This is a genomic window from Lysobacter luteus, assembly GCF_907164845.1.
GTDB classification, from domain to species: Bacteria; Pseudomonadota; Gammaproteobacteria; order Xanthomonadales; family Xanthomonadaceae; genus Novilysobacter; species Novilysobacter luteus.
Genome location: NZ_OU015430.1, coordinates 2,028,097 through 2,139,785, shown reverse-complemented (window position 1 = coordinate 2,139,785; position 111,689 = coordinate 2,028,097). Strand labels below are relative to the sequence as shown.

Annotated in this window: 111 protein-coding genes and 2 riboswitches (1 of these 113 running past the window's edge); of the genes, 69 read left to right on the top strand and 42 right to left on the bottom strand. The window is 69.2% G+C overall.

Translation table 11 applies throughout. The annotated features are described in order from the left end of the window. On the top strand, positions 1–333 hold the 3' end of the coding sequence (locus tag KOD61_RS10065; protein WP_215218554.1) for a ferritin-like domain-containing protein. The gene continues 486 nt to the left of window position 1, outside the view; the window shows 333 of its 819 coding nt (coding positions 487–819); its start codon lies beyond the left edge, outside the window; it ends in the stop codon at positions 331–333. Positions 334–378: 45 nt separating this feature from the next. Beyond that, entirely contained in the window at positions 379–879 is a 501-nt protein-coding gene (locus tag KOD61_RS10060) for a COG3650 family protein (RefSeq protein ID WP_215218553.1), read from the top strand. Here the strand turns inward: KOD61_RS10060 and lpxH are convergent. Next, positions 876–1,610 (bottom strand): UDP-2,3-diacylglucosamine diphosphatase, encoded by a 735-nt coding sequence (lpxH, locus tag KOD61_RS10055; protein WP_215218552.1) that lies wholly within the window; start codon positions 1,608–1,610, stop codon positions 876–878. The genes KOD61_RS10060 and lpxH overlap by 4 nt on opposite strands. 81 nt (positions 1,611–1,691) lie before the next feature. Here lpxH and gltX point away from each other — a divergent pair, with 81 nt between their 5' ends. Then, the gene (gene gltX, locus KOD61_RS10050; protein WP_215218551.1) at positions 1,692–3,098 is read left to right on the top strand and encodes a glutamate--tRNA ligase; all 1,407 of its coding nucleotides are present in this window, start codon (positions 1,692–1,694) and stop codon (positions 3,096–3,098) included. Between the two features lie 9 nt (positions 3,099–3,107). Beyond that, positions 3,108–3,602: a transcriptional repressor gene (locus tag KOD61_RS10045; protein ID WP_215218550.1), complete on the top strand. Its 495-nt coding sequence runs from the start codon at positions 3,108–3,110 to the stop codon at positions 3,600–3,602. On the opposite strand, the gene KOD61_RS10040 is transcribed toward KOD61_RS10045, so the two are convergent. Next, positions 3,599–5,800 carry a TonB-dependent receptor gene (locus KOD61_RS10040; protein ID WP_215218549.1) on the bottom strand — a complete coding sequence of 734 codons (2,202 nt, stop codon included), beginning with the start codon at positions 5,798–5,800 and terminating at the stop codon, positions 3,599–3,601. The two genes, KOD61_RS10045 and KOD61_RS10040, sit on opposite strands and share 4 nt — an antisense overlap. A gap of 77 nt (positions 5,801–5,877) precedes the next feature. Here KOD61_RS10040 and KOD61_RS10035 point away from each other — a divergent pair, with 77 nt between their 5' ends. Together KOD61_RS10035 and KOD61_RS10030 are read left to right on the top strand one after the other, a co-directional pair. Beyond that, positions 5,878–6,288: a MerC domain-containing protein gene (locus KOD61_RS10035; protein WP_215218548.1), complete on the top strand. Its 411-nt coding sequence runs from the start codon at positions 5,878–5,880 to the stop codon at positions 6,286–6,288. A 137-nt stretch (positions 6,289–6,425) separates the two neighbouring features. After that, positions 6,426–6,611 (top strand): 30S ribosomal protein THX, encoded by a 186-nt coding sequence (locus KOD61_RS10030; RefSeq protein ID WP_215218547.1) that lies wholly within the window; start codon positions 6,426–6,428, stop codon positions 6,609–6,611. A gap of 77 nt (positions 6,612–6,688) precedes the next feature. Here KOD61_RS10030 and hutI read toward each other — a convergent pair whose 3' ends face one another. Beyond that, positions 6,689–7,924, bottom strand: a complete 1,236-nt coding sequence (gene hutI, locus KOD61_RS10025) for an imidazolonepropionase (protein WP_215218546.1) — start codon at positions 7,922–7,924, stop codon at positions 6,689–6,691. An 80-nt stretch (positions 7,925–8,004) separates the two neighbouring features. On the opposite strand from hutI, the gene KOD61_RS10020 reads away from it, so the two are divergent. After that, on the top strand, positions 8,005–9,321 hold the full coding sequence (locus KOD61_RS10020; RefSeq protein WP_215218545.1) for a formimidoylglutamate deiminase: 1,317 nt from the start codon (positions 8,005–8,007) through the stop codon (positions 9,319–9,321). Positions 9,322–9,361: 40 nt separating this feature from the next. Here KOD61_RS10020 and KOD61_RS10015 read toward each other — a convergent pair whose 3' ends face one another. From KOD61_RS10015 to KOD61_RS10005, 3 genes are all read right to left on the bottom strand, one after another. Next, positions 9,362–9,868, bottom strand: coding sequence for a methylated-DNA--[protein]-cysteine S-methyltransferase (locus tag KOD61_RS10015; RefSeq protein ID WP_215218544.1), 507 nt, complete (start codon positions 9,866–9,868; stop codon positions 9,362–9,364). After that, positions 9,865–11,478 carry an AlkA N-terminal domain-containing protein gene (locus KOD61_RS10010; protein ID WP_215218543.1) on the bottom strand — a complete coding sequence of 538 codons (1,614 nt, stop codon included), beginning with the start codon at positions 11,476–11,478 and terminating at the stop codon, positions 9,865–9,867. The genes KOD61_RS10015 and KOD61_RS10010 overlap by 4 nt, the downstream gene beginning before the upstream one ends. A 64-nt stretch (positions 11,479–11,542) precedes the next feature. Continuing rightward, positions 11,543–12,811: an alkaline phosphatase family protein gene (locus KOD61_RS10005; protein ID WP_215218542.1), complete on the bottom strand. Its 1,269-nt coding sequence runs from the start codon at positions 12,809–12,811 to the stop codon at positions 11,543–11,545. Positions 12,812–12,980: 169 nt separating this feature from the next. Here KOD61_RS10005 and KOD61_RS10000 point away from each other — a divergent pair, with 169 nt between their 5' ends. From KOD61_RS10000 to KOD61_RS09985, 4 genes are all read left to right on the top strand, one after another. Continuing rightward, positions 12,981–13,373: a hypothetical protein gene (locus KOD61_RS10000; protein WP_215218541.1), complete on the top strand. Its 393-nt coding sequence runs from the start codon at positions 12,981–12,983 to the stop codon at positions 13,371–13,373. A gap of 121 nt (positions 13,374–13,494) precedes the next feature. Beyond that, the gene (gene hutU, locus KOD61_RS09995; protein ID WP_215218540.1) at positions 13,495–15,162 is read left to right on the top strand and encodes a urocanate hydratase; all 1,668 of its coding nucleotides are present in this window, start codon (positions 13,495–13,497) and stop codon (positions 15,160–15,162) included. Positions 15,163–15,244: 82 nt separating this feature from the next. After that, positions 15,245–15,823 (top strand): hypothetical protein, encoded by a 579-nt coding sequence (locus KOD61_RS09990; protein ID WP_215218539.1) that lies wholly within the window; start codon positions 15,245–15,247, stop codon positions 15,821–15,823. 179 nt (positions 15,824–16,002) lie between these two features. Next, the gene (locus KOD61_RS09985) at positions 16,003–16,383 is read left to right on the top strand and encodes a hypothetical protein (protein WP_215218538.1); all 381 of its coding nucleotides are present in this window, start codon (positions 16,003–16,005) and stop codon (positions 16,381–16,383) included. Positions 16,384–16,438: 55 nt separating this feature from the next. Here the strand turns inward: KOD61_RS09985 and KOD61_RS09980 are convergent, their stop codons facing one another. Continuing rightward, positions 16,439–16,873: a VOC family protein gene (locus KOD61_RS09980; protein ID WP_215218537.1), complete on the bottom strand. Its 435-nt coding sequence runs from the start codon at positions 16,871–16,873 to the stop codon at positions 16,439–16,441. A 182-nt stretch (positions 16,874–17,055) separates the two neighbouring features. Between KOD61_RS09980 and KOD61_RS09975 the strand changes: the two genes are divergently transcribed. Continuing rightward, positions 17,056–18,513 carry an MATE family efflux transporter gene (locus KOD61_RS09975; RefSeq protein ID WP_215218536.1) on the top strand — a complete coding sequence of 486 codons (1,458 nt, stop codon included), beginning with the start codon at positions 17,056–17,058 and terminating at the stop codon, positions 18,511–18,513. A 113-nt stretch (positions 18,514–18,626) separates the two neighbouring features. Here the strand turns inward: KOD61_RS09975 and KOD61_RS09970 are convergent, their stop codons facing one another. After that, positions 18,627–18,998, bottom strand: coding sequence for a DUF1428 domain-containing protein (locus KOD61_RS09970; protein ID WP_215218535.1), 372 nt, complete (start codon positions 18,996–18,998; stop codon positions 18,627–18,629). A 71-nt stretch (positions 18,999–19,069) separates the two neighbouring features. Then, positions 19,070–19,684 (bottom strand): flavodoxin family protein, encoded by a 615-nt coding sequence (locus KOD61_RS09965; RefSeq protein ID WP_215218534.1) that lies wholly within the window; start codon positions 19,682–19,684, stop codon positions 19,070–19,072. Positions 19,685–19,981: 297 nt separating this feature from the next. Between KOD61_RS09965 and KOD61_RS09960 the strand changes: the two genes are divergently transcribed. The 3 genes from KOD61_RS09960 to KOD61_RS09950 are packed head-to-tail and all read left to right on the top strand — an operon-like array spanning position 19,982 to position 21,740. Then, positions 19,982–20,638, top strand: coding sequence for a PAAR domain-containing protein (locus tag KOD61_RS09960; RefSeq protein WP_251370570.1), 657 nt, complete (start codon positions 19,982–19,984; stop codon positions 20,636–20,638). 17 nt (positions 20,639–20,655) lie between these two features. Further along, positions 20,656–21,153, top strand: a complete 498-nt coding sequence (locus tag KOD61_RS09955; RefSeq protein ID WP_215218533.1) for a hypothetical protein — start codon at positions 20,656–20,658, stop codon at positions 21,151–21,153. Beyond that, the gene (locus KOD61_RS09950) at positions 21,150–21,740 is read left to right on the top strand and encodes a hypothetical protein (protein ID WP_215218532.1); all 591 of its coding nucleotides are present in this window, start codon (positions 21,150–21,152) and stop codon (positions 21,738–21,740) included. The genes KOD61_RS09955 and KOD61_RS09950 overlap by 4 nt, the downstream gene beginning before the upstream one ends. Before the next feature lie 107 nt (positions 21,741–21,847). Here the strand turns inward: KOD61_RS09950 and htpG are convergent, their stop codons facing one another. After that, positions 21,848–23,770 carry a molecular chaperone HtpG gene (gene htpG / locus KOD61_RS09945; RefSeq protein WP_215218531.1) on the bottom strand — a complete coding sequence of 641 codons (1,923 nt, stop codon included), beginning with the start codon at positions 23,768–23,770 and terminating at the stop codon, positions 21,848–21,850. A 91-nt stretch (positions 23,771–23,861) separates the two neighbouring features. On the opposite strand from htpG, the gene KOD61_RS09940 reads away from it, so the two are divergent. Then, on the top strand, positions 23,862–25,073 hold the full coding sequence (locus KOD61_RS09940; RefSeq protein WP_215218530.1) for an MFS transporter: 1,212 nt from the start codon (positions 23,862–23,864) through the stop codon (positions 25,071–25,073). Positions 25,074–25,075: 2 nt separating this feature from the next. Here KOD61_RS09940 and KOD61_RS09935 read toward each other — a convergent pair whose 3' ends face one another. Further along, the gene (locus tag KOD61_RS09935; protein WP_215218529.1) at positions 25,076–25,405 is read right to left on the bottom strand and encodes a DUF6122 family protein; all 330 of its coding nucleotides are present in this window, start codon (positions 25,403–25,405) and stop codon (positions 25,076–25,078) included. A 148-nt stretch (positions 25,406–25,553) separates the two neighbouring features. On the opposite strand from KOD61_RS09935, the gene KOD61_RS09930 reads away from it, so the two are divergent. Both KOD61_RS09930 and KOD61_RS09925 read left to right on the top strand, forming a co-directional pair. After that, a complete protein-coding gene (locus KOD61_RS09930) occupies positions 25,554–26,501 on the top strand; it encodes a PLP-dependent cysteine synthase family protein (protein ID WP_215218528.1) in 948 nt (315 codons plus the stop codon). A 91-nt stretch (positions 26,502–26,592) separates the two neighbouring features. Further along, positions 26,593–27,285 (top strand): GNAT family N-acetyltransferase, encoded by a 693-nt coding sequence (locus KOD61_RS09925; protein ID WP_215218527.1) that lies wholly within the window; start codon positions 26,593–26,595, stop codon positions 27,283–27,285. 21 nt (positions 27,286–27,306) lie between these two features. Here the strand turns inward: KOD61_RS09925 and KOD61_RS09920 are convergent, their stop codons facing one another. The 3 genes from KOD61_RS09920 to KOD61_RS09905 form a co-directional block, all read right to left on the bottom strand. Beyond that, complete coding sequence (locus KOD61_RS09920) at positions 27,307–29,298, bottom strand: protein-L-isoaspartate(D-aspartate) O-methyltransferase (RefSeq protein ID WP_251370569.1); 1,992 nt, start codon at positions 29,296–29,298, stop codon at positions 27,307–27,309. An 86-nt stretch (positions 29,299–29,384) separates the two neighbouring features. Next, entirely contained in the window at positions 29,385–29,654 is a 270-nt protein-coding gene (locus KOD61_RS09910) for a GIY-YIG nuclease family protein (protein ID WP_215218526.1), read from the bottom strand. A gap of 77 nt (positions 29,655–29,731) precedes the next feature. Next, the gene (locus KOD61_RS09905; protein ID WP_215218525.1) at positions 29,732–32,287 is read right to left on the bottom strand and encodes a membrane-bound PQQ-dependent dehydrogenase, glucose/quinate/shikimate family; all 2,556 of its coding nucleotides are present in this window, start codon (positions 32,285–32,287) and stop codon (positions 29,732–29,734) included. Between the two features lie 140 nt (positions 32,288–32,427). On the opposite strand from KOD61_RS09905, the gene KOD61_RS09900 reads away from it, so the two are divergent. Continuing rightward, on the top strand, positions 32,428–32,646 hold the full coding sequence (locus tag KOD61_RS09900; RefSeq protein ID WP_215218524.1) for a hypothetical protein: 219 nt from the start codon (positions 32,428–32,430) through the stop codon (positions 32,644–32,646). A gap of 52 nt (positions 32,647–32,698) precedes the next feature. Here the strand turns inward: KOD61_RS09900 and KOD61_RS09895 are convergent, their stop codons facing one another. Continuing rightward, a complete protein-coding gene (locus KOD61_RS09895; protein ID WP_215218523.1) occupies positions 32,699–32,968 on the bottom strand; it encodes a hypothetical protein in 270 nt (89 codons plus the stop codon). A 242-nt stretch (positions 32,969–33,210) separates the two neighbouring features. Between KOD61_RS09895 and KOD61_RS09890 the strand changes: the two genes are divergently transcribed. After that, positions 33,211–34,440, top strand: a complete 1,230-nt coding sequence (locus tag KOD61_RS09890; RefSeq protein ID WP_215218522.1) for a BON domain-containing protein — start codon at positions 33,211–33,213, stop codon at positions 34,438–34,440. Between the two features lie 72 nt (positions 34,441–34,512). On the opposite strand, the gene KOD61_RS09885 is transcribed toward KOD61_RS09890, so the two are convergent. Next, positions 34,513–35,580, bottom strand: coding sequence for a sigma-54 interaction domain-containing protein (locus KOD61_RS09885; protein ID WP_215218521.1), 1,068 nt, complete (start codon positions 35,578–35,580; stop codon positions 34,513–34,515). 86 nt (positions 35,581–35,666) lie between these two features. Then, entirely contained in the window at positions 35,667–35,888 is a 222-nt protein-coding gene (locus KOD61_RS09880) for an RNA-binding S4 domain-containing protein (protein ID WP_215220369.1), read from the bottom strand. 105 nt (positions 35,889–35,993) lie between these two features. On the opposite strand from KOD61_RS09880, the gene dbpA reads away from it, so the two are divergent. Beyond that, positions 35,994–37,385, top strand: a complete 1,392-nt coding sequence (dbpA, locus tag KOD61_RS09875) for an ATP-dependent RNA helicase DbpA (RefSeq protein ID WP_215218520.1) — start codon at positions 35,994–35,996, stop codon at positions 37,383–37,385. 27 nt (positions 37,386–37,412) lie between these two features. On the opposite strand, the gene KOD61_RS09870 is transcribed toward dbpA, so the two are convergent. After that, on the bottom strand, positions 37,413–37,808 hold the full coding sequence (locus tag KOD61_RS09870) for a DoxX family protein (RefSeq protein ID WP_215218519.1): 396 nt from the start codon (positions 37,806–37,808) through the stop codon (positions 37,413–37,415). A 76-nt stretch (positions 37,809–37,884) separates the two neighbouring features. Further along, positions 37,885–38,847 (bottom strand): DMT family transporter, encoded by a 963-nt coding sequence (locus KOD61_RS09865; RefSeq protein ID WP_215218518.1) that lies wholly within the window; start codon positions 38,845–38,847, stop codon positions 37,885–37,887. Between the two features lie 140 nt (positions 38,848–38,987). Here KOD61_RS09865 and KOD61_RS09860 point away from each other — a divergent pair, with 140 nt between their 5' ends. Then, on the top strand, positions 38,988–39,902 hold the full coding sequence (locus tag KOD61_RS09860; RefSeq protein WP_215218517.1) for a DMT family transporter: 915 nt from the start codon (positions 38,988–38,990) through the stop codon (positions 39,900–39,902). Positions 39,903–39,908: 6 nt separating this feature from the next. Here KOD61_RS09860 and KOD61_RS09855 read toward each other — a convergent pair whose 3' ends face one another. Both KOD61_RS09855 and KOD61_RS09850 read right to left on the bottom strand, forming a co-directional pair. Further along, entirely contained in the window at positions 39,909–40,730 is an 822-nt protein-coding gene (locus KOD61_RS09855; RefSeq protein ID WP_215218516.1) for a DUF72 domain-containing protein, read from the bottom strand. Further along, entirely contained in the window at positions 40,727–41,023 is a 297-nt protein-coding gene (locus KOD61_RS09850) for a hypothetical protein (protein WP_215218515.1), read from the bottom strand. Before KOD61_RS09850 ends, KOD61_RS09855 begins: the two co-directional genes overlap by 4 nt. A gap of 123 nt (positions 41,024–41,146) precedes the next feature. Between KOD61_RS09850 and speG the strand changes: the two genes are divergently transcribed. Next, entirely contained in the window at positions 41,147–41,722 is a 576-nt protein-coding gene (gene speG / locus KOD61_RS09845) for a spermidine N1-acetyltransferase (protein WP_215218514.1), read from the top strand. 23 nt (positions 41,723–41,745) lie between these two features. Here speG and KOD61_RS09840 read toward each other — a convergent pair whose 3' ends face one another. From KOD61_RS09840 to KOD61_RS09830, 3 genes are all read right to left on the bottom strand, one after another. Next, positions 41,746–42,672, bottom strand: coding sequence for a peptidylprolyl isomerase (locus KOD61_RS09840; RefSeq protein WP_407074539.1), 927 nt, complete (start codon positions 42,670–42,672; stop codon positions 41,746–41,748). Positions 42,673–42,753: 81 nt separating this feature from the next. Further along, entirely contained in the window at positions 42,754–44,016 is a 1,263-nt protein-coding gene (locus KOD61_RS09835) for a polyhydroxyalkanoate depolymerase (protein WP_215220367.1), read from the bottom strand. 95 nt (positions 44,017–44,111) lie between these two features. Beyond that, positions 44,112–44,720 (bottom strand): class I SAM-dependent DNA methyltransferase, encoded by a 609-nt coding sequence (locus KOD61_RS09830; RefSeq protein WP_215218513.1) that lies wholly within the window; start codon positions 44,718–44,720, stop codon positions 44,112–44,114. A gap of 109 nt (positions 44,721–44,829) precedes the next feature. Here KOD61_RS09830 and KOD61_RS09825 point away from each other — a divergent pair, with 109 nt between their 5' ends. Then, the gene (locus tag KOD61_RS09825; RefSeq protein ID WP_251370712.1) at positions 44,830–45,198 is read left to right on the top strand and encodes a CopD family protein; all 369 of its coding nucleotides are present in this window, start codon (positions 44,830–44,832) and stop codon (positions 45,196–45,198) included. 17 nt (positions 45,199–45,215) lie between these two features. Here the strand turns inward: KOD61_RS09825 and KOD61_RS09820 are convergent, their stop codons facing one another. From KOD61_RS09820 to bla, 3 genes are read right to left on the bottom strand one after another with little or no spacing between them, the layout of a single operon-like run. Beyond that, positions 45,216–46,925 carry an alkaline phosphatase gene (locus KOD61_RS09820; RefSeq protein ID WP_215218511.1) on the bottom strand — a complete coding sequence of 570 codons (1,710 nt, stop codon included), beginning with the start codon at positions 46,923–46,925 and terminating at the stop codon, positions 45,216–45,218. 58 nt (positions 46,926–46,983) lie between these two features. Next, on the bottom strand, positions 46,984–47,472 hold the full coding sequence (locus tag KOD61_RS09815) for an NUDIX hydrolase (RefSeq protein ID WP_215218510.1): 489 nt from the start codon (positions 47,470–47,472) through the stop codon (positions 46,984–46,986). Further along, positions 47,472–48,353, bottom strand: coding sequence for a subclass B3 metallo-beta-lactamase (gene bla / locus KOD61_RS09810; RefSeq protein WP_215218509.1), 882 nt, complete (start codon positions 48,351–48,353; stop codon positions 47,472–47,474). Before bla ends, KOD61_RS09815 begins: the two co-directional genes overlap by 1 nt. 192 nt (positions 48,354–48,545) lie before the next feature. Here bla and KOD61_RS09805 point away from each other — a divergent pair, with 192 nt between their 5' ends. Next, positions 48,546–49,037, top strand: coding sequence for an acyl-CoA thioesterase (locus tag KOD61_RS09805; RefSeq protein ID WP_215218508.1), 492 nt, complete (start codon positions 48,546–48,548; stop codon positions 49,035–49,037). Positions 49,038–49,094: 57 nt separating this feature from the next. Here the strand turns inward: KOD61_RS09805 and KOD61_RS09800 are convergent, their stop codons facing one another. After that, on the bottom strand, positions 49,095–49,754 hold the full coding sequence (locus KOD61_RS09800; RefSeq protein ID WP_215218507.1) for a C40 family peptidase: 660 nt from the start codon (positions 49,752–49,754) through the stop codon (positions 49,095–49,097). Between the two features lie 118 nt (positions 49,755–49,872). Beyond that, positions 49,873–50,469 carry a C40 family peptidase gene (locus KOD61_RS13015; protein ID WP_251370568.1) on the bottom strand — a complete coding sequence of 199 codons (597 nt, stop codon included), beginning with the start codon at positions 50,467–50,469 and terminating at the stop codon, positions 49,873–49,875. Between the two features lie 113 nt (positions 50,470–50,582). On the opposite strand from KOD61_RS13015, the gene KOD61_RS09790 reads away from it, so the two are divergent. The 5 genes from KOD61_RS09790 (at position 50,583) to hutG (ending at position 56,035) form a co-directional block, all read left to right on the top strand. Then, positions 50,583–51,062 carry an FKBP-type peptidyl-prolyl cis-trans isomerase gene (locus KOD61_RS09790; RefSeq protein WP_215218506.1) on the top strand — a complete coding sequence of 160 codons (480 nt, stop codon included), beginning with the start codon at positions 50,583–50,585 and terminating at the stop codon, positions 51,060–51,062. A gap of 138 nt (positions 51,063–51,200) precedes the next feature. Next, a complete protein-coding gene (locus KOD61_RS09785) occupies positions 51,201–52,457 on the top strand; it encodes a DUF418 domain-containing protein (protein ID WP_215218505.1) in 1,257 nt (418 codons plus the stop codon). Positions 52,458–52,527: 70 nt separating this feature from the next. Continuing rightward, positions 52,528–53,799, top strand: a complete 1,272-nt coding sequence (locus tag KOD61_RS09780) for an NAD(P)/FAD-dependent oxidoreductase (RefSeq protein WP_215218504.1) — start codon at positions 52,528–52,530, stop codon at positions 53,797–53,799. A gap of 53 nt (positions 53,800–53,852) precedes the next feature. Further along, positions 53,853–55,196, top strand: a complete 1,344-nt coding sequence (gene gorA / locus KOD61_RS09775) for a glutathione-disulfide reductase (RefSeq protein ID WP_215218503.1) — start codon at positions 53,853–53,855, stop codon at positions 55,194–55,196. A gap of 44 nt (positions 55,197–55,240) precedes the next feature. Beyond that, on the top strand, positions 55,241–56,035 hold the full coding sequence (gene hutG / locus KOD61_RS09770) for an N-formylglutamate deformylase (RefSeq protein WP_215218502.1): 795 nt from the start codon (positions 55,241–55,243) through the stop codon (positions 56,033–56,035). Positions 56,036–56,090: 55 nt separating this feature from the next. Here hutG and KOD61_RS09765 read toward each other — a convergent pair whose 3' ends face one another. Then, the gene (locus KOD61_RS09765; protein WP_215218501.1) at positions 56,091–58,061 is read right to left on the bottom strand and encodes an alpha/beta hydrolase family protein; all 1,971 of its coding nucleotides are present in this window, start codon (positions 58,059–58,061) and stop codon (positions 56,091–56,093) included. Positions 58,062–58,117: 56 nt separating this feature from the next. Further along, positions 58,118–60,025, bottom strand: coding sequence for a DNA topoisomerase IV subunit B (parE, locus tag KOD61_RS09760; protein WP_215218500.1), 1,908 nt, complete (start codon positions 60,023–60,025; stop codon positions 58,118–58,120). A 305-nt stretch (positions 60,026–60,330) separates the two neighbouring features. Here parE and KOD61_RS09755 point away from each other — a divergent pair, with 305 nt between their 5' ends. The 9 genes from KOD61_RS09755 to KOD61_RS09715 all read left to right on the top strand — a co-directional run bounded on the left by KOD61_RS09755 (position 60,331) and on the right by KOD61_RS09715 (position 67,593). Next, complete coding sequence (locus KOD61_RS09755; RefSeq protein ID WP_215218499.1) at positions 60,331–60,627, top strand: hypothetical protein; 297 nt, start codon at positions 60,331–60,333, stop codon at positions 60,625–60,627. A 172-nt stretch (positions 60,628–60,799) separates the two neighbouring features. Beyond that, on the top strand, positions 60,800–62,467 hold the full coding sequence (locus tag KOD61_RS09750) for a CTP synthase (RefSeq protein WP_215218498.1): 1,668 nt from the start codon (positions 60,800–60,802) through the stop codon (positions 62,465–62,467). Then, complete coding sequence (kdsA, locus tag KOD61_RS09745) at positions 62,464–63,297, top strand: 3-deoxy-8-phosphooctulonate synthase (RefSeq protein WP_215218497.1); 834 nt, start codon at positions 62,464–62,466, stop codon at positions 63,295–63,297. The genes KOD61_RS09750 and kdsA overlap by 4 nt, the downstream gene beginning before the upstream one ends. 19 nt (positions 63,298–63,316) lie before the next feature. After that, the gene (eno, locus tag KOD61_RS09740) at positions 63,317–64,603 is read left to right on the top strand and encodes a phosphopyruvate hydratase (RefSeq protein ID WP_215218496.1); all 1,287 of its coding nucleotides are present in this window, start codon (positions 63,317–63,319) and stop codon (positions 64,601–64,603) included. Positions 64,604–64,655: 52 nt separating this feature from the next. Next, on the top strand, positions 64,656–64,940 hold the full coding sequence (gene ftsB / locus KOD61_RS09735) for a cell division protein FtsB (protein ID WP_215220365.1): 285 nt from the start codon (positions 64,656–64,658) through the stop codon (positions 64,938–64,940). A 5-nt stretch (positions 64,941–64,945) separates the two neighbouring features. Beyond that, positions 64,946–65,653 (top strand): 2-C-methyl-D-erythritol 4-phosphate cytidylyltransferase, encoded by a 708-nt coding sequence (gene ispD, locus KOD61_RS09730; protein ID WP_215220364.1) that lies wholly within the window; start codon positions 64,946–64,948, stop codon positions 65,651–65,653. Beyond that, a complete protein-coding gene (gene ispF, locus KOD61_RS09725) occupies positions 65,650–66,132 on the top strand; it encodes a 2-C-methyl-D-erythritol 2,4-cyclodiphosphate synthase (protein WP_215218495.1) in 483 nt (160 codons plus the stop codon). Before ispD ends, ispF begins: the two co-directional genes overlap by 4 nt. Further along, complete coding sequence (gene truD, locus KOD61_RS09720) at positions 66,125–67,210, top strand: tRNA pseudouridine(13) synthase TruD (RefSeq protein ID WP_215218494.1); 1,086 nt, start codon at positions 66,125–66,127, stop codon at positions 67,208–67,210. The genes ispF and truD overlap by 8 nt, the downstream gene beginning before the upstream one ends. A 155-nt stretch (positions 67,211–67,365) precedes the next feature. Then, the gene (locus tag KOD61_RS09715; protein ID WP_215218493.1) at positions 67,366–67,593 is read left to right on the top strand and encodes a hypothetical protein; all 228 of its coding nucleotides are present in this window, start codon (positions 67,366–67,368) and stop codon (positions 67,591–67,593) included. Between the two features lie 6 nt (positions 67,594–67,599). Here the strand turns inward: KOD61_RS09715 and KOD61_RS09710 are convergent, their stop codons facing one another. Beyond that, positions 67,600–68,157: a Smr/MutS family protein gene (locus tag KOD61_RS09710; RefSeq protein WP_215218492.1), complete on the bottom strand. Its 558-nt coding sequence runs from the start codon at positions 68,155–68,157 to the stop codon at positions 67,600–67,602. A 149-nt stretch (positions 68,158–68,306) separates the two neighbouring features. Between KOD61_RS09710 and surE the strand changes: the two genes are divergently transcribed. The 4 genes from surE to KOD61_RS09690 all read left to right on the top strand — a co-directional run bounded on the left by surE (position 68,307) and on the right by KOD61_RS09690 (position 71,337). Continuing rightward, positions 68,307–69,116, top strand: a complete 810-nt coding sequence (gene surE / locus KOD61_RS09705; RefSeq protein ID WP_215218491.1) for a 5'/3'-nucleotidase SurE — start codon at positions 68,307–68,309, stop codon at positions 69,114–69,116. After that, positions 69,113–69,805, top strand: coding sequence for a protein-L-isoaspartate(D-aspartate) O-methyltransferase (locus KOD61_RS09700; RefSeq protein ID WP_215218490.1), 693 nt, complete (start codon positions 69,113–69,115; stop codon positions 69,803–69,805). The genes surE and KOD61_RS09700 overlap by 4 nt, the downstream gene beginning before the upstream one ends. 1 nt (position 69,806) lies before the next feature. After that, the gene (locus KOD61_RS09695) at positions 69,807–70,469 is read left to right on the top strand and encodes an exopolysaccharide biosynthesis protein (protein ID WP_215218489.1); all 663 of its coding nucleotides are present in this window, start codon (positions 69,807–69,809) and stop codon (positions 70,467–70,469) included. 82 nt (positions 70,470–70,551) lie between these two features. Then, a complete protein-coding gene (locus KOD61_RS09690; RefSeq protein ID WP_215218488.1) occupies positions 70,552–71,337 on the top strand; it encodes a peptidoglycan DD-metalloendopeptidase family protein in 786 nt (261 codons plus the stop codon). Between the two features lie 5 nt (positions 71,338–71,342). Here the strand turns inward: KOD61_RS09690 and KOD61_RS09685 are convergent, their stop codons facing one another. Continuing rightward, positions 71,343–71,717, bottom strand: coding sequence for an Mth938-like domain-containing protein (locus KOD61_RS09685; protein WP_215218487.1), 375 nt, complete (start codon positions 71,715–71,717; stop codon positions 71,343–71,345). A gap of 51 nt (positions 71,718–71,768) precedes the next feature. Next, positions 71,769–72,074, bottom strand: coding sequence for a ribosome assembly RNA-binding protein YhbY (yhbY, locus tag KOD61_RS09680; RefSeq protein WP_215218486.1), 306 nt, complete (start codon positions 72,072–72,074; stop codon positions 71,769–71,771). 70 nt (positions 72,075–72,144) lie between these two features. On the opposite strand from yhbY, the gene rlmE reads away from it, so the two are divergent. The 16 genes from rlmE to hsdR all read left to right on the top strand — a co-directional run bounded on the left by rlmE (position 72,145) and on the right by hsdR (position 93,663). Beyond that, on the top strand, positions 72,145–72,777 hold the full coding sequence (gene rlmE / locus KOD61_RS09675) for a 23S rRNA (uridine(2552)-2'-O)-methyltransferase RlmE (protein ID WP_215218485.1): 633 nt from the start codon (positions 72,145–72,147) through the stop codon (positions 72,775–72,777). 41 nt (positions 72,778–72,818) lie between these two features. Next, on the top strand, positions 72,819–74,723 hold the full coding sequence (gene ftsH, locus KOD61_RS09670) for an ATP-dependent zinc metalloprotease FtsH (protein ID WP_215218484.1): 1,905 nt from the start codon (positions 72,819–72,821) through the stop codon (positions 74,721–74,723). A gap of 66 nt (positions 74,724–74,789) precedes the next feature. Then, on the top strand, positions 74,790–75,689 hold the full coding sequence (gene folP / locus KOD61_RS09665) for a dihydropteroate synthase (protein WP_215218483.1): 900 nt from the start codon (positions 74,790–74,792) through the stop codon (positions 75,687–75,689). A gap of 285 nt (positions 75,690–75,974) precedes the next feature. Then, a complete protein-coding gene (gene putP, locus KOD61_RS09660) occupies positions 75,975–77,483 on the top strand; it encodes a sodium/proline symporter PutP (RefSeq protein ID WP_215218482.1) in 1,509 nt (502 codons plus the stop codon). A 39-nt stretch (positions 77,484–77,522) separates the two neighbouring features. Then, positions 77,523–78,497 (top strand): tRNA (adenosine(37)-N6)-dimethylallyltransferase MiaA, encoded by a 975-nt coding sequence (gene miaA / locus KOD61_RS09655; RefSeq protein WP_215218481.1) that lies wholly within the window; start codon positions 77,523–77,525, stop codon positions 78,495–78,497. A gap of 162 nt (positions 78,498–78,659) precedes the next feature. Next, positions 78,660–78,956: an RNA chaperone Hfq gene (gene hfq / locus KOD61_RS09650; RefSeq protein WP_215218480.1), complete on the top strand. Its 297-nt coding sequence runs from the start codon at positions 78,660–78,662 to the stop codon at positions 78,954–78,956. Between the two features lie 96 nt (positions 78,957–79,052). Then, positions 79,053–80,414, top strand: coding sequence for a ribosome rescue GTPase HflX (gene hflX, locus KOD61_RS09645; protein WP_215218479.1), 1,362 nt, complete (start codon positions 79,053–79,055; stop codon positions 80,412–80,414). 131 nt (positions 80,415–80,545) lie between these two features. Continuing rightward, complete coding sequence (gene hflK / locus KOD61_RS09640) at positions 80,546–81,661, top strand: FtsH protease activity modulator HflK (protein ID WP_215218478.1); 1,116 nt, start codon at positions 80,546–80,548, stop codon at positions 81,659–81,661. After that, positions 81,658–82,521, top strand: a complete 864-nt coding sequence (gene hflC / locus KOD61_RS09635; RefSeq protein ID WP_215218477.1) for a protease modulator HflC — start codon at positions 81,658–81,660, stop codon at positions 82,519–82,521. Before hflK ends, hflC begins: the two co-directional genes overlap by 4 nt. Further along, on the top strand, positions 82,518–82,709 hold the full coding sequence (locus KOD61_RS09630) for a DUF2065 domain-containing protein (RefSeq protein WP_215218476.1): 192 nt from the start codon (positions 82,518–82,520) through the stop codon (positions 82,707–82,709). Before hflC ends, KOD61_RS09630 begins: the two co-directional genes overlap by 4 nt. 152 nt (positions 82,710–82,861) lie before the next feature. Continuing rightward, positions 82,862–84,154, top strand: a complete 1,293-nt coding sequence (locus tag KOD61_RS09625; protein ID WP_215218475.1) for an adenylosuccinate synthase — start codon at positions 82,862–82,864, stop codon at positions 84,152–84,154. A gap of 195 nt (positions 84,155–84,349) precedes the next feature. Beyond that, a complete protein-coding gene (locus KOD61_RS09620; RefSeq protein WP_456307131.1) occupies positions 84,350–85,870 on the top strand; it encodes a PAS domain-containing sensor histidine kinase in 1,521 nt (506 codons plus the stop codon). Positions 85,871–85,925: 55 nt separating this feature from the next. Next, a complete protein-coding gene (locus KOD61_RS09615) occupies positions 85,926–87,152 on the top strand; it encodes a M50 family metallopeptidase (RefSeq protein ID WP_215218473.1) in 1,227 nt (408 codons plus the stop codon). 1,427 nt (positions 87,153–88,579) lie between these two features. Next, a complete protein-coding gene (locus KOD61_RS09610) occupies positions 88,580–90,034 on the top strand; it encodes a class I SAM-dependent DNA methyltransferase (RefSeq protein ID WP_215218472.1) in 1,455 nt (484 codons plus the stop codon). After that, a complete protein-coding gene (locus tag KOD61_RS09605; RefSeq protein ID WP_215218471.1) occupies positions 90,031–91,239 on the top strand; it encodes a restriction endonuclease subunit S in 1,209 nt (402 codons plus the stop codon). The genes KOD61_RS09610 and KOD61_RS09605 overlap by 4 nt, the downstream gene beginning before the upstream one ends. A gap of 96 nt (positions 91,240–91,335) precedes the next feature. Continuing rightward, positions 91,336–93,663, top strand: coding sequence for an EcoAI/FtnUII family type I restriction enzme subunit R (gene hsdR, locus KOD61_RS09600; protein WP_215218470.1), 2,328 nt, complete (start codon positions 91,336–91,338; stop codon positions 93,661–93,663). A 62-nt stretch (positions 93,664–93,725) separates the two neighbouring features. On the opposite strand, the gene KOD61_RS09595 is transcribed toward hsdR, so the two are convergent. The 3 genes from KOD61_RS09595 to xth form a co-directional block, all read right to left on the bottom strand. After that, complete coding sequence (locus KOD61_RS09595; RefSeq protein WP_215218469.1) at positions 93,726–94,028, bottom strand: hypothetical protein; 303 nt, start codon at positions 94,026–94,028, stop codon at positions 93,726–93,728. A 109-nt stretch (positions 94,029–94,137) separates the two neighbouring features. Continuing rightward, positions 94,138–95,832 carry a tetratricopeptide repeat protein gene (locus tag KOD61_RS09590; protein ID WP_215218468.1) on the bottom strand — a complete coding sequence of 565 codons (1,695 nt, stop codon included), beginning with the start codon at positions 95,830–95,832 and terminating at the stop codon, positions 94,138–94,140. A gap of 120 nt (positions 95,833–95,952) precedes the next feature. Next, positions 95,953–96,744 (bottom strand): exodeoxyribonuclease III, encoded by a 792-nt coding sequence (gene xth / locus KOD61_RS09585; protein ID WP_215218467.1) that lies wholly within the window; start codon positions 96,742–96,744, stop codon positions 95,953–95,955. A gap of 124 nt (positions 96,745–96,868) precedes the next feature. Here xth and KOD61_RS09580 point away from each other — a divergent pair, with 124 nt between their 5' ends. From KOD61_RS09580 to KOD61_RS09565, 4 genes are all read left to right on the top strand, one after another. Continuing rightward, positions 96,869–97,141: a hypothetical protein gene (locus KOD61_RS09580; protein ID WP_215218466.1), complete on the top strand. Its 273-nt coding sequence runs from the start codon at positions 96,869–96,871 to the stop codon at positions 97,139–97,141. 139 nt (positions 97,142–97,280) lie between these two features. Continuing rightward, positions 97,281–97,751 carry a PAAR domain-containing protein gene (locus KOD61_RS09575; RefSeq protein ID WP_251370567.1) on the top strand — a complete coding sequence of 157 codons (471 nt, stop codon included), beginning with the start codon at positions 97,281–97,283 and terminating at the stop codon, positions 97,749–97,751. Continuing rightward, positions 97,748–98,458, top strand: a complete 711-nt coding sequence (locus tag KOD61_RS09570; RefSeq protein ID WP_215218465.1) for a peptidoglycan recognition protein family protein — start codon at positions 97,748–97,750, stop codon at positions 98,456–98,458. The genes KOD61_RS09575 and KOD61_RS09570 overlap by 4 nt, the downstream gene beginning before the upstream one ends. 16 nt (positions 98,459–98,474) lie before the next feature. Next, positions 98,475–98,795 (top strand): hypothetical protein, encoded by a 321-nt coding sequence (locus KOD61_RS09565; protein WP_215218464.1) that lies wholly within the window; start codon positions 98,475–98,477, stop codon positions 98,793–98,795. Between the two features lie 58 nt (positions 98,796–98,853). Here KOD61_RS09565 and gcvP read toward each other — a convergent pair whose 3' ends face one another. Next, on the bottom strand, positions 98,854–101,760 hold the full coding sequence (gene gcvP / locus KOD61_RS09560) for an aminomethyl-transferring glycine dehydrogenase (protein ID WP_215218463.1): 2,907 nt from the start codon (positions 101,758–101,760) through the stop codon (positions 98,854–98,856). Between the two features lie 63 nt (positions 101,761–101,823). Further along, positions 101,824–101,933, bottom strand: a riboswitch (glycine riboswitch). Continuing rightward, positions 101,934–102,029: riboswitch (glycine riboswitch) on the bottom strand. Between the two features lie 231 nt (positions 102,030–102,260). Between gcvP and KOD61_RS09555 the strand changes: the two genes are divergently transcribed. Further along, positions 102,261–102,680 carry a VOC family protein gene (locus tag KOD61_RS09555; RefSeq protein ID WP_215218462.1) on the top strand — a complete coding sequence of 140 codons (420 nt, stop codon included), beginning with the start codon at positions 102,261–102,263 and terminating at the stop codon, positions 102,678–102,680. Positions 102,681–102,787: 107 nt separating this feature from the next. On the opposite strand, the gene KOD61_RS09550 is transcribed toward KOD61_RS09555, so the two are convergent. Next, the gene (locus tag KOD61_RS09550) at positions 102,788–103,684 is read right to left on the bottom strand and encodes a pirin family protein (protein WP_215218461.1); all 897 of its coding nucleotides are present in this window, start codon (positions 103,682–103,684) and stop codon (positions 102,788–102,790) included. Positions 103,685–103,887: 203 nt separating this feature from the next. On the opposite strand from KOD61_RS09550, the gene KOD61_RS09545 reads away from it, so the two are divergent. Further along, complete coding sequence (locus KOD61_RS09545; RefSeq protein WP_215218460.1) at positions 103,888–104,661, top strand: FHA domain-containing protein; 774 nt, start codon at positions 103,888–103,890, stop codon at positions 104,659–104,661. Here KOD61_RS09545 and KOD61_RS09540 read toward each other — a convergent pair. The 3 genes from KOD61_RS09540 to KOD61_RS09530 are packed head-to-tail and all read right to left on the bottom strand — an operon-like array spanning position 104,658 to position 107,816. Then, positions 104,658–105,401 carry an ABC transporter ATP-binding protein gene (locus KOD61_RS09540; RefSeq protein ID WP_215218459.1) on the bottom strand — a complete coding sequence of 248 codons (744 nt, stop codon included), beginning with the start codon at positions 105,399–105,401 and terminating at the stop codon, positions 104,658–104,660. The genes KOD61_RS09545 and KOD61_RS09540 overlap by 4 nt on opposite strands. Beyond that, entirely contained in the window at positions 105,394–106,602 is a 1,209-nt protein-coding gene (locus KOD61_RS09535; RefSeq protein WP_251370566.1) for an ABC transporter permease, read from the bottom strand. The genes KOD61_RS09540 and KOD61_RS09535 overlap by 8 nt, the downstream gene beginning before the upstream one ends. After that, positions 106,602–107,816 carry an efflux RND transporter periplasmic adaptor subunit gene (locus KOD61_RS09530; protein ID WP_215218458.1) on the bottom strand — a complete coding sequence of 405 codons (1,215 nt, stop codon included), beginning with the start codon at positions 107,814–107,816 and terminating at the stop codon, positions 106,602–106,604. Before KOD61_RS09530 ends, KOD61_RS09535 begins: the two co-directional genes overlap by 1 nt. Before the next feature lie 100 nt (positions 107,817–107,916). Here KOD61_RS09530 and ygiD point away from each other — a divergent pair, with 100 nt between their 5' ends. The 4 genes from ygiD (at position 107,917) to KOD61_RS09510 (ending at position 111,563) form a co-directional block, all read left to right on the top strand. Continuing rightward, on the top strand, positions 107,917–108,780 hold the full coding sequence (gene ygiD / locus KOD61_RS09525; protein WP_215218457.1) for a 4,5-DOPA-extradiol-dioxygenase: 864 nt from the start codon (positions 107,917–107,919) through the stop codon (positions 108,778–108,780). A gap of 132 nt (positions 108,781–108,912) precedes the next feature. Next, positions 108,913–109,734 (top strand): alpha/beta fold hydrolase, encoded by an 822-nt coding sequence (locus KOD61_RS09520; protein ID WP_215218456.1) that lies wholly within the window; start codon positions 108,913–108,915, stop codon positions 109,732–109,734. Beyond that, entirely contained in the window at positions 109,721–111,265 is a 1,545-nt protein-coding gene (locus tag KOD61_RS09515) for a sensor histidine kinase (protein WP_215218455.1), read from the top strand. Before KOD61_RS09520 ends, KOD61_RS09515 begins: the two co-directional genes overlap by 14 nt. A gap of 109 nt (positions 111,266–111,374) precedes the next feature. Beyond that, positions 111,375–111,563 (top strand): hypothetical protein, encoded by a 189-nt coding sequence (locus KOD61_RS09510; protein ID WP_215218454.1) that lies wholly within the window; start codon positions 111,375–111,377, stop codon positions 111,561–111,563. Positions 111,564–111,689: the final 126 nt, after the last annotated feature.

Here is a 111,689-nt window from a genome sequence, read left to right as displayed (position 1 = left end):
GCGCTGGTGCCGCGCGTGCTCGAGGCCCGCGGGCTCGACGTGACCCCAGGCATGATCGATCGCCTGCGCGGGCTGGGCGATGCGGAAACGGTGCGGATCCTGGAAACGATCCTGCGCGAGGAGGTGGCACACGTCGCTGCCGGGTCGCGCTGGTTCCGCTGGTACTGCGAGCGGGAAGGCAAGGCGCCGGGGCCGACGTTCCGTGCATTGCTGGCCGACTACGCCCGCGCCGTGCTGCATGGCCCTTTCAACTTCGATGCCCGCGCGGCCGCCGGGTTCGACGAGGACGAGCTGGCGATGCTGCGCGAGGCCGCCGCACTCACGGGGCGCTGACCGCCCGCGCGTCACGCTCGCGCCGTCGCCCACCGGGATGCCGCCATGACCGCTCCACGACTGTTTGCTGCGCTGGCCCTGGTCGGCCTGCTTGCCGCCTGTACTGCCGAGGAGACGGCCGACCCGCAGGACGGCGCCACCGCGCCAGACACCACGGCGAGTCCCGCCCCGGTGGATGCGTCGGCGCCGCCGGCCACGACCGCCAACTCCCCGATGGTCGACGTCACTGCGTTCATCGCCGGTGGCAACGAGCCGTTCTGGTCGGTCGAGGTCGACGGCGATGCGCTGATCTACAGCACGCCGGAGCAGATGCCCGGCCTGGTACTGCAGGCCACGCGTGAGGCGCGCGACGGCAATGTCGTCTACCGCGGCGAGCACGACGGCCGGGAGTTCGAGCTCGAGCTGCGCGACCAGCCCTGCCAGGACTCGATGTCGGGCTGGCGGCACGACTTCACCGCCCGGTTCGACTGGGGCGCCACCACCATGACCGGCTGCGCGCGCCGCACCGGTGACCCGGTCGGCGAAGCACCCGATGCGGCAGGCTAGGCCAGCGCTTCGAGGCGTTCGCCAGCCGCGTCCACCCGCAACACCGAACCCTGCTCGTACCAGTCGCCGAGCACGATGCGGCGGCGCGCGCGCCCGGTGACATCCACCTGGTGCATGGCGGGACGGTGGGTGTGGCCGTGGATCATCGTGTCGACCCCGAACCGCGCGAACACGCCCGCGACCTCGTCGGGTGCGACGTCGGTGATGGTCTCCATCGTTCCCTGCGACGACAGCCCCGACTGGTGCGCCTTGCTGGCCGCGCGGGCCTGCTGCGCGAACGCGAGCCTTGCCGCGAGCGGCTGCGCCAGGAACTGCCGCTGCCAGGTCGGGTTGCGGGTCTGCGCACGGAACTGCTGGTAGGCGACATCGCCGGTACACAGGGTGTCGCCGTGCAGGAGCAGGGTGGGGCGGCCGTACAGGCACACCACCGACGGATCGGTCAGGATCGCCATGCCGGCGCGTCGCGCAAAGTCATGCCCGAGCAGGAAATCGCGGTTGCCGTGCATGAACGACACCGGCGTGCCGGCAGCCGACACCGCGCGCAGCGCCTCGGCGACCAACGTGCCGGTGTCGGAGGGATCATCGTCGCCGACCCAGGCCTCGAACAGATCACCGAGGATGTACAGCGCATCCGCACCCCGGGCCTCGTCTCGCAGGAAGCGACCGAACAGCTCGGTGATTTCCGGCCGCTCGGCGTCGAGGTGGAGGTCGGAGATGAAAAGCGTGGTCATCGCGGCATTGTAAGGGTGCCGCGCGCGGGCCCCGGGGCGACCGGCTAAAATCGGCGGCTCGCCTGTCCCGAGCACGATCGCATGACCTGCCGCACCCGCTTCGCCCCCAGCCCCACCGGTTACCTGCACATCGGCGGCGCGCGCACCGCGCTGTACTGCTGGCTGGAGGCGCGTCGCCGCGGCGGCCAGTTCATCCTGCGCATCGAGGACACCGACCGCGAGCGCAGCACCCAGGCCGCGATCGACGCGATCCTGCAGGCGATGGAGTGGCTCGGGCTCGACTACGACGAAGGCCCGGTCTACCAGACCCATCGCCTGGACCGCTACCGCGAGGTCGCCGAGCAACTTGTTGCGTCCGGCCATGCGTACTACGCGTACGAGACCAAGGACGAGCTGGAGGCGATGCGCGAAGCCGCGATGGCCGCCGGTGACAAGCCGCGCTACAGCGGTGCCGCGCGCGACGCCGCACTGCCGTACCGCGACGATCCGAACCGGGTCATCCGCTTCCGCAACCCGCTCGACGGCGTGGTCGCGTGGGACGACAAGGTCAAGGGCCGCATCGAGATCGCCAACAGCGAGCTGGACGACCTGGTGATCTTCCGCTCCGACGGCTACGCGACCTACAACTTCGCGGTGGTGGTCGACGACATCGACATGGGCATCACCGACGTCGTCCGTGGCGACGACCATGTCAACAACACGCCGCGCCAGATCAACATCTACCAGGCGCTCGGCGCCGCGGTCCCGCATTTCGCGCACCTGCCGATGATCCTCGATCCCGACGGTGCGAAATTGTCCAAGCGCACCGGGGCGGCCGACGTCATGCAGTACCGCGACGCCGGTTACCTGCCGCACGCGCTGCTGAACTACCTGGTCCGGCTGGGCTGGTCGCACGGCGACCAGGAGATCTTCTCGATCGACGAGATGAAATCGCTGTTCGATCTGAAGGACGTCAACGCCAAGGCCTCGCGGCTGGACCCGGCCAAGCTCGGCTGGCTCAACCAGCAGTACCTCAAGGCCGACGAGCCGGCCGCCGTGGCCGCACACCTGGAATGGCACCTGCGCGACGCCGGCTACGACCTCGCCAACGGCCCGGCCGCTGCCGACATCGTGCTGGCCCTGCGCGACCGCGTGCAGACGCTGAAGGAAATGGCCGAGCGCGCCGCCGTGTGGTTCGGCCCGCTCACGCAGTACGACGAGGCGGCGGTGGCGAAGCACCTCAAGCCCGCCGCCCGTGCGCCGCTGGCCGATGCGCGCGAGCGCCTGGCCGCGTTGCCACAATGGACCACCGACGCGATCAACGCCGCGCTGCACGAGACCGCCGCCGCGTTGGAACTGGGCATGGGCAAGGTCGCCCAGCCGATGCGGGTGGCGATCACCGGCACGCAAGTGAGCCCGGACATCTCGCACACGGTCTACCTCGCCGGTCGCGACGAAGCGCTGCGCCGGATCGATGCCGCCCTTGCAAAAGTGCCGGCGGGCGACTAGATCGGGGACATGGGCCACCACCACGCCTGCACCGACCCCCAGCACCACGTCGACGACGCCGAAGGTTTCGTCAGCGAGGTGGAGCGGGTGTGCGAGGCGCGCGGGCTGCGGCTGACCCCGATCCGCGCGCACGCGTTGCGCCTGATCGCCGCCGCCGACCGCCCGGTGAAGGCCTACGAGTTGCTCGACCTGATGAAGGAGACCCACGGTGCCGCGGCGCCGCCGACGGTCTACCGCGCGCTCGAGTTCCTGCTCGAGCACGGCTTCATCCACAAGCTCTCGTCCATCAACGCCTTCGTCGGTTGCCACCACCCGGGCGGCGAACAGCACGCGGTGCCGTTCCTCATCTGCGACCGCTGCAACCTGGCCACCGAGCTGGAGGATGAGCAGATCGTGGATGCGCTCGACCGCCGCGCCCGCGCGCTGGGCTTCCTGCCGCAGGCGCAGACGCTGGAGGTGCACGGCTTGTGCGCCGACTGCGCCAAGGCGCAGGCCAGCCGCTAGAAGAACGCGCGCACGCCGAATTCGATGCCGCGCCCCGGCAGCGGCGCGAGTTCCTTCAGGAACGACGTGTGCGGCCGCGCTTCCTCGTCGAGCAGGTTGCTCCCGTCCACGAAGACTTCCCACGCGTTGCCGCCGCGGGTGTCGGCATGCCACGCCAGGTGTGCGTCGACCAGCGTATAGCCCGGCGTGGCGGCCTCGTGTTCGGCCACGTCGTCCTGCTCCATGTAGCGCACCGCGCCCAGCGATGCGCGCCAGGACCCGGTCTCCCAGCGCAGTTCGGCACCGGCGCGGGCCGGGGCGATGCGGGGCAGGTCGCCGTCGTTGGCCAGGCTCGCGGTGTGGTGGTGGGCATGGTCGCCGTGCGGCACCGCCAGCGCGACCTCGCGGCGCCCGCGACCGTCAAGTTCGGCCCGCACGACGTCGCCGAACACGCGCATCGCCCATGCGCCGCTGGCATTGTCGACGAAGGTCCAGTCCAGTTCCGCCTCGGCGCCGTTGAAGCGGGCGTCGTGCTGGGTCCACGCGCGTACCGGCAACCCGTCCTCCACGATGCCGGTATCGGCGAGATAGACGAAATCGTCGAACCGCACCTGGAACACCGACGCGCCGATGCGGAACGGCCCGTTGTGCCAGTGGACGCCGACCTCGGCGCGGTTGGCGGTCTCCACGTCCATGTCGGGATCGCCCAGCTCGATGCTGCCGGTGGCCACATGGATGCCGCTGGAATACAGCTCCTCGGCGGTCGGCGCGCGCTGCGCGCGGTCCAGGCCGAACGACAGGTGGACGTCCTCGCCGATGTCCCAGCGCAGCGCGGCCGACAGGCTGGTGGTGTCGAAGTCGCGGTCGGGACCGATCGCGCGGGACTCTTCGATATCGACGCGGTTGCGGTCGTGGCGGGCGCCGAACTCGAGCCGGGTGGGGCCGAATGCACGCTCGCCGATCCAGAAGAGACCGGCGTCGCGCGAATCCGAGCCCGGGACGAAGGCCTCGTCGCCGACCGCGAGGAACTCGCGCTGCGACCATTGCGCGCCCAGCGCGCCGGTCCATCCGGCGATGGGCTGGTGGACCAGTTCCACCCGGGCCTCGGTGGCGGTGTTGTCGAACACCGTACCGACGGCCCCGCCCTCGAATTCGGTGTGGGTGTACTCGGTGCGAGCGAGCTTGACCCGCAGCGACTGGAACGCGCCGAGGTCGTCCAGTCCGCCGCGCAACTCGCTGCGACGCTGGTCCATCACGATGCGGACGCCGCCTTCGGCGTGTTCCCCGTCGGCATCTTCGTCCTCATGCCCGTGCTCGTCGCCGTGGGCTTCACCAGCACCGTGCGCGTGGCCGGGAACGCCGTAGCGGCTGTTGAACAGGCTGTAGGCGCCACCAATGAATCCACGGTCGCCCACCCATGACAGGCCGAGCGCGGCCGAATCGGTGCGGATGGCGCTCCCGGGCAGCCGGCCGACGACTACCTCCTCGTGCCCGTCCTCTTCCTCGTGCCCGGCGTGGGTCGCCGCACTCTCCGCCGAACCGGGGATGTCGTAGTCGCCGGTTTCCCGATGCAGTGCGTCGAAGTGGAAGACCACGTTGCCCGAGGCCGACGTGCCGTCCAGCCGCACTATGCCGGTACGCTCGTCGTTAACCGTGCCGCCGCGCAGTTCGGCGCGGCCTTCCAGCGGTTCCACCGTCGCCGCCTCGGGGATGCGCCCGTCGATCACGTTGACCGCGCCGCCGATCGCGCCGCTGCCGTAGAGCAGGGTTGCCGGGCCCTTGAGCACTTCGATCTGGTCGGCCAGGAACGGCTCGATGCTTACCGCGTGGTCGGCGCTGACGGTCGAGACGTCGCCCGACCCCAATCCATCGCTCAACACCTGCACGCGCGCGCCGTCGAAACCCCGGATGATCGGCCGGCCCACGCCGGGGCCGAAATACGACGACTGCACGCCCGGCAACTTGTTGACCGTCTCGCCCAGCGAACTGGCCTTCGCCGCGTCCAGCGCCTCGCCCGCGAGCACCTCGACCGGGCGCACCAGGTTGTCGGCGGTACCGGCCAGCGGCGTGGCCCGGACTTCAACGCGGGCCAGGTCGGTCGGTTCATGGTCGTGGCCGGTGCCGGTCGGGTCCTGCGCCTCGTGGGCCTGGGCGGCCAGCGGCATCGACAGGGCGATTGCGAGTGAGAGGGGCAGGTGGCGCAGACGGGACGCGGACATGTCGTTGGCAGTTGCGGTGGTGTCGAAATGTTATATTATTCCACCAACTTCGACACCCCTCCCGGAAGTCACGGTTCATGTCTCCCCGCCAACGCCATCGCCTGCTGGACCGCCTCGGGGCCTACGGCTCGATTGCCTGCGCAATCCACTGTGCGTTGCTGCCGGTGCTGATCGCGCTGCTGCCCTCGCTCGGGGTGGCGCTGTTTGCCGGCGACGCGCTGGAGCAGGCCTTCGTGGTGTTCGCCAGCCTGCTTGGGCTGGGCAGCCTGTCGTGGAGCTACCGCCGTCACCGTGCCGTGCGGGCGCTCGGGCTGCTGGTCCCCGGCCTGCTGGTGCTCTGGGTCGGGGTCCTGTATCCGCCGCTCCACCATTCGGTGGTGCCGCACGCGGTGGCGATGACGCTTGGCGGCACCCTGGTCGGGCTGGGGCACCTGGCCAACCTGCGGCTCAACCACGGCCACGTGCACGACGCCGGTTGCGCCCATTGAGGCGACGGCCCGGTCGGGGCCTGTGATAGGCTAGGCAGCTTCCCGCGCCACGACCGCGGCTCCGATGCGACACCACGGGCCCGCGCTTCGACGTGCGGGTTTTTCAACTGTTCAAGTACCGATCCGGGAGCAAGACCATGGGCAAAGGCGACCGCAAGACCGCCAAGGGCAAGCGCTACAACTCCAGCTACGGCAACGCCCGCAAGGCCGTGACCAAGGCCGCCGGCACCGCTGCCGCGCCGGTTGCGAAGAAGACCGCCACCACCAAGACCGTCAGCAAGGCGCCGGCAAAGAAGGTCGCCAAGAAGGTGGTCAAGGAGTAAGACGCCGGATCGCCGGTGTCGACGAGGAGCCCCGCCAGTGCGGGGCTTTTTCGTATGTGGCCGGTGCGACCGGCGGCTCAGCGGACCTGCCGGCCGTCGACGTGGACAGAGGCGGCCAGTTCACCTCCGAGCCAGTAGCCCAGTTCGGCCGGGTGGGCCACGTCCCAGCGGACAAAGTCCGCCCGCAGGCCGGCCCGCAGCCGGCCGCGGTCGTCCAGGCCGAGCGCACGTGCGGCATTCACCGTGGCCCCGCGCAGGGCCTCCTCGGGTGTCAGGCGGAAGTGGGTGCAGGCCAGCTGCATGGCCTGGCGCATCGACAACAACGGCGACGTGCCCGGGTTGCAGTCGGTGGCGACGGCCATCGGCACGCCGTGCTCGCGGAACCCCTCCAGCGGCGGGAGCCGCGTTTCGCGCAGCACGTGGAACGCGCCGGGCAGCAGTACCGCCACCGCGCCGGACGCCGCCATCGCGCGCACGCTGTCGATGCTGGTGTGCTCGACATGGTCGGCCGACAGCCCGCCGAACGCGGCCACCAGCCCGCCCCCGCCCAGGTCGCTGAGTTGGTCGGCGTGCAGCTTGACCGGCAACCCGAGCGCCCGTGCGGCCTCGAACACCCGCCGTGTCTGCGCCGCACTGAAACCGATGCCTTCGCAGAACGCATCGACCGCGTCGACCAGCCCATCGGCGTGCAGGCGCGGCAGCCACTCGATCACCGCGTCGATGTACGCATCGGGCCGATCGGCGAAGTCCGGCGGCAGGGCGTGCGCGGCCAGGTAGGTCGTGCGGACGGTGATGCCGAGCTCCTCGCCGACCCGGCGCGCGACCTGCAGCATCTTGCGTTCGTTGTCGTAGTCCAGGCCGTAGCCGGACTTGATCTCCAGCGTGGTGGCGCCATCGCGTAGCAGCGCCCGGGCCCGTGGCAGCGACTGGCGCAGCAGTTCGTCGGCATCCGCCTCGCGTACCGCGCGCACGGTGGAAACGATGCCGCCGCCCGCCCGTGCAATGTCCTCGTAGCTGGCGCCCTCCAGGCGCATCTCGAACTCGCGCGCGCGGTCGCCGGCGAACACCAGGTGGGTGTGGCAATCGACCAGCCCGGGCGTGATCCAGCCGCTGGCCTCGACCACTGTGGGAGCGAGTACGTCCGGCTCGCCCGGCAGGCCGTCGCGCGGGCCGGCGTAGGTAATGACGCCGTCGCGCCAGCCCAGCGCGCCGTCGGTGACGGCGCCGTAGCCCTCGCCGTCCAGGGTCGCCAGCGAGGCGCCGAGGATCAGGCCGTCCCAGGGACGGGCGTCGGATGCTTCATGCGTGTTCATGGCGGCATTGTAGGCGGCGGGTCGACGCCGGCCGGCGCACCGGGGTCGCGGCGCAGCCGCGGCCACGCGACAATCGCCGGATGGATACCCACGACAACATCCGCACCTGGCGGCCCGACGGCTGGCGCGCTGGTAACGACGCGAGCGGGGAGGGCGCGCGGTCGCGTCGACTGCCGGGCATCGCCAACCTCCACTCGCACGCGTTCCAGCGGGCGATGGCGGGCATGGCCGAGTGCCAGTCCGCGCCCGGACCCGGCGCGCGCGCGGGGCACGATTCGTTCTGGACCTGGCGCGAGACGATGTACCGGTTCGCGGGCCGCTTCACGCCCGACACGCTGCACGCGGTCGCCGCCCAGCTCTACGCGGAAATGCTGGAGGCCGGCTACACAACCGTCTGCGAATTCCACTACCTGCACCACGCGCCCGACGGCCGTCGCTACGACGACCCCGCGGCGATGTCGCGCGCGTTGCTGCAGGCCGCGCGCGACACCGGCATCCGCATCACGCTGTTGCCGGTGCTGTACATGACCGGCGGTTTCGACGGCCGTCCGCTTGGGGACCGGCAGCGGCGCTTCGGTCACGACGTGGAAAGCTACCTGCAACTCCTCGACAACCTGCGCGGCGAGCAGGACGACACCACCCGGATCGGCTGCGCCCTGCACAGCCTGCGTGCGGTGCCACCGGATGCGATGCGCACGGTGCTGGCGGGATTGCCGCGCGACTGCCGCGTGCACGTCCACGTCGCCGAGCAGGTGGCCGAGGTCGACGAGTGCATCGCCGTGCGCGGCGCCCGTCCCGTCCAGTGGCTGCTCGAAAACGCCGACGTCGATGCGCGCTGGACCCTGGTCCACGCAACCCACCTGGTCGGTTCGGAAATCCTCGGCATCGCCGCGTCCGGCGCCACCGTGGCGATCTGCCCCACCACCGAGGCCAATCTCGGCGACGGCCTGTTCCCGCTCCGCGACTTCCTGGACGCGGGCGGCCGCTGGGGCATCGGCTCGGATTCGCACATCTCGGTGTCGCCGGTGGAAGAGCTGCGCTGGCTCGAGTACGGCCAGCGCCTGGTGACCGGCCGTCGCAACATTGCCGCCAGCGCACGGAGCCCAAGCGTGGGGGAAACCCTGCTGCACGACGTGGTCGCCAGCGCCGCCGATTCCACCGGCCAGGCCAGTGGCATCGACAGTGGCGACGTCCTGCTGCTGGATGGTGATGCCGCGCTGATGGCGGGGGCCAGTGACGCGGACGCCGTCGACCGCTGGATCTTCGCCGGCAACCGCAACCTGGTGCGCGAGACAACCGTCGCGGGCCGTCGGTTGGTGGCCGACGGACGGCACGTCGCGGCGGAATCGATCGCTGCGCGCTACCGGTCCGCGATCGGCGAATTGCTGAGGGACTGAAGGGCTTCGTTGCGCGTCGCCACGTGCCTCCTGCGGCGTGTCAGGCGACCGCGAACAGGTCCGCGCGGGGGAGGGCGCCTTCCAGCTCCAGCAGGAACTGCTTCGTGGGCAGTCCGCCGCCGAAACCGGTCAGACTGCCGTCCGCGCCGATCACCCGGTGGCAGGGCAGCACGATCGGCAGCGGGTTGCGGCCGTTGGCGGCACCCACTGCACGGGTTGCGGTCGGCCGGCCCACGCGCGCGGCCAGTTGCGCGTAGCTGACGGTCTGGCCGTAGGGAATCGAGGCCAGTGCATGCCACACCGCGCGCTGGAACTCGGTGCCGCGCGGTGCCAGCGGCAGGTCGAAACCGTGGCGCTCGCCGGCGAAGTACGCGGCGAGCTGCTCGCGCGCACGGTCGAGCAGCGGGTGGTGGCCCTGCTGCCAGTCGGCACCACGCCGCACCGGGTGGCGCGAGGCGTGGAACTCGATCGCGTGCAGGCCGTCGTCGCCGGCGGCCAGCAGCAGCGGGCCGACAGGGCTTTCGATGGTGGTGTAGGTGGTACTCATGCGTGTCCTCCGCGGGGATGCGCGACGCGTGTGCCCCGCGCGGTGCGTGATCGGGATGCGGGCGTGCCGGGCGGGCGCTCCCGCCTCGCTGCCGGGGCGGTATGGCTGGCCGCCGCGACGGCCTCTTCGGAAGCATGGCGCCACATGTGGATCACGGCGTAGGCCCGCCACGGCCGCCAGGCTTCGGCGCGGCCCGAGAGCGCCCGGGTGGTCAACGCGGCGTCGCCGTCGGCAGCCACCCGTCGCAGCACCAGGTCTTCGGCCGGGAAGGCGTCGGGGTGGCCCAGCGCGCGCATAGCGATGTATTGGGCCGTCCACGGTCCGATGCCGGGGAGTGCGACCCAGCGCGCGGTGAAATCCTCCAGCGTGCGTTCGGCGTTGAAATCAACCCGTCCGTCCAACAGTGCCCGCGCGATGCCACGCAGGGTGTCGGCGCGGGCACGGGTGACACCGATCGACGAAAGGTCGGCATCGGCCAACGCCGCCGGCGCCGGGAACAACCGTTCCAGTCCGGGCGCCAGCGGGGTGTCCAACGGGCGGCCGAACGTGTGCGCCAGCCGCGTGGCAAGTGTTCGCGCGGCGACCACGCTCACCTGCTGGCCCAGCACCGCGCGCACGGCAATCTCGAACCCGTCCCAACCGCTCGGCAGGCGCAGCCCCGGGTGGCGTTGCAGCATCGGTTGCAGCGAGGGATCCGATGACAGGGCGGCGCTGATCACCCGTGGGTCGGCATCCAGGTCGAACATCCGGCGCAGGCGGGCGACGATCGGCAACAACCGTGCCGGGGCCACACCATGCACCTGCAAAAGCAATGCGTGCCCGTCGCCACCGGCTTCCGATACCCGCAACCACCCCGGGGCCGCATCCGGCGCGTCTTCGGGCGGTGCTATCACACGGGCGTAGGCGTCCTCGCCGACCACTTCGACCGCGGGCAGTGCGCGGTGGCGCAGGAACGCGAGCATCGCCGGGAAGTCATAGGGCGGGCGGTATCCCAGCCGCAGGGTCAACGTCTCGTCGGATGCGGCACGCGGCCGACGGCGCAAGTCGCGCGGTGCCATCCGGTAGGCCTCGCGGAAACTCGTGTTGAACCGCCGCAGGCTGCCGAACCCCGCCGCCAGCGCGACTTCGGTGATGGGCAGCGCGGTCTCCGTCAGTAGTTGCTTGGCGAACAGCAGTCGCCGGGTGCCGTGCACGCCAAGCGGCGCCGCGCCCAGCCGGTCGACGAACAGCCGGCGCAGCTGGCGTTCGCCCAGGCCGACGCGGCGGGCGAGGTCGGCCAGTGGCGCGTCGGCCAACGCACCCTGGTCGATCAGCTTCAGGGCGCGCGCCACCGTCGCATCGCCGCGGCGCCAGCTGTCGTCGCCGGGTGCCAGTTCGGGGCGGCAGCGCAGGCATGGTCGGTACCCCGCCGCCTCGGCCGCGGCCGCGTTGGCGTAGTAGCTGACGTTCTCCCGCTTCGGCGGCGGCGCCGGGCACACCGGCCGGCAGTAGATCCCGGTGCTGGCGACCGCGGTGAAGAAGAGTCCGTCGAACCGCGCGTCGCGGCTCAGCCGGGCCTGCTCGCAGACCTGCGGGTCGGGCGTGGCGGTGCGGGCGGCGATCGACGGCATGGGTGCAGGCTAGCACCGGCGATCCGGTGGAACTCGCCGGATTCGGACACCAATGCCGGACGGTTCAGGGGTGCCCGTCCAGCCCCGGTTCGAGCACGACCAGCGCATCGCCGTCACCGTCGTTCGACGCCGCCGGCAGCCCGACCAGGCGCATGAGCAGCGGGTACACATCGACGTTGTCGAACGCCGGCACCACCACGCCGTCGCGGATCGACGGGCCGCGCGCGATGAAGATCGCCCGCATCGACGGCAGTGCGGGGTCGAACCCGTGCGCGCCGCGGACACCGCTGCGCGGCCAGCGCGCAATACGCTCGCGCGACGCGGTGCTCCAGCCTTCGTCCATCTGGCAGATGATCGCGGGCACGCGTGGATGCTTGCCGTAATGCCACTGCGGCGGCAGATCATGCTTGCGCCAGCACGCGTAGTGCGGATGCGTCCCGAGCAGTTTCGCCTCCGCTTGCGCCACCTGCCCGGGCAACGGCTCGAAACCGACCGCGGGCCCGCCGGACACGGCCCGGGCGACGGCCGGGTCGACCATGTCCTCGCTGGCAATGACCTGTGTGGCCGGCACCTCCGCCATGCCGTGGTCGGACACCAGCACGATATCCACCCGATCTTGCAGGCCGCGCACTTCCAGGCCGTCCAGCAGGCGTCCTATTGCCGCGTCCATGGCGACGATGGCCGACGTCGCTTCGGGTGAGTCGGGACCGGCGTCGTGGCCGGCGTGGTCGAGTGCGTCGAAGTAAAGCGTCGCGAACCGCGGCCGGGTCGTATCGGGCTCGGACAGCCACCCCAGCACGGTGTCCACGCGGGACGCGTCGGGCAGGTCGCCGTCGTAGGGCAGCCAGCGGGTGGGTCTCACGCCGCCGATGGCCGCTTCGCTGCCCGGCCAGAACAGCGTCGCCGTCGGCAGTCCCGCATTCTCCGCAGTCACCCACACCGGCTCGCCGCCCCACCAGCGCCCGTCGCCAACGGCTTCGCGGCGGCCCAGGCTGAACGCGCCCAACGCGGGGTCCTCCATCGTGTTGTTGACGATGCCGTGGCGGTCGGGCCGCAGCCCGGTCACGATGCTGTAGTGGTTGGGAAAGGTCAGGCTCGGGTACGACGGTTCCAGCCACCGTGCGCGTGCACCGTCGGCCGCGAGCCGGTCGATGTTCGGGGTGATGCCGCGCCCCAGGTAGTCCGCGCGGAAGCCGTCGATCGAGACCAGCAGGACGGACGGGCGCGTTGCGGCAGGCGCGTCGACGACGGCGGTCGAGGTGGGCGAGGACTGGCAGCCGATCGCCACCAGCGCAATGAAGGCGGCAGCGGCCGCGACGCGGATACGGTGCATCCATCGATGATAGCCAGCGCGGGTTGCGAAACGTCGGGCGCGGCTTTGCATTGTCTGGCCATCCTGTCAGGGCGCTGAATCCCACCCCTCGCCGGCGCCCGGGGCACCGGGATGGCAGGCGTATCCTCGGACCACACGGCCCATCGTCCCCATCCGAGAGGTGATTGCCATGAAGCGCCTGATGCTCGCCTGCCTGCTTGCCCTACTCGCGTTCGCCGCGGCGGCGCAGGTCGATACCCCCAAGACCCCTTCCCCCGCTGTCACCGGGGCGGCCCAGGGTGAGACCCCGGTCGAACCCCGTACATCCGACGACCGCCGTGCCGGCACCGAGACCGCTGTCGAACGAGATGCCCGCCGCGACTGCATGCGTTACACCGGCAGTCGCGTCGTCGCGACCCGCAACCGCGGCGCCGGAAAAGCGAAGGCTGAAGCCGTCGACGAACTGGACCGCGACGACTGCGTGGCTGCCAATGGCCGCGTGTACAGCCGCGAGGACCTGGACCGCACCGGCGCCACCGACATCGCCGACGCGCTGCGCCGGCTGGATCCGTCGATCCGCTGACCGCTTCGCGGTCCTGCCTGCCCCACGCAACGCCCGGCCCGCCCGGGCGTTGTCGTGTCCGGGGGTTGGTTTTCCGCCTCTGCGATAATCGGCGCCTCGCTCCGACCAAGGACCCGCGTCGATGTCCAGCCGCCATGACCCCTCCCGCACCATCCGCGCGCCGCGCGGCACCGAGCTCAACTGCCGGTCCTGGCTGACCGAGGCGCCGTACCGGATGCTGCAGAACAACCTGGACGCCGAGGTCGCCGAGCGCCCGGAAGACCTGGTCGTGTACGGCGGCATCGGCCGTGCCGCCCGCGACTGGGAGAGCTACGACGCGATCCTGGCGTCGCTGCGCACGCTCGGCGACGACGAGACCCTGCTGGTGCAGTCGGGCAAGCCGGTCGGCATCTTCCCAACCCACGCCGACGCGCCGCGCGTTTTGATCGCCAATTCCAACCTCGTGCCGGCGTGGGCGACGTGGGAGCACTTCCACGAGCTCGACCGCAAGGGCTTGATGATGTACGGCCAGATGACGGCCGGTTCGTGGATCTACATCGGCAGCCAGGGCATCGTCCAGGGCACCTACGAGACCTTCGTCGAGATGGGACGCCAGCACTACGGCGGCGACCTCACCGGCAAGTGGATCCTGACCGCCGGCCTGGGCGGCATGGGTGGCGCCCAGCCGCTGGCCGCGTCGCTCGCCGGCGCGTGCAGCCTCAACATCGAATGCCAGCAGAGCCGCATCGATTTCCGCCTCAAGACCCGCTACGTGGACGAGCAGGCCAACGATCTCAACGACGCGCTGGCGCGCATCGAGCGATACACCAAGGCCGGCCAGGCCAAGTCGATCGCGCTGCTGGGCAATGCCGCCGAGGTGCTGCCCGAGCTGGTGCGCCGCGGCGTGCGGCCCGATGCGGTCACCGACCAGACCAGCGCGCACGACCCGGTGCACGGCTACCTGCCGATCGACTGGACCGTCGAGCAGTGGCTCGGCGCACAGCAGGCCGACCCGGACACCGTGCGCGACGAAGCCAAGAAGTCGATGCGCGTGCATGTCGAGGCGATGCTCGCGTTCCATGCGCAGGGCGTGCCGACCTTCGACTACGGCAACAACATCCGCCAGATGGCCAAGGATGAAGGCTGCGACAACGCATTCGATTTCCCCGGCTTCGTGCCGGCCTACGTGCGCCCGCTGTTCTGCCGCGGCATCGGTCCGTTCCGCTGGGTCGCGCTGTCGGGCGACCCGGAAGACATCTACCGGACCGACGCGAAGGTCAAGGAGCTGATCCCGGACGACCCGCAGTTGCACAACTGGCTCGACATGGCGCGCGAGCGCATCGCCTTCCAGGGCCTGCCGGCACGCATCTGCTGGGTCGGCCTGGGCCAGCGCCACAAGCTCGGCTTGGCGTTCAACGAGATGGTCCGCAACGGCGAATTGAAAGCGCCGGTCGTGATCGGGCGCGACCACCTCGACAGCGGCTCGGTCGCCTCGCCCAACCGCGAGACCGAAGCGATGAAGGACGGCAGCGACGCGGTCAGCGACTGGCCGCTGCTCAACGCGATGCTCAACGTCGCCGGCGGCGCCACCTGGGTGAGCCTCCACCATGGCGGCGGCGTCGGCATGGGTTACAGCCAGCACTCCGGCGTGGTCATCGTCTGCGACGGCAGCGTCGAGGCCGACCGCCGCATCGAGCGCGTGCTGTGGAACGACCCCGGCACCGGCGTGATGCGCCACGCCGATGCCGGCTACGAAATCGCCAGGCAGTGCGCGAAGGAGCAGGGGCTCAAGCTGCCGATGGTCGATTGAACGAACGGAACTCAGCACGTGGTAACCGACTGGTCGTCCGGGCAGTCGGAACAAGGATGAAAGACCCGTTCAAGGAGGAACGATGGATACGAGAAGTGGTGATCACTGGGTGGCGTGGGCGAACGTCCATGCCCGCAACAGTAACCGGATCGAAGCCCTGGAAGGTTCGTTCCGACGCAACGTTGAAACATTCGTCGCCGTGCTGGAGAGCGCGGGAGCACGAGTCGACGTGTCTGCGACGCGGCGGAGCCCGAAACGGGCATACCTGTTCCATTGGTCCTGGAAGATCGCGAATGGCAAGTGCAAGCCCGCCGACGCCGATGCCGCGCCGATGGCGGGTGTCGGGATCCGCTGGGATCACGGAAATGACCTGCAGAGCAGGTCGGGCGCGCTCGAGATGACCCGCGGATTCGGGCTGGCCATGCCGCCGCGCAGCATCTATCCGCCAGCCCTGACGAGCAACCACATCGCCGGCCGCGCCATTGACATGGACATCCGCTGGAAAGGGACCCTGCGGCTGCCCCGCAGCGACGGGGGGATGGTTTCCGTTGCATGGACACCGGCCGTCAACGCCAATCTGCCGCTGCACGGGGTGGGCGCATCCTATGGCGTGCGGAAGCTGCGCTCCGATGCACCGCACTGGTCGTTCAACGGGAGGTAGTGATGTCGAGTCTTTCCATATGGACCGCTTCGCTCGCGCTTTCATGCGCGTGTGTGTCCGCATGTGTGCCCGCCGTCATCTCCTCCCGGGCTGAGCCAACCTCGCTGCCGACAATGGGGTGGTTGCATGGTCCATGCATCGCTCTCACAGACGCCGGCGTGGCGTCTGGCACATCCGTCATGATCGTGACACTGGGCGATCCGCAGCAACTGGCGGCCGCACGGATAAAGCGTCGAGCAGCCCCCGGGGACCACTGCCCCGCGTTGAACGAGGACCGGCGCTCGACGAACCTGGCGAGCGGATTGGCGTTCTACCTTGTCGAACCCGCCGATGCGGTTGCGCTGGCGATCGGTATGGTGGGGCCGCCGTCCGCGGGGGTGCCGGGATCCGAACTGGACATTGACGGCGACGGGTTTCGCGACACCTTCGATCACTGCGCAACTGCCGAGGGAGTCCGCTTTTTTGTTCTAGGCAACCCTGCTGGGGCGACAAGTGAACTCTGGAGCGGGTACTACTATCTGGGTTACGACGTCCAGGCCGACTGCCCCGACGGAGATTGACGGTCAACAACAGGGGTGCCTGCAGATGCAGGCAACCCGGTTGTAGGCCTCCCGGTCAGGGTTGCCCGAACGTGACCGCGCCGGTGTAGCTGACCATCCACTGCACGCCGTAGCGGTCGTGGCAGATGCCGAACTGCTCGGCCCACTCGACCTTCTGCAACGGCATCTCGGTGCTGCCGCCGTCGGACAGCCGGGTGAACACGCGCTCGGCTTCTTCGCCGGTGTCGGCCTCCAGCGCGATGTAGTGGTTGGTGCCGACCTTGAAGTCCTGCGGCCGGGTGACGTCCGAGCCCATCAGCAGGGAGGTGCCGAGCGGCAGCGCGATGTGGGCGAGGCGGTCGAGCATGGCGCCGTCGATGCCCATCTGTTCGCCGCCGAATTCGCGGAACGTCATGGCGGTAACGAAGTCGCTCCCGAACACGTCGCGGTAGTGTTCGAACGCCTCGCGCGCGTTGCCGTCGAAGTTGAGGTAGGGATTGGCGTGCTTCATGCGTGGTCTCCTGTCGGTGATAGGGGCGAAATGTGTCCCGGTCCCATGGCGACGGTCGGCGATGCCGGAAATCGACAGCTGTCGATTCCGGGATGCACCGTTCGTCGAAAGCTGGACACGGGCGGCGGGATCACGCTCTACCATCCCGGTTCCGGAGCGGAGCGCCTCGAGCGGAGTACTGGATGAACACCGATTCCCGATCCCCCGGCGACGACGTGGACGGTGTTGCCGCCGCGCTCCCCGAGCACGTCCCCACCGGCCCTCTGTGGGCCGAGCTGCGCGACGCGATTCGCGGCACCGGTGCCGACTACACGAAGATCCCGCTGCGTCGAGCGGTGTTCCTGCTCGCGGTGCCGATGGTGCTGGAGCTGGTGCTGGAATCGACCTTCGCCGTGGTCGACATCTTCTTCGTCGCCAAGCTCGGTGCGTCGGCGGTGGCCACGGTCGGGCTGACCGAGAGCTACCTGTTCCTGCTGTACGCGATCGCGATGGGCCTGGCGATGGCCGTCACCGCCGTTGTCGCGCGTCGCATCGGCGAGCACCGTCGGGAGGCCGCGGCGGTCAGCGCAGTGCAGGCGATCTGGATCGCGGCGCTGGCATCGCTCCCGTTTGCGGTTGCGGGCATCGTCTGGGCACGCGAGTTGCTGCAGCTGATGGGCGCCGACGCGTGGACACTGGAGCACGGCTACCGCTACATGCAGTGGGCGCTCGGCAGCAATGCGGTGATCATGCTGCTGTTCGTGATCAACGCGGTGTTCCGCGGCGCCGGCGACGCCTCCAGCGCGATGCGGGTTCTGTGGGTCGCCAACGGGCTCAACATCGTCCTCGACCCGCTCCTGATCTTCGGCTTCGGGCCGGTGCCGGCGATGGGCATCGAGGGCGCGGCGATCGCGACCACCATCGGCCGCGGCCTCGGCGTGATGATGCAGCTGTGGATCCTGTTCCGCGGCGGCCAGCACATCCGCGTCGCCGCCTCGCAGCTGGGCTGGGACCGCGCGACCGCGCTCAACATCGTGCGCACCTCGCTGGGCGGCATCGGCCAGATGATCGTGGCGATGACTTCGTGGATCTTCCTGATGCGCATCCTCGCCAGCATCGGCAGCGAGGCGGTCGCCGGCGCCACGATCGCGATCCGCATCATGATGTTCACCACGATGCCGGCGTGGGGGATGTCGAACGCCGCGGCGACGCTGGTTGGACAGAACCTCGGCGCCGGCGAGCCGGGCCGCGCCGAGGCCTCGGTGTGGCGAATCGGCTGGTACAACATGGCCTACCTGGTCGCGGTATCGGCGCTGTTCTTCGCGTTCCCGCGCGAGCTGGTGGCGCTGTTCACCGCCGATGCCATGGTGATCGACATTGGCGGGGAATGGTTGCGGATCCTGTCGTATTCGTTCTTCGTGTACGGCTGGTGGATGGTCGCGGTGCAGGCGTTCAACGGCGCCGGCGACACGGTCACGCCGACCAAGATCAACCTGGTGTTCTTCTGGCTGATCCAGATCCCGTTGTGCTGGTACCTCGCGCTGCAACTGGACTGGCAGCAGACCGGGGTGTTCTGGGGCGTGTTCGTGTCCGAGACCGCGGTCGGGCTGTTCACCCTGTGGCTGTTCACCCGCGGGAGATGGAAGAGCGCGCAGGTCTGACGCCGGACCTGTTGCCGGCGGCCCGTAGGAGCGGCTTCAGCCGCGATAGCGCAATCGATCGCCGGTGTGACTCGACGATCGCGGCTTAGGCCGCTCCTGCTGGGGCATGCGGCCTACAAAGTCTTCCCGAGGTCCACCACCGGCTGGAACCCACCGTAGATCATCCGCGCGCCGTCGAAGGGCATCGGATTGATCTTCGGGTCCATCCGCGGGTCACTACCGTCCATCATCTTCTTCATGCCGGCGTCGCGGGTCGCCTTGTCGGGCCACTCGATCCACGAGAACACGATCGTCTCGTCCTCCTTGCCCTGCACGGCGCGGCGGAAGTCGGTCTGCTTGCCGTCGGGCACGTCGTCGCCCCAGCACTCGACCACGCGGGTGGCGCCGTACTCGATGAACACCGAGTCGCCGGTGTTGGCGTGTTCGATGAACTTCTGCTTGTTGGCGGTGGGTACGGCGATGACGAATCCATCGATGTAGGACATGGCGGTTCTCCGGTTCGGTGGGTGCCGGGTTACGACGGCCGGAGGCGGGCGGAATCGACAGCCTGCTGGCGCTACTGCGGCGTCGGGGGCGGGTACGGGTGCTGCTGCAGCAGCCGGGCGAGGTGGACGGCGTTGCTGGCCAGGGTCCTGGTGGTCGACGCGGTCTTCTCCGGTGTCTCTTCCAGGTCCTTGTAGTCGGTCTTGTGCATCGCTTCGCCGACCCAGTAGGTCGCGCCGGCCGCGGGGATCGTGAAGCCGAGGTCGGCCAGACCCTGGTAGAGCTCGGCGGTGACGTGATGGGCGCCGTCCTCGTTGCCGACCACCGCCACCGTCGCCACGCGGCCGAAGGTGGGGTAGCAGCCGCTGTCGTCGATCTCGCCTAGGAACGCGTTCAGCCGTTCCAGTACGCGCTTGGCCACGCTGCTGGGCTGGCCCATCCAGATCGGCGTGGCGACCACCAGAATGCCGGCGTCGAGCACGCGTTGCCGGATACCGGGCCACTCGTCGCCGTCGCCCTCGTCGGCGCGTACGCCAGGCTTGATGTCGTGGTCGACCACGCGGGTGCTATCCGTCGACACGCCGTGTTCACTCAGCGCGGCGAGCACCTGATCGAGCAATAGCTGGGTGGAGGACGCGGCAGGCGAGGCGGTCAGTGTGCAGTTGAGGCCGAAGGCGGACATCGGCATGGGCAGGCTCCTGAACGGGAGGATGGCCAGCGTTGCACGCGGCGGGTTAAGCGGGTGGGCACGTGTACGAGAGGGCCCGACAACGCTGAGTGGTGGTCCATTCGCGAACGACCAGCAGCTTTGCGTGGGATCGTGAGGATTCGCCTGTGTCGGATCTTGGATCGCGGCCTACGCCGCTCCTACAAAGGAGGTGTGACTGCAGTTGCGGCAGACTGGCCGTTGAATCGACGCGTGGCCGTGGGGGACACTAGGCCGACAACGCTCCCAGGAAGGGAAACCATGACAAGGATGTGGGCCGTGGCGGGCGACGCCACCAGCAGCGGCGGGCAGGTGATCACCGGCTCGCCTTTCACCGATATCGACGGCAAGCCCGTCGCGCGGGTCAACGACAAGGCCACCTGCCCGACGCACAAGGGCACGTTCCCGATCGTCGACGGCGACCCGACCACGATCATCGACGGCGAGGCGGTCGCCCTCCACGGCAGCTCGCTGTCCTGCGGCTGCAAGGTGATTGCGGCGCAGCAGGTGCGGTTGTTTGTGGATCCCGCCACGGGACGCGATAGCGGGATGTCCGACGCAGCAGCTGGCCTGGGCGCTGTCGCTGCCATTAGTGCCATCGCCGAGACATCCGAGGCCCTGGCGTTCGACGAGCAGATCCGCTTCGTCGGACCGACCGGTGTGCCGTTAGCGAACGTCGGCTATCGCCTGCACCTGGCTGATGGCACCACCACCGCCGGTGTAACCGACGCGGATGGGAGAACGGAACGCGTGGTCACCGCACACCCCGTGGCAATCGACTCCGCCGAGCTTCTGCCGCCCGCTGGTGCGCAGGGGTGTTGCGCGGGCCCCCACCTGCCGTCGCAGCGCGTCCCGGTGGCGTTGAATGGTGCGGCCACCAACCCATCGTCCGTCGGCAATTCCACCCACCGACGAAAGCAGAGGATCGCGGCCTGACTGCCGGCGAGGTCGCAATGCTGCGGCAAGTGTTCGGCTCGTCGATCGATTACGGCGCGGTGAATCTGCACAACCACGGCTACTGGATGCTGTTCGGCTTCCAGCCGGATGACACGGCGACCGCGCCCAATGGTGAGATCTACTTGCCGGCGGACCTGTTCAAGGCAGATTTCTCGCTTGAGATGGACGTCCACAAGCGCCTGCTGGTCCACGAGATGACGCACGTCTGGCAGTACCAGTTGGGCTATCCGGTCAAGCGGGTGCGTACACCGCGACCCAGAATGTCCTACGCGTACACACTGACCGCTGGGCGGCACCTTTGCGACTACAACATGGAGGCGCAAGGGAACATCCTGGCGGACTATTTCCTAGTGAAGTTCCGCAACGCCCAGAGCGAAGTCTATGAGGCACGCTACGCCCGGTTTCCGAACGCACTTCCCCTTTACGAGAATGCCCTCGGTCCGTTCATAGCCGATCCCAAAGACGCCTCCAACCTGCCAAAGGTGACCGAATGAGAATCGGCTTGCTCGTTGTCGGCCTCGCCATCTTGCCGGCCACCGGTGGGTGCACCCAGCCTGCCGGCATGTACCAGACGGCGCAGGTACGCCTTGTCGACTCCCGCCCTTGTTTTGCGGTGGCCGACAACGATGAGCCCCGCCGTACACCCCCAGTGTTAACCGCTATCTCGGTCGACCGCTTCACTGGCGCGGACTGGACGAACGTGTGGCGCTGGATCACGCCGGTGGAGCCGTCGGTGACGCTGGTCCCGGATCAGTGCATCCCATTCGGCAGCGCCTTGGTTGCTGGCGGATCGAGCAATGTGGTCGCAACTTTGCAGCCCGGAGAGCGCTATGGCGTCTCGATCAATTCGCAGATCGTGAATCCTGAATCCGACGGAGACCCCACGGTTGGGCGCATCTACAGCCAATACTTTTGCCTGCAGTCATCCTCGAACGGTGGCTTGACCGTGATCGAGGTGCCACGGGTTCGAGGGGAGCTCAAGTGGGAGGTGTGTGGACCGCCTGCTGCGGGTGAGTCCGATGCTGGCGAGCGCGTGCTACGGGAACAGGATCGGCTCCTGCCAACCATGGTGAGCGACTGACGCGAAGACTTGGCAGGGCTGGGTCGCGGCGTTGAGCGATCCGACCCGTCCACGAAAAAGCCCGCCATCCGGCGGGCTTTTTCGTTTACACGGGTTTGCGGTAGGCCTCAGCCCAGCAGCAGCCGGTTCATCCGCTGCACGAAGGCGGACGGGTCGGGCAGGGTGGCCCCGGCGGCGATCTCGGCCTGCTCCAGCAGCAGGGTCGCGATGTCGCGCGCGGTGGCTTCGTCCGACTCGGTCTGCACGCGCTGAACCAGCGGGTGCTGCGGGTTGACCTCCAGCGTGGGCTTGCTGTCGGGGAGATCCTGGCCGGCCTCGCGCAGCAACCGGGCGAAGTGCGGGGCCATGTCGTAATCGGACAGCGCCAGGCACGACGGCGAGTCGGTCAGGCGCGCCGACACGCGTACCTCGCCGACGCGGTCGCCGAGCAGCTCCTTGAGTCTGGCGACCAGCGGTTCGGCGGCCTTCGCGGCCTCCTCGTGCTTCTGCTTCGCGGCGTCGTCGAGCGGCAGTTCGCCCTTGGCGACGCTCTGCAGCTTCTTGCCCTCGTACTCATGCAGGTAACCCAGCATCCACTCGTCGATGCGGTCCGACATCAGCAGCACTTCGGTGTCGCGCGCCTTGAACGCTTCCAGCTGGGGACTGCCGGCCGCCGCGGCGTGGGTCTCGCCGGTGACGTACCAGATGGTGTCCTGCCCTTCCGGCATGCGGGCGATGTAATCGTCCAGCGAGACCGACCTGCTGGCGTCGTCGCCCTTGGTGGACGCGAAGCGCAGGAGCTTGGCGATACGCTCGCGGTTGGCGGTGTCTTCGCCGATGCCTTCCTTGAGGGTATTGCCGAAGGCCTTGATGAAGGTGGCGAACTTCTCCGGCTCGTTCCTGGCCAGGCCTTCGATCAGGTCGAGCACGCGCTTGGTGCAGCTGGCCTTGATCCGCTCCAGCTGGCGGTTCTGCTGCAGCAGCTCGCGGCTGACGTTGAGCGGGAGGTCGTCGGCGTCCACCACGCCCCGCACGAAGCGCAGGTAGTTGGGCAGCAGCTCTTCGGCGGCGTCCATCACGAACACGCGCTTGATGTAGAGCTTCAGTCCCTTGCGCTCATCGCGCCCGCCCATCATCAGGTCGAACGGCGGATGCGCCGGCAGGTACAGCAGGGTGGTGAAGCTCTGGTTGCCTTCGACCCGGTTGTGGCTCCACGCCAGCGGGTCGGCGAAGTCGTGGCCGAGCGACTTGTAGAAGCCCTGGTAGTCCTCGTCGGAGATCTCCGACTTGGGCTGGGTCCACAGCGCCGAGGCGGCATTGATGGTGTCCCATTCGGCCTTGTCGGCGGACTGGCTGCCATCTTCCGCAGCCTCGTCGCTGCCATCGTGCGCGTCGGAGTCCTTCGGCATCCGGATGGGGAAGGCAACGTGCTCGGAGTAGCGGTGGATCAGCGAGCGCAACTTCCAGCCCGACAGGAACTCGTCCTCGTCGGCCTTCAGGTGCAGCACGATGGTGGTGCCGCGCGACGGCACCTCGACCTGCTCCAGGGTGTATTCGCCCTTGCCGTCGCTCTCCCACCTGACGCCTTCAACGGCCGACGCGTCGGCGCGACGGGTCAGCACGGTGACGCGGTCGGCGACCACGAAGGCCGAATAGAAGCCGACGCCGAACTGGCCGATCAGGCGCGCGTCGGCCTTCTTCTCCTGCGCCATCGCCTCCAGGTAGCGACGGGTGCCGGAGCTGGCGATGGTGCCGATGTTGGCGACCACCTCGTGGCGGTTCATGCCGATGCCGTTGTCGGCAATGGTGATCGTGCGGGCCTTCTCGTCCCAGCTCACGTCGATGTGCAGTTCGCCATCGCCGGACATCAGCTCGGGGTTGGCCAGCGACTCGAAGCGCAGCTTGTCGCAGGCGTCGGACGCGTTGGAGATCAGCTCGCGCAGGAAGATCTCCTTGTGCGAGTAGAGCGAGTGCGTCACCAGGTGCAGGACCTGGGCCACTTCGGCTTCGAACGGGCGGGTTTCGGTCTGGGGTGCGGTTTGGGTAGCCATCTGCGTTTTCCGTGACACGTGGAGCGGACTGGAGTCCCCGAGATCGGGGTCGACCGGCCGGAAAACAACGCCCCCGGGTAGCATTGCGCGCATGGCATCCCCCCATCCCTGGCGCGGCCGGCTGCTGGTGCTGGCCGGCATCGCGCTGGCCGCCTTCAACCTGCGCACCGCGATCACCTCGCTTACCCCGTTGCTGGAGACCGTCGGCGCATCGCTGGCGTTCGGGTCCACCGCGGCGGGCGTGCTCGGCATGCTGCCGACCCTGGCCTTCGCCGTATTCGGTGTGGCGACCCCGCCGATCGCCCATCGGCTGGGGCTGGAGCGCACCGTCCTGCTGGCGATGGCGCTGGCCGCGGCCGGCATGCTGGCGCGCGGCTTCGTGGACGGCACCGGCGGGCTGATGGCCAGTTCGCTGCTGGCGCTGGCCGGGATGGGCATGGGCAACGTGGTGCTGCCGCCGCTGGTCAAGCGCTACTTCTTCGACCGGGTCGGCGTGGTCAGCTCGGTGTACATCACCTCGATGCAGCTGGGCACCATGGCGCCGGCGTTCGTCGCGGTGCCGCTGGCGATGTCGATGGGCTGGCGGGTCTCGCTGGCGGCTTGGGTGGTGCCCGCGGTGCTGGCCTTGCTGCCGTGGGCCTGGGTGCTTCAGGGGGGTCGCAGGCGGATCGCCGCCGCGTCGGTCGCGGAGGGCGTGCTGCCGCGGGCCACCCTGCCGCCGGGGGCGCACGTGTGGCGCTCGCCGCTGGCCTGGGCGATGGCGGCATTGCTGGGCATGACCTCGCTGGTGACCTACGCGATGTTCACCTGGATCCCGCGCTGGATGACCGATGCCGGCCTGGAGCCGGCCGCGGCGGGCGCGATGCTCGGCGTGTACACCGCCACCGGGCTGGCGACCTCACTGGCGGTGCCGGTGCTGGCCTCGCGGGCGCGGTCGCCGTTCCTGCTGGTGCTGCCGATGCTGGCCCTCTACGCCGTCGGCTATGCCGGCATGCTACTGGCACCCGCTTCCTGGCCGGCGCTCTGGACCGGGCTGTTGGGCTTGGCGGGCGGCACGTTCCCATTGGCGCTGACGCTGATCAACCTGCGCACGCGCACGCCGGCCGGGTCCGCCGCCCTGTCGGGCTTCATGCACTGGGTCGGTTACGGGGTGGCCTGTGCCGGTCCGCTGGTGGTCGGGCAACTGCGGGACGTCACCGGGGGCTGGCACTGGCCGGTCGCGTTCCTCGCGCTGTGCATCGCCGTGCTGGCGTGGGGCGCGTGGGCGTCGTCCAGGCCGCGGGTGCTCGAGGACAGCTGGTAGCGTCAATCCGCGTGCTGCATCCATGCACAGTCCAGCCCGTCCAGGCCGATGTGGACCAGCAGGCCGATCGCGAGCAACCGCGTCCGGCGTGGCAGCAGCAACAAGGCGTAAACCGCGATCGCCGGCGCCCGGTGCAGCGGGTGGAAGCCGATGCTGCAGCGGTCCGGCACGTAGATCGGGTCGGCCCACAGGTGGTCGATGTCGATCAGCCAGCCGGCCAGCATCCACAGCCACGCTTGGCGCCACCGTGGACGGAAGAACACCAGCGCGATCGCCAGCGGTACCAGCGCGTGCAGCACGAGGTGGGAGGCGGCGCGGAAATCGAGTTCCATGGCGGGCTTGAAAGGGCGTTGGGGGGGGAGTCTACGGTGGGCCGGCGAACGGCCGAGCACGGGACCGGCCGCCGCTTGACGTGGATCAGCCATCGTTGACGCCCGCGGGGGTATCACTGTGGGCCTCGCCGCACTGCAGGACTCCCGGATGGCCACCCGCTTCAACTCCGTATCGGCGTCGATCCTCAACGCGATCGGCGACACCCCGCTGATCGAGGTCGACGGCGTCTTCGCCAAGTGCGAGTTCATGAACCCGTCCGGCTCGATCAAGGCGCGCATCGCGCTGTACATGGTCGAGAAGGCCGAGGCCGCCGGGCTGCTCAAGCCCGGCGACACCCTCGTCGAGGCGACCAGCGGCAACACCGGCAACGCGCTGTCGATGGTGGCCGCGGTCAAGGGTTACCGGATGCGGGTGGTGATGCCCGAGGGGTTATCCAACGAGCGCGTGGCGATCTCGCGCGCGTACGGGGCTGAAGTGGAGTTCTGCGGCAACTTCCACGTCAATTCGGCCCTGGAGCGGGCGCGCGAGCTCGGCCGGCAGGACGGGTTCTTCTGCCCCGGTCAGTTCGATTCGGAATGGAACGTGGAGGAGAACCGCGAGATCCTCGGACCGGAAATCCTCGCGCAGCTGCCCGCGGGCCGGGTGCCGGACGCGCTGGTGATGGGCGTGGGCACCGGCGGCACGCTGATCGGCGTCGGTCAGGCGTTCCGGGCGGTCAATCCCGCGGTGCGGCTGTTCGCGATGGAGCCGTCGGAGTCGCGCACGATCCTGTGCGGGGAGGTCGACACCCACGCGATCGAAGGTATTTCCGATGGCTTCGTGCCCGGCATCTTCGCCCGGCACGGCGCGCTGGTGAACGAGCTGCTGTCGGTCACCGACGAGGAGGCGATCGCCGCCATGCGTGGGCTGGCGCAGGGGCACGGGCTGCTGTGCGGCCCGAGTTCCGGCGCCCACCTGGTCGCCGCCCGGCGCGTGCGCGAACAGCACCCGGAGCTGCGGACGGTGGTGACCCTGTTCTGCGACGAGGGCGAGAAGTACCTGCAGGACCACTTCAGCGCACCGGCACCAGGGCTGGTCGACACCGCGTTCGGCTGACCGCCGGGTAGGCGGGTGCACCGTGCGCACGGTGCCATCACCGGGCGTACATTGGCGTCACCAAATCCATTCGAACTGGCGGCCCCGCGGCATGCGCGCATCGGAACTCGACAATCCGTTCTGGGTCTCGCTGGATACCTGCCATCGCGACCTGGCGTTGCGCCACGGCGACGTGGCCCGGTTCCCGCCCGCTTATGCGCCGTTCCTCGGGGTACCGGGCGAGGAGGGCGCCGACGCGGCTGACATCGCCGTGGCCCTGCAGGCGCTGGTCGAACCGGGTGAGACCGTCTACCTGCTGGGCGTCGGGCCGCCGCCCCTGGATGCGGGCTGGGACCTCACCGCCCACCTCCCCCTTTCGCAGATGGTCTGCACGCGGCCGGTGCCCGGGATCGAGGGGCCCGCGATCATCGAACTCGGCCCGACCCACCGGGCCGACGTCCTCGCGTTGACCGCGCTGGTCTATCCGCACTACTTCCGCGCCCGCACGATGGAGCTGGGGCGCTACTTCGGCATCTACCAGGACGGCAGGCTGGCGGCGATGATCGGGGAGCGGCTCGGCACCGACACCGCGCGGGAGATCAGCGCGGTATGCACCCATCCCGATTTCGGGGGGCGCGGGTACGCGCGGCGGCTGCTGGCGATGCTGGTCAACGACAACCTCGCGCGCGGGCGGACGCCGTTCCTGCACGTCAGCCAGGAGAACGCGCGCGCCGGTCGGCTGTACGAGCACGTCGGCTACCGCGTGCGGCGGCGGTTACCATTCTGGTCGCTGCGTCGGGTCTAGCGCTGCCGCTTTTCCCCGCCGCTACAGCCCGGTCGGCCAGGTGACCGGTATGCCCGGGCCGGGGTGGGTGGGGCCGATCGGGGTCACGGCCCGGGTCTCGTCGAACCACACCCAGGCATCGAACTGCCGGGGCAGGGTGACCTCGGCGTAGTGGCTCTGCAGTTCGGTGTCGGGACGGTAGATCACCCCGATGAACCGCTCCAGCCGCGGTTCCAGCAGCCGGCGGTCGAGGGCTCCGTCGCGGCCCTCGCCCAGGTCGAGCAGGAACCGGCGGACGCCGCTGTCGTGGCATAGCCGCTCGACGGTGTCGGCGCGCGAAGGCCGCACCTTCATGACCTGCATGTCGTCGTCCCAGTCGTGCGCGGCGGCCACGGTGCCTGCATGGGTACCCAGGCCGACCAGCGCCACGCCCTCGCCGAAATGCTCGCGGCACAGCTGGCCGATATTGAGCTCGTCGCGCGCGCGGCCCATTTCGGTGTGGCGCGCATCGCCGATGTGCGAGTTGTGCGCCCAGACCACCGCCTTCGCCTCCGGGCCGCGGGCGTCGAGCAGATGCTGCAGCGTCTCGAACATGTGGGTGTCACGCAGGTTCCAGCTCTGCGCCCCGCCGTAGTACATGACCCGGTAGTAGCGTTCGGCGGCAGCCACCAGCCGCGCGTTCTGGGCCGCGTCCAGGAACTCGTCGCCGTCGCGGGCGGCGTACTCCAGCCGCCGCTGCAACAGTTCATGCAATTGCCGGGTCACCTCCGCCTCGCACTTGGCGTAGCCGCGGGTGAGCACCGCGCGGCCGTAGGTGCCTGGTTCCTTCTGCCACGGCGTCAGGCAGCCGTAGCGTTCGCGTGCGACAGCGGCGGCCTCGGGATCGACCTTGTCGAGGTACTCCAGCACCGCGGCGATCGAACCACCCAGGTTGTACATGTCCAGCCCGTGCATGCCGACCTGCTGCTCGCGGGGGCGGCCGTGGTTGCGTGCGCGCAGCCACACCACCAGTTCGGCGAACTCGGCGTTGCGCCACATCCAGGTGGGGAAGCGCTGGAACACCGGTTCGGCGTCGGCGCGCGGCGGGCGGTGGCGGACGTGCCGGTCGAGTGCGGCGGCGTCGGGCCAGTCGGCTTCCAGGGCGACGATCGTGAATCCATGGCGCTCGACCAGCCGGCGGGTGATCTCCGTGCGTGCGCGGTAGAACTCGGCGGTGCCGTGGCTGGCTTCCCCCAGCATCACCACGCGGCAATGGGCAAACCGCTCGAACGGGTCTGCAAAGTCGTCGTCATCGAGGTCGGGCAGCGGCAGGGCGGCCTCGGCGATCATTTCCGGCACGCTGCGCTCGCGCGCCGGGACGGGGTTGCCCGCCGCGCGACGGCCGTCCTCGGCCCAGCCCTGTTCGCCGATCAGCGGCACGAACATCACCCCACCCAGGTCGTCCTGCTCATAGGTTTCGGGGCCGGTACGGGTGATCCGGCGCAGGCGCTGGTGCTGTCCGTCCTCGCCGACCGGGATCACCAGCCGGCCGCCGATCGCGAGTTGCTCGCGCAGCGCCGGCGGCGTGTCCGGCGCACCGGCGGCGACCAGGATCGCGTCGAACGGTGCGGCCTCGGGCCAGCCGCGGCTGCCGTCGCCGACGCGCAGCTCGATGTTGTCGTAACGCAGCGCCTCGAATCGCTCCCGCGCCTGCGCGGCCAAGGGCGCGTGACGCTCGATGGTGTGCACGCGGCCCGCGATGCGGCTCATCACCGCGGCGGCGTACCCCGAGCCGGAACCGACCTCGAGCACGCGCTCGCCGGCGGCGATCCCGGCCGCGTGGATCATCAGGGCGACAATGTAGGGCTGCGAGATCGTCTGGCCTTCGCCGATCGGCAGCGGCGAATCCTCGTAGGCGAACTCGCGCATGCCCGCATCGACGAACACCTCGCGCGGCACCTCGCGCATCGCGTCGAGGACGTTACGGTCGCGGATGTCGCGCCCGGCGAGGTGGACGTCGACCATGCGGTCGCGCGCGCGGGACAGGTCGGCCATGGGACAGCTCTGGTTCCTGCGATGCCGTCACGGTGGCCGCGTCGACCTTGCGTGCGCGTGAAACCGGCGCGCCGTAGAACTGGCCGCTACAGCGACGCGGAACCCGCGGATTGCGCGTCGGCGCAGAGTGCGCGCTTGCGCGCCGACGTCAGTTGCTTGATCGCGTACTCGGCCCGCAGTGCGCTGCCGCGGTCAGGATGTTCGAAGCGGGCCAGCAACCGCACCGGCGGCCGGGCGCGCGTGTAGCGTGCGCCCTTGCCGGCGGCGTGCTCGGCATAGCGGCGCGCCACGTCGGTGGCAACGCCGGTGTAGATGCTGCCGTCGCGGCATTCGATCAGGTACACGAACCAAGTCATCGCGGCAGTGTACGGCGGCGGTCTGGATGGTCCGTCGCCGGTCGCCGGTCGCCGGTCGCCGCTTCCGGCTGCCGCTGTCATCCGGCATCCGGATCTCCGTGCAATGCGTAGGCGATCACATAGTCGCCGACCGGCGTTTCCATGAAATGGTGGCCGCCGGCCATGATGATCAGGTACTGCCTGCCGCCGGCCTCGTAGACCATCGGCGTGGCCTGCGCACCGGCCGGCAGCGCGTCGCTCCAGACGGTCTCGCCGGTCTCGATGTCGATCGCGCGGATCAGGTCGTCGGTGGCGGCGGCGATGAACACCAGCCCGCCGGCGGTGACCGCGGGGCCGCCGTTGTTGGGCGTGCCGATCACGATCGGCAGGTACGACGGGATGCCGAACGGACCGTTCTTGCGGGCGGTGCCGAAGGGCCGGTCCCAGAGTGTCTCGCCGGTCGCCAGGTCAATCGCGCGGATGCCGCCGTAGGGCGGCTCCTTGCACAGCAACCCCGTGAAGGGCAGGCGCCAGCCGGCGTTGACGTCGATCGCGTACGGCGTGCCCGCTTGCGGGTCGCCGGCACCCTCGGCACCGCCCATGTCGCCGCGGGCCTCGTCGCGCGGCGCCCAGCCACGCCGGTCGGCCTCCTCGCGCGGGACCAGGATGTTGTAGTTGGGCATGTCGTTGTAGTTGGCAATGATCACCGCGCGCTGCGGGTCGATCGCGATGCCGCCCCAGTCCGAGCCGCCGTTGTAGCCGGGGTACTCGACCCAGTGGCGGTCGGTGGTCGGCGGCGTGTACATCCCCTCGTAGCTCGCGCCGGCGAACTGGATCCGGCAGATCATCTGGTCGATCGGGGTCAGGCCCCACATGTCGCGCTCGGTGAGTTCGCGCTTGGCCAGCGTGTGGTACTGCGAGTACGGCTGGGTGGGCGAACGCAGGCCTTCCTCGGTCGGCACGCCGCCTGTGGGGACCGGCCGCTCCTCGACGCCGTGCAGCGGCTGGCCGGTGCGGCGGTCCAGCACGTACATGTCGCCCTGCTTGGTCGGCAACACCAGCGCCGGCACGGTGCCGGCTGCGGTGGACACGTCGACCAGCGTCGCCTGAGAGCCGAGGTCGTAGTCCCACACGTCGTTGTGCACGGTCTGGAAATGCCACGCGGGCCGGCCGGTGGTGACGTCCAGCGCGACCAGCGAGGTGGAGTACTCCATTTCCGGTGGGCGCCGCGATGCGCTGACGTAGTCGGCAGCCGCGTTGCCCATCGGCAGGTAGACCAGTCCCAGCTCTTCGTCGGCGCTGGCCGTCGTCCACATGTTGGGCGTGCCGCGGGTATAGGTCTCGCCGGGGGCGAGGGCGGTGCGGTCGGGTCGCATCATGTCCCACGCCCAGCGCTGCTGCCCGGTGACCGCGTCGAAGCCTTGGATCACGCCCGATGGCGCCATCCGCCGCTGGCCGTCGAGCACCTGGTGGCCGGTCACGATGACGCCCTGGACGATGGTCGGCGCGGAGGTGATCGACACCATCCCGGGCGAGACCTCGCCCATGCCACGGGTGATGTCGACCTGGCCGTTGTCGCCGAAATCGGTGCACGGGCGGCCGGTCCGTGCGTCGACGGCGATCAGCCGCCCGTCCAGGGTGCCTTCGATGATGCGGGTGGCGCAGTCGCGGCGGACGCCGTCCAGGGTCGCGACGGCGGTGTCGCGTGCCGCGGAGGTGTCGGCGGTTGAGGATTCACCGACGCCGGATGTTGCGGACGCCTCTGGCACTTCGCCCGCATCGTCCGCGGGCGCGGTGCTGCCGCTCGCGGGCACCTGGTAGTAGGCAACGCCCCGGCACGCGGCGGTGTAGGGAATGTTTTCCTCGGCGACGCGTGGGTCGTAGCGCCACCGCTCGTCGCCGGTGCGCGCATCCAGTGCGATCAGGATGTTCCGTGCCGAACACAGGTACAGGGTGTCGCCGACCTTGAGCGGCGTGGTCTCCGCGCCCCAGCGCTTTTCGGGCAGGTCGCCGGTGCGGTAGGTCCAGACCCGCTCGAGCCGGTCGACATTGTCGGCGGTGATCTGGTCGAGCGGGCTGAAGCGCGTGGCGGCATGGCTGCGGCCGTAGGCGCCCCAGTCACCCGGCGCCGGCGCGACGCCCGGCTGGGTGGCGGCATCGTCCGATGTCGTGCGCTGTGACACCGTCGAGGGCTGCGGGAACGGGGTCGCCGAACGGGTCACGCCGTGCGGTACGAAGGCGAGCGCGAATACGCCGGCGAACACCAGCGCCAGCACCGCCGCCATGCCCCAGCCTGTCTTGCGGGAGGGGCCACCGCGCAGGCGCGGCGCGAGCAGTGCTACCGGGATAGCAAGTACCACCAACAGGCCCAGGCGCGGTATCCAGCGCCAATAGTCCAGCCCTGACTCCCATGCCGCCCACCCGATGGTGGCCAGCAGGACGACCGCGTAGAGCCATGCGCCGCCGATGCGGCCGAGCATCAGCAGTCCACCGGCGACAAGCAGCGCGATACCGGCAGGCAGGTAGTACCAGGAGCCGCCCAGCGTGAGCAGCCAGCCGCCGCCTATGGCAAGGGTGAGCCCGAGCAGGGCGATGACGCCGCCAAGCAACCATCGCGGCCAGTGGGATCCGGGGTGCGCGCGTTCACGGAACATCGCGGTCCTCCGATGTGGTTGGGGTCGGCGTTCATCCTAGGCACGGCTCTGGACCCGTCGGGTGAAGATAGCGCGACCGCACGACGGTGGCTTCATCGACCAGCGCGCAGGCTGGGGATCCTTTCCGACCGGAGTGCGCGATGAACCCGACCGACCACCCCGAAGACGCCAACGACGCAACCCCGTCTGCCGAGCACCTGGAGGAGGGACGCAAGCGCCGCGAGTACGGCCACAGTTCGGGAGACCGCAACACCCGGACCCGCGAAGGCGAGTGGCACGAGTTCAGCGGCGGTGAGCAGCGCGAGGCCGGTCCGGACGACGACGTCGCGCCGCCTCACGGTCAGCGCAAAGCGCCATAGACCCGCAATTGAGACGAGCCGCTCGGCATAGCGCCGGGCGGTCACTTCGTCGTCAGTCGCCGACGGGCGCAGGGTTGTCCCGAGCGTCCTCTTCGACCGCAGGATCGTGGCTGGCGCGGCAATCGGTTTCGGCCTGGCCGGTCAAACCGAAACAGGGGTCCTGGGTGGTGTCGACATCGCCGCCCGGCGCTACGGCGGGGTTGTCGACGATGGTGGTCGATGCCGAGTCCGCCGGTTCGACGGGTTCGAGTTCGCGGCGGTCGCAGGCACTCAGTGCGAGGGCGAGCACGGCGCTGCAGGCAATGGCAAGGCGGATGTTCATGGCGCTTCTCCGGAACTGTCGGGGTGGATCCAAATCTCCCACGACGGCACGCGCGAACGGTTGACGGGGCCGTCACGGAAAAACCTGCGCAGCCGTGCAAACACGTCACGGTGCCAGGGCTGTGGAACGGCTGTTTGACGCATCCGGCGGTTGGCACGCGTCTTGCGCCTCTCTCCATCGGGTCCACCGGGATGGCGGGCCGCGACCCCCGTCGCGGTCGGGTCCCTGACGGAGGTAACTCGATGCGTAACGACAACAAGATGGGCGAAGACCTCAAGGCCGTCGCCGAAGACGTGATGCAACTGGGTGCGCGATGCGTGCAGGCGGGTCGTGCATGGCTCAATGACAGGAGAAACGAGATGACCGATCGCAACGACGAAAATCGCTACGGGAACAACCGCAGCACTTACCAGTCGCAGGGCGCCGGCCAGTCGCGGGCGCAGGGCAGTCCGCGCGGCCGGCAGCAGTACCAGGGCGCCCAGGCCAGCCACCAGCAGGGCGGCTACCAGCAGCAGGTTTACCAGCAGCCGGGCTACCAGCAGGGCGAGTACCAGCGGCCGCAGGGCCAGGGTGGATACCAGTCGAGCGGCCATCAGCAGTACGGCCGGACGCAGGGCAGCCAGCAGTACGGCGCCGATGACTATGCATCGCAGGATTACGGTCGCGCGCAGGCCTGGGGCCAGGGCGGCATGGAGCGCGAGTACGGGCAGTCGTTCGAGCAGGGCCTGGGCGAGACCTCGCTGGGCCAGGGACCGTACGACCGCGAAGCCGGCGGGTACGGCGCGCGTGCCCAGTCGGACTGGCAACGCGGTTCGCAGTACCAGTACGGCTCGCCGCGCCAGGACACGCAGCAGGGACGCCAGCAGCAGTACCAGGGCAACCGCGGCGCGTACGCCCAGCAGGGCTATTCCAGCTATCAGAACCGGCAGCAGGGCGAGGGCTACGGGACAAGCTCGGGCTATGGCAACCCGGACCAGTACCGCTACGGCAGCCAGGGTTACAGCGGCGAATCCTTCGTGTCGCCCGGCGACACCCAGCAGAGCCACGCTGGCATGGGGCGCCAGAGCTACAGCCGCTCCGAGTTCGGCGGCAGCACCTACGGCGGTGGTTACGGTGGCGTCGGGCCGCGCAACTACACCCGCTCGGACGAGCGCATCACCGAAGACCTGTGCGAGCGCCTGACCCGCGACCACGACGTGGACGCCAGCGGCATCGAGGTCAAGGTCGCCAACGGCACCGCGACCCTTGAAGGCACCGTGTCGCAGCGCTGGATGAAGCACCGCGCCGAGGACCTGGCCGACAGCTGCAGTGGCGTTCGCAACGTCGAAAACCGGCTGAAGGTGCGTTCTGCGTCGGAGGGCATGCAGTCCTCCGGGACGTCACAGGAGAGCGGCGCCAACCGCGCCAGCGGGGGCAGCCAGACCGGCTCGCCGACCACGCCGACGAGCGGTTCGACCGGAACCGCGCATTAGCAAAGGCGCCGCGACGTAGCAGAAGGCCCGCCTCACCGGCGGGCCTTTTCTTTGCCCGTTTTGCGGGGGTCGCTAGGCCGTGAGTGCGCGCAGGTCGTCGTCGTTGCGCCGACGGTGCGCGGTGGTGCCGCTGTCGCCGGTCTCCGGCGCCGCGCGTCGTGCCCCGCGCTGCTCGCGCGCAAGCTGGTTGTGGATCGTCCGCACACTCACGCCGAGCGTGCGCGCGGTGCGGGTCTTGTCGTTGTCGAAATACGCCAGCGTCTTGCGCAGCATTTCCTGCTGCACTTCGGCGTAGGTCATGCCGACGTTGAACACCACGGTGCTGGCGTCCTCGTCGGCGGCACGCCGGCGCAGCGCGTGGCGGCCGGCATCGCGGATCGACACCACGTCCCCGTCGCTGAGGATGAAGGCTCGTTGCACCACGCTGCGCAGCTCGCGGATGTTGCCCGGCCAGTCGTAACGCAGGATTTCGGCCGTTGCGTCCGGATCCAGCCGCTTGCGGCTCCCGTACTCCTCATTGAGCGCATCCAGGAAGTGCTGCGCCAGCAATACGGCGTCATCGCCGCGCCCGCGGAGCGGCGGCAGTTCGACGATGAATTCCGCCAACCGGTAGAACAGGTCCTCGCGCAGCAGGCCGTCATCGATCGCCTCGGCGGGGTCCCGGTTGGTTGCGGCCACGATGCGGGTGTCCAGCGCGACGGATCCCGTGCCACCGACGCGGGTGATCGTGCCGGTCTCCAGTGCGCGCAACAGGTATACCTGCAGTGCGGCCGGCATCTCGGTGATCTCGTCGAGGAACAGCGTGCCGCGATGGGCCTGTTCGAAGAAACCGGCATGCCGCGCCGCCGCGCCTGTGAAGCTGCCACGCTCGTGGCCGAACAGGTGACTGGCCAGCAGGTCTGGCGCGATCGCGCCGCAATTGACCGCGACGAACTCCCCTTGGCGCCCGCTCAGCACGTGCACTGCATGGGCGACCAGCTCCTTGCCGGTACCGCTCTCGCCGGCCACGAGCACCGAGGCGGGGGTGGTGGCGACGCGGGCCAGGTCTTCCTGCAATCCGCGGATGGCGGCGCAACGCCCGACCATGCCGGTCGGGCCGCAACTTCCGGCGAGCGGGTGCGGAGAAGTGTCGTTGTCCATGCCATGCACCGTAGCCGCGGCGCGGTTAACGAGCTGTCACCGGGATGTTCTCCGGGTGCGTCCGGAGCCAGCCGACCCTGGGCCGTTCAGGCAGCCGCGATGACGCGGACGATGCAGTCGCCCAGCTGCACGCGCTGGCCCGCGTGGATCTTGCACGTCTTGCGCAGCTCCACCGCGCCGTCGACCCGCACGTGGCCGCTGGCGACCAGGGCCTTGCCGGCGCCACCGCTGTCGCACAGGCCGACCAGCTTGAGCAGCTGGTTCAGCTCCACGTGGTCGCGGTCGAGTTCGAAGTCGATGGTCTGCATGGTCGTGGCGTCGGCGGGGGCGGGCAGGTTGGCAGGCGACGCGCGACGGTGCAACGCGTCGCCGGCGTGGCACTGCGTCACGCCCGAAGCTGCGATCATGCGCGCATGAACGATGCCGCCTCCGATCTCTCCTTCACCTCGCTGTCGCTGCCGGCAGCCCTGCTGCCAGGTGTCGACGCGCTCGGCTACACCCGGATGACGCCGGTCCAGGCGCAGGCGCTGCCACCGATCCTGCAGGGTCGCGATGTCATCGCGCAGGCGCCGACGGGCAGCGGCAAGACCGCGGCGTTCGGCCTGGGCCTGTTGCGCGACATCGACCTGGGCAAGGTGCAAACCCAGGCGCTGGTGTTGTGCCCGACCCGGGAGCTGGCCGACCAGGTCGGCCGTCAGATCCGCAAGCTGGCACTGGGGCTGCCGAACCTGAAGGTGTCGGTGCTGTGCGGCGGCATGGCGCTCGGTCCGCAGTTGGCATCGCTGGAGCACGACCCGCACGTGGTGGTCGGCACGCCGGGCCGGATCCAGGAGCTGCTGCGCAAGAAGGCGCTGCACCTGCGCGGCGTTCGCACGCTGGTGCTCGACGAGGCCGACCGGATGCTGGACATGGGCTTCGAGGAAGCCATCCGCGAGATCGTCGGCAAGACGCCGAAGGAGCGCCAGGGCCTGCTGTTCTCGGCGACGTTCCCCGAGTCGATCCGCACGTTGGCCACGGCGATGCTGCGCGACCCGGTCGAGGTCACCATCGAGGGCGACGGCCAGCACGCGGCGATCGACCAGCGGTTCTACCAGGTCGAACCGGCGCAGCGCACCGCGTTGCTGGCCGCCCTGCTGCTGGAATTCCAGCCGCCGTCGTGCGTGGTGTTCTGCAACATGCGGCGCGACGCCGATGAGGTCGCCGGGTCTCTGCAACACCACGGCTTCGATGCGCTGGCACTGCACGGCGACATGGAGCAGCGCGACCGCGACGAGGTGCTGGTGCGGTTCGCCAACCGCAGCTGCAGCGTGCTGGTGGCCAGCGACGTGGCGGCGCGCGGACTGGACGTCGAGGACCTGGCGGCCGTGGTGAACTACGAACTGCCGACCGACCCGGACGTCTACGTGCACCGCATCGGGCGCACCGGCCGCGCCGGCCGCGACGGGCTCGCGCTGAGCCTGTGCACGCCGCGCGAGGAGGCCCGCGCGCAGGCGAGTGCCGAGCGCACCGGGGTGGCGATCCGTTGGCAGCGGGCCACGCCGCTGGCCGGCAAGGCACGCAACGTCCCACCCGCGCCGATGGCGACGCTGCGCATCGACGGCGGCAAGACCGACAAGCTGCGCCCCGGCGACATCGTCGGCGCGCTGACCGGCGAGGCCGGCCTGCCGGTGGCGGCGGTCGGCAAGATCGACGTGTTCGCGACCCGCAGCTACGTGGCCATCGCCCGCGACCGTGCCGCGGCTGCATTGGCGCGGTTGCGGGAAGGCCGCATCAAGGGGCGCCGGTTCCGCATCAACCGCCTCTGACCACCGCGCCTGCGCGGCGCTTGGGCCTTACCGCTGGTTGACGCTGAAACGCCCCGGGCCGACGAGCGCGATCACGATGGCCGAGACCAGGAACATGCCCTGCAGCTCCAGTGCCCAGCCGCCCTGGCGGTTGAAGCCGGCCAGCTCGCCGGCATGCACCAGCACGATCGCCACCAGCATGTTGATCGCGACCAGCAGGCCGCCGATGCGCGCGTGGAAGCCGGCGATCAGCATGAGCGGCGCGACCACCTCGCCGATAATCACCGCATAGCCGAGCACGCCCGGCAGGCCCTGTGCCTCCACCATCCCGACGATGCCCGACAGGCCGCCGTTGAGCTTGGCGATGCCGTGCAGCAGCACCAGCACGCCGAGGGTCACGCGCAACAGCAGCCTGCCGAGGTCGTTCTGGGTGTTTGGATTCATCGGTATCCCCTGTCTGGTTGAAGGCGGTGATGCGGCATGCCGCTGGCGGTCGATCGTACTCCGCGACAGGTCGCCGCTACTCGCCAAGCTGTTTTGATTCGGCCGTGGCCAGCACCTCGGCATGGTCCATCCGGCGCGGGCGCGCCAGCAGCGGGTGGACCAGTACCGCGGCGAGGATCACCACCACGCCGAGGTAGAACGGCGGCTCGAGCTCACGCTGCTCGCCCAGTAGCAGGATCGCCAGGATGATCGCGTAGACCGGCTCCAGGTTGACCGCCAGTTGCGCGGCGAACGCGCTCATGTGGCGCAGCGCCATCAGCGACAGGGCGAACGGCAACAGCGTGCACACCAGCGACAGCACCAGCAGCAGTGCGATGTCGCGTCCGCCGGGCATCACCAGCAGGTCGCCGGCAAAGGCCTCTGCGATCGCATCGACCGGGAAGTACGGCATCAGCGGCGCCAGCAGGGTCAGCGCGACGGTGCCTGCACCCAGCTCGATGGCGGTGACGGTGAGCGGTTCCCCGTGATCGACCAGGCGCTTGTTGAGCGAACCGAACAGCGCGACCAGCAGCGCCGACAGGGCGCCCACCGCGATGCCGATGCGCATCTCGTCCGGCACGCCGCCCACCACCAGCGCCACCCCGGGCAGCACCGCGATGCCGAGCGCGAGGTCGCGCTTGCTGAACCGCGTGCGCGCCAGCCACGGCTCCACGATCGCGGTGAACGCGGTCGCCAGCGCGATGCAGGTCGCGGCGACCGAGGCGTTGGCGAGCTTGATCGCGCCGTAGAAGGTCAGCCAGTGCAGGGCCACCAGCACGCCCACCCCGGCGTAGGCCCAGAACAGCCGCGGCGGCATCGCCCGCAGCCCACGCCAGACCTTCGGCAGCAGCGCCAACGCCACCACCACCAGCAGCATGCGGGCCCACACCAGCGGCAGCGCCGGCAGGGTGATCAGCTTGCCCAGGATGGCGGTGAAGCCCCAGAGCACCACGCAGAAGTGGATCTGCAGGAAGGCCTTGCTGGTCGGAGACATGGGCATCGCGGCAGTGTGCCCAAACGGGGGTGGTGGAAACGAGTGCCGGATCGGGCGGTTCACCCCGGTTCCGGCCGAAGACACTTTGTCCATGCGGCTTCCGGAGCCGACAATGGCGGCTTCCCCTCACACCCCCCCCCACGCCCATGTCGACCCCTGCCGGCGGGACGCCTGCCGCGTCCGTTCCCGATGTTCCCGCAACGCCGCTGCGCGAGTGGCTGACGCCGCTGGAACTGGTCGTGCTGGCCGCGATCTGGGGCGTGTCCTTCATGTTCCAGCGGGTTGCCGCGCCCGAGTTCGGCACCGCGGTGCTGTCGGAGCTGCGGCTGGCGTTTGGCGCGCTGGTGCTGATGCCGTTCCTGTGGGCGCGTCGGTCGGCCTTCCCGGCCCGGGTCTGGCCGAAGGTGGTGGCGGTCGGGGCGATCAACTCGGCCGTGCCGTTCGCGCTTTTCGCCTGGGCGGCCCAGCACGCGCCGGCGGGCATCAGCGCGATCACCAATGCGATGGCGGTGCTGTTCACGGCACTGGTCGGGTTCCTGCTCTTCGGCGAGAAGATCGGCCTGCGCCGCGCAGTGGCCCTGCTGGTGGGGTTTGCCGGCGTCGTGGTGCTGGCCAGCGGCAAGACCGCCGGCCCCAGCCTGGGCCTGGCGGTGGTGGCCGGCTGCGGGGCGGCGTTCATGTACGGCATCGGCGTGCACCTGCTGCGTCGTTACTTCACCGGCATGCCGCAGGCGGCGCTGGCCGCGGCGACGCTGGGCACCTCCGCGCTGCTGACCTTGCCGTTCGCCGTAGCGGAGTGGCCCGAGGCACCGGTATCGGCGCAGGCCTGGTGGTCGGCCGCGCTGCTGGGCGTGCTCTGCACCGGTCTGGCGTACGCGGTGTATTACCGGTTGGTGCAGCGCATCGGCGCCAGCCGGGCGGTCACCGTGACCTACCTGGTGCCGCTGTTCGCGGTCGGCTGGGCGTGGTGGCTGCTGGACGAGCCGTTGACGGTATCGATGGGCATCGCCGGGCTGCTGATCCTGGGCAGCGTCGCGATCACCCAGAAAACGAAGGCCTGAACCGGATCAGCGCTGCAGGCGGTCGATCAGCGCCATCGCGGCGGCCGGGTTGCGTTCCTTGGCGGCGCCGATGAACACGATGAAAACTTCGCGCCTGCCCTTGCCCGGCGCGACAGGGCCGATCCGCGGCAGGTCGCCGGGCTCGCCACCGGCGGCCCATTCGCGCGCGCGTTCGGCCCAGCGGTCCAGCGCCGCCGGCGCGTAGCCGGTGGCCAGCTCGGCGCGCGAGCGCATGAGCCGCGCGTAGACGAAGTCGCCGGTGATGTCGGCGAAGGAGGGATGTTCGTCGGAATCGGCGAACACGGTCGCAATGCCGTGGCGGCGCGCCAGCGCGAGGTGGTCGGCGTCGAAGAAACCGGGGTCGCGCACGTCCAGCACATGGCGCATCGCGTGGCCGTCGACGCGGTCGGGCAGCAACTGCAGGAATGCCTCGACATCGTCGCGATCGAGTCGCTTGTTGCTGTCGAATTGCCAGACGACCGGGCCGAGCCGGTCGCCGAGTGCGGTGATGCCGCCGAGGAAGTCCCCGACCTGGCCGGCGGTGCCGGCCAGCACTTTCGACTGCGTGATCCGGCGCGGTGCCTTGACCGGGAACACGAAGCCATCGGGTGTTTCGGCGGCCCAGCGCGCGTAGGTCTCGGGCTTCTGGGCGCGGTAATAGGTGCCGTTGATCTCGATCGCGCTCAACCGCCGGCTGGCGTACTCGAGCTCCCGCCGCTGCACCAGGCCATCGGGGTAGAAGGTGTCGCGCCACGGCTCGAACGTCCAGCCGCCCACGCCGACGCGGATCCCGTCGATCGCCGGTACGCCGGCGTCGGGTTCGCTCATTCGTATTCGTCGCTCTCGAACTCGACCATCACGTCGAGGTTGGCGGCCAGCGTCCGTACCGCGTCGCGCACCTTGGCGTGGGTGGACGGGTTGGGCGTCTCGATCTCCAGCAACTGCATGCCCGGACCCTGGTCGTCGGGCAGCCCGGCGGAGCTCGAGTCGGGGTCGTCCATGTGCGGCATGAGGTCCGAGATCTCCTCGACGTGCTCGATCCCGTCGATGCTGGTCAGGAGGTTGGAAATTGCACGGGCGTCGTCGTCGCTGCCGGTGATCCTGATGCGTAGCTGGGCCATGTGGGTGGTCTCGCTGGGGGGTGGAACGAGGCTAGGCAGCGCACGGGAAACGGGACGTGACGGCGGCGGCGCTGGCGGCCGTCTTCACCGTGGCCCGGCTACGCTGCGGCGATGGACCCGACGATGCCGCCACCGCCACCGCCCACGCCCACCCCGTACGTGACCCTGCGCCCGCTCGAACGCAGCGACCTGCATTTCGTCCACGTGCTCAACAACAATCGCAGCGTGATGGGCTACTGGTTCGAAGAGCCGTACGAATCGTTCGTCGAGCTGGAGGAGCTGTACCGCAAGCACATCCACGACCAGTCCGAGCGGCGCTTCATCGTCGAGCACGAACAGGCCGACACCCAGGCGCACGAGCGGGTCGGGCTGGTGGAGCTCGTCGAGATCGACCACCTGCACCGGCGTGCGGAGTTCCTGATCATGATCTCGCCCGAGCACCAGGGGCGGGGCTTCGCCAAGGCCGCGACCCGCCGCGCGATCAACTATGCGTTCCGGGTGCTCAACCTCTACAAGCTGTACCTGCTGGTCGATGTCGACAACGCGTCGGCGATCCGGGTCTACGAGGGTGCCGGCTTCCAGCGCGAGGGCGTGCTGGTCGACGAGTTCTTCAGCGACGGGCGCTACCGCAGTGTCATCCGGATGTGCATCTTCCAGCACGAGGCGCTGGGCCGCGAGGACGAGCGGCGCGACGCCTGAGGCGGACGCCGGGGGCGTGCCGGTCAGTCGTCGGCCTCGCGCACCGGCAACGGCACGTTGCACAGGTCGATGTGGCCGGCCGGGACCTTGTACCAGTCGTCGCGGCGGTTGCGGCGCGCCTCGGTGGCGGCGGCGAACGTCGGGCTGTCGGTGCGCAGTACCTCGAGCTGGCTGCGTTCGGACGGCGGTACTTCGCTGGCCAGGCGGATCGCCTTGATCGGCGTGCGCTTGGCCGGGTCCTCGTAGAAGCCCATCGGGTCCGGGCCGCGCGGGATCACCGACAGCAACTCGATGCCGTCCACGACCCGGCCCACCACCGTGATGTTGCGGTCCAGCTGCCGCGGCGACTGTCCGGTTACCACGTACAGCTCGGCACCGGTGCTGGAATCGGCCGCCATGTCGCGCCCGGCGCCGAGCGTGCCGTAGCAGTGCGCCATCCACGCGGTGCCGGTGTCGGGGTCCCGACCGGCCGGGAATCCGTCGACGAAACCGACCTGCGGCGCCCAGCCGTCGGCGTCGGGCAGCGCGGTGAACCCCAGGCCGGCGGCCGGCCGCTCGAACTCGGCCGGCAGGTGCGCCTCGGCGCTGCCCAAGGGCTTGCGGTCGGCTTCCTCCTCGGTCGGGTCGCCGAACTGGACCACGAAGTTGTCCTGCGAGCGGTAGATGCTCAGCCCATCCCAAAAACTTTCGCGGGCCAGCGTGCGGATGTTGCCCACGTGGCGCGGGGCGAACTGGGGAGCGAGTTCGATCACCACCCGGCCGGCGTCGAGCTCCATGTAGAGCGTGTTGGCCGGGTCCAGCGCGCGCCAGTGCGCGTCGGGCGAGGCGTCGAGGATCTCCTGCGCCGACTTTGGTTTGGCCGCCTCGTCCGAGTCGGGCGCCTGCGCGGCGGCACCGGTGGCGAACAGGGCAAGCAGCAACGCGGTCGACAGCAGGCGCGGGTTCGGCACGGTGTGGCTCCAGGACGGGGACCGGCCGATTGTGGCCGATGCCGTCGCCGCCGGCCAACCGGACGATCCTGGCGGCGCGGATCAGGCCGTAATGCTGTCGCGGGCCGCCTGCCGGGCGATGAAGTCGCGGACCTGCGGGTACACCTGCCGGCGCCAGCGCCGACCGCTGAAGATGCCGTAGTGGCCGGCACCCTCGACGGTGATGTGCTCGCGGTGCTCGTCGTCGACGCCGCTGCACAGCGCATGCGCGGCGCGCGTCTGGCCCTGGCCGGAGATGTCGTCCAGCTCACCCTCGATGGTGAGCAGCGCGGTACCGGTGATCGCCGCTGGATCCACCCGCTCGCCGCCCACCTCCCACAGCCCGCGCGGCAGCAGGTGCTCCTTGAACACGATGCGCACGGTGTCCAGGTAGTACTCGGCCGGCATGTCGAGCACGGCGTTGTACTCGTCATAGAAGCGACGGTGCGAGGCGGCGTCCTCCAAGTCGCCTTCGACCAGGTGCTGGTAGAAGTCCCAGTGCGACTGCGCGTGGCGTTCCGGGTTCATAGCGACGAAGCCGCCGTGCTGCAGGAAGCCCGGGTAGACACGGCGGCCGTGGCCGGGGTAGTTGGCCGGCACCGGGTGGACCAGGTTGGCCTCGAACCACCACAGCGGGCGGTCGACGGCCAGGTCGTTGACCTGCGTCGGGCTCTCGCGGGTGTCGATCGGGCCGCCCATCATCACCAGCGAGCGCGGGGTCGCCTCGCCACGCGCGGCCATCAGCGACACCGCCGCCAGCACCGGGACGGTCGGCTGGCAGACGCTGATCACGTGCAGGTCGTCGGCACCGATGGTCCGGATGAACTCCTCGATGTAGCGCACGTAGTCATCGAGGTGGAACGGCCCCTCGCTGGCGGGGATCATGCGCGCGTCGACCCAGTCGGTGACATACACCTTGTGGTCGCGCAGCAGCGTGCGAACCGTGTCGCGCAGCAGGGTGGCGTGGTGGCCGGACAGCGGCGCGACCACGAGCACCGGCGGCTGGCCCTTCATCTCGGTGATGTTGCCGGCGTCGTCGGCATAGCGCTTGAAACGCAGCAGCCGGCAGAACGGTTTGCGCAGCACCTCCCGCTCGATCACCGGGTGCTGGCGGCCGTCAACCTCGATGCGGTGGATGCCGAACTCGGGCTTCTCGTAGTCCTTGCCGATCCGGTACAGCAGCTCGTAGCCGGCCGCCAAGCGGTTGGCACCGGGGATGGTGGACGGCCAGCCGCCGTTGGCGCCGAACATCTTGGCGCCGGCCTCGGCCCAATAGGTCACCGGCGCCATCCAGGCGCGGCCGAACTCGTGCATCTGGTAAAGCAGCATGCGTTCCGATTCCCCGGTACGGATATGTTGCGCTGCAGCGTAGCCGATCGGGATGGCGCGCACGTGAACCGGCGCGCAGGTACCGGTGGAGGCTATTCAGGCACTTCCAACGCGGCGGCCCCGGTCCTGAGCGCGGGCGACAGCCACAGGTGCGAGCCGAGCGGCGCCAGGCCGGCGCCTGCGAACCGCTCGCGGTAGAACTTCGCCGGCCGCGCGTGGAAGCCTTCGACGTCGCCATCGATGCCGTCGGCACGGGTGAACGTTTCCAGGAAGGCCACGCCGCCGCAGAGCTCGGCCAGTGCGGGCAGGCCGCGGTCCAGCTCGCGCGTGGGCAGGTAATGCAGGACGTCGCTGCAGACCAGCAGATCGACCGGCGGGCAGGGACGCAGGTGCTCGAAATCGCCGAAGCGGGCGAAATGCAGGTTGCGCCGTGCCCCGAAACGCTCCACCGCGTAGTGGCTGCTGTCGAAGCCCAGGTACTGGAGTCTCGGCCGCAGTTTAAGTAGGGGTGCGCGCCAGGCGCCTTCGCCGGCTCCGATATCGAGCACGGTCCGGATTGGCCGCTCCAGGTGGTATTCGGCGCTGGCGACGGCGAGCGCTACCTTCCGGGCAAGTCGCGCGCCGCCGCCGATCGCGGTGTCGCGCAGGGCCGGGTCGCGGTACCAGCGGTCGAAGTAGGCCTGGTCGTACTGTTTGGTCATGGTGGTGGGGAGTGGCGCGGGGCATGCGATCCTATCGCGCCCGACTGCCGGATCCGCCGTGGCCTACCTCTGGACCAAGACCTTCCACCTCGTGTTCGTGATCGCCTGGATGGCGGCGGTGTTCTACCTGCCGCGGATCCTGGTCAACATCGCCGAGGCGGGTGAGGCGCCTGCGGTGCGCGAGCGGCTCGTGCTCATGGGGCGTCGGCTGTACCGTTTCGGGCACGTGATGTTCGCGCTGGCGGTGGTGCTGGGCCTGGTGCTGTGGCTGCACTTCGACATCGCCGGCGGCTGGCTCCACGCCAAGCTGCTGCTGGTGGCGGTGGTGCTGGCGTACTTCATCGCCAGCGGGCGCTGGCTGAAGGGCGTCGACGCGGGCCGGCCGTTGCCGTCGGCCCGGTCGATGCGCTGGTTCAACGAATTGCCGGTGCTGGTGCTGGTGGCGATCGTCTGGCTGGTGCTGGCCAAGCCGTTCTGATCGCCGCCTGATGGCCGTCAGTGCCCGTGGAGGGCGCTGGCGTCCGGCAGTTCCACCGGCACGCCATCGGAGTTGCAGCGACCGGCCGCGCACATCGCCTCGCGCAGCCGTGGCGTCGCCTGCAGCATGAAGTGGAAGATGGTGTTCTGCTCGACGCTGCCGCGTACCGCCGCGCTGCCCGGCCCCCGTGCCCAGATGCCGACGTCGTCGCCGCCATGCGACTCGCTGCCGCCCGGCACGGTGGCCTCCTGCAGGTAATCGGGGCCACCGGTGTCGACCAAGCTCAGGTCCGGGCGGCCGGTTGCGGCGAGGTACTCGCCCGGCCGGTGCGGGAACGACTTCGGCCCGGCCGGCTGGCTGCCGCTGGCACCGGTGTAGCCGGGGCCGTTGGCGTAGCCAAGCGTGGTGAACGGCAGGCCCAGCGCGTCGGTGGACGTTTCGACGCTGCCGTCGGCGTTGGTCTCGCGGACCTTGCCCAGGATCGGGTTGCCACGTGTCGGGTAGCCGGCGAACGTCAGCGTGTGCGCATGGTCGGCGGTGACCAGTACCAGGGTGTCGTCGGCCGAGGTCATCCGGCGCGCGACGTCGACCGCCTCGCTCAGCGCGATCGTGTCGCCCAGTGCGCGGAAAGCGTTGCCGTCGTGGTGGGCGTGGTCGATCCGGCCGGCCTCGACCAGCAGCACGTACCCGTCCGCGTCGGTCGCCAGGCGGGTGATCGCCGCGCGGGTCATCTCGGCCAGGCTAGGTTCGCCGGCTGGGTCGTTGGGGCGGTCGTGCTCGTACTGCATGTGGCTGGGTTCGAACAGACCCAGCAGCGGCCCGTCGGCCGGCGCGGCGGCCAGCTGCCCGGCATTCCACGCATAGGTGCCGCCGGGGTGGCGACGCTTCCATTCGGCGATCAGGTCGCGCCCGTCGGCGCGGCGGCCGCGGGCGTCGGGGTATTCCGGGTCGGCTTGGTCGGACGGGAAGAAATTGGTGCGGCCGCCGCCCATCAGCACGTCGGGGCCGTTGCCGTACGGCGACTCGATCATCTGCCGGGCGATGTCGACGCAGCCCGCCGCTTTGGCCGCCGCCGGCATCGCGCTGTCGCTCTCCCAGTTGCGGTTGGGCGCATGGCTGAACGTCGCTGCGGGGGTGGCGTGGGTGGCGCGCGCGGTGGTTACCACGCCCGTCGCCATGCCGCTGGCGGCCGCCAGCTCCCATAACGTCACCAGCGGGGCTTCCAGCGACGCCGCGCAGTCGCCGAACGGCGCCGACTGGCCGATGCTGATGACGCCTGCACGGGTCTTGGCGCCGGTGGCCATGGCGCTCATGGTGCCGGCCGAGTCGGGGGTCTGCTGGTCGGTGTTGTAGGTCTTGCTCAGCGCGGTGGCCGGGAAGTCCTCCCAGCCCAGGCGGTTCTCCTCGCCCGGCTGGCCCTTGCGCTGGCCGTCGAGGATGCGTGCGGCGGCGACCGTGGTCAGGCTCATGCCGTCGCCGACGAACAGGATCACGTTGCGCGCCCGGCCTGCCATCGCGCCGCGGCTGGCGGCCTGGGCGGCGCCGTCGCGGAACCACCAGGCGGCGGTTTCACCGGCAGGGCGCTCGATGGCGGGGACCTCGACCTGCAGGCTTGCAGTTGCCCCCGGGGCGCTGTCCCGCGGCTGCGGCGTGCTGACGCAGGCGGTCAGCAGGGCGGAGGACAACGCGGAGGCGAGCAGCAGGGGAAGGCGGACGCGTGCGGGCATGGAAACAACCTGGGACCGTGGAACGGACGATTATGCCGCGCCGTTGTTGCATCCGGCCTCAGGCGCGCGAATGGCTCCACGAGACCATCCGCCCCTCGCGGTACGGCATGACCCCGTGGAACTGCCGCTCGTCGTCGTCGAACACCAGCGGCAGGAAGTTACGGTCGCCCTCCCACATCGGCAGTTCGTGCAGACGGTCCAGCGGCACCCATTCCAGCGTGCCTTCCGGGTTGTGGGTGAAGGGCGTGCCGGCGAAACGCGTCACCAGGAACACGAAGCCCAGCCAGTCCTCGCCCCGCTTGCCGAACCCCGGCCAGCTGACGGTGCCGCGCAGGCGCAGCTGCTCGCAGGTGATGCCGGCCTCCTCGAGGATCTCCCGGCGCATGCCGGCCACCACGTCCTCGTCGGGCTCGATTTTGCCGCCGAGGCCGTTGTACTTGCCCAGGTGCTGGTCGTCGGGACGGGCATTGCGGTGGACCAGCAGCACCTCGCGGCCGTCGGGCGACAGCACGTAGCCAAGGGTTGCGACGATCGGGGTGTAGGGCATCAGTTGCCTGCCTCCCGGCGCTGCGTGGCCAGCTGTTCGTCCAGCCGGCGCTCGGCGTTGTCGGCGTAGGCCTGGCAGCCGACCGGTGCCGGATGGCGATCTGCGGCGGCGCCCGGCGCCCAGCCGACGCTGTCGGGGTGCGGGGCGATCAGCAGATCGCAGGGCAGTGCGCGGATGGCGGCAAATCCGGCGCGGTAGTCCTCCACGATGCGCGGGTAGCGCGGGTTGTCGAGCAACCGGTAATCGGGCGCGCTGACGCTGTCGGCGTATGCGATGCGCACCGGCTGTCCGTCACGGGTGTCGGTCCAGCTCCAGCTCATCGACCCGGGGGTGTGGGCGGGCGTGAAATGGACGGTGAAAGCCATGCCGCCCAGTGTGATGGTCTCCCCGTCCTGCAGTAGGCGGTCGGCCTGCACCGGGGGGAACAGGATGGCGTCGGCGTAATGGATGTCGTCGCTGCCACCGCGCGCCAGCAGCACGGCCGATTCTGCGTTGCTGGCAAGCATGGCACCGGTGGCGCGCTTGACCGCCGCGAGCGGGCCGGCGTGGTCGCCGTGCGCGTGGCTGTGGAGGATGTAGGTCAGGTCGCGGGGTTCGACGCCCACCGACGCCATGTGCTCCAGCAGCATGTCCGCGGCCGATGCCACGCCGCCGTCGAGCAGGACCGCGCCCTCGTCGGTCTTCACCAGCAGCGCGGTCAGCCCGCGCGTGCCGATGTACCAGGTGTTGTCGGCGATCCGGAACGGTGCCACCGGCTCGCGCCAGGCCTCGCGGGTCTGGTAGCCGTGCGCCACCGGCAACACCGCCTCGGCGGCGATGGTGGTGGAGGAGGCGGCCCACAGCAACGCGCAGGCGAGGGTCGGCAGGCGGGAGGAAACCATCGGGGCACCCTGGCGTGGATCGGGCGCGCAAGTGTGGGTGATCGCCGCGGGCGTCGCCACCGGCGAACCGTCAACCCGCCTGCACCGGATGCTGCGCATAATCGGCCGTCCCTCGCAGGAGTCGCCGATGAGCCGTTGCACCGCCGCCGCCCCCAGCCCGCCTGTCTGGCGCATCGCGCCGGAGGCCCGCACGTGAGCGGCAGCCAGCGCGAACTGACCATGCGCTTCCTGGCCGAGCCCACCGACGTCAACTACGGCGGCAAGGTGCACGGCGGGGTGGTGATGAAGTGGATCGACCAGGCCGGCTACGCCGCCGCGGTCGGCTGGAGCGGTACCTACAGCGTTACCGTCGCGGTCGGCGGCATCCGCTTCGTGTCGCCGATACGCATCAGCGACCTGGTCACGGTGCGGACCAAGCTGGTCCACACCGGCACCAGCAGCATGCACTTCGCGGTCGAGGTCAGCGCCCGCGATCCGATGGGGGGCGAGCCGCGGCTGTGCACCCACTGCGTAATCGTGTTCGTCGCCCTCGACGGGGTCGAAGGCAAGCCCACTCCGGTCCCGGCGTGGACACCGGTCAGCGACGACGACCGCCACCTCGCCGACTACGCACTGCAGGTGATGGAGCTGAGCAAGGGCATCGAGCAGACCGTCGAACGCTACCGCCTGGCCGGCGAGCTGTAGCCGGAAACGACGAAGCCGCCCGGAGGCGGCTTCGGCAGGACCACGGGAAGGCTTGCGTCAGATCCCGGCCACGCGCCGGGCCTGCATGTACTTGCCGCTCCAGTAACCGGTCTCCAGGCTGGACACCATCACGTCTTTGCCGGTACTGGGTGCGTGCACGAAGCGGCCTTCGCCGACGTAGATGCCGACGTGGTCGACGCGGCCACGCTTGCCGAAGAACACCAGATCGCCCTCGGCCAGCTCGGACTTGTCGGCGATCAGCTCACCGGTCCGGGCCTGGTCGCGCGACACGCGCGGGAGCTCGACGCCCAGGGCGTTGCGAAACACGTAGCTGACCAGCCCGCTGCAATCGAACCCCTTGTCCGGCGAGGTCCCGCCCCAGCGGTAGGGCGTGCCGAGCAGGGCGAGTGCCCGCTGCAGGACGTTCTTCACCTTGCCGTCGGTGGGCTGGTAGTCGGCCGCCACGGCGGCGGTCTTGCCCGACACCAGCAGTGTGTTGATGTCGCTGGCGAGCATGAGCGCGCGGTCGGGCAGGGTCATCGCGTCGGGCATCAGCGCCGGGGCGTTGGCCGCCGTCGCCGGAGTGGCCTGTTGCGCGAAGGCCGGCAGCGCCGGGGCGGCGGCCAGCAGGATCGAAAGAAGGAGGCGGGTTGCGGCACGCGGGGTGCGGGCGGCGGAGGTATTCGGGCGGCCTTGGCCTGGGGTCTTGGTCGTCACTTGGGGATCACGAAGTCATCACGCGGGCATCATGCCCGCGGAATCCGGCCAAGAGGTTCAAATAGAGTTAATTTTCCGTTAGGAGTATGCGGCGTTCATTCCACTTCGGCAGGTGCGTTCAGAGGACGCGCTTCGCACCGCTGTAGTGGTCCCGCCAGTAATGCCCGTTCAGGTGGTCGAGCCGGACCGTCCCGCCACTGCTGGGGGCATGCACGAAACGGCCGTCGCCGACATAGATGCCGACGTGGGTGACCCGGCCGCCGCTGCCGAAGAACACGAGGTCGGCCGGGGACAGCTGGTCCGGGGCGATCCGCGGCCCTTGGTAGCCCGCCAGGGCGCCCGAGCTGCGCGGCAGGCGCAGGTCGAGCATGTCGCTGTAGACATAGTTGACCAGCCCGCTGCAGTCGAACCCGGACTGCGGGGTGTTGCCGCCATAGAGATAGGGCGTGCCGACCAGGCTGATCGCCCGCATCAGCACCGCATTGGCGGCGGCGGGATCACTCGGCGCCCGCGTGGCCCAGTCGCGACCGGGCGGCGGAGGCTGCGAGCGCGCCACTTCGCTTCCGCTTCCGCTTCCGCAGCCGGCCAGACCTGCGCACAACAGCAGGCTGCAGCACAGCGCGGCCAAGGGTCGGAGGGTCGGGGACGCGGCGGCCTGCACCGGGCGTGCTGGCGCGTGGGCGTTGATGCCGGGATAATGCGCGGCCTTCGTCACGCCGACAGCTTGGCTGTCCCGGGGCGCGACGGCAACCCCCTTCGCCGCCACCGACCGGTGGTGCTGCCCGCGCCACGCGACGGTCCTCCGTCCGGCCTCCACCGAGTAACCGCATGAAAATCGAGAAAGACCGCGTCGTCCTCTTCCACTATTCCGTCGCCGAGCAGGGTGGCGAGTCGCTCGAATCCTCCGAGGGCCGCGGCCCGCTGGCGATCCTGGTCGGCCACGGCAACATCATCCCGGGGCTGGAGAAGGCGATGGACGGCCGCGAGGCCGGCGACAAGTTCACCGCCGAGGTGAAGGCAGCCGAGGCCTACGGCGAGATCCAGCCCAACCTGACCCAGCGCGTCCCGAAGAAGTACTTCAAGGACGTCAAGTTGGTCCCCGGCATGCAGGCCGTGCTGCCGACCAACTTCGGCCCGCGCGCGGTGACCGTCCAGAAGGTCGGCATGAGCGTGGTCGACGTCGACCTCAACCACCCGATGGCCGGCAAGGACCTGAGCTTCGAGATCGAGATCGTAGAGGTGCGCGAGGCAAGCGAGGAAGAGATCCAGCACGGCCACGTGCACGGCGAGGGCGGTCACCAGCACTGACCGCAGCGGTCGTCATCGCAGACCCCGTCGGCCCGCCTTTGCGGGCCGACTTCGTTCTGGGGCCGGCATGACGTGTGGCGGTTGCCGACGCCTGCGCGGCTGGCATGATCGGCGCTTCAATGCCTGGGGAGGCTGCGCATGACCACCACGACCCTGACGCCGGTATCGGCATCGGAGCGGATCGACAACCTCGACGTGCTGCGCGGCCTGGCGCTGCTGGGCATCGCCCTGATGAACGTCGAGTACTTCACTGCGCCGCTGGCCGACATGGCCTCTGGCATCGCGCCGGACGCGCGTGGACTGGACTGGCTGGCCGACGCGTTCGTCTACGTGTTCGTGCGCGGCAAGTTCTGGACGCTGTTCTCGCTGCTGTTCGGCATGGGGTTCGCGGTGATGCTCGGCCGTGCCGCGGCGGCCGGCCGCGGGTTCGTGCCGATGTACCTGCGGCGCACGTTCGGGCTGCTGCTGATCGGCCTGGTCCACGCGTTGCTGGTCTGGTCGGGCGACATCCTGGTGTCCTACGCGGTGACCGCGCTGCTGCTCATGGCGCTGTTCCGCAATACGGCGACGACACAGCTGTGGAAGTGGGGCGCATGGATCTGGGGCGTGCTGCTGGCCCTGATGCTGCTCGGTTCGGCCGCGATGATGGCGATGGGCGATGCCGCCTCCGACCCGGACGCCGCGGCGATGGCCGAGACCATGGCCTCGCTGCGGGACGCCGAGATCGCCGCCTATTCTTCGGGCAGCTACGCCGAGGCGAACGCGGTAAGGCTTCAGTGGTTCATGGAGTCGCTGGGCGACAACTTCTTCCTCGTGCCGCTGGTGCTGGGGATGTTCCTGATAGGCGCGTGGCTGGTCCGCAGCGGGGCCATGTCGGAGCCGGCGGCCCATCGGCGCATGTTCGTCCGGCTCGCATGGCTTGGCGGGCTGGCTGGCCTTGCGCTGACGCTGGCGAGCGTGGCCATTAACCCGAACCCCAACATGGTCGCCGGCGCCGATCCCGACGCCATGATGGCGATGACGTTGCACATGGCCGGGTCCCCGCTGATGGCCTTGGCCTTCGTCGGCATCGTGGTGCTGGCCCTGCAGCGCGGCGCTGCCTGGCTGCGGGCGGTCGCACCGGCCGGACGCATGGCGCTGACCAATTACCTCGCGCAGTCGGTGATCGGCACGCTGCTGTTCTACGGCTACGGGCTGGGCCTGTGGGGCGGGGTGTCGCGCGCCTGGCAGGTGCTGGGCGTGGTGGTGGTGTTCGCGCTGCAGGTGGCGCTCAGCCGCTGGTGGCTGTCGCGGTTCCGCTACGGTCCGATGGAGTGGCTGTGGCGCGCCTTCACCTACCTCCAGTGGCCGCCGATGCGGCGCGCGTCGGGCCCGGTGCCGCCCGTGGCTGCCTGAGTCCCTGGGTCGGTCGGGCGGGGATCGCCTGCCTGACACCGGCTGCTCGCCGCCGCTTAAACTCGCCGCCATGGATCGACGCGAAGACGTGGTGGTGGTGGGGGCCGGTGTGGTCGGGCTCGCCTCGGCGCTGGCCCTGATCGAGGCCGGCCGGCGGGTCACGGTGATCGACGCAGGCCGGGTCGGCGGCGGCAGTTCACATGGCAACTGCGGCACCATCACGCCCAGCCACGCACCGCCGCTGGCAGCGCCGGGCATGGTCGCCACCGCGCTGCGGATGATGCTGACGCCCGACGCTCCGCTGTACGTCCGGCCGCGGCTCGACCCGGTGCTGTGGCGCTGGATGTGGCGTTTTGCCGGTCGTTGCAACCTGCGCGACTGGGAAAGCAGCGCGCGTGCCAAGTCACAACTGCTCAACGATTCGCGGCTGCGGCTGCAGGACTGGATCGCGCGCTACGGGCTGGACTGCGGCTTCAGCGAGTCGGGCGAGGACTACGTGTTCCGCAGTGACCGCAAGTTCGAGGAAGACCAGCGCGAGATCCCGCTGCTGCGCGAACTGGGCATCGCGGTCGAGGTGATCGACGGTGCCCGTTTCGAGGCGATGGAACCGGCGGTCAAGCCCGGTGTCGCCGGCGCGATCCGGTTCTCCGGGGATGCCGTGTTGCGTCCCGACCGCTACGTCACCGAGCTGGCCCGGACCGTGCGCGAGCGCGGCGGGGTGGTGGTCGAGCATGCCGCCTTGGACTCGCTGGCGAGTAACCGCGATGGGGTGACACTGCGGGTAGCCGGCGAGGTGGTGCAGGCCGACCAGGTGGTGCTGGCGCTGGGCGCGTGGTCGCCCCGGCTGGCGGGCGCGGTCGGGCTGCCATGGCTGCGTTCGGTGATGCAGCCGGGCAAGGGCTACTCGGTCACCTATTCACTGCCGTCGCTGGTACCGCGTCGCCCGCTGATCCTGCGCGAGCGCTCGGTCTGCGTCACCACCTGGGACGACAGCCGGGGTTACGGCGGGTTCCGGCTCGGCAGCACGATGGAGTTCTCCGGCTTCGACGTCAGCCTCAACGAGCGCCGGCTCGGTGCGCTCGAGCGCGGCGCGGCCGAGTACCTGCACCAACCGGTCGGCCCCGAGGTCCGGGAGCGCTGGTACGGCTGGCGGCCGATGAGTTGCGACGACATCCCGATCATCGGCCGTGCCCCCGGCCACGATCGCCTTTGGCTGGCGACCGGCCACGGGATGATGGGCGTGGGGATGAGCACCGGCACCGGCCAGCTGGTCGCGGACCTGATGACCGGGCATGCGCCGGCCGTCGACCCCGCGCCGTACCGTCCCGACCGCTTCGCCTGAGGCCGCCTACACGCCGCTTCGGGCACGATGGGCCATCACCAGCGGAGCGAGCGATGCACAACGACTTCGACCTGATCGTGGTGGGTGGCGGATCCGGCGGGCTGGCCGGCGCCTTCCGCGCGGCCGAGCACGGTGCCCGGGTGGCACTGCTGGAACCCGAAGCGCTGGGCGGTACCTGCGTCAACGCCGGCTGCGTGCCCAAGAAGGCGATGTGGCTGGCGGCCGAGGTGGCCGGCAAGCTGGGGTTCGCCGGGCGGCTCGGGTTTCCCGCCCAGGACTGCGCGCTGGACTGGCCGACCTTCATCGCCCACCGCCAGCGCTACATCACCAACATCCACGCCAGCTACCAGCAGCGGCTCGACAAGGCCGGCGTGGCCCTGCTGCCGGTGCGCGGCCGGCTCGCGGGTGCAGGCACGGTCGAATGCAGCAACGGCGTCCGCCTGCGCGCGCCACGGATACTGATTGCCACCGGCGGCCACCCTGTGCGGCCGGACATGCCGGGCGCGGAGCTGGCCGGTACGTCGGACGATTTCTTCGGCTGGACCGCAGCGCCGGCCCGGGTCGCGCTGGTCGGTGGCGGCTACATCGCGGTCGAACTGGCTGGCGTGCTGCAGGCGCTGGGCAGCGCGGTCAGTGTCTTCGTGCGCGGGCAGCGGCTGGTCGACAGTTTCGATGCGCAACTCACCGCACAGCTGGCCGAGGACTACCGCCAGGCCGGCATCCACATCCATTTCAGCTGCAGCGTCGAAGGCGTCGAAAAGACCGGCGACGGATTCCAGGTCATCGCCCCCGGTGCATCTGAATTGGTGTTCGACCAAGTGCTGCTCGCCACCGGCCGGCGCCCCAACACCGACGCAATCGGCCTTGACACGGCCGGAGTCGAGACCGACCGCCGCGGCCACATCGTGGTGGACGAGCGGCACGCCACCAACGTGGACGGCATCTTCGCGGTGGGCGACGTCAGCACCGACCTGCCGCTGACGCCGGTCGCCATCGCCGCCGCCCGCCGGTTGATGGACCGCCTCTACGGCAACCGCGACCGGCCGCTCGATCCGCACGACATCCCAACGGTCGTCTTCAGCCATCCGCCCATGGGCAAGGTCGGCCTGACCGAAGACCAGGCGCGCGAGCAGCACGGCGACGACGTGCATGTCGCCACCGCGTCGTTCCGGCCGATGCTGCATGCGCTGGTCGACTCGCCGCAGCGCAGCGTGTTCAAGCTGGTCTGCGCCGGCCCCGACCGCCGGGTGGTCGGCATACACCTGCTGGGCGAGGCCGCCGACGAGATCCTGCAGGGCTTTGCGGTCGCGCTGAAGCGGGGCATCACCCTCGACGACCTGCACGACACCGTCGCGATCCACCCCACCAGCGCCGAAGAAGTGGTGCTCATGCGCTAGGCCGGGCGCGAGCGTCCTGTAGGAGCCGCTCCTACAATGGCCGGATGGATACCTACGCGCTCCACCGCGGCACTGCGCCGCTGCTGGTCAGCCTGCCCCACGACGGCAGCGTGATCCCCGAGGCACTCGCCGCGCGCATGACCGAGGCCGCGCGTGCCGCGCCCGACACCGACTGGCACGTCTCGCGCCTGTACGACTTCGCCCGCGAACTGGGCGCTTCCGTGCTCGTCCCGCGGTACTCGCGCTACGTGGTCGACCTCAACCGTCCGCCTGACGACACCTCGCTGTACCCCGGGCAGAACACGACCGGCCTGTGCCCGACCGTGCGGTTCACCGGCGAGCCGGTCTACCTCCCCGGCGCGGAACCCGACGAGGCCGAAGTGCGCGATCGCGTCGAACGCTACTGGCGCCCGTACCACGACGCCCTGGCGGGCGAGCTCGCCCGGCTGCGGCTGGAACACGGGCGGGCGGTGCTGTGGGAGGGCCACTCGATCCGTGGTGACGACCTCCCGTTCCTGTTCGACGGCCGCCTGCCCGACCTCAACCTCGGCACCGGCGGCGGGACGAGCTGCTCGCCGGCACTGCAGCAGCGACTGGAGGCGGTCCTCGCCGCGCAACACGACTTCGACTGGGTCGCCAATGGACGGTTCAAGGGCGGCCACATCACCCGCAATTACGGCGAGCCAGATCGGGGCGTCGAGGCGGTTCAGCTGGAGACCAGCCAGCGCTGCTACATGGACGAGGCGACGTTCGAGTACCTGCCGGAACGGGCGGCGCGCCTGCAACCGGTGCTTCGGCGCCTGCTGCTGGCCGCGCTGGCCGGGCCTGGAGCGGGTTGAAAGCGGGGGGTGAAAGCGGAGGCGCCGACCGCATCGACGGCCGGCGCCACACTTCTCAGGGCGCAGTGGCGGCGGTCGGGCCCGCGGAGCGGCCGCCGATGTGGCGGTCGAGGAAATCCGCCATCGTTTCCAGCAGCTTCGCCTGGTTCTCGGGCTTGTAGAAGCCGTGTCCCTCGCCGGGCACCACCAGGGTTTCCGCCGGACGCCCGCTCTTGCGGAACGCGGTGGCGAGCGCGTCGAACTGTTCCATCGGAACGCGCCGGTCGATCCGGCCCTGCGCCAGCAACACCGGGACCTTGATGCGGTCCACCTGCCGGGCGGGCGAGTTCTCGACCAGCGCGGCCTCGTCGGTACCGAGCACGCGCTCCAGGTAAGTACGTCCGGCGCGGCGGGCAGCGATGTCGCCTTCCTTGAACATCATCTGCAGGTCGTAGACGCCGACGTGGCCGATGGCGCACTGGTAGGCGTCGGGATACCGGATCGAGTTCATCAGTGCGGCGTAGCCACCGAAGCTTGCACCGTAGATGCACACGCGCGACGGGTCGGCCAGCTGCTGGTCGACCGCCCAGCGGACGCCGTCGGCGATGTCGTCCTGGATGCGCCCGCCCCATTCGCGGTAGCCCGCCTCGATGAACTGCTGTCCACGCCCGCCGGAACCGCGGTAGTTGACCTGCAGGACGGCGTAGCCGCGGCTGGCCAGGAACTGCGCCTCCGGATTGAACCGCCACCGGTCATACGGCCCGTGTGGGCCGCCATGGGGCATCACCACCATCGGCCGGGGGCCGTCACCGGCAGCGGTCAGGAACCCGTACAGCGTCCGGCCGTCGCGGCTGTTGAATTCGATCGGCCGCACCGGCGCCATCTTCGCCGGCTCGATCCAGGGCTTCAGCTCGGCGATGAGGCGGATCTTTCCCGCCGTCCGATCCAGCAGGTAGTACGCGCCGGGGTGGCTGCCGGAGTAGGTGAAGAAGATCAGCTTGCTGTCGTCGTCGCTGAAGTCGAAGGGCATGACCAGCTCGCCCGGGAAGCTCTGCATCAGGCCGGCGTGGAGCGCGGCCCAGGGCGATGCCTTGTCGATGTATTCGATCGCGGGCTTGCCGGCATCGAAGAACACGCCGAACGGCGCGCCGCGGCTGCCTTCGTACAGCACGCGGGCGATCTCCATGTCCGCCCGGCCCGCCAGCAGGGTGCGGGTGCCGGCGGCCAGGTCGAGCCGGTACAGGCGTTCGGGCTCACCCTTGTCGGACACCAGTGCGAACATGACGTCCGGCTGGTCCGAGAACCGCAGCGGCGACAGCGAATAGCCCGCCATCGTCCGCGGCAGTGGTTGCCAGGCCGCGTCGGCGGTGGGGCGGTAGCGCATCAACGGGTTGTCGTTGGCATCGCGGCTGACCGCGATCCGGGCAGTGCCGCTCCGGTCGGCGCCAAAGATGGTGTCGCCGCGGAAACGTTCGACCTCCTTGCGCACGCCGGTGCGGGTGTCGACGCGGAAAAGTACGGTGTCGGGCTCCTCTCCGCAGTTCCAGCAGCGGAAGGTCACCAGCGCCATGCCCGGGTCGTCGAGGATGAGGCCGGTGAGCGCCGAGAAGCCGTTGTCCTTGCGGCGACCGGACTTCATGAAGAAGTCGCCGATGTAGCCGAACAGCAGCTCCTGGTCGCTGCCATCGGCATTGGTCGCGATCAGCTCGCCGCGGCTGTAGGGTTCCGCGTGCAATGGCTCCATCTCGGCGCGTGACACCACCAGGCGCTCGTTGGTGGTCCAGTACACGTCGGTGACGTGCTGCTGCTTGCCGAAGCGCAATGCCAGCGCGCCTCCGCCCTCGTCGAGCGGGATGATCTGCAGCTGCGTCTCCGTTCCCTCGGCCACCGGCACCGCCATCGCGACCCGGGTACCGTCGGGCGACAGTGCGATGTCGGAAATCTCGGAGTGCTTGGCGAACAGTTCCGCGGCGGGTGGGCTGGCGGCTGCCACGGGGGCAGACAACAGCAAGGACAGCGCAACGCCGAAACAGCGGATATGTGGCATGTTCCCTCCCCGGAACACGGATGTGTCCCGGGAGTCTGCCACGCCGCGGCGGGGGGTCAGACCTCCAGCGTCGCCAGGTCGCCCTTGTTCTCCAGCCACGCCTTGCGGTCACCGGCGCGCTTCTTGGCCAGCAGCATGTCCATCAGCGAATGCGTCGCTTCGGCGTCGTCGACAGTCAGCTGGACCAGCCGGCGGGTGTCGGGGTGGATGGTCGACTCGCGCAGCTGCGAGGGGTTCATCTCGCCCAGGCCCTTGAAGCGGGTGACATTGACCGCGCCGGCCGCGCCCTTCTTTTTCTCGGCCTTTTCGCGTTCGATCTTCTCGAGCAGGATCCGCTTCTCCTCCTCGTCCAGGGCGTAGAACACCTGCTTGCCCAGATCGACGCGGAACAGCGGCGGCATTGCCACGAACACGTGGCCGGCAGCGACCAGCGCCGGGAAGTGCTGGAGGAACAGCGCGGTCAGCAGGGTGGCGATGTGCAGGCCGTCGGAGTCGGCGTCGGCCAGGATGATCACCTTGCCGTAGCGCAGGCCGGTGATGTCGTCCTTGCCGGGGTCGCAGCCGATGGCGACGGCCAGGTCGTGCACTTCCTGCGAGCCCAGCACGCTGCCGGAGGCCACTTCCCAGGTGTTGAGGATCTTGCCGCGCAGCGGGAGGATCGCCTGGAAGTCCTTGTCGCGCGCCTGCCGCGCGCTGCCGCCGGCGGAGTCGCCCTCCACCAGGAACAGCTCGGTGCGCGACAGGTCCTGGCTGGTGCAGTCGGCCAGCTTGCCGGGCAGGGCGGGACCCTGGGTGACCTTCTTGCGGGTGATCTGTTTTTCGGTCTTCAGCCGGGCGCTGGCGCGCTCGATCGCGAGCTGGGCGATCCGCTCGCCGAGCTCTACGTGCTGGTTGAGCCACAGGCTGAAAGCGTCGTGCGCGGCGCCCTCGACCATGCCCGCGGCCTGGCGCGAACTGAGCCGCTCCTTGGTCTGGCCGGAGAACTGCGGGTCGGTCATCTTCAGCGACAACACGAACGCGACCCGGTCCCACACATCCTCGGGCGCCAGTTTGACGCCACGCGGCAGCAGGTTGCGGAAGTCGCAGAACTCGCGCAGCGCATCGGTGAAGCCGGTGCGCAGGCCATTGACGTGGGTGCCGTGCTGGGCGGTCGGGATCAGGTTGACGTAGCTCTCCTGCACCAGTTCGCCGTCGGGCACCCAGGCCACGGCCCAGTCGACCACCTCGGTGTCCTTCTGCAGGTGGCCGACGAACAACTCCGGCGGCAGCAGTTCGGCCTCCGCCAGCTCGCCGCGCAGGTAGTCGCGCAGGCCGTCCTCGTAATGCCATTCCAGCTTTTCGTCGCCGGCGACGTCGTGCAGCCGGACGGTCAGGCCGGGGCAGAGCACGGCCTTGGCGCGCAGCAGGTGCTTGAGCGAGCGCAGGTTGAACTTGGGGGTGTCGAAGTACTTCGGGTCGGGCCAGAAGCGCAGGCGGGTGCCGGTGTTCTTCCTGCCGACGCTCCCCACCACCTCCAGCTCGGAGCTGCGGTCCCCGTCCCGGAACTCCATCCGGTACTCGTTGCCGTCCCGCTTGATGAAAAGCTCGACCCGGGTAGACAGCGCGTTGACCACGCTGACGCCGACGCCGTGCAGCCCGCCGGAGAAGGTGTAGTTCTTGCCGCTGAACTTACCGCCCGCGTGCAGCCGGGTCAGGATCAGCTCGACACCGGGGATGCCCTCCTCGGGGTGGATGTCGACCGGCATGCCGCGGCCGTCATCGGACACCTCGCAGCTGCCGTCGGCATGCAGGGTCACCTCGATCACCTTCGCGTGGCCGCCCAGCGCCTCGTCCACCGAGTTGTCGATGACCTCCTGCGCCAGGTGGTTGGGGCGGGTGGTGTCGGTGTACATGCCGGGCCGACGCTTGACCGGGTCCAACCCGGACAGGACTTCGATATCGGCGGCGTTGTAGCGGGTATTCATCTGGGCGTACGGCACGGCGCGGCGGAGCGGCGAGGATGAAGACGGGGCGGGGGACGGTCAAGCGAAGTCGCGCGCGGTTCGCGCGACCGGCACGTATCCGCGTCAAGCGGGCGGCCAACGTTAATTTCCCGTTCGTTCAGGCTGGAGCGAGGAACCGGCGGCTAGGGTCGGGCCGTCGTCGAGGTACCCCCTGTTCCCCGGCGGCATGCGACTGCGCGGATTCTCCCCCGGATCCCGCCGCCGCGTTCCCGGGCCCCCGCCCGGGCGCTTCACCCATTTTCCAAAGATCTCAGGAGAGACATCGCATGAATATTCGCAAGCTGATGCTGCCGGCCGTGATTGCCGGTCTGATCGCCGCTCCGGCCGCGTTCGCCCAGTCGGCCGACGTCAATGCCCAGGCCGAGGTGGATGCGCAGGCCCAGGTCGAGCAGGCCGAGGTCGAGCAGGCCGCCACCACCGCCGGCGACGTTGTCGGCGACGCTTCGGCGCTGGTCGACGAAGCGGCCGAGGCCACCGAGGCCGCTGCCGCGACCGACGTCGAGGCCGATGCCGCGGTCGAGGCCGAAGGCGAAGTGGAGCCGGAAGAGGACGACGGCTACTGAGCCATCGGACCGATCCACGTTCCAGAAAGACGCCCCGGTCCGCCGGGGCGTCTTTTTTCATGGGCGCGCGGCGGCGGTCGCCGATGCGGGACAGTGCGGCCCGGAATAGTCAAGCGGTCGCGGCCCGGCGCCCCAGCCGGTAAACTGCGGCTTTCCAGCGGCACAAAAATCCATGACTCCCCTGATCTTCGTCACTGGCGGCGTGGTGTCCTCGCTCGGCAAGGGCATCGCGGCAGCCTCGCTGGCGGCCATCCTCGAAGCGCGCGGCCTGCGCGTGACGATGATGAAGCTCGATCCGTACATCAACGTCGACCCGGGCACCATGAGCCCGTTCCAGCACGGCGAGGTGTACGTCACCGACGACGGCGCCGAGACCGACCTCGACCTTGGGCACTACGAGCGCTACGTCCGGACCCGCCTGAGCCGCAAGAACTCGGTCACCACCGGCCGCATCTACGAGAACGTGATCCGCAAGGAGCGCCGCGGCGACTACCTTGGCGGCACCGTGCAGGTGATCCCGCACATCACCGACGAGATCAAGCGCTGCATCGTCGAGGCCACCCAGGGCTTCGACGTCGGCCTGGTCGAGATCGGCGGCACGGTGGGCGACATCGAGTCGCTGCCGTTCCTGGAGGCCATCCGCCAGCTGCGCACCGAGCGCGGGCCGGACAAGGCGCTGTTCATGCACCTCACCCTGGTGCCGTGGATCGCCGCCGCCGGCGAGCTCAAGACCAAGCCGACCCAGCATTCGGTCAAGGAGCTGCGCTCGATCGGCATCCAGCCCGACATCCTGCTGTGCCGCTCCGAGCAGCCGCTGCCCGACAGCGAGCGCCGCAAGATCGCGTTGTTCACCAACGTCTCCGAGCGCGCGGTCATCTCCGCCGTCGACCTGGACAACATCTACCGGATGCCGCAGCGCTTCCACGAGCAGGGGCTGGACGACCTGATCATCGACCGCCTGCGCCTGCCGGCCGGCCCGGCCGACCTGGCCGAGTGGGACGCGGTGCTGGACGCCAGCGAGCACCCGGTCGACGAGGTCACCATCGGCGTGGTCGGCAAGTACGTCGACCACCAGGACGCCTACAAGTCGGTGGCCGAGGCCCTCAAGCACGGCGGCCTGCGCCAGCGCACCCGGGTCAACCTGAAGTGGCTGGAGTCGAGCGACATCGAGAAGGTTGGCGCCGAGGAGGCACTGGCCGGCGTCGACGGCATCCTGGTGCCGGGCGGTTTCGGCGACCGCGGCTTCGAAGGCAAGGTCGACAGCGCCCGCCACGCGCGCGAGCACGGCATCCCGTACTTCGGCATCTGCTACGGCATGCAGGCGGCGGTGGTGGACTACGCCCGCAACGTCGCTGGCCTGGAAGGCGCAAACAGCACCGAGAACGACAAGGCCAGCCCGCACCCGGTGATCGGCCTGATCACCGAGTGGCGCACCGCCACCGGTGACGTCGAGCGCCGCAACGAGGAGAGCGACCTGGGCGGGACGATGCGGCTCGGCCTGCAGGACCAGCGCATCAAGCCCGGCACGCTGGCGCACGCGATGTACGGCAAGGACGTCGTCGGCGAGCGCCATCGCCACCGCTACGAGTTCAACAACCGCTACCGCACCCAGCTCGAGGACGCGGGGCTGGTGATCAGCGCCAAGTCGATGGACGACCTGCTGGTCGAGATGATCGAACTGCCGCGCGACCGCCACCCGTGGTTCCTGGCCTGCCAGGCCCACCCGGAGTTCCTGTCGACCCCGCGCGACGGCCACCCGCTGTTCGTCGGTTTCATCCGCGCCGCCCGCGAGCACAAGGCGCAGGCCGGCGGACGGCTGCTCAAGGAGGCACACGCATGAAACTCTGCGGATTCGAGATCGGCCTCGACCGGCCCTTCTTCCTGATCGCCGGCCCGTGCGTGATCGAGTCGATGCAGTTGCAGCTCGACACCGCCGGCACGCTCAAGGAAATCACCGGCGAGCTCGGGATTCCCTTCATCTTCAAGTCCAGTTTCGACAAGGCCAACCGCACCTCGGTGTCTGGCTTCCGTGGCCCCGGCCTGGAGGAAGGGCTGAAGGTGCTGTCGGAGGTGAAGAAGCAGCTCGGCGTGCCGGTGCTGACCGACGTCCACGAGTACACCCCGATGGACGAGGTCGCCTCGGTGGTCGATGTCCTGCAGACCCCCGCATTCCTGTGCCGCCAGACCGACTTCATCCAGAAGGTCGCCGGCGCCGGCAAGCCGGTCAACATCAAGAAAGGCCAGTTCCTGTCGCCGTGGGAGATGAAGCACGTCGCCGACAAGGCGCTGGCCACCGGCAACCGCGACATCATGGTCTGCGAGCGCGGCGCCAGCTTCGGCTACAACAACCTGGTCAGCGACATGCGCTCGCTGGCGGTGATGCGCGACACCGGCTGCCCGGTGGTGTTCGACGCGACCCATTCGGTGCAGCTGCCCGGCGGCGCCGGCGGCAAGAGCGGCGGCCAGCGCGAGTTCGTGCCGGTGCTGTCGCGCGCGGCGATGGCGGTCGGCATTTCCGGCATCTTCATGGAAACCCACCCCAAGCCGGAAGAAGCGCTGTCCGACGGCCCCAACGCCTGGCCGCTGCCGAAGATGCGCGCGCTGCTGGAGACGTTGATGGCCATCGACGAAGTGACCAAGCGCAACGGCTTCCTCGAATCCCAATCCTGAGACCTGCAAAGAACCCGACATGACGACCATCGCCAAAGTCCACGCCCGCGAAATCCTCGACAGCCGCGGCAACCCGACCCTGGAGGCCGAGGTCACCCTCGCCGACGGCAGCTTCGGCCGCGCGATGGTGCCGTCTGGCGCGTCCACCGGTTCCAAGGAGGCGGTTGAACTGCGGGATGGCGACAAGACCCGCTACCTCGGCAAGGGCGTGCGGACGGCGGTCGACAACGTCAACACCACCATCGCCCAGGCGATCGGCGGAATGGACGCGGCCGACCAGGCCGGCATCGACAAGCGCCTGATCGACCTGGACGGAACCGAGAACAAGGGGCGGCTCGGCGCCAATGCGCTGCTCGGCGTGTCGATGGCCAACGCCCACGCGGTCGCCGCGTCGTTGAAGCTGCCGCTGTGGAAGCACCTCGCCGGTGACCGTACCCCGGTGTTGCCGGTGCCGATGATGAACATCATCAATGGCGGTGCGCACGCCGACAACAACGTCGACCTGCAGGAGTTCATGATCCTGCCGACCGGGTTCGAGACCTTCTCCGATAGCCTGCGCGCCGGCACCGAGGTGTTCCACGCGCTCAAGTCGGTGCTCAAGGGCCGTGGCCTGTCGACCGCGGTCGGCGACGAGGGCGGTTTCGCCCCCGACCTGCGCAGCAACGAGGAAGCGCTGGAAACCATCCTCGAGGCGATCGGCAAGGCCGGTTACCACGCCGGCGAGGACATCCTCCTCGGGCTGGACGTGGCCAGCAGCGAGTTCTACGAGAACGGCAAGTACAACCTCACCGGCGAGGGCAAGCGCCTGACCAGCGAGCAGTTCGCCGACTTCCTCGGCAACTGGTGCGCGCAGTACCCGATCGTCACCATCGAGGACGGCATGGACGAGGGCGACTGGGACGGCTGGAAGCTGTTGACCGCCAAGCTCGGCAACAAGGTGCAACTGGTCGGCGACGACCTGTTCGTGACCAACCCGCGCATCTTCCAGCAGGGCATCGACCAGCAGGTCGCCAACGCCATCCTGATCAAGGTCAACCAGATCGGCACCCTGACCGAAACGCTGGAGGCCATCGCGATGGCCGACCGCGCCGGCTACGCGGCGGTGGTCTCGCACCGCTCCGGCGAAACCGAGGACACCACCATCGCCGACATCGCCGTGGCCACCACCGCGACCCAGATCAAGACCGGCTCCCTGTGCCGCAGCGACCGCGTGGCCAAGTACAACCAGCTGCTGCGCATCGAGGAGCAGCTGGGCAAGGCCGCCCGCTACGCCGGCCGCGACGCGTTCGTCTCGCTGAAGCGCTGACACGGCCGTGCCGCGTCGCTGGCTCGGCGTGTTGCTGGTACTGCTGGCCGCCATGCTGGTGCTGCTGCAGTACCGGCTGTGGCTGGGCGAGGGTGGCCGCCGGTCGGTGGCCGCACTCGAGCAGCGGGTTGCCGAGCAGGCGCATGAGAACGACGGGCTCAAGCAGCGCAACGACGCGCTGGCTGCCGAAGTCGAGGACCTCAAGTCGGGCGAGGCGGCCGTCGAGGAACGTGCCCGCAGCGAACTGGGGATGATCAAGCCGGGCGAGACGTTCTACCGCGTGGTCGAACCCGAGGACGCGACGCCGGCCGGTCCCGACGGCGACGCCGCCCCGTGACCGCCGTGCGCACGTCGCCGGCGGGCGCATGGGCGGTGGTCCCGGCGGCCGGACGCGGCACCCGGTTCGGCGGCGAGCTGCCCAAGCAATACCTCACGATCAATGGCAAACCGCTGATCGAACATGCCCTGCGCGCGCTGCTGTCGCACCCGGGCGTGGCGGGCGCGGTGGTCGCGCTAGCCCCGGATGACACGCACTGGCCGGGCTGGACCGAGGTGGAAGGCAAGCCGGTGATCCGCTGCGTCGGGGGCACCGAGCGTGCCGATTCCGTCCTCGCCGCGCTGCACGCGCTATCCGACGATGCCCACGACGACACGCTGGTACTGGTGCACGACGCGGCCCGTCCCAACCTCTGGCACCGGGACATCACCCGTCTGCTGGATTCCGCCGGGGACAACGACGGCGCGATCCTCGCCGCGCCGGTCCGCGACACCCTCAAGCGCGCCGGCGACGGCGGCCGCATCGAGTGCACCGAGTCCCGCGAGCGCCTCTGGCGCGCATTGACGCCGCAGGCCTTCCGGCGCTGCGCGCTGCGCGACGCCCTTGAACACGCTGCGCGCGACGGCATCGCGGTCACCGACGAGGCGATGGCGATGGAGCGCACAGGCGCCCGCCCGCGGCTGGTGGAAGGACGTGAGGACAACCTCAAGGTCACCACGCCGGCGGATCTCGCGCTGGCCGAATTCCTGCTTGCAAGACGAGTGCATCCATGAACATCCGTATCGGCCAGGGCTACGACGTCCATGCATTCGGCGATGGCGACCACGTCGTGCTCGGCGGCGTGCGCATCCCGCACGGGCGCGGCGTGCTAGCGCACTCCGACGGCGACGTGGTGATCCATGCGCTGTGCGACGCGATCCTGGGTGCGCTGGCGCTGGGGGACATCGGCCGGCACTTCCCGCCGTCCGATCCACAGTGGAAGGACGCCGACAGCCGCGCGTTCCTCCGCCACTGCACGGCCCTGGCGCGCGAGCGCGGCTGGAGGCTTGGAAACGCCGACGTCACCGTCATCTGCGAGCAGCCGAAGGTCGGGCCGCATGCCGCCGCGATGCGCGAAGCGCTGGCCGCCGACACCGGCGTCGCAGTGGACGCGATCAGCGTCAAGGCCACCACCAGCGAGAAGCTCGGTTTCACCGGGCGGGGCGAGGGCATCGCGGCGATGGCGGTGTGTCTGCTGGTCACCGATGAGTGACCTGCCGCCGCCGTCGGGCGGTAACAACAACGACGACGGCGCCGGCCGGCTCCCGCGCGCGTCGGGTCCGGCGGTGCTGGCGGCGCGCATCCGCGCCACTCCGGAAGATTTCCGCGTCGACGAGGTGCCGGGGTTCGAACCGAGCGGCAGCGGCGAGCACCTGCTGCTGGATGTCGAGAAGCGCGGCATGAATACCGCGTTCGCGGCCCGGCATATCGCCGCATGGGCCGGCGTTCCGGAAAGTGCGATCGGGTACGCCGGGTTGAAGGACCGCCACGCGGTGACCCGCCAGCGTTTCAGCGTGCACCTGCCGAAACGGTCGGCGCCGGAGCTGGCCACGCTCGAGCGCGACGAAGCCGGCGAGCACCTGCGCGTGCTGGGCCATGCCTGGCATTCGCGCAAGCTGCCGCGTGGCGCGCTCGCGGGTAACCGGTTCGTGCTGGTGCTGCGCGAGCTGCAGGGCGACCGTGCGGCGATCGACCGCCGGCTCGAAGTGATCGCTACGCGTGGCGTGCCCAACTACTTCGGCGAGCAGCGCTTCGGCCGCGGCGGCGACAACCTCACCCACGCACTGGCGATGTTCGCCGGTCGCCGTGTCGGTCGCGAGCAGCGCGGCATGTTGCTGTCGGCCGCCCGCTCGGAAATGTTCAACCGCGTGCTGGCCGCCCGCGTGCAGTCAGGCGACTGGGACACCGGCATGGCCGAGGGCGAAGTCTGGATGCTCGACGGCAGCCGCAGCGTGTTCGGACCCGAGCCGCTCGACGAAGCTCTGGCGGCCCGCGTTGCCGCTTTCGACATCCATCCGACCGGCCCGCTGTGGGGTCGCGGCGACCTGCGCTGCACCGGCCCGGTGGCTGCGCTGGAACAGGCAACCCTGGCCGACGGGACGGCGATGCGCGTGCGCGAAGGCCTCGAAAAGGCCGGCCTGAAACAGGAGCGCCGCGCGTTGCGCCTGCGCCCAGCAGACCTGTCGTGGGACTGGCTGTCGCCGGATGCCCTGCGGCTCGAGTTCACCCTGCCGGCCGGCACCTACGCCACGGTGGTGCTGGCGGAACTCGGCGAGATCCGCGTGCCCTGACCCGCACCGGCTGGTGGCACACGCCCACTGCCGTTCGTCGGAAAACGGTCAACCGACACTGGCGCGCTCCGTGCGGCGGCGTATATCTGGCCGTGCCCGGTCGCACCGGGCCCCGGGAACCGGTCCCGGTTCCGGGCTAGTCACAGGAGACGGTCATGAAGGCGATATCCAGAATCGCGGTGATCTCCGTGGCGGTGGCGGGCCTCGCGGCCTGCGCCAGCATGGATGACAGGGGCGCCACCCTGTCGCCGGAAACCTCACCCATCGGTCCCGACAAGGCCTACATGTCGCGCGTCGAGAAGATCGCGTCGCGGCGGGGCATCGAGGTCATGTGGGTCAACCCGCCGGTCAAGCACGAAACGCTGGTCGCCAGCGGCGATTGAGCCACCTCAGCGCCGTTTCGGCGGCGCCAGCAGGACCACCACCGCACCCGTCCCGCCCTGGGCCGGGGGCGCGGAGTGGAACGCCAGCACGCTCGCGCGCTGGCGCAGCATCCGGTCGACCATGTTCTTGAGAATCGGCGCGCCGCTGCTGCCGACGTCCGCATCCCCGCGGCCACCCTTGCCGTGGATGATGCGCACGCATCCCAGACCGTGGCGCTGTGCGTCCGACAGGAAGGCCCGCAGCAGCGCCTCCGCGGTGCGCGCGTCGCTCCCGTGCAGGTCCAGCTCCTCCTGCGCCGAAATCTCCCCCCGGCGCAGGCGACGGTAGACCGAGTCGGGCAGGCCGTCCTGCCACGCCAGTACGTCGCCCGCCGCGGCCAGGTGTTCATCGAGCGCGAGCCTGAACTCGTCGCGCGCCGCCGTCTCGTCGCGTTCGGCCATCCGTGCGCGCGCTCGCGGTCGCGCGGGCATCGGCGGCGGGGGGCTCTCGGGCAACTTGCGCACGGGACCGATCGCGTCCCGGAACAGTGCTGCGTCGTCGTCCTCGTCGCGTGGGTCGCTCATGGCCGGATCCGCTCGATCATGGGCCAAGCGTGGCCTGCGCGCGTGCGGCGCGCAAGCATCCGCGGGGGCCGGCCGCGCCCGGGCTGGGCTATCATGGCCCGGCCTCGCGGCACGCCGCGAACGTCCGACGAAACGCCCCAAGGGAGTCCATGCAAGTACTGGTCAGCAACGATGACGGCGTCGACGCGCCGGGCATCCGGGCCCTCGCCGAAGGCCTCCGAGCCGCAGGCCACGACGTGCTGACGGTCGCACCAGACCGTGACCGTTCGGGCGCCAGCAACTCCCTGACCCTGGACATGCCGGTGCGGGTGGTGCGCCAGGACGCGTGCACGTGGCGCGTCTTCGGCACGCCCACAGACTGCGTCCATGTCGCCATCACCGGGATGCTGGAAGACGAGCCCGATATCGTCGTGTCCGGCATCAACAACACCGCCAACCTGGGTGACGACGTGATCTATTCCGGCACGGTGGCCGCCGCGATGGAGGGCCGTTTCCTCGGCCTGCCGTCGGTGGCGGTCTCGCTGGCGACGGCGAACCATGTCGGCCGGCACTACGACACCGCGGCGCGAGCCGCGGCCGAGATCATCGCCCGCTTGCGCGTCGATCCGCTGCCAGCCGACACCATGCTCAACGTCAACGTGCCCGACCTGCCGTGGGACGAGATCGCAGGGTTCGAGGTCACGCGCCTGGGCAACCGCCACCGCGCCGAACCCTGCGTGCCGCAGGAGGACCCGCGTGGCCGCCAGTGGTGGTGGATCGGTGCGGCCGGTCCCGAGCAGGACGCCGGCCCCGGCACCGACTTCCACGCCGTCCGCACGCGCCACATCTCGATCACCCCGATCCAGGTCGACCTCACCCGCTACCAGGCGCTCGAGCAGGTCGCCGGCTGGGTCGACGGGCTGATCGCCTCGCTCGAGCACGCCGCACCGGCGTCGGCCGCCGCGGGGGATATGCGATGAGCCTGCGCATGCGCCTGCAGCCCGAGGCGATCGGTTCGGGCATGACTTCCCAGCGGGTGCGCGACCGCCTGGTCGACCGCCTGCGTGGAGGCGCCGCCGGAGGCGAGGCGATCAGCGACGAGCGCGTGCTCAACGCGATCCGCACCGTGCCGCGCCACCTGTTCGTCGATGAGGCGCTGGCGACGCGCGCCTACGAGGACACGGCCCTGCCCATCGGTCACGGCCAGACCATCTCGCAGCCGTGGGTGGTGGCCCGCATGACCGAGGTGCTGATGCAGGCCTCCCCGCAGAAGGTGCTGGAGATCGGCACCGGCTCCGGTTACCAGGCTGCCATCCTGGCCGCGCTCGGGCTGGAGGTGCACACCGTCGAGCGCATCGGCGAACTGCTGCGCACCGCCCGCAAGCGGTTCCGCCAGCTGGGCATGAACATCCGTAGCAAGCACGACGACGGCCGCATCGGCTGGCCCGAGAACGGCCCGTTCGACGCGATCATCGTGACCGCTGCGGCGCCGGCACTGGTCGACGCGCTGGGTGAGCAGCTCGCGCCCGAGGGCGTGCTGGTCGCGCCGGTCGGCGGAGCCACGTCGCAGTCGCTGCTGGTGCTGCACAAGGCGGCCGACGGCACGCTGTCCCAGCGCATGCTCGGGCCGGTGGTGTTCGTGCCGCTGCTGTCGGGCATGGTCGACTGACGTGGCGTCCGGGCGGACAGCCAACCAGGCGCCACGCGGCGACGCCGGCGCCCCGCTGGGCGAGCAGCTCGCCTCGATCATCGATTCGCTGCCGCCGGACCGCCTGACCCTCGGCGAGCTTCTGGACGTGTTCGGCGACGAAGGGCTGCTGCTGCTCACCATGTTGCTGACGCTGGTGTTCCTGATCCCGGTGTCGATTCCCGGCGTAAGCACGGTGTTTGGCGCGGCAATCCTGCTGGTGGGTGTCAGCCGGGTGCTGGGCCGGCCGCTGTGGTTGCCCCGGCGCCTGCGCGAGAAGTCGCTGCCCGCCGACAAGTTGCGCCCGGCGCTCACTGGTGGACTCACCTGGGTCAACCGGCTCGAGCGGATCAGCCGGCCCCGCCGGTTGGGACTGTTCGTCGAAAGTCGCGCGGTCGACGTGGTCAACAACCTGGCCTTCATTGCGGCCGCGCTGCTGCTGATGGCGCCGTTCGGGTTCGTACCCTTCAGCAACACGCTGCCGGCGCTCGCGCTGCTGTTCTACGCGGTCGGCATGATCCAGCGCGACGGCGGGGCGATCCTGCTCGGTCACCTGTCCAACATCGGGACCGTGATCTACTTCGGTATCCTCATCGGTGGCGGAAGCGTGGCCGCGCGCGAGCTGTTCCAGCGGCTTTCCAGCTGAGCCGTTCAGCGCCGGTATGCGGCGCCGTGACATCGTGGCCACCACCCATGGGCCTGCCGACCTGGAGACACGACGAGAGCGCATGAGCACGACGACCCGTACCGACACCCATGGACTGATCATCGGAAAGGCGACGCGCCTGCTGGTCGTGGCACTCGCCACGCTGGTACTGGCGGCCTGCTCGAGCACGGTCACCCGCACGACCGGCTCGACCCCGAAGTACGGCGCGACCACGGTCGTCCAGCGCGGCGACACGCTCTATCGCATTGCCACCCAGAACGGCATCGCCGTGCGCGACCTGGCGGCGTGGAATGGACTTGCGCCGCCGTACACCATCTATCCGGGGCAGCGCCTGTCGCTGTTTCCCGGCAATGGCCGCAGCGTCCCACCGAAGTCGACCGCGTCCACGCCCACGCGTACTGGCACGCCCGCGCCGGGCAAGGGAACGTCGCGCGCTCCTTCCACGCCAACCCCGTCCGCCGCTCCCGTCAACAGCGGGGTGGCCTGGAAATGGCCGGTCGATGGCCAGTTGCTGAGCCGCTTCGAGGCCGGCGAGCCGACCAAGCAGGGCATCGACATTGCAGGCACCGGCGGCAGCCCGGTGCGGTCCGCCGGCGACGGCACGGTCGTGTATTCGGGTTCCGGGCTGGTGGGCTACGGCGAGCTGATCATCATCAAGCACAACGAGCAGTGGCTGTCGGCGTATGGCCACAACCGCACCCGCCTGGTGGCCGAGGGCGCGGTGGTCAAGGCCGGCCAGCAGATCGCCGAGCTGGGGCGCACCGGCGCCTCCCGCGACATGCTGCACTTCGAGATCCGTTACAACGGCAAGCCGGTCGATCCGCTGCTTTACCTGCCGCGCAAATAACGGCGTCAGCCGGGCAGGATGAACCCGGCGACGACCTTGCGGCCTTCGCTGGCCAGTACGTTGAACGTGCGGGCGGCGGCGGCGTTGGTCATCACTTCGATCCCGACCCCGCGGCGCAGGCCGGCCGCCATCGCGGCGGCGGGCGGGAACACCTGCCGCTCGCCGGTGCCCAGGAGCACGACGGCCGGCTCCATCGCCAGCAGGGGGTCGAGCGCTTCGGGCCCGAGCTTGGCGGCGTCGGCGACGTCCCAGTCCTCCAGCAGCCGGTCGGGAGCGATCACGAAGCTTCGTGCCAGCGTCCGGTCGTTGACCCGCGCCAGGGTGCCGTCGGCAGCGCGCAGGAAGAACTCGTGGTCGGGGTTTTCGAGCGTCAGTTGCATGGGAGAGGCGAGGGGTGGGGGACCTTCGCGCGTCGACCGGCGCGGTCGGGGTCAGGCCCGGGGCAGGACGATCTGGCGCTTTTCGGTGCTCTGCCGGTACAGCACCGCGGTGTGGCCGATGCGCTGCACCAGGGCGGCGCCGGCGCGCTGGGCCAGGTCCGCCATCATCGCGTCGCGGGCCTCGCGGTCGGCGGCGGCAACCTTGATCTTGATCAGCTCGTGGTGCTCCAGCGCCAGCTCGACCTCGGCCACGACGGCGTCGGTCAGGCCCTTGCCGCCGATCTGCAGCATGGCCTTCAGGTCGTGGGCCTGGCCGCGCAGGAAACGGGTCTGGGCGGCGGTCAGGACGGTCGGCATGTAGGCACGCAGGCAAGGAGAGACGGGGCCTGCAGGGTATCATGGAGGCCCCGTTCCGACCCGGCGCCCGATGGCCACCCGCAGCAAGAGCAGCCAGCGCTGGCTGAAAGAGCACCACTCCGACCCGTTCGTCAAAAAGGCGAGGGCGGAGGGCATGCGCTCGCGGGCGGTCTACAAGCTCGAGGAGCTGGTCGCCCGGGATCGCCTGCTCAAGTCCGGCATGGTCGTGGTCGATCTCGGCGCGGCCCCCGGCGGCTGGTCCCAGTGGGTGCGGCAGGAGCTCGGCGACAGCGGCCGGGTGGTGGCGCTGGACATCCTGGAGATGCCGCCACTGGCCGGGGTGGAGTTCCTTCATGGGGATTTCAGGGAGGATGCGGTCCTATCGCGTCTGGAGGCGAGCCTGGGCGGCAAGCCCGTGGACCTTGTACTGTCCGACATGGCCCCCAATAAGAGCGGTGTGGATGCGGTGGACATGCCGCGGGCGATGTACCTGTCCGAACTGGCGATGGATTTCGCCGATCGCCACCTCAAGGTCGACGGCGCGTTCCTGATCAAGCTGTTCCAGGGCGTGGGATTCGACGAGTACGTGAAGGAGCTGCGCCGTCGCTACGCGAAGGTGTCGATCCGCAAGCCGGCCGCGTCGCGCAAGCGCTCGCCGGAGGTCTACGCCCTGGCCCAGGGCAAACGCGCCGAGATCAAGTGACCCTTTCCCGAAATTTCCCCGAACCTGACGTGACCGACTGAATGAACGACTTGGCCAAGAATCTGATGCTCTGGGTGATCGTCGCCGTCGTGCTGATGGTGGTGTTCCAGGCATTCGGACCGCGCACGGCCGGTGGCGGCGTCGAGACGCTGGCCTACGACCAGTTCATCCAGCAGGTGCAGGCCGACCGGGTGGAGAGCGTCAAGATCGCCGAAGACCGCACCACCATCACCGGCGAGCGCAAGGACGGCAGCAGCTTCACCACCTTCAGCCCCGGCGACAAGGACCTGGTCAACGACCTGCTCGAGCACGACGTCGCGATCACGCAGACGCCGCCGGGCGGGCCGTCGTTCTGGTCGATCGTGCTCAACTTCCTGCCGATCATCCTGATCATCGCGTTCTGGATCTTCGTCATGCGGCAGATGCAGCAGGGCGGCAGCAAGGGCGCGATGAGCTTCGGCAAGTCGCGGGCCAAGATGCAGGGCGAGGACCAGGTCAAGGTGACCCTGGCCGATGTGGCCGGCTGCGACGAGGCCAAGGAGGAGGTCGGCGAGCTGGTGGAGTTCCTGCGCGATCCGGGCCGTTTCCAGAAGCTTGGCGGCAAGATCCCGCGTGGCGTACTGATGGTGGGGCCGCCGGGTACCGGCAAGACCCTGCTGGCGCGTGCCATCGCCGGCGAGGCAAAGGTGCCTTTCTTCAGCATTTCCGGTTCGGACTTCGTCGAGATGTTCGTCGGTGTCGGTGCGTCCCGCGTGCGCGACATGTTCGAGCAGGCCAAGAAGCACGCGCCGTGCATCATCTTCATCGACGAGATCGACGCGGTCGGCCGCCACCGTGGCGCCGGCCTGGGTGGTGGACACGACGAGCGCGAGCAGACCCTCAACCAGCTGCTGGTCGAGATGGACGGCTTCGAGGGTGGCGAGGGCGTGATCGTGATCGCCGCGACCAACCGCCCCGACGTGCTTGATCCCGCGCTGCTGCGCCCGGGCCGCTTCGACCGCCAGGTGGTGGTCGGCCTGCCCGACGTCAAGGGCCGCGAGCAGATCCTGCGCGTGCACATGCGCAAGGTGCCGCTGTCGGACGACGTCGAGCCGATGGTGGTCGCGCGCGGTACACCTGGCTTCAGCGGTGCCGACCTGGCCAACCTTGTCAACGAGGCCGCGCTGTTCGCCGCGCGCGAGAACGCCAAGGACGTGCGCATGGAGCACTTCGACAAGGCGCGCGACAAGATCCTGATGGGCGCCGAGCGCCGCTCGATGGCGATGAGCGAGGACGAGAAGAAGCTGACCGCCTACCACGAGGCCGGCCACGCCATCGTCGGCCGCGTCGTGCCCGAGCATGACCCGGTCTACAAGGTCACGATCATCCCCCGCGGCCGCGCGCTCGGTGTGACCATGTACCTGCCCGAGGGCGACAAGTACAGCTACAACCGCACCGCGATCGAGTCGCAGCTGTGCTCCCTGTATGGCGGCCGCGTCGCCGAGGAGCTGATCTTCGGCAACGACAAGGTCACCACCGGCGCGTCCAACGACATCGAGCGGGCGACCAAGATGGCCCGCAACATGGTCACCAAGTGGGGTCTGAGCGACGAGATGGGTCCGATCGCCTACAGCGAGGAGGACGACGAGGTGTTCCTCGGCCGTTCGGTCACCCAGCACAAGAGCGTGTCCGACGACACCGCGCGCAAGATCGACGAGGTCGTGCGCGGCATCCTGGACAAGGCCTACCAGCGCACCACCACCATCCTCAAGGAGCACCTCGACAAGCTCCACGTGATGGCCGATGCGCTGCTGCAGTACGAGACCATCGACGCCCACCAGATCGACGACATCATGGCCGGGCGCACGCCGGGGCCGCCGGCCGACTGGGGCAAGTCGGGCAAGTCGCCCAAGGACGACAGCGCCCACCCGCCGGGCGCGGTGATCGGACCGGCCGCGCAGACCTGATCCGCCTTGCCGGGGGATGACGAAAAGGCCAGAGTTCGCTCTGGCCTTTTCCGTTTGGCGTCCCGCATGTTCCAGACCGCACCCGTGCTCGACTGCAACGGCCGCGAGCTCGTGCTCGACCGGCCCCGCGTGATGGGCATCGTCAACGTCACCCCCGACTCGTTCTCCGACGGTGGCGCGCACGACACCGCAGACGCGGCGTTCGCCCACGCGCTGCGCTTGCTGGAGGAAGGCGCCGACATCCTCGACATCGGCGGCGAGTCGACCCGACCCGGCGCCGACGAAGTGCCGCTCGAGGAAGAACTGCGACGCGTGGTGCCGTTGATCGAACGGCTGTCGCGCGAGACCTCCGCACCGATCAGCGTGGACACCTCCAAGCCGGAGGTGATGCGCGCCGCGGTCGGTGCCGGCGCGGGCATGCTCAACGACGTCTACGGCCTGCGCCGCGACGGTGCGCTGGACACGGCCGCCGCGCTCGGCATGCCGGTGGTACTGATGCACATGCTCGGCGAACCGCGATCGATGCAGCAGGCGCCGCGCTACGACGACGTGGTTGGCGAAGTGCACCGGTTCCTGGCCGAACGCATCTTCGCGGCCGAGATGGCCGGCATCGCCAAGAAGCGCATCGTGATCGATCCGGGCTTCGGGTTCGGCAAGGACACCACCCACAACCTCGCACTGCTCGCGCAACTCGAGCGCTTCGGCGACCTCGGGGTGCCGGTGCTGGCCGGGCTGTCGCGCAAGCGCACCATCGGAGAGCTCACCGGACGCGACATTCCCCGCGAGCGCGTGCATGGCTCCGTCGCCGCGCACCTGATCGCGGCGCAGCGCGGTGCACGGCTGCTGCGGGTGCACGATGTCGCCGCCACTGTCGACGCGCTGAAGGTGTGGAACGCGGTCGCGTCCCAGCCGCAGCCGCGGCAATCGTCGGCTTCCTCCGCCTTCCTTTGGCCGGACGACGAGTAGCGCGTCACGTGCGCGTCCTCGCTGCAGGCGCTGGACAGAAAATGGTCAGAGCGACCGGGGCCGTTGCCCCGTGGTCGTTTCAGGCAGTTGTCCACAGCTTCGTACGTGCGCTTGTCCACAGCCGCTGTGCATAAGCGCGATGAATGCGCCGGTCAGGTTGGCGGGCTGAAAGTGCCCCCGCATCTGCGTTAGGCTGGCCCATTCGCGCGTCGCCGGGCATGGCGTCGCCCATTCGCGTGCGCCGCGTCGCGGTGCCCACAAGCATGACCGGGGGAGCCTGTTGCAATGACAGCCAGCACACCGTTACTCGTCACCTTCTCGATCTATCTCGCCGTCGTGATCCTGATCGGGTTCATCGCCTGGCGCTCGACCAAGGACTTCGACGACTACATCCTCGGCGGCCGCTCGCTCGGGCCGTGGGTGGTGGCGCTGGCCGCAGGCGCTTCGGACATGAGCGGCTGGCTGCTGATGGGACTGCCGGGGGCCATGTACCTCGGTGGCGTGTCCGAGAGCTGGATCGCGATCGGCCTGATCCTAGGCGCATACGCCAACTGGCGCTGGGTCGCCGGGCCGCTGCGCATCTACACCGAGCGCGCCGGTGACGCGCTGACCATCCCGGACTATTTCACCAACCGCTTCGCCGACCACGATCGCCTGCTGCGGGTGCTGTCGGCGATCGTGATCCTCGTGTTCTTCGCGGTGTACTGCGCCTCCGGCGTGGTGGCCGGCGCGCGGCTTTTCGAAAGCGTGTTCGGCCTGCCGTACGAGCAGGCGCTGTGGTGGGGCGCGGCCGCCACCATCCTCTACACCCTGGTCGGCGGCTTCCTGGCGGTCAGCTGGACCGACACCCTCCAGGCGGGCCTGATGTTCTTCGCGCTGTTGCTGGCGCCGAGCATCATCATGATGAACAACGGGGGGTTCGAGGCGACCGTCGACGTGGTCCGCAACTTCGATGCCACTCGTCTCGACTGGTTCGATGGCGGCACGCTCGGCATGGTCGGCGTGGTGTCCGCGCTGGCCTGGGGCCTGGGCTACTTCGGCCAGCCGCACATCCTTGCGCGCTTCATGGCCGCCGACAGCGTCGCCACCATTCCGCCGGCGCGCCGGATCGGCATGACCTGGATGATCCTGTGCCTGGTCGGTTCGCTCGGCGTGGGCTTCTTCGGCATCGCTTACTTCGCCAACCACCCGGAAGCGGCGGGTCCGGTGGACGCCAACTCCGAGCGCGTGTTCATCGAGCTGGCGAGCCTGCTGTTCAACCCGTGGGTGGCCGGCGTGCTGCTGTCGGCGATCCTCGCCGCGGTAATGAGCACGCTGTCGTGCCAGTTGCTGGTGTGCTCGAGCGTGATGACCGAGGACTTCTACCACGGCTTCGTACGCAAGCACGCGAGCCAGAAGGAGCTGGTCTGGGCGGGCCGTGCATCGGTCGCGCTGATCGCATTGGTGGCGCTGTGGCTGGCACGTGACCCCGACAGCAAGGTGCTGGGACTGGTCAGCTACGCGTGGGCCGGCTTCGGCGCCGCGTTCGGGCCGGTGGTGATCCTGTCGCTGTTCTGGCAGCGCATGACGCGCAACGGTGCGCTCGCCGGCATCGTCGTCGGTGCCGGCACCGTGATCGCGTGGAAGCTGATCGCGGTCGACCGGATGGGTTCGGGTCTGTACGAAATGGTGCCGGGCTTCATCGCCGCGACCATCGCGGTCGTGCTGGTCAGCCGCATGGGCCGGGAGCCGCCGCAGGAGATCCAGGTCACCCACCAGCAGGTGCGCGCCTCGTTGCGCGAAACCGGTTACTGACCGGACGCGCACACCATGGCGAACGCCGGCGGGCCGGCCATGCACCAATCCGGTCCGTCGGCACGCCGTCCGCTGGCAATCGCGCTCATGGGCCCGACCGCGTCGGGTAAGACCGCGCTCGCGCTCGACTGGGCCGAGCGCCTCGGGGGTGAGATCGTCAGCGTCGACTCCGCGCTGGTGTACCGCGGGCTCGACATCGGCGCGGCCAAGCCCACCGGGGTTGAACTGGCGCGGGTGCCGCACCACCTGATCGACATCCGCGAGCCGTGGCAGCCGTACTCGGCCGCGGAATTCGCCACCGATGCCCGCCGCGCGCTGGAGGACATCGCCGCGCGCGGCCGCATTCCGATCTTCGCTGGCGGCACCGGGCTGTATTTCCACGCTCTGCTGAACGGCCTGTCGTCGATGCCTGGTGCCGACCCGGCGACCCGGGCGAACATCGCGGAGGAGGCTTCGGAACGCGGCTGGGACGCGCTGCACGCCGAGCTGGGCTCGATCGACCCGGAAGCGGCATTCCGCATCCACGCTACCGACGCGCAGCGCATCCAGCGTGCGCTGGAGGTCCATCGCCTGTCGGGCCGCACCATCACCGACTGGCGCCGGGAACCGCCGCCGCCACGCCTGTCGTTCCACGTCCTCAAGCTCGTGCTGGCACCGCACGACCGCGCGGTGCTGCACGAGCGCATCGCGCGCCGCTTCGACGCCATGCTGGAGGCGGGCTTCCTCGATGAGGTACGCCGCCTGCGCGCACTGCCGCAGTTGCAGGCGCACCCGGCGCCGCTGGAGCTGCCGGCGGTGCGTGCGGTCGGTTACCGCCAGGCCTGGGAGCACCTTGATGGCGGGACCGATGCGGCAGGCTTCCGCGACCGCGCGATCTTCGCCACCCGGCAACTGGCCAAGCGCCAGTTCACCTGGCTGCGCGGCGAGCTGGACGCGCGCTGGTTCGACCCGCTGACCGAACGCGACCGGCTCGAGCAGGCACTGGCCCTGTTCCTGCCGCAAAGCCCCGCCTGACCCACCCGCGTCACGGTTCCCGCGATCCACCCGCCCGGGCGGTATCCCCCCGCCACGGTTGCGCTACCATCGGCCCATTGCCGTCGTGGGGACAACGGTCGGCGATGCGTCCACCGGGGGTGGGCGCCCATAACTAGAACCTAAAAAGTCGGGGGAATACGAATGTCCAAGGGGCAATCCTTGCAGGATCCTTTCCTGAACGCGCTGCGCCGCGAACGCGTGCCGGTGTCGGTGTACCTGGTCAATGGCATCAAGTTGCAGGGCACCATCGAGTCGTTTGACCAGTTTGTCGTGTTGCTGCGCAACACCGTCAGCCAGATGGTCTACAAGCATGCCATCTCCACCGTGGTGCCGGCGCGCAACGTCCGGGTCGGCCCGGGTGGCGGCTACGTGCATTCGGGCGAAGGCGGCAATGGCAACGGCAACGGCCACGCCGACGAGCCGCACGAGGACGAGTGAGCTCTCCGGTCGGGGCGGATCGTTTCCGGTGGGCTTGTTTTCAGGCCCGGCGCAACCATCTCCTGAGCAATCCGCCCCCGCCCAGAGACGCCCTCATTGTTTGAACGTTCCCGCAAGGGTGAACACGCCCTGCTGATCCAGCCCCACGCCGGCGGCCCGCCGGACGAAGGTTTGCTGGAGGAATTCGCCGACCTGGCGCGCTCGGCCGGCGCCACGGTCGCCGGCGTGGTGACCGCCCGCATCGACCGCCCCAACGCCGCGATGCTGATCGGCAGCGGCAAGCTGGAAGAGGTCAAGGCCGCGGCCGAGGCCAGCGGCGCCGACCTCATCCTGGTCAACCATCCCCTCGGCCCCGGCCAGGAGCGCAACCTCGAGCGCGCGCTGCAGCGCCGCGTGGTCGACCGCACCGGCCTGATCCTCGACATCTTCGCCCTGCGCGCGCACAGCCACGAGGGCAAGCTGCAGGTCGAGCTCGCCCAGTTGCGCCACATGGCCACCCGGCTGGTGCGTGGCTGGACCCACCTTGAGCGGCAGCGCGGCGGTTCGATCGGCCTGCGCGGCCCCGGTGAGACCCAGCTGGAAACCGACCGCCGCCTGCTGCAGAAGCGGCTCGAGCAGTTGCAGAAGCGGCTCGACAAGGTCCAGGTGCAGCGCACCCAGCAGCGCCGTGCGCGCATGCGCAGCGAGCTGCCGCGGGTCGCCCTGGTCGGCTACACCAACGCCGGCAAGTCGACGCTGTTCAACGCGCTGACCGGCGCCGGCGCGTACGCGGCCGACCAGCTGTTCGCCACGCTCGACCCGACCGTGCGCCGGATCGAGCTGCCCGGCGGCGGCGTGGTCCTGGCCGACACCGTCGGCTTCGTCCGCGACCTGCCGCATGAACTGGTCGCCGCCTTCCGCTCGACCCTTTCGGAGGCACGCGAGGCCGACCTGTTGCTGCACGTCGTCGACGCCGCCGACCCGCTGCGCGACGAGCGCATACGCCAGGTCGACGAGGTCCTGCGCGACATCGGCGCGGGCGACCTGCCGCAGGTGCTGGTGTTCAACAAGATCGACCGGCTGGGCGAGGACGGCGGTGACGGAGAAGCCACCCGCCCGCAGCCTCGTATCGATCGCCCGGGCGAGGGCCACCTCCGCGCCTGGGTGTCCGCGCGCGAGGGCGAGGGCATGGACCTGCTGCGTGCCGCCATCGGCGAGGCGCTGGAGCTGCGCCACGTGACCGGTACCGTCGAGCTGCCGCCGCGCGCCGGACGGTTGCGTGCACGCCTGCACGAACTGGGCGCCGTCCGGGCCGAACAGTCCGGGGAGGGAGGCTGGCAACTGCAGGTCGATCTGGCGGAGGCGGATGCCCTGCGCCTGTACGCCCAGCCCCATGGCGACCTGTTGCGACCGCTGCTGGACGAGGAAGCGCTTGCGCGCGCCAACCCGGACGCGGGTTACGGATCCGGCTTCGCTTGAGGCCGTCCGCCCCCCCACCTAGAATCACCGATCGCCTGCGCAACCAGTGCACGGGCGGTCGACGTACCCGCCACGATCGCATGCACCGGCCGGTCGCCGCGCGCGTCGCATCCACCTTCTGAGGAGCAGGCATGGCCTGGAACACCCCTGGCAGTGACAAATCCGGCGGCGGCCGGCCACCGCGGCGACGTCCCGGCGGCAACAACCCGCTGGACGCCGTCCTGGACCAGTTGCGCGGCCTGTTCGGCGGCAGCGGTGGCAGTGGCGCCGGCATCGGCCGCTGGGTGCTGCTGGTGGTCGGGCTGTGGCTGGTGTTCAACTGCTTCGTGCTGATCACCGAGCAGCAGCGCGGCGTGGTGCTGCGCTTCGGCGAGGTCGCCCGCGTGTTGCAGCCCGGCCCGCACTTCAAGCTGCCGTGGCCGATCGAGACCGTCACCAAGGTCAACGCCACCGCCATCAAGACCTTCAGCACCAACGTGCCGGTGCTGACGCGCGACGAGAACATCGTGCAGGTCGACATCAACGTGCAGTACCGCGTCAGCGATCCGCAGCAGTACCTGTTCGGTACCCGCGATGCCGACGTGATGCTGCAGCAGGCCGCGCTGAGCACCGTGCGCGAGCAGGTGGGCCGCTCGACCCTGGACACCGTGCTGGGCGCCCGCAACGCGCTGGCCGTGTCCTCGCGCGAGCAACTGCAGGCCTCGCTCGACGCCTACCGCACCGGCCTCGTCGTGACCGAGATGAACCTCCCCAACGCGCGTCCGCCGGAAGAGGTCAAGCCGGCGTTCGACGACGTCAACAGCGCCCAGCAGGACAAGGACCGCCTGATCAGCGAGGCCCAGGCCTACGCCGCCCAGGTGGTGCCCGAGGCGCGCGGCCAGGCCAACCGCGTGCGCGCGGTCGCCGAAGGCTACAAGGCGACCTCGGTCGCGGCGGCGGAAGGTAATGCCGACCGCTTCTCGATGCTGGTGGAGGAGTACCGCCAGGCACCGGAGGTCACCCGCAAGCGGCTGTGGCTGGAGACCGTCGAGCAGGTGCTCGAGGGCACCCGCAAGGTGGTTGGCGGCGATTCGCGCCAGCTGATCTACGTGCCGATGGACAACGCCGGCGGACAGGGCAGCAGCCAGGCCCCGATGCTGACCCCGGACACGCTCGCGCCGGAGGTCACCAGCACCCCGTCGACCGACAGTGGCAACACCCGCACGGGGCGCAACCCGCGCACCGGCCGTGAGGAGGTGATCCGATGAAATACTCCGCATGGGTGGCCATTGGTGTGGCCGTGCTGCTGGCGCTGATGGGTTCGACCTACGTGGTCCGCGAGGGCCAGGTGGCGATGGTGCTCAACCTCGGTCGCGTGGCACGCACCGGCATCGACCCCGGCCTGCACTTCAAGTGGCCGTTGGTGGAAACCGCGATGGTGTTCGACCAGCGCCTGCAGGTGCTGGACGCCGAGCCGGAGCGCTACCTGACCTCCGAGCGCAAGGACGTCAGCGTCGACTTCTTCGCGGTCGGCATGATCGAGGACGAGCGCGCCTTCTATCGCGCCACCGGCGGCGACGAGAGCATCGCGATCGCCCGCCTGGCGCCGATCATCAAGGACTCGCTGCGCAACGAGATCAACGCCCGCACGCTGACCGAGATCGTCTCGGGCAACCGGGCCGACATCATCGAGAGCCAGCTGGCGTCGATCAACAAGGGCGCCGAGACCGTCGGCGTGCAGATCATCGACCTGCGCATCAAGCAGATCGACCTGCCGACCGACAGCCAGGTCATCACCGACGTGTACCGCCGCATGCGTGCCCAGCGCCACGAGGTCGCCAGCCGCCTGCGCGCGGAAGGTGCCGAGCAGGCGCAGACCGTGCGCGCCGAGGCCGACAAGCAGCGGGCAGTGATCCTGGCCGAGGCCGAGCGTGACGCCCAGCGCCTGCGCGGCGAAGGTGATGCCGAGGCCACCTCGATCTACGCCGAGGCGGCGCAGAAGGACGCTGGCTTCTACACCTTCCAGCGCAGCCTGGAGGCGTACCGCAAGTCGTTCCAGGACGGCAATGGCGTGATCGTGCTCGATCGTGACGACGCCTTCCTGCAATACCTCGGCAACGACCGTTGAGCGAGCTGTGGGCGGCGCTGTGCCTGGTGGCGGTGATCGAGGGCCTGTTCCTGTTCGCCGCCCCCGGCGCCTGGAAGCGCGCCGCCGCCCAGCTGCTGGCGCTGGATGACCGGCAGCTGAGGGTTTTCGGCGGCGTCATCCTGGCTATCGGGGTCGGCACGCTGTGGCTGGTCCGCCGGATGGCCTGACCGGGCACCGCGACACTGGCCCCCGGAGGGCGAAACCCGGATAATGCACAAAAGCCGGCTGGGGGCATTCCCCGCCCGGCTTTTTCTATGCGCGGAACGTTCCGCCCGGGTCGGCCCCCACCTCCGCCGCCCGCCACGCCAGGAGCAAAACAATGGGTCAGTCAGTCGTCGTTCTCGGTGCCCAGTGGGGCGATGAAGGCAAGGGCAAGATCGTCGACCTGCTGACGCAGGACATCGGCGCGGTCGTGCGCTTCCAGGGCGGCCACAACGCCGGCCACACCCTGGTGATCAACGGCAAGAAGACCGTCCTGCACCTGATTCCGTCCGGCATCCTGCGCGAAGGGGCGCTGTGCCTGATCGGCAACGGCGTGGTGCTGCACCCGGGCGCCCTGCAGAAGGAGATCGCCGAGCTCGAGGCCGAGGGCATCGAGGTGCGCTCGCGCCTGAAAATCAGCCCCGCCACGCCGCTGATCATGCCGTACCACATCGCCCTGGATCAGGCCCGCGAGAAGGCCGCCGGCGGCAAGGCGATTGGCACCACCGGCCGGGGCATCGGCCCGGCGTACGAGGACAAGGTCGCCCGCCGTGGCATCCGCGTCGCCGACCTGCATTACCCCGAGCAGCTGGCCGAGAAGCTGCGCGCCGCGCTCGATTACCACAACTTCGTGCTGACCAAGTACCTGGGCGTCGACGCGGTCGACTTCCAGCAGACCCTCGACGAGGCGCTGGCCTTCGGCGACTACGTCGAGCCGATGAAGTCCGACGTCGCCGGCATCCTGCACGACCTGCGCAAGCAGGGTAAGCGCGTGCTGTACGAAGGCGCGCAGGGCTCGCTGCTCGACATCGACCACGGCACCTACCCGTACGTCACCAGCTCCAACACCACCGTCGGCGGCGCGCTGGCCGGCACCGGCGTTGGCGCGGACTCGATCGACTACGTGCTCGGCATCGCCAAGGCCTACGCCACCCGCGTCGGCGGCGGTCCGTTCCCGACCGAGCTGCACGACGACGTCGGCCAGGGCATCCGCGACCGCGGCCAGGAGTACGGCGCCACCACCGGCCGCCCCCGCCGCTGCGGCTGGATCGACATCGTCGCGCTCAAGCGCGCGGTCGCGATCAACGGCATCAGCGGGCTGTGCATCACCAAGCTCGACATCCTCGACGGCATGCCGACCCTGAAGATGTGCATCGGCTACCAGTACCGCGGCAAGCAGACCGAGTACGCGCCGCTCGACGCGCAGGGCTGGGACGAGTGCGTGCCGGTGTACCTGGAGTTCCCGGGCTGGGAGGAGAGCACCCACGGCATCACCGAGTGGGACAAGCTGCCGCCCGCCGCGCGCGCCTACCTGCGCGCGCTGGAGGAGCTGTCGGGCTGCCCGCTGGCGATGGTATCCACTGGTCCCGACCGCGACGCCAACATCGTGCTGCAGGATCCCTGGGCCTGACATCCCGCCTGCCGCGTTGCTTCCAAGGCCCCGCTTCGGCGGGGCCTTTTCGTCCCGGGTGACTTCACCTGGGACTGAACACCGTTCAGCTAGCGTGTGCGGTTGTTGCCCTCTGCGTCCATGCGTGTCCGTTGTTGGCGGGCGCTGGAGTAGGGTGGCGAACCATCTCCGGGGAACACCCGCATCTTGAAGCCCTTGCTTACGTCTGCCAGCGATTTCGAGCGTCCGCCGCCGGTCGACGACGCGGACTTCCGCCTGCTGGTGGAATCCGTCCGCGATTACGCGATCTTCCTGCTCGACCCGCAGGGACGCGTGCGCTCGTGGAACGCCGGGGCACAGGTGCTCAAGGGCTACGCGCCGGACGAGATCATCGGCCGCAGCTTCGAGGTGTTCTACCCGCAGGAGCAGATCGACATCGGTTTCCCTGCGCAGGAGCTGCGCGAAGCGCTCCGCCTGGGGCGGTTCGAGGACGAAGGCTGGCGCCTGCGCAAGGATGGCAGCCGGTTCTGGGCGAGCGTGGTCATCACCGCGCTGGTCGACGACGACGGCTTGCACCGCGGTTTCGCCAAGGTCACCCGCGACCTCACCGAGCGACGCCACCAGGAGGAGCTGCTGCGCCAGGGCGAAGAGCGCTTCCGCATGCTGGTGGAAGGCGTGCGCGACTACGCCATTTTCATGCTGGACCCGCAGGGCCACGTGGTCAGCTGGAACCTCGGCGCCCAGATCAACAAGGGCTATACCGCCGAGGAGATCGTCGGCCAGCACTTCTCGGTGTTCTACCCGCAGGAAAAGATCGACGCCGGCTGGCCCGAGCACGAACTTGAATCCGCGTTGCGCGACGGCCGCTTCGAGGACGAGGGCTGGCGCATCCGCAAGGACGGCAGCCGGTTCTGGGCCAGCGTGCTCATCACCGCCGTGTACGACGCTGCCGGTGACCACCTGGGGTTTGCCAAGATCACCCGCGACCTCAGCGACCGCCGCCGCATCACCCGGCTGGAGACCCAGGAACGCCACCTCCATCACTTCCTGGCAATGCTCGGCCACGAGCTGCGCAACCCGCTGGCGCCGATCAGCAACGCGGTGTCCATCATGCAGCTGGAAGAGCCCGCCTCCCCGCACCTGCGCGCCACCCGGGACATCCTGGCGCGCCAGGTCGGCCAGCTCTCGCGGCTGGTCGACGACCTGCTGGACGTCGGGCGCATCGTCAGTGGCAAGGTCCACCTGCGCCGCCAACCCGTGCGACTGCAGGAGGTGGTGGACGCGGCCGTCGAGGCCGCGACCCCGGCCATGCAGGCCCGTGGCCAGCAACTCACCACCGAGGTCACCGACGAGCCGTTGTGGGTGGTCGGCGACAAGGTCCGCCTCGTGCAGGTGCTCAATAACCTGCTCAACAACGCGGTCAAGTTCACCCCCGAAGGCGGCCGCATCTGCGTGCGCCTGACCCGCCGCGCCGGCACCGCCCACCTCAGCGTCGCCGACAACGGGCCGGGCATCCCACCCGACCAGCTCAACCACGTATTCAAGCTGTTCGCCCAAGGCGACAACGCAGCCGTCACCCGGCAGGGCGGCCTGGGCATCGGGCTGAGCGTGGTGCACCAGATGGTGCGCAGCCACGACGGCGACGTCAGCGTGTTCAGCACCGGCGTACCCGGTGAGGGCGCCGAGTTCGCGATCCGGTTGCCGCTGATCGATGGAGAGGGTGCGCTGTTGATGTAGTTCCTGCCGGTCACCGCGCCCCCGTTCCGCTATCGTGCGCGGCAGGGGGAACCGCATGGATACCGGATTGAACGACCTGACGACCGGCCGCGACGATGCGCTGTATCCGCGCGCAGCCGAACCTGCGTCCGCACCGCAGCCCGCGTCCAGGGGCATGCAGCTCGTGCAGTGGATAGTGGGCGGCATCGGCGGTTTCGCGCTGGTCGCGGGGCTCGACTCGTTCGCGGACGACGTTTCATTGCCCCTGCTTGCCGCCATGCTCGCCCTGGCGATCGCAATGTTGTGGCTGCAGGTCCTCGTCCACGAAGCCGGGCATGCGCTGGCCGGGGTGCTGGTTGGCCGGCGGCTGGTCGCCGCGGGCATCGGTCCCTTGAGGCTGGAGCGCGGCGTCGGCGGCTGGATGGTGCGCTGGGGCGGCAACGTGCGGGGGCTCAGCGGGTTCGCCGTGTTGCTCCCGCCAGACCGCGCCACCGAGTCCCGCCGCAACGTGGCCACCTTCATCCTCGGCGGCCCGCTGGCCAACCTGTTGTGCGCGGCGGTCGCGCTGTTAGTGCTGGCGCTGGCACCGCCCCTGGACGTCACGGCGTCGGTCGCCCTGGCCGGCACGGTGTTCGGTGGCGGCCTGCTGGGCCTCATCAACCTGGTGCCCTGGCAGAACCAGGGCTGGCACACCGACGGCTACAACCTGCGTGAACTGTGGCGCGACACCCCGGCCTGGCGCATGTCGTGCGCGCAGGCCTGCGTGGTCGCGATGTCGATGGCCGGCGTGCGCCCGCGGGACTGGCCCGCCGACCAGCTGACCGTGCCCGACTGTGTACCTACCCAGATGGCCGCGGCGATGCACGTGCTGCGCATGGGCCATGCGCTCGACCGCGACGACCAAGCGGCCGCCGGCGCGACCGCACGCGCCTTGGCCGATGCCTACCCCGGCGCCGCCGACGGCAGTCGGCAGGGGATCGCCGCCACCTTGGCCAGCTATGCCGCGCGCACCCGCGATGCCGACTTGCTCGCGGCCTGGCGCCCGCTGTGCGAAGGCGGCCTGCTGGACCTGGGGCCTTACCGGCTGTGGCTGGACGCCGAGGCCGCCGCGTTGGCAGGGGACGCTGTTGCCGCCCGCGCGGTGTCGGCCCGCGCCCGCGAAGCGATGCCGCGGATCCACGACCGCGCCGGCGTGTTGGTGATGGGGGAGTACCTGGATGAGCTGGATGCGCGGTTGGTTGAGGTCTGTCCAGTCGTCCATGGCGTGCCTCAATTGGCTGTGGATGAGCACGGACCTCGGTGAGCCGTGCAATGAGCGGCATTTACGCCCTTCCTAGCACGCACCTGGCCGGCGCGCATCGCATGCCGGCAATTCGGCTTCGGCCGCTCCCTTGTATCCCGCCGGAACTCCACAGCGCCCGGCGGGTGGGCGAGGCGGTTCTGGCTGGGGGCGCGGTGTATGTCTGTAGGATCTTCCGCTGCTGCGCTCAGGTAAGCGTCAAGGCACACCAGTGGTTTCCGGTGGCGTATCTCTAGATGAGACACCGACGAGGCATCATGGCTCCGGGACCGCGGGAGAGCCGGCGTGACCGTCCTTAGACCGCTGCGGTCGCGCTGTCGACCGGACACCGGTTGGCCGAAGATCCGCACAGCAATTGGGAAGTGGGCCAGATGTGGAGAGACCAACAGGGGAGACGGCATGACTCAATTTAGATTGCAGGCCAGTGAGTACGATTGCGTACCCACATGCTTCATCAACGCGTATTCGCGGCTGTTCTCTCGAGCGGAAATACCGGCGACGGCAATTCAGAAGACCTACTTGCTATGTCTAGACGAAGAACGAGGCGGGGCGTGTCGAGGAACCACGCCGGCTGCCGTTTCGCACTTGGCCGAATGGCTTGACCGACATCGGTCGGGAGCATTTGCGATCGATACAGAAGTTCTTCGACAAGACGAAGTTACGCTCAAAGCAGTAACCACCTGCCTCGACGACGGTGGTGTGGCACTGCTACGGGTGAAGCATGATCGGAACTTATGGCACTACGTGCTCGCATTGGAGAAGGTGGGCGATTGGCTGGAGTGCCACGATCCTTACCCGAAACAGCGAGTATCGAAGCAGAATCCGTATCGTTTTGTCACCCCCAGCAAACCGCAAGGTCCCAATCTTCGGATCCCAATGGATTGGCTGGATGTGCGATCCAATGAAAAGCCTTTCCGGCTAGGAACCAAAGATCAGCGTGAGTGCGTTCTTATGACGCGACGGGATCCTCGGAACACATGAGCGGCTTCATCACGAGGGCGCGGAATGTTCTCTCTGCACTTATGAATCAAAGTTTCGGGTCAGTGGAGGGGGATCGTGCCCCCACAACGATCACGTGTATGGGCGAATGCCCCAACCTGGAGGAAGTGGCGGCTGCCACGCGCCGGACTCGGGGTGGTGGCGTGCGAGGTGCAACTGGCGCGAATGCTATAGCCAGTCCCGGAGCTGCAACGAATTCAGCGGAACAAGGAGTTGGATCGTGGCAGAAGTAGCCACAGCCCGAACTGGCCAACTGCTACGCGAGCCTTTCGTAACCCTCTTGAATAGTCAGGAGGGACGACGTGCTGCCGATACGCGTTCCGGACTGGCCTTTCGAGTGCAAAGAATTCCTTGCGACTCGGGCGACTGCGCATCCAGTGGACGCCGCGTTGAACAGATGGTCCGATTCCCGAAATTTGAGTATCCGCACAGTGTTTGAGCAAACCTTCAAGAACATCGACGACATCCTGCACAAGGATGCCGGTTGCACCAGCGAACTCGACTACACCGAGCAGTCCTCGTGGCTGCTGTTCCTCAAGTACCTCGACGCCCTCGAGCGCGACAAGGCGATGGAAGCCGAGCTGGAGAGCAGGGCCTACAGCTTCCTGCTGGAGCCAGCCTACCGCTGGGAAAGCTGGGCTGCGCCAAAGGACAGCGACGGCAAGTTCGACCACAACAAGGCGATGACCGGCGACGACCTGCTCGCCTTCGTCAACGACAAGCTGTTCCCCTACCTGCATGGCTTCAAGGCCAAGGCCAGCGGGCCGCAGACGCTGGAATACAAGATTGGCGAGATCTTCGGCGAGATCAAGAACCGCATCCAGTCCGGCTACAACCTGCGCGACGTGATCGAGCGCGTCGATGAGCTCAGCTTCGGCACGCACAAGGAAAAGCACGAGCTCTCGCACCTGTACGAAGCCAAGATCAAGAACATGGGCAACGCGGGGCGCAACGGCGGCGAGTACTACACGCCGCGTCCGTTGATTCGCGCCATGATCCAAGTGATCGATCCGAAGGTCGGCGAGACGGTCTACGACGGTGCCTGCGGTTCGGCTGGATTCCTGTGCGAGGCGTTCGACTACCTGAGCAGCAAGCCCAGCCTGTCCACCAGCGACAGCAAGACGCTGCAGTGCGAGACCTTCTTCGGCAAGGAGAAGAAGAGCCTGGCCTATGTGATCGGCATCATGAACATGATCCTGCATGGCATCGAGGCACCGAACATCGTCCACACCAACACGCTGGCCGAGAACCTCGCCGACATCCAGGAGAGGGACCGCTTCGATGTCGTGCTGGCCAACCCGCCGTTCGGCGGTAAAGAGCGCAAGGAGATCCAGCAGAACTTCCCGATCAAGACCGGCGAGACCGCGTATCTGTTCTTGCAGCACTTCATCAAGTCGCTGCGCGCCGGCGGCCGCGCCGCCATCGTCATCAAGAACACCTTCCTGTCCAACACCGACAACGCCAGTGTGTCCCTGCGCAAGCAGCTTCTGGAAAGCTGCAACCTGCACACCGTGCTCGACTGCCCCGGCGGCACCTTCCTCGGTGCCGGGGTCAAGACCGTCGTGCTGTTCTTCGAGAAGGGCGCGCCGACCCGCAAGACCTGGTACTACCAGCTCGACCCCGGCCGCAACATGGGCAAGACCAACCCGCTCAATGATGCGGATCTGGCCGAGTTCGTAGGGTTGCAGAAGACGTTCGCCGATTCGCCGAAGAGTTGGAGCGTGGAGGCGACCGGCCTCGACCAGGCGACCTTCGATCTGTCGGTGAAGAATCCCGATGGCGGAGAAGAAATCACGCATCGTAGCCCGCAGGAGATCATGGATGAGATTGCGGCGCTGGATGCGGAGAGTGCGGAAGTGCTGGCGGGGATCAGGGCGCTGCTATGAGAAACGGTTGGCTGCGGCAATCGCTTGGTGCCATCTGCGAGGTTGTGAACGGCGGGACGCCGAAGACTGGTGTCGTTGCGTATTGGGATGGCCAGCATCAGTGGATAACGCCGGCCGAGATGGGGAGGCGGACCACGCCATACATCGGTGAAACCGCACGTACGCTCACTGATCTCGGTTTGTCCAACAGTTCCGCGCGTCCGCTGCCGCCGTATTCGGTCATCCTTTCTTCGCGAGCGCCGATTGGTCATCTCGTGATCAACACTGTGCCGATGGCCACCAATCAAGGCTGCAAGGGTCTGGTCCCCAGCAAGGTTGTTGATCACAAGTTCCTTTACTACTACCTCGGCAGCGTCGTTGAGTTGCTCAACGATTTGGGAACAGGCGCGACGTTCAAGGAACTTTCTGGTGGCAAGTTGAAAGAAGTCCCGATTCCGCTCCCGCCGCTCCCCGAGCAGCAGCGGATCGTCGGCATCCTCGACGAAGCGTTTGCGGGCATCGCCACCGCCAAAGCCAACGCCGAAAAGAACCTCAAGAACGCCCGCGCCCTTTTTGAAAGCCACCTCCAGTCCGTATTCAATCCGCGCAGTGGCGATTGGGTCGAGGATAAATTGGAGTCTCTGACGACAAAAATTGGTAGCGGGGCAACGCCGCGTGGCGGCGAGAAGTGCTATAAGGCTGCGGGCGTTTCATTGATTCGCAGCTTGAATGTCCACGACTTGGGCTTTCGTTACCCAAAGCTAGCGTTCCTGGACGAGGATCAGGCAGCCGACCTATCGAACGTTAAAGTGCAAGCCGATGACGTGCTACTGAATATTACGGGAGCCTCGGTCGCTCGATGCTGCGTTGTACCCCCGGATGTCCTTCCTGCTCGGGTGAATCAGCACGTCTCGATCGTTAGGCCCATCGTGGAGAAGCTAGACGCGGCGTTCCTGCATTACCTGCTTATATCGAAGCCTTACAAAGATGCCTTGCTGAAAACTGGCGAAGAAGGCGGCTCAACGCGACAAGCGATTACGAAGGCGCAGATTCAGTCGTTCACGATTGGATATCCTGTCCTGTCGGAGCAGCGAGCGATTGTTGAAAGATTGAATGCTGTCCTCGCTGAAACCCAACGTCTCGAATCGATCTGCCAGCGCAAACTCGCCGCCCTCGACACCCTCAAGCAATCCCTGCTGCACCAGGCCTTCTCCGGCCAGCTCTGATGGTCGCTTCGCCGTTGTGCTGACCGATCGATGCGCCGCCGCGTGTAGCTCGGCGACCAGTTACTATCGTCTGGACTATCAGGGGGATAGCTACGCGTGAATGAAGCCGAGACCCGAGCCGAGCATATTGACCCCGCCTTGAAGGCGGCGGGTTGGGGCGTGGTCGAAGGCAGCCGTGTGCTGCGCGAAAGCCAGTGCGTGATCGCGCCGGGCCGCTTGCAGGGCAACGGTCAGCGCGCCCGAGCCGAGATTGCCGACTACGTGCTGGTGTACCGCAATACCAAGCTGGCGGTGATCGAGGCCAAGGCCTGGGACAAGCCGCATACCGAGGGAGTAGGGCAGGCCAAGCAATACGCGGCCAAGCTGGCAGTGCGCTTCACCTATGCCACCAACGGCCAGAAGATCTATGCGATCGACATGGAGACGGGAGCAGAGGGCGACGTGGCCGCGTTCCCCGGTCCCGAGGAGTTGTGGGCGCGCACCTACGCCAAGGCCAACGCCTGGCGCGACCGCTTCGCCTCCGTCCCGTTCGAGGACAAGGGCGGCATGTGGCAGGGCCGCTATTACCAGGACATCGCCATCCAGCGCGTGCTCGACGCCATCGCCGAAGGTCGCGACCGCATCCTGCTGACGCTGGCCACCGGCACCGGTAAGACCTTTATCGCGTTCCAACTGGCGTGGAAGTTGTTCCACAGCCGCTGGAACCTCACGGACTGGAAGAGCGAGGAAGAGCCCACCCGCCGCCCGCGTGTGCTGTTCCTGGCCGACCGCAACAATCTGGCCGATCAGGCCTACAACGCGTTTACCGCGTTTCCCGAGGACGCGCTGGTGCGCATCGCCCCAGATGAAATCCGCCGAAGGGGCCGGGTGCCGAAGAACGGCAGCATCTTCTTCACCATCTTCCAGACCTTCATGAGCGGGCCGGGGGAGACGCCGTACTTCGGCGACTACCCACCGGACTTCTTCGACTTCATCGTCATCGACGAGTGCCACCGTGGCGGTGCGAAGGACGAGAGCAGCTGGCGCGAGATCCTGGAGTACTTCAAGCCGGCTGTGCAGTTGGGTCTCACGGCCACCCCCAAGCGCAGTAGCAATGCGGACACCTACGCGTATTTCGGCGAGCCGGTGTACAGCTACTCGTTGAAAGAAGGCATCAACGATGGCTTCCTAACGCCGTTCAAGGTCAGGCAATTCGCCACCACCATCGACGACTACACCTACACCCCTGACGACGCCGTGGTGGAAGGCGAGGTGCTACCAGGCAAGCGCTATACCGAGAGCGAGTTCAACCGCGTCATCGTGATTCCCGAGCGCGAGGCTTACCGCGTCGGGAGGTTCATGGAGTTGATCGACCAACGCGAGAAGACGCTGGTGTTCTGTGCCACCCAGGAGCACGCGTTGCTGGTACGCGACCTGATCAACCAGACCAAGACGAGCACCGACCCCATGTATTGCGTGCGGGTGACGGCGAACGATGGCGAGCGCGGCAACCAGCACCTGCGCGACTTCCAGGACAACGAGAAAACCATCCCGACGATCCTGACCACATCGCAGAAGCTTTCAACTGGCGTCGACGCCCGCAACGTCCGCAACATCGTGCTGATGCGGCCGATCAACTCGATGATCGAGTTCAAGCAGATCATCGGGCGCGGCACGCGCCTGTACGACGGCAAGGATTTCTTCACCGTCTACGACTTCGTGAAGGCGCATCACCACTTCAGCGATCCGGAGTGGGATGGCGAGCCGATCGATCCGGAACCGCCGCGCCCGCGACCCATCGGTGGTAATGATGATCCGGTGTCGCCGGGGGAACCGAAACCGGTCGAGCCGCGGCCGGTAAAGATCCAGGTCAAGCTGGCCGACGGCAAGGCGCGGCAGATCCAGAGCATGATGGCCACGACGTTCTGGAGTGCGGACGGCAAGCCGATGTCGGCCGCACAGTTCCTTGAAAGCCTGTTCGGCACACTGCCGGAGTTCTTCAAGGACGAAGAGCAGTTGCGGGAGATCTGGAGCGAGCCTGCCACCCGCAAGGCGCTGCTGACGGGGCTGGGCGAGAAAGGCTTCGGCCGCGACGCGCTGGCCGAAATGCAGAAGACCATCGAGGCTGAAGACAGCGACCTGTTCGATGTGCTGGCGTACGTTGCGTATGCCACGCCGCCGATTGCAAGGGCGGATAGAGCGGTGTGGGCCAAGGCCGCGATGTACACAAAGTACCCCAGCAATCGTCAACTGGACTTTCTGGAGTTTGTCCTCGGACACTACGTAGAACAGGGCGTGGATGAACTGGGCTTGGACAAGCTTCCGCCACTGCTAAGACTGAAATACAACGCCATTGCTGACGCGACGGTAGACCTCGGCACGCCGGAACAGATAAGAAGTCTTTTCGTCGGATTTCAAAAGCATCTTTACCGGTCTCCTGACTGAGACTTGATGGCACAAAAAAAGGCCCCGCAAAAGCGGGGCCTTTCCAATCCCGGAGAGAGGGATCAACGACCGTCGCGGTCCGCATCGCCCGGCATCGCGCGCTCGATGTGGTGCCAGCCGTCGCGGACGGCTTCCTTGGCCTCGTTCCACGCCAGGCGGGAGTTGGCCTTGGTGGTTTCCCAGCCGCGCTCCAGGTCGTTCTCGACGTCCTCGAAACGCTGGCCTTCGCGCTGGCCGTACTGGTTGTAGCCGTACTGGTAGGCCGGCTCGTAGTCGTTCCAGTCGCGCTCCTTGTTGTAGTAGCTGGCGGTCTGGTAGTTGTTGCGGAAGTGGTCCTTGTACTGCTGCTCGGGAATCCGGGCCATGGTTGGGCTCCTTGTCGTTGGGGGAGGCTCCAACCTAGCCAAGGCCCCGCATCGCATGCGTGAAAACCGCGATGCGAGGCTGAACGCCAAGTCCGCACCCTGCGGCGCCTCAGAACCGCGACGCCACCAGCTCCACGTCGGCGTTGGCCCAGGCGGTATTGAACGCGCGCTCCGTCGTGGCGGCTTCGCGGTCGCGACCCTGCGCGGCGAGTGCACGCGACAGCCCGTACAGCGACCAGCCGTTACCAGGGTTGCGTCGCAGTTCTTCGCGGTAGACCGCCTCGGCTTCCTTGGCCTGGCCAGCGTCCAGCAGCGCGGCGCCCAGTGCTTGCCGGGTTGGGGCGTGCCAGCCGGGGGGCTCGTCGTAGGGGATGCGGTTCTCGATCTCCACCGCGTCACGGAATGCGGTGATGGCGGCCGGGTCGTCGCCCGCGGCGGCGGCGACCTCGCCGGACAGCGTGCGTTCGGCGATGCGCGCCGCGTGGGCCAGCGGGTAGCGGTCCCACATCATCATGGTGTCCATCAGCGGGTCGGCGGCCAGCGGCTGCAATGCGGCGAGGTGCTGGCGGGCGTCGTCCTGGCGACCCTGGCGGGCGGCCGCGACGCCGCGCGCGTAGTGCCAGATGGCGGTGACATAGGGCAGGTCGGGCGCGGGGTTGTCCAGCGCATCGATCGTGTCCCAGCGGCCGAAGCGCACGTGGTCGAACACCGGCGTCAGCCAGTAGTGCTGCAGGCCCTCGAAGCCCGGCTGGCGCATCAGCTCGGGCAGGTCGGTGCGCTGCGCGGTGGCGTCGGCGGCGGCGCGGGCGATGCCACTGGCGCCTTCCATGCTGGCGGCGAACCACAGGAAGTGGTGGTTGTGCGGCACGTAGCCCAGCGGATACACGCCGCTGACGTTGCCGCCGCAGACGGCGAGGTAGGCATCGTCGGCTTCCACCGCACGCTGGTTGGCCAGCACGGCGTCATGCCAGCGGCCGACCCGCGCGTAGATGTGCGCCGGCATGTGGACCAGGTGGCCGGAACCGGGGATCAGCTCGCGCAGCCGGTCGGCCGCGGCGGCCCCGCGCTCGGGGTTGGCCGACGCTTCGACGGCATGGATGTACAGATGCAGGGCACCGGGATGGTCGGGGTGGCGATCGATCACCGACTCGAGCGTCGAGACGATCTCGCGGGTGTGGCCGATCGGCTGCAGTCGCTCGTCGTAATAGGCCCACGGCTGCAGGTCCATCAGCGCCTCGGCGTGCATGGTGGCGGCGTCCAGGTCGTCCGGTCGCGCCTGCACCAGTCGGCGGGTCGCGTCTGCCCAGGCGCGGTCCAGCTCGGCGCGATCCTCCGGCGGCTCGGCGGCGTAGCGGCTGGCAAGCGCCTGGATGTAGGCCCGTTCGCGTGGCCCGGCGGCCGGGGCGAGGCCGATCGCCTTCTGCAGCCGCGCCCAGGCCTTGTCGTTGACGGTCGGGTCCATCGCCGCGTTGACGTGCGGGCCGAGCACCCAGGCCGCGCCCCACCAGCACATGGCGCACTGCGGGTCGAGCTCGGTGGCGCGCAGGAACGCACGCTCGGCGGCATCGTGGTTGAAGCCGTAGGCCAGCATCAGCCCTTGGTCGAACCAGCGCTGCACCTCGGGATGCTGGCTGGTGACCGGGAAGCTGTGGTCGCCCAGACCCTGCAGCAGCGTGGTCATCAATGCTGCTTCGGGCGGTGAGACCAGCGGCCCGTGGGTGACGGATGGATTGGAATGGCCGGAACAGGCGCCGGCGAGCAGGGCCGCAAGCAGTGCGGCGGGCAAGGGGTGGGTATGCGTCATGACAGCCTCCGTGGTTCCCCCGCGGCGACTACGGTTCTACGCCCCCTGCGGCCGGGGGTCACCTGCCATTGGTCGGAAGGCCGATGGGGAGGGGGCGATCCGGTGCGGGCCGCGGGTGGCTCAGCGGTCGAGGTCGATCCACGTCGGCGCGTGGTCGCTTGCCTTCTCCAGCCCGCGCACCCAGCGGTCCACGCCCGCCGCCCGCACGCGCGGCCACAGCGCCGGGTTGGGCAGCAGGTGGTCGATGCGCAGTCCGGCATCGCGTTCCCAGTGCTGGCGGAAGTAGTCCCAGAAAGTGAACATCGGCTCGTCCGGATACAGCTCGCGCAGCGTGTCGGTCCAGCCCTGGGCAAGCAGCGTGGCGTATGCCTCGCGGGTTTCGGGCTGCAGCAGTGCATCGCGCCGCCAGTGCTTCGGGTTGTAGATGTCGAAGTCGGTCGGCACCACGTTGAAGTCACCCGCCAGCAGCACCGGGTGTTCGCTGTCGACCAGTGTCTTCGCGTGGCGGATCAACCGTTTGAACCAGCGCAGCTTGTAGTCGAACTTCGGCCCGGGCTGCGGGTTGCCGTTGGGCAGGTAGATGCAGCCGACCATCACCCCGTGCGCCGCCACCTCCAGGTAGCGCGCCTGGGTATCGTCGCGCTCGCCCGGCAGCCGCCGGCGGCTCTCGACCGGTTCGGCATCGCGGGTCAGCACCGCCACACCGTTCCACGATGTCTGCCCGACCCAGAGGGCGCCGTAACCCGCGGCCTCGATCGCCTCTTTCGGGAACTGCGCGTCGGTGGCCTTGAGTTCCTGCAGGCAGGCGACGTCCGGTTTCTCCTTTTCCAGCCACTCCAGCAGGTGCGGCAACCGCGGGCGGATGCCGTTGACGTTGAACGTGGCGATGCGCAGCGTCTTGCGTCGGGCCATCGGGGCAACCTAGATGCGGCCGCGATGGCGCCCCGTGAAGGATGCCGGCACATGCGCCGCCATCGGTTCACACGGGGTCCCGCGCGCCCTGCGTACCGTCGGGACTCTCCCCGGAGGATCCCCCATGGCCGACGAAACCCCCAAGACCCCGCTTGACCATGTCACCGACCTGGTCACCCAGCTCAAGGAAATGCGCCACTACACCCGCAACAACGTCGAGCTGCTCACCGCGCAATGGCTGAAGTTCGACGAAGGCAAGCTCAAGAAGCTGGGCGAGTCCAAGACGATCGAGGACCTGATGACCCGCCAGGGCGAATTCCACGACGCGCTGGAAGCGGCGATCACCGAGCTGGATGAACTCGCCGAGGAGCTGCGGCCACCGCCGGAGGAGGGGTGAGCGGCGGGTAAGGCGCCCGATCGGCAGAGCAGGACCGCCACGTTTTTGGCAGACTCTGTCGCATCCACTGGCAAGGAGGCCGGCAGTGACAAGGATGTGGGTGGTTGTTGGAGACAGCACAAGCAGCGGTGGCCGGGTCGTGACCGGCTCGCCCTTTACCGATATCGACGGAGCCCCCGTCGCCAGAATCGGCGACTCGGCAACCTGCCCCTCGCATAGCGGCACGTTCCCCATCGTTGACGGTGACCCGACGACAGAGGTCGATGGACAGCCGGTCGCTTTACACGGCTCGCGGCTAGCCTGTGGCTGCGTGGTGCTCGCCGTACGTCAGACGCGGGTCTTTCTTGACCGTACGTTTGGTCCCGCCGCTGGTGAACTGGCTTCCGCCGGGATTGCGTACGCGCTGCGCAACGCACCGCGCCAGCCATTCGACGAAGCCTTTGTACTCGAGTCCGAGGATGGCTCGCCCATGGCGGGGCGGAGCTATCGCATCGTCTGTAGCGACGGGCGAATCGAACCGGGTGTCACGGACGAAGCCGGGCGGACCCATTTGCTCAAGTCCGAGTATGCCCAGTCGCTCTCGCTGGAACTGGCGGAGGAGGGGCCATGAGCCGGTTTACGGTGGTGGGCGGCTCGGTCACGAGCCTCGTTGAAAACGTCCAGCGACAGCGCCTGGTACTCCCGATCCACGTCGGCACCAACGGATACGTGCAGAACGCCGGCTTCACCATCCGGCCGGTCCCCGCGCTGGAGCGTGGTCCGATGGATGGCCCGCGCGCGATCGTCCTGCATCGGACCGACTCCAGTACGGCCGAGGGCACCATGCGATCGTTCGCCCGCGGCGTTGGAACCCACTTTCTCGTGGACAAGGACGGCACCGTTACCCAAGCCGCCAGTCTGCTGCAGAAGACGGCACACGTCGGGAAGATCCAATCGCGGTGCCGGGTCGATCGCGTTTGCCCGGCGGACGAAGCGAGGATGATCGAGGGCTGGGGTTGGGCACCCTCGCGCGTACACGGCCACGAGAAGAAGAAGGCCTATCCCGCGCGCTATCCCATGAACGAGGACAGCGTCGGTATCGAGACGGTGGCCTTGTTCGACAGGACCAGCAAGCAGTGGGAACGCCCCACCGAGGATCAGTCCCGCTCCATTGCCAGGCTCATCGCCATTCTGAAGAACGAATATGGACTATCGGACGCCGACATCTATGAGCACGATGCGATTTCTTACAAGGAGCCCGGTGAGGGCGCTGGTCTTTACGATGGCGGCGGTGCTACCGACGGGATGCCAGTCCGGTTCTCACCACCATTCTTCTGAGCTGGCGATCCGGGTCATGGCGGTGGAAGCGCCGCGATACCACGGACGGGGCGGCGCCGAAGCAGAAGCGTGCAAAGCGTGGCGGCTCGATGTGGCGGACGTGGAACAACTCTTCCAGCTCAGCGAGCACTACGACAGCAATCCGTACCACCTGTACTACCAGGTTTCGTGCGCGATCACCGGGCAGCTTTTTTGGGACGGGCGGTCCTGGGACTTCGCGATCGACGGCGGTGGCACGGCGACCTGGACGAACGGTAGTGAAACCCGCTATCTGGGGTGCGCCGCCCCGGCCTGCGAGCCGTACGTCATGCTGCTGACCGACATGATGTCGCCTTAAGCTCCGGCACAAAAAAAGCCCCGCATGAGCGGGGCTTTTCGTTACGGCACTGGCGCGATCAGGACACCATCGGCTCGCTGAAAGCCTCGATGTCACCGGCGAACTCGTTGATCGGCACGCAGCTGCAGAACACGTTCTTGTCGCCGTACACGTTGTCGACGCGGGCCACCGGCGGCCAGTACTTCTGCTGGCGCAGCACGGCCAGCGGGAAGGCGGCCAACTCCCGCGGGTAGGCGTGCTTCCATTCGGTCGCCGAGACCTGCGCGGCGGTGTGGGGGGCGTGCTTGAGCGGGTTGTCCTCGCGGTCGAGCTTGCCGTCGGCGATCGCGCGGATCTCCTGGCGGATCTCGATCATCGCGTTGATGAAGCGATCCAGCTCGTGCATCGACTCGCTCTCGGTCGGCTCCACCATCAGGGTGCCGGCGACCGGGAAACTCAGGGTCGGCGCGTGGAAGCCGAAGTCGATCAGGCGCTTGGCGACGTCCTCGGCGGACACGCCGGTCTCCTTCTCCAGCGGGCGCAGGTCGAGGATGCACTCGTGGGCGACCAGGTCGTTGCGGCCGGTGTAGAGGGTCGGGTAGTGCGGGGCGAGCTTGCGGGCCACGTAGTTGGCGTTGAGCATCGCGACCTGGCTGGCCTTTCGCAGGCCCTGTCGGCCCATCAGGGTGATGTACATCCAGCTGATCGGCAGGATGCTGGCGCTGCCGAAGGTGGCGGCTGAGACCATCGCGCCGTCGCCCACGCCGGCCGTGGCCATGCCGTCGTTGAAGGCCCGGGGCAGGTACGGCGCCAGGTGCGAGCGCACCGCACACGGGCCGACGCCGGGGCCACCGCCGCCGTGCGGGATGCAGAAGGTCTTGTGCAGGTTGAGGTGGCTGACGTCCGAACCCCACTTGCCAGGCTTAGCCAGGCCGACGAGCGCGTTCATGTTGGCGCCGTCGGTGTACACCTGGCCGCCGTGCTGGTGGACGATGTCGCAGATCTCGACCACGTCCTCCTCGAACACGCCGTGGGTGGACGGGTAGGTCATCATGATCGCGGCCAGGCGGTCGGAGTACTTCCCGGCCTGGGCGCGGATGTCCTCGACATCGACGTTACCGTCCTTGTCGCACTTGGTCACCACCACCTTCATGCCGCACAGCTGCGCGGACGCCGGGTTGGTGCCGTGCGCGGACTCGGGGATCAGGCAGATGTCGCGCTGGGCCTCGCCGCGAGCGCGGTGGTAGGCGCGGATCGCCAGCAGGCCGGCGTACTCGCCCTGCGCGCCGGAGTTGGGCTGCAGGCTGACGTTGTCGTAGCCGGTGACCTCGGCCAGCATCGCCTCCAGCCCGTCGATCAGTTCCTTGTAGCCCTGCGCCTGTTCGGCCGGCGCCAGCGGATGGATGTTGGCGAACTCCGGCCAGGTGATCGGGATCATCTCGGCGGTCGCGTTGAGCTTCATCGTGCACGAGCCCAGCGGGATCATCGTGCGGTCCATCGCCAGGTCCTTGTCCGCCAGCGAGCGCATGTAACGCAGCAGCTCGTGCTCGCTGTGGTGGGTGTTGAATACCGGATGGGTCAGGAAGCGGCTGGTGCGCAGCAGGCCGGACGGCAGGGCGTCGGCGGTGGCGTCGTCGAGCGCGTCGATGTCGGTGATCTCCACCCCGAACAGGCCCGCCAGCGCGGCAATGTCGCCGCGCGTGGTGGTCTCGTCGAGCGCGATGCCGACGCTGGTGTTGTCGATCGCGCGCAGGTTGATGTGCGCATGGTGCGCGCGCTGGTGCAGCTCGGCGGCGTCGATGCCGGTGACGTGCAGGGTGTCGAAGAAGGACTCGCCGACCGCGACACCGGCGCCACGCAGCGCGCCGGCCAGGATCGCCGCCAGGCGGTGGGTACGGCGCGCGATGCGGACCAGGCCCTCGGGGCCGTGGTAGACGGCGTACATCGACGCCATCACCGCCAGCAGCACCTGCGCGGTGCAGATGTTGCTGGTCGCCTTTTCGCGGCGGATGTGCTGCTCGCGGGTCTGCAGGGTCAGGCGGTAGGCGTTGTTGCCCTCGACGTCGACCGAGACGCCGATCAGGCGGCCCGGCATCGAGCGCTTGTAGGCATCGCGGCAGGCCATGAACGCGGCATGCGGACCACCGAAACCGAACGGCACGCCGAAGCGCTGGGTGTTGCCGACCACGATGTCGGCGCCCCATTCGCCCGGCGCGGCAACCAGGGTGAGCGCGAGCAGGTCGACCGCCACGCAGACCAGGCCCTGGCGCGCGTGCACGGCGTCACTGATGGCCTGGTAGTCGCCGCCGATGCGGCCGAAGGTGTCGGGGTACTGCAGCAGCACGCCGAAGGCCTCGGTAGTGGCGGCCTCGGCCTCGTCGCCGAACACCAGTTCGATGCCGATCGGCTCGGCGCGGGTGCGCAGCACCTCGATGGTCTGCGGGTGCACGCCGTTGGACACGAAGAACACGTTCGACTTCGACTTCGCCGAGCGCTTGGCCAGCGTCATCGCCTCGGCAGCGGCGGTGCCCTCGTCGAGCAGCGAGGCGTTGGCGATCTCCATGCCGGTCAGGTCGGCGCACATCGTCTGGAAGTTGATCAGCGCTTCCATGCGGCCCTGCGAGATCTCCGCCTGGTACGGGGTGTAGGCGGTGTACCAGGCCGGGTTCTCGAGGATGTTGCGCAGGATGACGTTGGGGGTGTGCGTGCCGGCGTAGCCTTGTCCGATGAAGCTGCGGAACACCAGGTTGCGGTCGGCGATGTCGCGGATCTTGGCCAGTGCCTCGACCTCGCTGACGGCCTCGGGCAGGGCCAGCGGATCGGTCGAGCGGATCGACCCGGGGACGATCGCGTCGGTCATCGCCTCCAGCGAGTCATGGCCGACCACGCGCAGCATCTGCGCGATCTCGCCGTCGTTGGGACCGATGTGGCGCTCGATGAACGCGTCGTGGTGCTCGAGCGAGCGCAGGGAGGTGTTCTGGGTCATGGCGGGACTCTGTCGGCGAGGGCGGGGCGATGCGAGGCAACGTGCGGTGCCGCACGCGGGGCGCCCCTCTGTCCTTTTGCCTGAGAGTTCGGAAGCGTGCGCCATGTCGGCCGCGGGGGGAGGGCTGCTTCGTGCACCTTCGGCGCCGGATTGAACCGGTCTCTCCAGAGTTGTCACAGCCGGTGGTACGGGGGCCTGAGCGATTACGGGCGTTGCGCCTTCGGCAGCGGCATCGCCCAAGGGCGCGTCGCTTCTCCCACCGTCTGGGAATCACCGGGGGATTATACGGCCCGGGCCGGCCCGGGCGGGATGGTCTTTCCCGCCCCGGCGACTTGCGCGGCCAGCCCCGCTGCCCGACCCTCGACCTTGCCGCCAACCCTCCCCGATGACCCTGTAGGAGCGACGTAAGTCGCGACCCGCCGACCGGCCGTGAGCCCGGCCAGGTCGCGACTTACGTCGCTCCTACAGGACTTCCGGCCCCGATCAAGGAAGCACCGCCCATGCCCAGGCCCCCGTTCACCCTCCGCCAGATTGACCACGTCGTCATCCGCGCCCGCGATCCCGCGGCGCTGGAGGTGTTCTACCGCGAGGTCCTGGGCTGCACCGTCGAGCGTCGGCAGGACGGCATCGGGCTGGTCCAGCTGCGCGCGGGGGCCTCGTTGATCGACCTGGTGGACGTGGACGGCAAGCTCGGCCGCATGGGCGGCGCGGCCCCCGGGCGCGAGGGCCACAACATGGACCACCTGTGCCTGCGCATCGACCCGTTCGACCGCGAGGCCATCGCCGCCCACCTTCAGGCGCATGGCGTCGCCGTGGGCGACTACGGCTCCCGCTACGGCGCCGAAGGCGAGGGGCCATCGCAATACCTGAGCGACCCCGAGGGCAACGTGGTGGAGCTGAAGGGGCCGCCGGACGCGTAATCGCGCTTCCGATGCGCGTGTGTAGGAGCGACGTTAGTCGCGATTTGCAACCGTCCGCCCGCGCCGCTTTCCTGATCGCGACTTACGTCGCTCCTACGGAACCGGGGCTACGACATCGGGTTGGCGGGGGTGTGCTCGGGGTCGCCGGGCAGGGGGATGAACTCGCCGTTGTCCAGGTCGGGGAGCTTCATCCGGCCGGCGCGCCAGTCGGCCTTGGCCTGCTCGATGCGCTCCTTCGAGCTGGATACGAAGTTCCACTCGATGAAGCGCTCACCCACCGGTTCGCCGCCGAGCACCATCAGCAGCGTCGGCTCGGTCGCGGTGACCGTGGCGGGGCGGCCGGGGGTGAAGACGAGCATGTGGCCGACGCCGCAGCGCTCATGGCCGGCCTCGACGGCGCCGCGCACCACGTAGGCGGCGCGTTCGCGGTGCGCGTCGGGCAGTGCGAAGGTGGCGCCGGTGTCGAGTTCGCAGTGCAGGTAGAACAGCGGCGAATGCGTCCGCACCGGCGAGGTCAGCCCGAACGCGTTGCCGGCCACCAGTCGCCCACGCACGCCGGCCTCGTCGAACGCAGGCAGTCCGCCCGCGTCGTAGTGGTCGAAGGCGGGGTCGGTCTCCTCGTCGGCCCGTGGCAACGCGACCCAGCTTTGGATGCCGTGCATCGGGCCGCCGTGCGCGCGCGCCTGCTCGAACCGTTCCGAGTGGGTGATGCCGCGGCCGGCGGTCATCCAGTTGACCTCGCCCGGGCGGATCGCCTGTTCGGAGCCGACGCTGTCGCGGTGCATCATCTCGCCGTCGAACAGGTAGGTGATGGTCGACAACCCGATGTGGGGGTGCGGTCGGACGTCCACGTCGCGGGGGATCCCGGGCGGGAAGTCGACCGGCCCGATGTGGTCGAAGAACACGAATGGACCCACCATCCGGCGTTTTGCGAACGGCAGCACCCGTCCCACCTCGAACCCGCCCAGGCTGCGGCGGCGTTGCTCGATCACCATGTCCAACATGCGCGTTCTCCAGGCGGCCCGGGGCCATCGTGGCGCAAATGGCGTGCCGCGGGCGGGGCGTGGGTGGAACGCTGCGGTCCGTCGCGGCGGCTGGGCGGCGCGCCCGGTTGCTGGCCGTATCATCACGCGGCGTTCCCGTGCTTGCGGGAACGATCCGGCGGCGGTGGTCTCCACCGTCCCGGTCCGTCACCACAGGGGGTTTGATGAAACTGGTCTTTCCGGGCGGGGAACACCCGCAGGTACTGCTCGACGCGGGCGTCAACCGGGTCGGCTCCGATCCACACGGGCAGGTGGTCATCGACCGCCCCGACATCGCCCCGCGTCTGTGCCAGCTGCACGTCACCGCGCAGGGCGTGATGCTCGACGTGCCCGACGGCGCCAGCATCGAGGTCAATGGCCGCCGGGTCGACGGGCTGATTGCGCTGCGTCCTGGCGACAGCGTGGCGCTGGGCGGCATCGAGGCCCGGCTGGCGGGCGTCGGCACGACCGTGCCGGGCGCCGGCGACGCACTGACCGCGCTGCCCCCGGCCAACGACGACCTGGGCGCCACCACCGTGCGTCCGGTGGTGCCGGACTTCGTGCTGCGCTGCGTTGCCGGCAGCCTGTTTGGCCGCAACGTGCCGGTGCACGGCGTGGTCACGTTTGGCCGCGCGCCCGAATGCACCGTCACCGTCGAGGACTCCGGCCTGTCGCGCCTGCACGCACGTCTGCTGCCCGGCGACGGCCACCTGGTGCTGGAGGACATGGGTTCCAGCAACGGCAGCTTCGTCAACGGCCGCCGCGTGGTGCGCACCGAGGTGCGCGCAGGCGACGAGATCGGCTTCGACACCCTGCGCTTCCGCGTGGTGTCCAACGTGCGGGACGACGCCTCGCGTGCACCCGCCGCCGCCACGCCCTCCCCCCGGCGCTGGGTGCCGGTCGCCGCCGCGCTGGTCGCGGTGCTGGCCGTCGCCGCCGGGTTCGTGCTGCTGGGCTAGGCGGGCGGGACCGGCGCGCCGTCCTGCGGCTGCGCGCGCCGGTCGCTTTCGATGCAGCCGTCCACCAGTGTCACCGTGCGGTCGCATTGCCCGGCCAGCCCCGGGTCGTGAGTCACCAGCACGACGGCGCAACCGAAATCCCGGTTGAACCGACGCAGCAGGGCGAACACCTCCGCTGCCGACACGCTGTCCAGGTTGCCGGTGGGTTCGTCGGCCAGCACCAGCGCCGGCCGGGTCACCAGCGCGCGCGCCACCGCCACGCGCTGCTGCTGGCCGCCGGACAACTGGTCCGGCTTGCGCGCCTCCAGGCCCGCCAGCCCCACCTGCGCCAGCAGGTCGCGGCCGCGCGCCACCATGCCGGCATCGGGTTTGCCGCCGGTCACCATCAACGGCATCAGCACGTTCTCCAGCGCGGTGAAGGCCTGGATCAGATGGTGGAACTGGAACACGAAGCCGATGGCATGGCCGCGCAGCCCCGTACGCCCGGCGTCGTCCATGTCGCGGGTGGGCGCGCCCAACAGGTAGAGCTCGCCGGAGGTGGGGCGGTCCAGCAGCCCGATCACGTTCAGCAGGGTGCTTTTGCCCGAACCCGAGGCGCCCACCAGTGCGACGAAGTCGCTGCGTGCCAGCCGCAGGTCCAGCCCGTGCAGCACCTCGATCTCGGTCGACTTGCCGACGTTGTAGCGCTTGGTCAGCCGCTCAAGCCGGAGCACCTCCTGCGCGGCCCCGTGCTCAGACATGGCGGATCGCCTCCACCGGGTCCAGCCGCGCCGCCCGCCGCGCCGGCAGTGCCGCCGACACCGTGCCGGTCAGCGTGGCCAACAGCGTGGCCGCGACCAGCAGGCTCGGCTCCACCGGGATATAGAAGAGCCGGGGGCCGAAGTTGTTGAAGGCCGCCACCAGCGCGTAGCCGGCCGCGCCCCCCAGCAGCGCGCCGGCCAGCCCGAACAGCGCGCCCTGCACCAGGAACACGCCCAGCATCTGCCGGCGGGTGGTGCCCATCGCCCGCAGGATGCCGATCTCGCGGGTGCGCTGGACCACGCTCACCGACAGCACGCTGGCAATGCCCAGGGCCACGCTCAGCGCCACGAACACACTGATCATCTGCGTCGACAGGCTTTGCGAGCGCAGCGCGTTCATCAGCTGGGTGTTGGTCTCCATCCAGCTCTCGGCTTTCAGCCCGGTCAACCGGCCGATGCGCGCGGCCACCGGCTGCGCGTCAAAGATGTCGGCGACGGTGACATCAATCAGCGTGGCGCCGCCGGGCAGGTCGAGCAGCGATTGCGCCTGCTTCATGTCCAGGTACACGTAGCGGGCGTCCAGTTCGCGCACGCCCAGCTCAAAGACGCCGGCCACGTTGACCACGGTCTCCCGGCCCTCGCCGGCGTCGATGCGCAGCTTGTCACCGGCGCGCATCCCCAGTTCGATCGCCAGCTGGCGGCCCACCACGGCATCGCCGGCGCCGATGCGGAAGGTCCCTTCGACGATGTCCTCGCCAATCGGGATGATCCGCTGGTACCGCTCGGCGTCGATGCCCACCAGCGCCACCGACTCCAGCGCCTCGCCGCGCCGGGCAAACGCCGGCCCGGAGACCACCGGCGACACCGCGGTGACCCCGGGCAGGCGGTCGAGCACGTCGCGCACCTGCGGCCAGTTGTTGATGGAGCGCAGGCGCTGCGCGCGGCGGGTCTCCAGCACCAGCTGCACGGTGCCGTCGGGCGGCGGCAACACGTGGTTGGTCTCGTCCGCCGGCTCCACCCGGATGTGCGCCTGGGTGCCGAGCGTGCGCTCGATGATGTTGCCCTGCAGGCCGGTGATCAGCGCGGTCAGGAAGACGATCACCGCCACGCCCACCGCGATGCCGACCAGGATAAGCACGCTCTGCGCGCGGCCCTCGCGCAGGAAGCGGGTGGCGATGGTCCATTCCAGCCACATGGGCATCAGTCGAGGCTCACCGGCAGCTCGTTGCGCGAGGCCGCCGCCGTGGCGGCCGGCAGCGGGTCCAGGTCCACGCGGACCCGGTCGCCGTCCTGCAGCCCGGCGCCGGCGTCGGCCAGCACCCGGTCACCGGGCGCCAGCCCGTCGACGACCTCGGTCAGCGTGAGTCCGCGCAGGCCCAGCCGTACCGGGGTACGGCCGGCGCGGCCGTCCTTGACGCGCCAGACCTCGGCGCGGTCGCCGGCCACCGCGCCCAGCGCATCGTTGGGCACCACCAGCGCGGCATCGCGGCGGCCGGTCTCCACGTTGACCGACACGGTCATGTCCTGCCGCACGAATTCCGGCACGGGGTCCACCGCCAGGCGGATGTCGACCGACCCGCGTTGGGGGTCCACGCCCGGGGCGATGAAGGCGATCCGCGCGGGGAACGGTTGTGCCGGATAGGCATCGGCCACGCACTGCGCCGGCTGGCCGACGCGCAATACGCCCAGGTTCTTCTCGTCCACCGGCACCAGCACCTCGGTGGCACCCGTCCGGGCGATCTCGAACAGCACCCGCCCCGGTTGCACCAGGTCGCCGGGTTCGACGTTGCGGACCAGCACGGTGCCGGCCACTTCGGCGCGCACGAGGGTCTTGTCGAGCTGCGCGCGGGCGCTGGCCACGCGGGCGCGGGCGGCGGCTTCCTCAGGGTTTCCGGCACCCAATGCCCGTGCCGCCAGCCGGGCCTGCTCGGCGGCGGCGCGCGCGGCCGTCTCGGCCTGCACCGCCTGCTCCAGGGTCTCGCGGGCCACCAGCTGGCGGTCGGCCAGCTCGCGGCGGCGCGTCGTCTCGCGGCGGGCCTGCGCCAAGCGGGCCTCGGCCTCGCGCAGGCTGGCCTGCGCCTGCGGGCGGGTGGACTGCTGCAGCCGCGCCAAGCTGGCTTCGGCCTCGCGCAGCGCGGCCTCCAGGTCGTCGGCGCGCAGCACCGCCAGCACGTCGCCGGGCTGGACCCGGTCCCCCTCCTGCACGCGCCGCTCCGCTACCACCGCGGTGATGGCGCTGCCCACCTGCGCCCGCGACGACGCCACCACCCGGCCGGTGGCCACCACCGTCTGCACCAGCGGCCGCTGCTGCACCTCGTACCCGGGTAGCGCCGGGCCACGCCAACTCGCCCATGCCCAGCCGGCGAGGGCCACGGCCAGGACGGCGGCAACCACGAGGAGCACGGTGCGCTTCATGCGGAACTCCGGGCGTGCACGGCAGAGTGCCTACGATACCCACAGCATGCGCCGGCCGATGCCAGCCCGGCCCGCCGACCCGCACCCACCGGAGCCGACCATGAAGACCAACGCCGCCATGCCCGCCGCCTTCCTCGGCCACGGCAGCCCGATGAACGCGCTGGAGCGCAACCGCTTCACCGACGCCTGGCGCAGCTTCGGCGCCTCGGTGCCACGGCCGCGCGCCATCCTGATGGTGTCCGCCCACTGGTACGTCAACGCCACCGCGGTCACCGCCATGGCCCGGCCGCGCACCATCCACGACTTCTTCGGTTTCCCGCAGCCGCTGTTCGACGTGCAGTACCCGGCGCCAGGGCTACCCGAGCTGGCCGAGGAAGTCGCCGACATTGCCCGTCCCGACCATGTCGGCGCCGACCTGGACGGGTGGGGGCTGGACCACGGCACCTGGTCGGTGCTGGTGCATGCCTTCCCCGACGCCGACGTGCCGGTGGTGCAGCTGTCGATCAACGCACTCAAGCCGCCGGAGTGGCACGTCGAACTGGGTGCGCGGCTGTCGCGCCTGCGCGAGCGTGGCGTGCTGCTGATGGCCAGCGGCAACGTGGTGCACAACCTGCGCGCGATCGACTGGGCCCAGCCCGATGCCGGCTTCGACTGGGCGCGGCGGTTCGACGAGCACGCCCACCAGGTGCTGACCGAGCGTCCCGGGGATGCGGCCTCGCTGGTCTCCCACCGCGACTACGCAATGGCCGCGCCCACGCCCGAACACTTCCTGCCGGTGCTCTACATCGCCGGCGCCGCCGCCGCGGCCGGCACCCCGGCGCAGACACTGGTGGACGGCTACGCCTACGGCTCGCTGTCGATGACCAGCTACGGCGTCGGCTGTGACTGCCCCGAGAGCGAAGACACGCTGGGCGGCGCCGCGCCGTTGTCGACCGCCGTGCCGGCCGACGAAAGCAACATCTGACACCACTGGCGTGCCGCGGCCGCATCCGGATGACGGCCGCTCCATCGTGCCCACACCCGGCCCGTCTTCATCGCCGCTTGCGCGCGATGTGCCAACCTTTCCGGCTCGGCAAGAGGGGAGGCCTGCACCAGCATGAACACGCGTAACCGCCACCACGTCCATATCGCCGGTGACGGCCCGGCCACGATCGTGTTCGCGCACGGCTTCGGCTGCGACCAGAACATGTGGCGGCTGATGGCGCCCGCCTACGAGGACCGCTACCGGACCATCCGCTACGACCTGGTCGGCAGCGGCATGTCGGACCTGTCGGCCTACGACCGCGAGCGCCATGGCAGCCTGCAGGGGCATGCCGACGACCTGCTGGAGGTCATCCGCGACGGCGCGCAGGGCCCGGTGGTCTTCGTCGGCCATTCGGTCAGCGCGATGATCGGCCTGCTGGCCGGCATCAAGGCGCCCGAGCTGATCGACGCCCACGTGATGCTCGGGCCGTCGCCCTGCTACATCAACGACGGCGACTACATCGGCGGCTTCTCGCGCGCGGACATCGACTCGTTGCTGGAAACGATGGAGGGCAACTACCTCGGGTGGTCGAGCACGATGGCGCCGGCCATCATGGGCGCGCCGGGGCAGCCGGAGTTGGCGGAGGAGCTCACCAACAGCTTCTGTCGCACCGACCCCGACATCGCCGCGCACTTCGCCCGGGTGACGTTCCTGTCCGACAACCGTGCCGACCTTCCCAAGCTGCAGGCGCCGGTGCTGGTCCTGCAGTGCAGCGACGACATCATCGCGCCGCGGCCGGTGGGCGACTACCTGCAGCGGACGCTGCCCAACTCCACCTTGCGCATCATCGAGAACGTCGGGCATTGCCCGCACCTGAGCGCGCCGAGCGCGAGCATGGCGGCGATGGACGAGTTCCTGGAGGCCTTGCCGTTGCACGACCGTGTCCGCGCCTGACGACAGGGGGATCCCCGACACCAGCTTCCTCTACGAGCACGCGCCGTGCGGCCTGCTGGTGACCGATGGGGACGGCACCATCCGCCACGCCAACGCGACCTTCTGCCAATGGCTCGGGGTCGACCGCGCGCAGCTCGTCGGCCAACGGCGCTTCCAGGACCTGCTCACCGTCGGCGGGCGCATCTTCCACCAGACCCACTGGGCGCCGCTGCTGCAGATGCAGGGCTCCATCGCCGAAGTGAAGCTGGACCTGGCCCGCGAGGGCGCGCGGCCGTTGCCGATGATGATGAATGCCATCCGCCGCGAGCGCGATGGCGTGGTGGTGCACGAGCTGGCGGTGTCCATCGCTGAAGACCGGCACACCTATGAGCGCGAACTGATGACGGCGCGCAAGCGGGCCGAGGGCTTGCTGGCCGAGCAGAAGCAGGCGCGGGATGCGCTGGCGGTGGCTGGCACCCGCCTGCGCCTGGCGCTGGAAGCCGGCGCGCTGCAGGTGTGGGAGATGGACCCGGCGTCCGGCGAGCGTTACTTCGACCCGGGCGTGGCGTTGCTGCTGGGGCGCGACCGGCCCGGCCCGGTCGCCTACGAGGACTACGTGGCGGCGGTGCATCCGGACGACCGCGAAGCGGCCCTGGCGGCGTTGGGTCGCATGCTGCACGCGCCGGCCACCACCTACCGCCACGCCTACCGCATCAACGGGGACGACGGGGTCCAGCGCACGGTGCTGGCGACAGCGCGGGCCGTGCCCGGCCCCGACGGCATGCCCGGCCGCGTGTTCGGCCTGCTGCAGGACATCACCGAGCTGATCGAGCAGCGCGCCGCGGCGGAGGACCGGGCACTGTTCGCCGAGCAGATGGTCGGCATCGTCAGCCATGACCTGCGCAATCCGCTGTCCACCATCCGGCTGGGCGGCCAGGTGCTGGAGATGGCCGGCCTGCCCGCCGTGCACCAGCCGGTGCTGGGCAATATCACCCGTGCGACCACCCGCGCGCTGCGCCTGGTCAACGACCTGCTGGACTTCACCCGCGCAAGGTTGGGGCAGGGCCTTGCGGTGGAGGTGGTGCCGTTCGACCTGCACGCCGCGGTCGCCACCCAACTGGCGGAGCTGGCCCAGGCCTACCCCGAAGCGCAGCTGGTGCACCGGCCGGAAGGCGACCATCCCTGCGCGGCCGACCCCGACCGCCTGGCACAACTGGTCGGCAACCTGGTGTCCAACGCCGTGGCCTATGGCGCGCGCGGCGCGCCGGTCATCGTGGCGTCGGTGGCACGCGCCGACGGCTTCACGGTGTCGGTGCATAACACCGGCCCGGCAATCCCCGAAGCGCTGCGCGCGGTGCTGTTCCAGCCCATGGTGCGCGGCGCGGACGTCGGCGCCGGGTCCCGCAGCGTGGGCCTGGGCCTTTACATCGTCGCGGAGATCATGCGTGCGCACCGCGGCACCATCGACGTGGAATCCACCGAGGCGCGCGGCACCGTGTTCGCCGCGCACTTCCCGCGTGCGGCCGGCCAGGACGCCCCATCGGGCGGGTGACCCGGCGGCGCGCGGATTGGACACTCTGGGCCGTGCGACGCGGTTCGTGGCGTGGAGGTGCGGCAGAATCCCCGGCTTTGCTGCACGCCAACCATCAGGGGGAACCGACATGAAACTTATCCTGGCCGCACTGCTTGCCGTCGCCGTCACCGGCTGCGTGGTGATCCCGTTGGGGCCGCTCGGCAAGATCGGTAGCGACACCGTGCTGGTCTGCCACAAGGGCAAGAAGACCATGGAGCTGCCGCGCGAAGCGCTCAACGGGCACCTCAAGCACGGCGATCGGCGCGGACGCTGCTGACCGCGCGGTAGCGGTTGCGACGCTGAGGCCGCCGCGCGCGGCACGGCCACGCCCGCCGGTGCCGTATTGATTGGTGCAGGTATTGCCCGCAGCGGCGAGCGTCACGCTTCCAGCGCCGGCTGCCAC

Coding starts and splice junctions, on each gene's coding strand:
- KOD61_RS10060 (WP_215218553.1), top strand. CDS start 379: ATGACCGCTCCACGACTGTTTGCTGCGCTGGCCCTGGTCGGCCTGCTT.
- lpxH (WP_215218552.1), bottom strand. CDS start 1,610: ATGACCACGCTTTTCATCTCCGACCTCCACCTCGACGCCGAGCGGCCG.
- gltX (WP_215218551.1), top strand. CDS start 1,692: ATGACCTGCCGCACCCGCTTCGCCCCCAGCCCCACCGGTTACCTGCAC.
- KOD61_RS10045 (WP_215218550.1), top strand. CDS start 3,108: ATGGGCCACCACCACGCCTGCACCGACCCCCAGCACCACGTCGACGAC.
- KOD61_RS10040 (WP_215218549.1), bottom strand. CDS start 5,800: ATGTCCGCGTCCCGTCTGCGCCACCTGCCCCTCTCACTCGCAATCGCC.
- KOD61_RS10035 (WP_215218548.1), top strand. CDS start 5,878: ATGTCTCCCCGCCAACGCCATCGCCTGCTGGACCGCCTCGGGGCCTAC.
- KOD61_RS10030 (WP_215218547.1), top strand. CDS start 6,426: ATGGGCAAAGGCGACCGCAAGACCGCCAAGGGCAAGCGCTACAACTCC.
- hutI (WP_215218546.1), bottom strand. CDS start 7,924: ATGAACACGCATGAAGCATCCGACGCCCGTCCCTGGGACGGCCTGATC.
- KOD61_RS10020 (WP_215218545.1), top strand. CDS start 8,005: ATGGATACCCACGACAACATCCGCACCTGGCGGCCCGACGGCTGGCGC.
- KOD61_RS10015 (WP_215218544.1), bottom strand. CDS start 9,868: ATGAGTACCACCTACACCACCATCGAAAGCCCTGTCGGCCCGCTGCTG.
- KOD61_RS10010 (WP_215218543.1), bottom strand. CDS start 11,478: ATGCCGTCGATCGCCGCCCGCACCGCCACGCCCGACCCGCAGGTCTGC.
- KOD61_RS10005 (WP_215218542.1), bottom strand. CDS start 12,811: ATGCACCGTATCCGCGTCGCGGCCGCTGCCGCCTTCATTGCGCTGGTG.
- KOD61_RS10000 (WP_215218541.1), top strand. CDS start 12,981: ATGAAGCGCCTGATGCTCGCCTGCCTGCTTGCCCTACTCGCGTTCGCC.
- hutU (WP_215218540.1), top strand. CDS start 13,495: ATGTCCAGCCGCCATGACCCCTCCCGCACCATCCGCGCGCCGCGCGGC.
- KOD61_RS09990 (WP_215218539.1), top strand. CDS start 15,245: ATGGATACGAGAAGTGGTGATCACTGGGTGGCGTGGGCGAACGTCCAT.
- KOD61_RS09985 (WP_215218538.1), top strand. CDS start 16,003: ATGATCGTGACACTGGGCGATCCGCAGCAACTGGCGGCCGCACGGATA.
- KOD61_RS09980 (WP_215218537.1), bottom strand. CDS start 16,873: ATGAAGCACGCCAATCCCTACCTCAACTTCGACGGCAACGCGCGCGAG.
- KOD61_RS09975 (WP_215218536.1), top strand. CDS start 17,056: ATGAACACCGATTCCCGATCCCCCGGCGACGACGTGGACGGTGTTGCC.
- KOD61_RS09970 (WP_215218535.1), bottom strand. CDS start 18,998: ATGTCCTACATCGATGGATTCGTCATCGCCGTACCCACCGCCAACAAG.
- KOD61_RS09965 (WP_215218534.1), bottom strand. CDS start 19,684: ATGCCGATGTCCGCCTTCGGCCTCAACTGCACACTGACCGCCTCGCCT.
- KOD61_RS09955 (WP_215218533.1), top strand. CDS start 20,656: ATGCTGCGGCAAGTGTTCGGCTCGTCGATCGATTACGGCGCGGTGAAT.
- KOD61_RS09950 (WP_215218532.1), top strand. CDS start 21,150: ATGAGAATCGGCTTGCTCGTTGTCGGCCTCGCCATCTTGCCGGCCACC.
- htpG (WP_215218531.1), bottom strand. CDS start 23,770: ATGGCTACCCAAACCGCACCCCAGACCGAAACCCGCCCGTTCGAAGCC.
- KOD61_RS09940 (WP_215218530.1), top strand. CDS start 23,862: ATGGCATCCCCCCATCCCTGGCGCGGCCGGCTGCTGGTGCTGGCCGGC.
- KOD61_RS09935 (WP_215218529.1), bottom strand. CDS start 25,405: ATGGAACTCGATTTCCGCGCCGCCTCCCACCTCGTGCTGCACGCGCTG.
- KOD61_RS09930 (WP_215218528.1), top strand. CDS start 25,554: ATGGCCACCCGCTTCAACTCCGTATCGGCGTCGATCCTCAACGCGATC.
- KOD61_RS09925 (WP_215218527.1), top strand. CDS start 26,593: ATGCGCGCATCGGAACTCGACAATCCGTTCTGGGTCTCGCTGGATACC.
- KOD61_RS09920 (WP_251370569.1), bottom strand. CDS start 29,298: ATGGCCGACCTGTCCCGCGCGCGCGACCGCATGGTCGACGTCCACCTC.
- KOD61_RS09910 (WP_215218526.1), bottom strand. CDS start 29,654: ATGACTTGGTTCGTGTACCTGATCGAATGCCGCGACGGCAGCATCTAC.
- KOD61_RS09905 (WP_215218525.1), bottom strand. CDS start 32,287: ATGTTCCGTGAACGCGCGCACCCCGGATCCCACTGGCCGCGATGGTTG.
- KOD61_RS09900 (WP_215218524.1), top strand. CDS start 32,428: ATGAACCCGACCGACCACCCCGAAGACGCCAACGACGCAACCCCGTCT.
- KOD61_RS09895 (WP_215218523.1), bottom strand. CDS start 32,968: ATGAACATCCGCCTTGCCATTGCCTGCAGCGCCGTGCTCGCCCTCGCA.
- KOD61_RS09890 (WP_215218522.1), top strand. CDS start 33,211: ATGCGTAACGACAACAAGATGGGCGAAGACCTCAAGGCCGTCGCCGAA.
- KOD61_RS09885 (WP_215218521.1), bottom strand. CDS start 35,580: ATGGACAACGACACTTCTCCGCACCCGCTCGCCGGAAGTTGCGGCCCG.
- KOD61_RS09880 (WP_215220369.1), bottom strand. CDS start 35,888: ATGCAGACCATCGACTTCGAACTCGACCGCGACCACGTGGAGCTGAAC.
- dbpA (WP_215218520.1), top strand. CDS start 35,994: ATGAACGATGCCGCCTCCGATCTCTCCTTCACCTCGCTGTCGCTGCCG.
- KOD61_RS09870 (WP_215218519.1), bottom strand. CDS start 37,808: ATGAATCCAAACACCCAGAACGACCTCGGCAGGCTGCTGTTGCGCGTG.
- KOD61_RS09865 (WP_215218518.1), bottom strand. CDS start 38,847: ATGCCCATGTCTCCGACCAGCAAGGCCTTCCTGCAGATCCACTTCTGC.
- KOD61_RS09860 (WP_215218517.1), top strand. CDS start 38,988: ATGTCGACCCCTGCCGGCGGGACGCCTGCCGCGTCCGTTCCCGATGTT.
- KOD61_RS09855 (WP_215218516.1), bottom strand. CDS start 40,730: ATGAGCGAACCCGACGCCGGCGTACCGGCGATCGACGGGATCCGCGTC.
- KOD61_RS09850 (WP_215218515.1), bottom strand. CDS start 41,023: ATGGCCCAGCTACGCATCAGGATCACCGGCAGCGACGACGACGCCCGT.
- speG (WP_215218514.1), top strand. CDS start 41,147: ATGCCGCCACCGCCACCGCCCACGCCCACCCCGTACGTGACCCTGCGC.
- KOD61_RS09830 (WP_215218513.1), bottom strand. CDS start 44,720: ATGACCAAACAGTACGACCAGGCCTACTTCGACCGCTGGTACCGCGAC.
- KOD61_RS09825 (WP_251370712.1), top strand. CDS start 44,830: ATGGCGGCGGTGTTCTACCTGCCGCGGATCCTGGTCAACATCGCCGAG.
- KOD61_RS09820 (WP_215218511.1), bottom strand. CDS start 46,925: ATGCCCGCACGCGTCCGCCTTCCCCTGCTGCTCGCCTCCGCGTTGTCC.
- KOD61_RS09815 (WP_215218510.1), bottom strand. CDS start 47,472: ATGCCCTACACCCCGATCGTCGCAACCCTTGGCTACGTGCTGTCGCCC.
- bla (WP_215218509.1), bottom strand. CDS start 48,353: ATGGTTTCCTCCCGCCTGCCGACCCTCGCCTGCGCGTTGCTGTGGGCC.
- KOD61_RS09790 (WP_215218506.1), top strand. CDS start 50,583: ATGAAAATCGAGAAAGACCGCGTCGTCCTCTTCCACTATTCCGTCGCC.
- KOD61_RS09785 (WP_215218505.1), top strand. CDS start 51,201: ATGACCACCACGACCCTGACGCCGGTATCGGCATCGGAGCGGATCGAC.
- KOD61_RS09780 (WP_215218504.1), top strand. CDS start 52,528: ATGGATCGACGCGAAGACGTGGTGGTGGTGGGGGCCGGTGTGGTCGGG.
- gorA (WP_215218503.1), top strand. CDS start 53,853: ATGCACAACGACTTCGACCTGATCGTGGTGGGTGGCGGATCCGGCGGG.
- hutG (WP_215218502.1), top strand. CDS start 55,241: ATGGATACCTACGCGCTCCACCGCGGCACTGCGCCGCTGCTGGTCAGC.
- KOD61_RS09765 (WP_215218501.1), bottom strand. CDS start 58,061: ATGCCACATATCCGCTGTTTCGGCGTTGCGCTGTCCTTGCTGTTGTCT.
- parE (WP_215218500.1), bottom strand. CDS start 60,025: ATGAATACCCGCTACAACGCCGCCGATATCGAAGTCCTGTCCGGGTTG.
- KOD61_RS09755 (WP_215218499.1), top strand. CDS start 60,331: ATGAATATTCGCAAGCTGATGCTGCCGGCCGTGATTGCCGGTCTGATC.
- KOD61_RS09750 (WP_215218498.1), top strand. CDS start 60,800: ATGACTCCCCTGATCTTCGTCACTGGCGGCGTGGTGTCCTCGCTCGGC.
- kdsA (WP_215218497.1), top strand. CDS start 62,464: ATGAAACTCTGCGGATTCGAGATCGGCCTCGACCGGCCCTTCTTCCTG.
- eno (WP_215218496.1), top strand. CDS start 63,317: ATGACGACCATCGCCAAAGTCCACGCCCGCGAAATCCTCGACAGCCGC.
- ftsB (WP_215220365.1), top strand. CDS start 64,656: ATGCTGGTGCTGCTGCAGTACCGGCTGTGGCTGGGCGAGGGTGGCCGC.
- ispF (WP_215218495.1), top strand. CDS start 65,650: ATGAACATCCGTATCGGCCAGGGCTACGACGTCCATGCATTCGGCGAT.
- truD (WP_215218494.1), top strand. CDS start 66,125: ATGAGTGACCTGCCGCCGCCGTCGGGCGGTAACAACAACGACGACGGC.
- KOD61_RS09715 (WP_215218493.1), top strand. CDS start 67,366: ATGAAGGCGATATCCAGAATCGCGGTGATCTCCGTGGCGGTGGCGGGC.
- KOD61_RS09710 (WP_215218492.1), bottom strand. CDS start 68,157: ATGAGCGACCCACGCGACGAGGACGACGACGCAGCACTGTTCCGGGAC.
- surE (WP_215218491.1), top strand. CDS start 68,307: ATGCAAGTACTGGTCAGCAACGATGACGGCGTCGACGCGCCGGGCATC.
- KOD61_RS09700 (WP_215218490.1), top strand. CDS start 69,113: ATGAGCCTGCGCATGCGCCTGCAGCCCGAGGCGATCGGTTCGGGCATG.
- KOD61_RS09690 (WP_215218488.1), top strand. CDS start 70,552: ATGAGCACGACGACCCGTACCGACACCCATGGACTGATCATCGGAAAG.
- KOD61_RS09685 (WP_215218487.1), bottom strand. CDS start 71,717: ATGCAACTGACGCTCGAAAACCCCGACCACGAGTTCTTCCTGCGCGCT.
- yhbY (WP_215218486.1), bottom strand. CDS start 72,074: ATGCCGACCGTCCTGACCGCCGCCCAGACCCGTTTCCTGCGCGGCCAG.
- rlmE (WP_215218485.1), top strand. CDS start 72,145: ATGGCCACCCGCAGCAAGAGCAGCCAGCGCTGGCTGAAAGAGCACCAC.
- ftsH (WP_215218484.1), top strand. CDS start 72,819: ATGAACGACTTGGCCAAGAATCTGATGCTCTGGGTGATCGTCGCCGTC.
- folP (WP_215218483.1), top strand. CDS start 74,790: ATGTTCCAGACCGCACCCGTGCTCGACTGCAACGGCCGCGAGCTCGTG.
- putP (WP_215218482.1), top strand. CDS start 75,975: ATGACAGCCAGCACACCGTTACTCGTCACCTTCTCGATCTATCTCGCC.
- miaA (WP_215218481.1), top strand. CDS start 77,523: ATGCACCAATCCGGTCCGTCGGCACGCCGTCCGCTGGCAATCGCGCTC.
- hfq (WP_215218480.1), top strand. CDS start 78,660: ATGTCCAAGGGGCAATCCTTGCAGGATCCTTTCCTGAACGCGCTGCGC.
- hflK (WP_215218478.1), top strand. CDS start 80,546: ATGGCCTGGAACACCCCTGGCAGTGACAAATCCGGCGGCGGCCGGCCA.
- hflC (WP_215218477.1), top strand. CDS start 81,658: ATGAAATACTCCGCATGGGTGGCCATTGGTGTGGCCGTGCTGCTGGCG.
- KOD61_RS09625 (WP_215218475.1), top strand. CDS start 82,862: ATGGGTCAGTCAGTCGTCGTTCTCGGTGCCCAGTGGGGCGATGAAGGC.
- KOD61_RS09615 (WP_215218473.1), top strand. CDS start 85,926: ATGGATACCGGATTGAACGACCTGACGACCGGCCGCGACGATGCGCTG.
- KOD61_RS09605 (WP_215218471.1), top strand. CDS start 90,031: ATGAGAAACGGTTGGCTGCGGCAATCGCTTGGTGCCATCTGCGAGGTT.
- KOD61_RS09595 (WP_215218469.1), bottom strand. CDS start 94,028: ATGGCCCGGATTCCCGAGCAGCAGTACAAGGACCACTTCCGCAACAAC.
- KOD61_RS09590 (WP_215218468.1), bottom strand. CDS start 95,832: ATGACGCATACCCACCCCTTGCCCGCCGCACTGCTTGCGGCCCTGCTC.
- xth (WP_215218467.1), bottom strand. CDS start 96,744: ATGGCCCGACGCAAGACGCTGCGCATCGCCACGTTCAACGTCAACGGC.
- KOD61_RS09580 (WP_215218466.1), top strand. CDS start 96,869: ATGGCCGACGAAACCCCCAAGACCCCGCTTGACCATGTCACCGACCTG.
- KOD61_RS09570 (WP_215218465.1), top strand. CDS start 97,748: ATGAGCCGGTTTACGGTGGTGGGCGGCTCGGTCACGAGCCTCGTTGAA.
- KOD61_RS09565 (WP_215218464.1), top strand. CDS start 98,475: ATGGCGGTGGAAGCGCCGCGATACCACGGACGGGGCGGCGCCGAAGCA.
- gcvP (WP_215218463.1), bottom strand. CDS start 101,760: ATGACCCAGAACACCTCCCTGCGCTCGCTCGAGCACCACGACGCGTTC.
- KOD61_RS09555 (WP_215218462.1), top strand. CDS start 102,261: ATGCCCAGGCCCCCGTTCACCCTCCGCCAGATTGACCACGTCGTCATC.
- KOD61_RS09550 (WP_215218461.1), bottom strand. CDS start 103,684: ATGTTGGACATGGTGATCGAGCAACGCCGCCGCAGCCTGGGCGGGTTC.
- KOD61_RS09545 (WP_215218460.1), top strand. CDS start 103,888: ATGAAACTGGTCTTTCCGGGCGGGGAACACCCGCAGGTACTGCTCGAC.
- KOD61_RS09540 (WP_215218459.1), bottom strand. CDS start 105,401: ATGTCTGAGCACGGGGCCGCGCAGGAGGTGCTCCGGCTTGAGCGGCTG.
- KOD61_RS09535 (WP_251370566.1), bottom strand. CDS start 106,602: ATGCCCATGTGGCTGGAATGGACCATCGCCACCCGCTTCCTGCGCGAG.
- KOD61_RS09530 (WP_215218458.1), bottom strand. CDS start 107,816: ATGAAGCGCACCGTGCTCCTCGTGGTTGCCGCCGTCCTGGCCGTGGCC.
- ygiD (WP_215218457.1), top strand. CDS start 107,917: ATGAAGACCAACGCCGCCATGCCCGCCGCCTTCCTCGGCCACGGCAGC.
- KOD61_RS09520 (WP_215218456.1), top strand. CDS start 108,913: ATGAACACGCGTAACCGCCACCACGTCCATATCGCCGGTGACGGCCCG.
- KOD61_RS09510 (WP_215218454.1), top strand. CDS start 111,375: ATGAAACTTATCCTGGCCGCACTGCTTGCCGTCGCCGTCACCGGCTGC.